This is a genomic window from Cohnella hongkongensis (assembly GCF_042654645.1).
Classification (GTDB): domain Bacteria; phylum Bacillota; class Bacilli; order Paenibacillales; family Paenibacillaceae; genus Cohnella; species Cohnella hongkongensis.
In genome coordinates this window covers 345,867-461,209 of sequence record NZ_JBHSEP010000002.1, presented here as the reverse complement: position 1 = coordinate 461,209, position 115,343 = coordinate 345,867, and the positions used below count along the sequence as shown (strand labels likewise).

The following is a 115,343-nucleotide window of genomic DNA, read 5'->3' as shown; positions in this document are numbered from 1 at the left end:
CTTGCCGTGCCATAATGTACACGCGTACATTACATGATGACAGACAGGGAGATGACTGTGGCGAATCGTAAAGAGGTCGCCAAGCTGGCCGGCGTATCCGAGGCGACCGTGTCGCGCGTGCTGAACGGAGTCGGGCCGATCAAGGAGTCGACCCGGCAGCGGGTGCTGCAGGCGGCCAAGCAATTGAACTACGAGTTGAACGCCGTCGCGTCGAGCTTCGCCAGAGGCCGAAGCGGGAATCTCGGCGTTGTTCTGCCCCATGTGCCTAAAGTGCATCTATTCTCGACCTATTATTTTTCCGAGCTGCTCGGGGGAATCGGCGACGCCGTCCATTCGGCCGGCTACGGGCTGCTGCTGCTGTTCCGCGATCCTTCCGTCGTGTACGACTACGTTTCTCTGTACCGCACGCAGCGCGTGGATGCTTGCGTCATTCTCGGCTCCAGCGCCATCGACGCGGAGAGGGAGGCTGTCCATCGGCTGGCCGACGAGCGGCTGCCGTTCTGCGTCATGGATCAGAAATTCGATCATCCCCAGCTTAATATTGTGGCTGCGGATCATGAGCAGGGCAGCTACGAGGCGGTTAAGCACCTCCTTGACCAAGGGTGCGGAACGATCGGATTTCTGAACGGAGCGCCGCAATACTCGAACAGCCGGGACAGAATGGCCGGGTACGCAAGGGCGCTGGGGGAAGCCGGCATCGCCGTGGACGACACCCTCGTCTACGAGGGCAACTACAGCCGCACGAGCGGGAAGAGGGCGGCCGGCCAAGTCTATCGGGATCTCGACCGGCTCGACGCCATATTCGTCAGCAACGATCGAATGGCGATCGGCCTGATGCAGGGGCTGCGGGAATTCGGCTGCCGCTTGCCGGACGATCTGAAGATCGTCGCCTACGACGATTCCGACGCGGCCAGCTTTACGGAGCCTCCGCTTACGACGGTAAGGGTGCCGTTCTACGAGATGGGCCGGTTGGCGGCAAGCCGCCTGCTGGAGCAGCTCGCGGACAGGGAGAAGTCCGGCGCTCCGGGGCCGGTCATTCGCGAGAAGCTGAACACCGAGCTCGTTATCCGCAAGTCTAGCGGCCATTAATCGAACGGGGAGGAAGACGGATGAAAAAAGCGTTGATCGTCTGGGGCGGCTGGGATGGGCATCAGCCGAGGGAGGTCGCGGAGATTTTCCGCGGCCAGCTCGTCGCGGAAGGCTTCGAGGTGGAGGTGTCGGATACGCTGGAGGCTTTCGCCGACGGAGAGAAGCTGAAGGGGCTGGACCTGATCGTCCCGGTATGGACGATGGGGCGCATCTCCCAAGAGTGGGTGAACAACGTATCCGCGGCCGTGCAGGGAGGCGTCGGACTGGCGGGCTGCCATGGCGGCATGTGCGACGCGTTCCGCGAAAATACGGATTGGCAGTTCATGACCGGGGGACAATGGATCGCGCACCCGGGCAACGACGGCACGGAGTACACGGTCGAGATCAAAGCGGGCTCCAGTCCGCTGGTAGAAGGAATCGAGGATTTCACCGTGTCGACGGAGCAGTATTATCTCCATGTCGATCCGGCGAACGAAGTGCTGGCGACGACGCGCTTTCCGGTGGCGCCGGGGCCGCATACGCCGAACAAATCGGTCGATATGCCGGTCATCTGGACGAAGCGATGGGGCTACGGGCGCGTCTACTACAATTCGCTCGGCCACCAGGCGAACATCATGGAAATTCCGGTCGTCAAGGAACTGATGCGCAGAGGCTTTAATTGGTGCGCCGAGGGCAAGGCTCTCGCTCCGGCGGATCAGACCGCGCAAGCGTACACAGGCATGCAGGACAATCAACTTTAATCCGGGAATGAGGGCTGATCGTGGACAAAATCAAAGTCGGCGTCATCGGTACAGGAAATATTAGCGGCATCTATTTTCAGAACGGCAACCGCTTCGGGCCGATGGAGGTCGTCGCGTGCGCGGATCTGGACGTGGCCCGGGCGAAGGCGAAGGGCGAGGAATTCGGTGTTCGCGGCTGTTCGGTGGAGGAATTGCTCGCCGATCCCGACATTCGGATGGTCATTAATCTGACGATTCCGCTGGCTCACGCGCCGGTGTGTCTGCAGGCGCTGGAGGCGGGCAAGCATGTCTACGTGGAGAAGCCGCTGGCGGCGACCCGAGAGGAAGGGCTGCAGGTGCTGGAGCTGGCGAAGCGCAAAGGACTGCTGGTCGGGAGCGCGCCGGATACGTTCCTCGGAGGCGGCGTGCAGACGGCGATCAAGCTGATTCGCGACGGGTGGATCGGCACCCCGATCGGCGCTGCGGCGTTTATGACGAGCGGCGGACACGAGAGCTGGCACCCGGCGCCGGAATTTTATTATCAGAAGGGCGGCGGTCCGATGTTCGACATGGGGCCGTATTATTTGACCGCTTTGATCGCGATGCTGGGGCCGATCTCGCGGGTGACGGGCTCGGCCCGCATCTCCTTCCCGGAGAGAACGATTACGAGCCAACCGAAGCTCGGACAGAAGGTGAAGGTGGAGGTGCCGACCCATGTCGCGGGCATTATAGATTTCGCGGCGGGGCCGATCGGCACGCTGCTGACGAGCTTCGATACGAAGGGCGGCTCGACGCTGCCGCGAATCGAGGTGTACGGCAGCGAAGGAACCTTGCTCGTGCCGGATCCGAATACGTTCGGCGGTCCGGTTCGCATCTGCCGGGCCGGCGCCCGGGAATGGTCGGACATTCCGCTTACGCACGGCAAGGCGGAGAACGCGCGGGGCGTCGGCGCCGCCGACATGGCTTCCGCGATTCTGACCGGCCGCAAGCACCGCGCCAGCGGCGAGCTGGCGTATCACGTGCTGGAAGCGATGTACGGCTTTCACGACGCATCCGAGCAAGGAAAGCACTACGTCATGAAGAGCGCCTGCGAGATTCCGGCTCCTCTGCCGCTCGGACTGGCCGATTTTGCATTGGACTGATCCATTAAAGCTGCGATTGTGATACAATCGATGGCGGCGCAAGACGGCCGGCGTATTCGGCCGCCGATCTTGGGCCGCTATGACGCTATGGGCGGAAAGAACGGAGACGACACTTCGAGAGATGGACACCAAATGGAAATATTACGCCGGGCTTGTGGCGGTAGCGGCGATATGGGGCGCTAATTTCGGCGTTTCCCGGAGCGCGCTGGAGACGTTCGACCCGGTTCTTTTTGCTTTTCTGAGATTCGGCTTGGCCGTGCCGTGCTTTTTCCTCCTGCTGAGATGGAAGGAAGGCAGTGTCGGACTGCCGTGGAAGGTCAAGCTGCAGCTCGCGGCGATCGGCCTGGTCGGGGTGACCGGGCTGGAGATTGCCGTAATGTACTCGATCAAGTATACGACGCTCGCCAACGCGTCGCTGCTGAACGTGGCCCCGTGGCCGATCTTCGCCGCTTTGTTCGCTCCGCTGTTCGTGAAGGAGAGCTTCTCTCGCCGTCTCGCCATCGGAGGCGCAGCGGCAGTCGTCGGCGTGTCGTTCGTCATTGCGGGCGGGGAGGAGGGCTTCGATCTGTCGTCCGACCATATGATCGGCAACCTGCTCGCCTTCGGAGTCAGCATCGTCGGCGCGCTGTACAATCTCTGCTGCATGTCGCTGATGAAGCGCTACTCCTCCTTGCGAATCAACGCATGGATCATTTTGTTCGGCAGCCTGTTCATGCTTCCTTTTACGCTCGGGAGCTGGGGGAGGGTTGAATGGAGCGGCTTGGAGGCGGGGCATTACGCGGCAGTCGTCTACAACGTGATCGTCTGCACCGTTGTCGCGTTCCTCGTATGGAACGCCAGCATGTTCAAGATCGGAGCGGCCCGCGCCAACTTCTTCCGCTACGTTGTGCCCGCTACGGCCGTCGTCGCCGGGCTGCTCTTCTTCGACGAAGCGGTCACGGGCTGGCAGATCGTCGGAGCCGTCTGCATGGCGGCCGGACTCGGCTGGATCAGCACGGAGAGAAGGCGCGAGCCTGCCCGGACGCTCATAGAGACGCCGGGAATGTCCCCTAAGTAGGCGTCTCTATGAGGTCGCTTCGGGGATCTTCCCGTTATTTCAGCGCGGCTTCGATCGTCGTGACGGACAGCGGATCGACATATTCGCCGTTTTTGAGCACGGAGTAATGGAGATGGGGGCCGGTGGAATCTCCCGTGCTGCCCATCCTTCCGATCGGATCGCCCGATTTCACCGTGTCGCCGGCTTCGACCGACAGCTCGTCCAGATGCCGATATTCGGTGCTCCATTCGTCGTTATGCTCGATGATGACCGTCAGACCTTTGGCTTTGACGTACTCGGCTACGACGACTTTGCCGGCAGCCGCGGCGAAAAGCTCCGTACCCGCCTGACCGGCAATGTCGATGCCGTCGTGCAGCGTTCGCTCAGAGGTTGACGGATGGACGCGAACGCCGTAACGGGAACTGATCTTGGCGCCTTCAGGCAGCTGGAGCCGCAGCTCGGCGCCGGCTTCGTCCTGCGATTCGACGCCGGACGAAGCGGGCCTGGATTGAGGCTCGGGCTTGTCCGCCGCGAAAGCGGGCGGAAGCGCCAGCGCGCCGGCCAGAATGAAGATTGCCGCCCCGATGTAAGGGGCTTTTTTTCGTGCGGGTTTATAATCACGGATCATGACGATTCTCCTTGCGATTCGTTTTTTATTTCCGAAGAAGCCGACTCCCGACAGGGCCGCTTTGCGGGCGACGCCGATCTCCAGCAGCTTGATTACACAGGAGGCGTATGCGTCCCGGAGGCCGGAGACGCGAAGCACGTTCGCATCGCAAGCGCTCTCCTGGTCGGCGCGCATCCTCCGCAGGCCGTACCATACGAGCGGATTAAACCAATGCACGGAAGCGGCCAGGCAAGCGATCAGGTTGGCCGGAATATCGTTGCGCTTAAGATGGGCCAGCTCGTGCCGAAGGACGCATTCCCATTCGACGGGGTCCAGGCGGCCGATTAAATCCGCCGGAATCAGCACGACCGGCGAGCGGACGCCGAACAGGACGGGGCCCGACACCAGACGGGTAAGGCGAAGCCCGACGCGCGAGCCGATGCCGAGGCTGCCCCGCAACTGCGCGAACAGCCGCTCGAGCTCGGGCGGGGCGGCCGGCACGGCTTCCCGCCGAAGCGCCCTCGACATCCTGAGATGGCCGGCCAGCAGCGCGAGAGCGACGGCTGCGACGCCCGCCAGCCATACGGCAGCCGCGGCTTGAACGACCGCTCCGGTTGGCGCCAGGTCGGCTCCGCGCGGCCCGGCGGCAGGAGCGGGAGACGCCGCCCCTTCCGTCCGTTCCGAAGCCTTCGAGACCACGGCTCCGGGCTCGGGAAGAACGCGAGGCTCGACCGTGCCGCCATCCGGCCATCGCGCCTCGATGCCGCCCGGCCAGGCCATCCAGCGCAGCTGGCTTCCGGCCTCCTCCGGAAGCAGCGGAATGACCAGCTTCGCTAGAAGCAGAAACCATAAAGCATAGCTCCACGCCGGAGACAGCGCCTTGCGGCAAACCTTCCGCAAGGCCAGGATAAGCAGGACAAGAACGGCCGCTTCCGCCGAACCGATCAGCACGCGCTCCAACAGACGCGCCGCGAGCTCCATGCCTACTCCTCCTTTTCCCGGAGCAGCGCCTTCAGCTCCCGGACGTCTTCGGAAGAGAGCTTCCCGGATTCCAGGAAGTGCACCATAATCGGCTTAAGCGAGCCTCCGTATATCCGGTCGAGGAAGGAGCGGCTGGCTTCCCGAACGCAGTCCTCCTCGTTCACGAGGGGGTAGTAGGCATATTCCCGCCCGTCCTTGCGGAAGCCGAGCGCTTGCTTCTGAACGAGCCGGCCGATCAGCGTCTTGACCGTCTTCGGCTTCCAGGGCTTGCTCCCGCTAAGACGGGAGATAATGTCGGCGGCCGTTAATGGCGACGATTGCCATACGATCCGCATAATATCCCATTCCGCATCCGAGATGGGGGGAGAGTCGGACATGCAGCTTCCTCCGTTCGTTCATCACCGGTGATGGACATCAAAAAAAGATTACAGTTGTAGTCTACGTGAATAGATTACAACTGTAATCTTGATCTGTCAAGCTGCCCGAGGGTAAGGTTTAGCGTACGCGGGCGGAAGGGACGGAGGCTTTCGCTTTCAGGCGTTCGTAGCGGCTCAATATTTCCTGGTGGAGGGCGTGTGTATCGGGGATGCCCATATGCTTGCGGATCACGTGTCCGGCGCCTCTTTGGCGAATGGACGTCTGCAGGATGACCGCTTCGAGATCGCCGTCGTCGTCGTACAGCAGCGCGGAGGCGATGGCGGACGCCAGATGCGGAACCGGAATGCCGTTATCGTGAGCCTGCAGCGCCGGGCGCACGAACCGTTCGTTCCGGGACAGCTTGCGCAAAGGGGAGCGTCCGACGCGGACGATCTTGTCGACGATGGCGGAATTCTCGAATCTGCGCAGCGTTTTGCGAACGTAATGGCGATGTTCGCCGGGAGGAAATCCGTGCTTGGCGATCAGAAGGCGGGACGTCTCGTCCAGCGCGCGCTCGACGCTCCGGCGGAGATCGGCGTCCTGCATCGCCTCCTGGATCGTCCGGTACCCTTGGCGATAGCCATAGTAGGCGGCGACGGAATGCCCGGTGTTGACCGTAAAGAGCTTTCGTTCGATGAAAGGTTCAAGCGAATCGACGTAGCGAGCGCCTTCGATCGCCGGGAAGCGGTCGATCAACGGGACCCGCTCGATAATCCACTCGCAGTAAGGCTCGACTTGAACGGCAAGCGGGTCGGCATGCTGCTGCGGGGGGACGATGCGATCGACCGCCGTATTCGGGAAGAGGATGAGGCTTTCCGCCAGCGGCTGCCACTGCGGAGCCAAATGGTGCATGACCCACCTGCGCAGCAGGGCGCTGCCGCTCAGCGCGTTCTCGCAAGCCATCACCAGCAGGGGCCGGGGATCGCTGGCGAGGCGAGCTTCGATTCCCCGGGCGATCGGCTCGGCAATCTCGGGCAACGCGGAGGCGCCGACCGCCGTCGTGACGACGTCCGCCTCCGCCACCTTGCGGATCACGGCGTCGCGGTCCTTCAGATTGACGCCGGTGACGCCGTCTACCCATATGCTCTGCTTCGGTTCTCCGGCGAAGGTAACCTTGTATCGCTTCTTCTGCTGGAGGGCCTTGACCTGATTTCCGTTGCGGGCCGCGAAGCACACTTCGTAGCCCGAGCGGGACAGCATCAAGCCGATGAACCCTCTTCCGATATTGCCTGCTCCAAATTGTACGGCTTTCATGGTCTCGTTTCCTCCATTCCTTCCAATCTGCTTGCGGGGCCTCAGGATACGGCGGCGCGGCCGACGAGCCGGCGAAAATCAATGTCCGTCAGCGAATCGGCCCGATAGTGGGCTCGGGGGAAGCTCAGCGTCTCCGTCAGCACGTTCGGTACGACGACGCATATCAATCCGGCCGCCGCAGCCGCCCTGGCTCCGTTAGGAGAATCCTCGATGGCGACCGCTTCCTCCGGACGAACGCCCAATCCGCTCAGCGCCTGCAAATAAAGCTCGGGATCGGGCTTGACCCGGCTTACGTGATCGGCTGTTCGGATGCATTCGAAGTAGTCCGTCAGCTTCAGGCGATCCAGATGCGAGCGAACCCACTGCTCGGAGGAGCTGGAGGCCAGGCCGATCTTCAGGCCCAAAGCTTTGGCCGACTCCAGATAGCTCAGCACGCCGGGGCGGACCGTTTCCTCCTCCATCCGCTTGGCGTGATTGTCGTGAATGTTTTCGCGGAACGCCTCTTTGTCGATCGGCAGTCCGAGCTCGGTCATGAGGTATTCGTAAGGATTAAAGCGGTGCAGGCTCGTGCCGATGCATTGGGAATATTGCTCCAGCGTCAACTCGACGCCGTGCGAGAGATAAGCTTCGCGGAACGCTTGATACCAAGCGGTCTCCGTATCGATAATCGTTCCGTCGAAGTCGAAAATAATGGCTTTGATCATGAACCTGTCTCCCTTCGCGCCTTCGCGCTGGATTGGCTTTCCGGTGAGTCCGGAGGGCGAAAATGACAAAAAGAGCCCTGTTGTCAGGGCCCGGCTTCCTCATGATCCGAAGCAAAGATTAGCCCCATCTTATGCCTACGAGGTTAGCTGACGGACTCGGGAAGATGGTCTCCCTACGTTCGGCCTGCGAACGATTCGCCCCAATAATGGTTCCCCCGCTTTTCGGCAGTTGGCGCCGAAAACTAAGCGTAGCTTCAGTATATATCAACGACAGAAATGTGTCAATAAATATAACATAAAGAGGTTGTTAGAGTCATAATAGAATCTTTTCAGTCAAATTAAATAACGCATATATTACGTATAAGTGCCGCTCACCGATTCCCGGCGTATTCCGGAAGCTTCCGGAGCTCCTTTCTGTATTCCGAGGGGGAGTGGCCGCTCCACGCTCTGAACTTCTTGGAAAAATAAAGCGCGTCCCCGTAGCCGACCGACGAGGCGACCTGTTCAATCGTCATCTGCGAGGCCAGCAGCAGCTCGGCCCGCTGCATGCGAATCTGCAGCAGGTACTGCATCGGCGACATTCCGGTCGCCTGCTTGAACAGCTTGCACAGATGGGTTCGATGATAGCCGAGCATCCCGGCGATGCCCGAGACGGAGATCGGCTGAGCGTACTGCAGCGTCAAATATTGCAGCGCCTGCTTCACGATATGGTCGGCGTCTGCGGCGGCCGGGGCCGCGAGACGATTTTTGGCGCGGGCGGCGCCGAGCTGGTGCAGCAGAAGGCGGAGCCAGCCTTCGGCCTCCAGATTGGACAGCTCGGCTCCGAGCGAGCCCTCGAAGCAGCGCCGGAGCTGCTCGTAGGCGTTGCGGACGTGCGGATTCAGGCTGCCGGCTACGACCGGGTTGTCCGGAGAGGCGCCGATCGCCTCCATCGCCGCCGCGGCTCCGGAGCCGACAAAGGCGAACCAGGCATAGCGCCAAGGCGCTCTGTCGTCCGCCTGATACGAGAACAGCTCGCCCGGGAAAATCATAAAGGAGTCTCCCGCGCCGCAGCGGTAGGACCGGCCCCCTATCGTGAAATCTCCGTACCCGGACAGCACGGTGTGAATGAGATAATAATCGTGAACGGCTGGCCCCATCTTGTGCAGAGGGACCGGCTGGCCTTCCCCGCTGAAGAGAACGGCCAGCTCACCGCCGGAGGGAGAAGGGTTCATGCCGAGGACGTATTCGTCATGATCCGGAGTCATGGCGCTCACCTGCCTGAAGTCTTTTGCTCCTACTATAGCAAACAAACGACAAATGTCCATATAGATGCGCGATGCCTCCATATTCTTGCGAGTGCGCTTGCATTACATTGGAGGTAGCTTATCATCTTATTTATCCGGAGGTTATCGACTTGTCCAAAATTACTTTTATCGGCGCGGGAAGTACGGTTTTCGCCAAAAACGTGCTCGGGGACGTCATGCATACGCCTGCGCTGCAAGGCTTCGAGATCGCGCTGTTCGACATCGACCCGGTTCGTCTGAAGGACTCCGAGAACATTCTCAATAACATCAAAAAGACATCCGGAAGCACCTGCGTCATCAAGTCCTACGGCGACCGCAAGGAGGCGCTTCGCGGAGCGAAATACGTCGTCAACGCGATTCAGGTCGGCGGCTACGACCCATGTACAATCACGGATTTCGAGGTCCCGAAAAAGTACGGCCTGCGGCAGACGATCGCGGATACGGTCGGCATCGGCGGCATTTTCCGCAACCTGCGGACGATCCCGGTCATGCTCGACTTCGCCAAGGACATTCGCGAGGTCTGTCCGGACGCTCTGTTCCTGAACTATACGAACCCGATGGCCGTCCTGACGAACGTCATGAATACCTACGGCGGCGTAAACACGGTCGGCCTGTGCCACAGCGTGCAGGTGTGCGTACGGGATCTGTTCGACAATCTCGGCATGGACGCGACGGGCGTCAAGTCGAAGATCGCCGGCATCAACCATATGGCCTGGCTGCTCGAGGTCTCGAAGGACGGCGTCGATCTGTATCCGGAGATCAAGCGGCGCGCGGCGGAGAAGCAGAAGGAGAAGCATCACGACATGGTCCGGTTCGAGCTGATGCTGAAATTCGGCTACTACATTACCGAGTCCTCGGAGCACAACGCCGAATACCATCCATACTTCATCAAGCGCAGCTATCCGGAGCTGATTGAGCGCTTTAATATTCCGCTGGACGAATATCCGCGCCGCTGCGTCGAGCAGATCAGCAAATGGGAGAAGCTGCGCGAAGAGCTGCTGAACGACTCCAGGCTGGAGCACGAGCGCTCGCACGAATACGCCTCTTACATCCTCGAGGCGATCGAGACGAACGTTCCGTTCAAGATCGGCGGCAACGTCATGAACGCCGGCGGCCTGATTCCGAACCTGCCGCGCGAAGCTTGCGTCGAGGTGCCCTGCCTCGTCGACCGTTCCGGCGTCACTCCGACCTATGTCGGCAATCTGCCGCCGCAGCTCGCCGCGCTGAACCGCACGAACATCAACACGCAGCTGCTGACGATCGAAGCCGCGATTACGGGCAAGAGAGAGCACATCTACCACGCGGCGATGCTGGATCCGCATACGTCCGCCGAGCTGTCGATGGACGACATCGTCTCCCTGTGCGACGACTTGATCGAAGCGCACGGGGATTGGCTGCCGAAGTTCTCTGTGGTATAGTACGTAGGTAGCGCCATAATCGAAGAAGAAAATCCGGAACGCCGACGCCGGCGGCCGGGAGAGGTTCGCGAACTCCCTCTATAAAAAACTAAGGAAAACGAACGCCAGATTGCCGGCCAAGCAAGGCTGTCCCGCAGACGGAGCGTTCCGGATGATCGCCGTATCGGCCGATCCTCATCCGGAGCGCTCTGCGGCTGTGACGCGGGATCGCCTTCGGCCGTCGACGATGCGCCGTTTTTTTCACGTTTCTTTAGCGGAACAGTTGATCTGCGAATTCTCTTTCTTCATCACAAGGAAGGGGATTTTTTTATGCGCAAGCCGGAAGATCTGCAAGACCTCACGCTGCTCGGCAATCAAGGGACGAAGTACGCGTTCGAGTACGATCCGGGCATTCTGGAGTCGTTCGACAACAAGCACCCGGGGCGGGACTATTTCGTCAAGTTCAACTGCCCCGAATTCACCAGCCTGTGTCCGATTACGGGCCAGCCCGACTTCGCGACGCTGTACATCTCTTACATTCCGGATCGGAAAATGGTGGAGAGCAAATCGCTGAAGCTGTATCTGTTCAGCTTTCGGAACCACGGGGATTTTCACGAGGACTGCATGAACATCATCATGAACGACCTGATCGCCCTGATGAACCCGCGCTACATCGAGGTGTGGGGCAAGTTTACGCCGCGCGGCGGCATTTCGATCGATCCGTACTGCAACTGGGGCCAGCCGGGCACGAAATACGAACGGATGGCCGAGCACCGTCTGTTGAACCACGACCTCTATCCGGAGAAGGTGGATAACCGATGAGCAAAGGCACAGGAACGAAAGTCACGCTGATCGCGCTGTATCTGCTGGCCATCGTCGCCGCCAATGTCGTGACGGCCGCCAACGCACCGATCCGGATCGGATATTTGATCATTCCGGCCGGTTCGTTCCTGATCGGCGCGACGTTCATCTTCCGCGATCTGGTGCAGAACGCGATCGGACGCCGCAACACGTACATCGTCATCGCGACGGCAATGGCCGCGTCCGCGCTCAGCTCGTTTCTGCTGGACGATACGCTGTGGATCGTGGGCGCTTCGGCGCTCACCTTCCTGTTCTCGGAAACGGCGGACACCGAAATCTATACCCGGCTGAGGCTGCCGATGTCGCTGCGGGTGCTGTACAGCGGGATGGTCGGGGGCGCGGTGGACAGCGTCGTATTTGTCGTCGTCGGCTTGTCTCCGCTCGGGGCCGGCTTCCTGCCCTGGAGCCTCGTCGGCTACGCCATCGCCGGCCAGATCGCCGTCAAGGCCGGCATGCAGTTGGTCGGCGCCGTTACGATTCAGCTTCTGCCGCGCACCGGTTAGATGCGGCAGATTTCCTCCGGACAAGTCGGACAGGTGTTGCAGCGGCAAATCTGCTGCAGAGCGCAGAGGTTGCGGATAATGATCTTCCCGTAGCGGAAATCGAGAATTTCCTTTTCTTTGAACTCGTTCAGCATCCGGTTGACGCTCTCGCGAGTCGCTCCGATAAAATCGGCCAGCTCCGCGTGGGTCAGCTTCATATCGATGCGGATGCCGTAGGCTTCGGCGACGCCGAACGAATGGCTGAGACGAATCAGCGTCGAAGCCAGCGCTCCCGGCTTGCCGAAGAGCAGCAAGTCGCGGAACTTCGACTGCGTCACCCGATGATTGTACGCCATCCATCCCATAAAGCCGAAGGCCAGCTCCCCGTCCTGGCGCATAATCGCCTCCAGATCGAGCCGGTTGATGACGCCGACCTCGGTATTTTCCGTCACTTCGGCGGTAAACGCATATTGCAGACCCGTCTGTCCTCCGGCCAGCTCGCAGATCATATCGCCCGCCTGAAGGATCGACAGAATGTATTCCTTGCCGTCCTCCGTCGATTTCCGCAGCTTCACTCTTCCGCTTCGGATGTAGTAGGCGAACTCCGCTTCGTCGCCCTCCCAGAACAGGAAGCCTCCAGCGGGAACGCGCATGGGAACCATGATGCTTTCCAGACGCTCGAACTGCTTCGGTCCGCAGAAGTTGGCGATTCCCATATGTCCGGGACACGCCCGAACCCTCGTCCGTTCATTTACCGTCGCTGTCGCCAGCCCATTGCCGCTTCCCATTGCTGCCATCTCCCCTCGTTCTGTTACCTCTATCGTACCTTGAGCAGGAAATGAATGTTATCCGGGAATACGCTGAAATGCTCAAGGGGAATTCCCCTATTTTTTTGTGAGGAATATCACATTTTGAACGACTTCCCGCAACGGCGGGGAATTTTGTAGCGGCGGGGGCTGGCGAATGAGGGATTTAACGTTCTGTCGGACCGTTAAAGTGCCCGGAGGCCGGCGAATGAGCGAATTAACGGTCTGTTGAACCGTTAAAGTGTCCGGGGTCAGATAGGTGGAAGGAGTCGTGTTCTTAGCGCAAAGATGGGGGATTTCTCCCCGGGTCTTTCAGGGGATTCCCTGACTTACAAGGAGGGTCGCTCTCGTTACAATAGAAGAAGAAAAAGGAGCGATCGGAGGATGGCCTTATGCAAACGATGGATACGCGGATACAGGGGGTGCTCGACGAGATCAGGGAGGTGCTGGCGAGCGATCTGACGGCGCTCGCCGTCATCGACCGCCGGGAGCGCAGCGCGCGCTGGAGATGGGCGTCCGGCAATCTGAACGAACGGTATTCCTATATTACCGTAGGGTACGGACAAGGAATTGAAGGCGAAGTGATCAAAGTGGGACGCGGATTGGCTTGGGATAACGGCAGCGACAAGAAGAGAGCCGATTCCATTCTGCTCACGGAGCAGCTGCAGTCGGCCTACGCGGTGCCGATCGTCGCGGAGCGGGACATCGTCGGCATCCTGCTTGCGGGCAACCGGACGAAGCGGGCTTACAGCTCGCCGGAGAAAGAGGCCGTGGCGAACGCGGCCGCGAAGATAGCCGAATGGATTCGGGATTTGATATGATAATGGCATAAGGAGGCGGGAGAATGATCCGAATATTGCTGGTCGACGATCATGCCGTCGTTCGCTCCGGATTGGCGATGCTGCTCAGCGCCAAGGAAGACATGGAAGTGGTCGGCGAAGCCGCCGAAGGCGAGGAAGCGATCGCCAAAGCGACGCAGTGCAGACCGGACGTCGTGCTGATGGACCTCAGCATGCCGCACGGCAAGGACGGGCTGTCGACGACGGCCGAGCTGAAGAAGCTGCTTCCGGACACGTCCGTATTGATTCTGACGATGCACGACGATGAAGAATATTTGTTCAGAGCCATTCATCTGGGCGCATCCGGCTATTTGCTCAAGAGCGCTCCGCACGAGGAGATGATCAGCGCCATCCGCCATGTGGCCCAGGGCAACGCGTATTTGCACCCGACGGCGACCAAGCGGCTGATGAGCGAATACTTGGACAAGCTGAAGAACGGCGGAGGGGACGCGGGAACGTACGAATCGCTGTCCGAGAGGGAGAAGGAGATTCTGGCCAAGGTTGCCCAGGGCTACACGAACAAGGATATCGCCGAGCAGCTCGTCATCAGCGTGAAAACGGTCGAGTCCCACAAGAGCAACCTGATGGACAAACTAAATCTTAAAACAAGGCCCGATCTGGTCAAGTTCGCCATGAAGAAAGGACTGCTGAATTTTGACGCATGACTACGGGAATTACGGCTCGGCGGAAAGCGGCTCGCACGAGGACATGATCCGGCAGCTGTCCGATCTCAAGTACGCGCTGGACGAAGCGTCGATCGTCGCGGTTACCGACCGATCGGGGAAAATTCATTACGTCAACGACCGGTTCTGCGACATTTCCGGCTATTCGCGGGCCGAGCTGATCGGCCAGGATCACCGGATCATCAATTCGGGGCACCACGGCAAGGAGTTCATGAAAGAGCTGTGGAGAACGATCGGATCGGGCCGCGTATGGAGAGGCGAGATCAAGAATCGCGCCAAAAACGGAAGCTTCTACTGGGTGGATACGACGATCGTTCCGTTCCTGAATGAAGAAGGAAAGCCGTACCAGTACTTATCCATTCGCCACGAGGTCACGGCGCGCAAGCAGGCGGAGGAGGAGCTGCAGCTGCTGCTTTCGCAGATGATGCGCATTCAGGAGGAGGAGCGGCGGCGGTTTTCGCGCGATCTGCACGACGGCATCGGCCAAAGCCTGTTCTCGCTGCTGATCTCCGTCGACGCGATATTGTCCGGCGGCCAATACGAGCATCTGAATAAGGTGAGGGAGCAGATTGCGAATCTGATGGCGGACGTCCGCGGGCTGGCCTGGGAGCTGCGGCCCTCGGTGCTCGACGATCTCGGCGTCATTCCGGCGCTGCGCACGTATCTGGAGACGTATACCAAGCATTACGGCATACAGGTCGCTTTCTCCTCCAACCTGAAGAAGAGGCTGAGCATCCAAGTGGAGACGACGATCTACCGCGTCATCCAGGAGGCGTTGACGAACGTCGGCCGCTATGCCGACGTCTCCGAGGCGTCGGTTGACGTCCGCGATACCGGAGGCTGCGTGGAGATCGTCGTCGAAGACAAGGGCAGAGGCTTCGTGCGGGACGGCAGCAAGGAAGGCGTAGGCCTGTTCAGCATGGAAGAGCGCGCCAGGGCGATCGGCGGCGAGCTTCGCATCCGCTCCGTTCCAGGCTCGGGCACGCGGGTCTCTTTGATCATTCCCCAGCGCACAAACGAATCCATCGGCTCGCCCTAGCGGCGGGCTATTTAAAATGGTCAGCCAGAGTTTTCTGGCTGGCCTATTTTTGTCGCCTGTCTACTTGTTCGACGAAAAGTGGTATCCGAGCGGTGTAGCCGGCAATACGATCCAAAAGCTTGACCCGGCGTTCCAGCGATTGTCAATTCGATTGCAGTATATCCGCTATCGGGGGCCGCTGGCTCAAGTCAGCATTATGCCTCCATGGACGCAAGCGCCTGGAAGCATGATTCTGGGCGCCTATGCGTATCCGTATGAACAAGAGCAGATAGATTACGCCCGCGGTCTTCCGTTGCCGCTGCACCGGCCGGATTCGCCCCATATGCATGGCATACTGCATGGGATCAAGTGGGACGTGCCGCCAGGGGATTGGCTCGTCTGCTTCGTGATTCAAGACCGCTCTGACAACTACATCGATCCGCTGCATCCGGGAGCGGTAGAGGCATTTCGCGACAGAGTGTATGAATCGTCCAAAATCGAAGTCGGCCATTATTTCGGCCATACGATTAAAGGATTTTTCTTCGACGAACCGTTGTACTACAACAAGGAGCAGGAAGTCCCGTGGGGCTACCGATTGCGGGAGCGGTTTATTGAGGCTAAGGGATATGACCCGCTGGTCTATTTACCGGCGTTATGGCTGTCCGGGAAAAATGCGGCCGCGGCGACCTTCGTATATGACTACTATGAAGTTTTGAACAGCGAGTATGCGAGGACGTACTGCCGTCCCCTGTACGAGTGGTGTGCGGCGAACGGGCTAAAATATGTGGGTCACTGGTACGAGCACGAAGCGGCGCCGGCGCATGGCGAGCGGTATATGTTCCATAATCGGACGACCGAAGGTCCGGGAGATTTCTTTCGCGTGTCCCGCTATGCCCATGAAGGCGGCGTCGATGTGGTATGCAACCAGATTATCCCGGGACACCGCAATCGGGATTATTGGGGACTGCCGAAGCTGGGAAGCTCGGCCGCCCATATCTATGGGCTCGAGCAGGATTTGGCGTTGTCCGAGACGTTCGGCGCTTACGGCTGGCATCTCGGCTTGCGCATGATGAAATGGCTGACGGACTGGCAAGCCGTCAAAGGGATCAATCATTTTATTCTGCACGCCTTTAACCCGAAGTGGCCGGATCTGGATTGCCCGCCTTATTTCTCCGATGGCGGTCTGAATCCGCAGTGGCCGTATTTCAGCAATTACGTCACTTATGTCAACCGGCTGCAAGACGCGTTTCGCGGCGGTCGTCACGTCGCTTCGTTGCTGCTGCTCTATCCGGGCTCGGTCGCCTATTCCGGGAATACCGTGCCGATCGAGGACGTTCAGCAGATTCTGTGCGAGCATCAATACGACTACGACCTGATTCCGCAAGAGGTGCTCGTGGCTGACGTAACCGCTTCGGACGGCCAGCTTCGCTTGCAGCAGGAAACGTATCAAGGGATCGTCATTCCCGGGCTGGAGTATATCCCGGCGCCGCTGCTTCAGAAGCTGATGGAGATCCGCGACGCGGGCATTCCGGTGTTCTTCTCCGACCGCTATCCGAACGCCGTGCTCGACGCAGTGGACGGGGTATCCGAACAATGGACGGACAGATTGACAGCGTTTTGCCAGTTGCCGCACGTGCATGTGACCGAGTATACGGCGGATTTGCCGCAAGCGTGGATGGAGGCAGGCATTCAGCGGCAAGTGACGCTGGACGGAACCGGCGCCGGCGGATTGCGGCTCTTGCACCGCATCAAGGACGAGGAGTCCATCTGGCTGCTGAGCAACGAATGCGTAGATGAGGCAGCGGAAGGCTGGTTTGCGCTGGCAGGCGCCGGCGATGCCGAAGCGTTCGTCGCATGGGAGCCGCTAACCGGCGACAAATGGCGTCCTGATCTGCGAAAAACGGACACCGGCACCGAGTTTTATCTATGCTTGCCCCCGTATCGTTCGCTTATCTTAACCGCGGATCATGATCCGGGCAGCGAGATGCCTGGTTTCGCCGTGCCCGCGCCGTATCGCAGCGCAGCTGCGGTTGTACGCCGCCTTCCCATTTCCGCCGAACATGTGCGCTTCGACTGGAAAGAAGGCACACGGTCCGGTTTTGAATCCTGGCTGGAGCTGGATCCGGCCTTTTCCGGCACAGTCGTCTATACGTGGGAGCTGGAACTGGGGGAAGAGAGGATCCCGGACGGGGAACGGCTGCTGCTCGATCTCGGACGCGTGGAGGAGATTGCGGAAGTTGCGGTGAACGGCGTTCGGATCGGGCATTCGTTCGTTCCTCCTTACCGGTTCGATGTTACTGCGGCGATGCGTCCGGGAATGAACGCGTTCACAGTGGCGGTAACGAATGTCGTATCGAACCGCATGAGCGCAGAAGAAGCGTTCGGCGACAGCGGGGCGAACTGGCGGAAGCTGCGGCAGCAATTTGCAATTCCCAAGGAGGGCGGACTGCTCGGGCCTGTTGTGCTGGAGCAGGTACAACAACAAAGCAGGCCCTCTTCATAAAGAAGCGCTCGAGCTCGATTAGCTTTGCAGAGCCCGAACCCGCTCCGCGATCAGCTTGCCGTGATGACGCCCGCTTTCAATGAAGATTTCGTTCGCCTCGCGTCCGGCGGCGATGACGCCGGCGATGAACAGTCCCGGCACGTTCGTCTCCATCGTCTCCGGTTCGAAGGCAGGCACCGTCGTCTCCGGATCGACGATCACTCCCGCGTCGGTCAGCAGCGTCCGCTCCGGCCGGAAGCCGGTTAGCGCCAGCACGAAGTCGTTGTCGAGCCGGTATGGCGCGGCCCCTTCCTCCGTCGGCTGAATCGTGACGCTGTCCGGGTCGATCCGCACGACGCGCGAGGAGAACAGCATCCGGATGTTGCCTTTGTTCACGTTGCTTTCGAACAGCGGCCGCACCCAAGGCTTGATGCTGGGCGAATAGCTGTCCCCCCGGTACACGACCGTAATTTCCGCGCCCACTCTGAGCAGCTCCATCGCCGCATCCACCGCGGAGTTGTTGCCGCCGATAATCGCGACCTTCATTCCCGTGTACGGATGCGCCTCGCCGAAGAAATGAGTCACCTTCGGCAGCTCCTCGCCGGGAATGCCCAGCATGTTCGGGTGATCGAAGTAGCCGGTCGCGACGGTGACATACCGGGTCTCGTACGCGCGGGCGCCGCCGAACCGGTCGGCCGTCTCGACGAGGAACGAGCCGTCCGGCTGCGGCCGAATGGAGACGGCCTCCTCGTAGGCGCGTATGCGCAGCTTCCGCCGCAGCGCCACGTCCCGGTAGTACTGCAGCGCTTCGCGGCGGGACGGCTTGTCGTTGGGCGTCGTGAACGGAATGCCGCCGATCTCGAGCAGCTCGGCGGTGCTGAAGAAGTTCATATAGGTCGGATATTGATAGATGGAATGGACGACGGCATGCTTCTCGATCAGCAGCGGCTCGATTCCGGCCGCTTGCAGCTCGAGGGCGGCCGACAGGCCGCAGGGGCCTGCTCCGATAATGACGGCTTGTTCTTTCTGTGCGTGGCTCTGTGCGCTCATGGCGAATCTCCCATCCGATTCTTTTTGCTTCTCATTGTACCATGTCACTCGCCTTCCGCCGAAACTTCGCATCGCGTCGTTTCGCCATTTTCACCAATTGTTCATGATTGAGGGCAAACCGGGCGATAGTTTGTGATTTAATTCACATTATAAGGCGGAAATGCGAGTCATAATGAAGGCGTAAGGAAACGAGAAAACGAAGGGAGATGGCAGCTATGGTCATCAAGTTTCTGAGAGAGAACGTCTGGGCAGCGGCGGTGCTGACACTGCTTCGGATCTACCTCGGCTGGCAATGGCTCGATGCCGGTTGGCATAAAATGGGCGGAGAAGGCTTCAATGCGGCAGGGTTTCTGAAGAACGCGATCCAAAACCCGGTTCTCGACAAAGCGACCAATCAAGCGATCTATCCGACGTATACCGGGTTTCTGGAGCATTTTGCCCTGCCGAACGTCAAGCTGATCAACTTCCTGATTCCGGTCGGAGAGTTCCTTGTCGGCTTGGGGCTTATCGTCGGAGGATTGACGGCGGCGGCCGCATTCTTCGGACTTCTGATGAACTTCCTGTTCCTGTTCGCCGGAACGGTATCGACGAACCCTTGGCTGACGCTGCTTGGGATCATCGTCTTCATCGGCGGAGCGAATGCCGGCAAGTTCGGCCTGGATTACTACCTTCTTCCCTGGATCCGTCTGGGCTGGAAGAAGCTGACCGGCGGCAAGGGAGGCAATACGACGGATGCGCGCACGGCATAATATCGCAAACACGGAGCGAAGGCTGCCCGTCCCGCAAGGGAGGAGGCAGCCTTCGCTTTGTTACGACGGGAATCCGGCGGCCGAAGCGCCGTCCGGGATGATCGACAGCACCCATTCGCACCATTCGATGTTCGTTCTGCAGACCATCTTCCCCTTGTTCAGCATAATGTAAGCGCCGAAGTACGGGGAATCGTACGACGGTATTCCGTCTCCCCCCGCATTGGCCATCCGGCGCACCGTCTGAATTTTCTCCTCGAGCCGCAGCGCTTTCGCCCGATAGTGCTCCAGCCGGGCCGTGAACAGCTTGCGCGAAACCGACGGATCCACGAATGAGACGCAGAACGCCTTCAGCATGAGCTCGTCGCGCATGACCGGATCGGAGGCCGGAACGGTCAGCCACTCCCGCAGGGCGTCGAAGCCTTTCTCCTGTAGCGAGTACACCTTTTTGTCGGGCTTGTCGTTCTGCTGCACCAGCTCGCAGACCACCATCCCCTTCTCCTCGAGCCGAGCGAGCAGCGGATAGATCTGACTGTGCTTGGCCGGCCAGAAGGGCTGGATTCTCTGGGTCAGGTCGTAACCGGATAAGGAAGAGTAGGAGAGCAGGCTAAGCAGGCCGTAGGCCAACGTGTTCATGGACGAATCCTCCAAAATAGCATACTTTGACAGATGGGGATTTTGGCGTTATTATTATTTGCCAGCATATATGTAAAAAAATACATAGGAACAAACGGAGGCGCGGGGATCGCATAATGGAAGAACGCAATAATCAAGACATACGTTTCTTGCCGATAATGGTTGCAATTTTTACGGGTTCGTTTCTGTGCATTCTGGCTTCGAGCACGATCAATATCGCCCTGGAAATTTTGAAGGACCATTTTCAGACGAGCTTGGACACCGTCACATGGACGCTGACCGGCTTCATGCTGGCCATGGGTACAACGGCGCCGATCGTCGGTTATCTGGGAGAGAAGTTCAGCTACAAGCGGTTATACTTGTTTTCCTTGATTGGCTTTACGCTGGCTTCGGCTTTGTGCGCCGCCGCATGGGACGAAACGGCGCTTATCGGCTTCCGCGTCATGCAGGGAGCTTTCAGCGGACTGATCATTCCGACGACGATGGCGCTGATCTATCAGATTATTCCGCGGGAAAGACAAGCGATGGCAATGGCCCTGTGGGGGCTGGCTTCGATGATGGCGCCGGCGTTCGGTCCGACGGTCAGCGGATGGCTGCTTCAAAACTACGATTGGCAGTGGATGTTTCTCATGAACGTGCCGATCGGCCTGATCGCGATTTGGTGCGTTGCGGCTTATATCCCTTATTATCGGCTGAACGTGCCCAAGAGTTTCGATGCGGTCGGCTTCGTAACGGTCATCGTCAGCAGCACGTCGTTGCTGCTCGCGCTGGGACAGGGGCACAAATGGGGCTGGGACTCCTGGGAGACGCTGTCGCTGCTGATCGGCGGCCTGCTCTCGCTCGCGCTGTTCGTCTGGAGGGAAATGACGGCGGATTCGCCGCTGCTGGATTTGCGGGTATTCCGCAACGGGAGATACACGATTAACGTCATCATCACCAACATCTTGACGATCAGCCTGTACTCCGGGACGTTTCTGACGCCCGTCTTCCTGCAGCGGATCCAGCACGTGTCGGCGATGGATACCGGACTGATCCTGCTGCCGGCGTCGCTGGCGATGGCGCTCGTCATGCCGGTCGTCGGCAAGCTGTACAACTCGGTCGGTCCGCGCTGGCTCATGTTCGTCGGCATCGTGCTGCTGACGGTCGGAACGCTGACGTTAAGCTGGCTGAGCCTCGACGTGTCCCATGCCTACATTTTGTTCTGGATGGTCGTCCGCAACCTCGGCATCGCGCTCGTCATGATGCCGTCCAGCAACGCCGGCATGGAGCTGGTGCCCCGAGAGCTGTCCGGCCACGCCTCCGCGATCATGAACTGGACCCGGAACGTGTTCGGATCGTTCGCCATCGCCATCTTCACGACGATGCTCGCCACGAGATCCGCGCATCACGGCGCTTCCTTCGTCCAGTCCGGCGAGACCGACATGGCGTTCGTCTCGGCCATGTCGTTCACGATGAGCGTGAACGACGTCTACCTGGTCGCCACCTTCGTCGCGATCGCCGCGCTGCCGCTCAGTCTGTTCGTCGGCAAAGTCAAGCTGCGGAAGGAAGATCAGCCGGATAAGAAAGCCGCTTAACCGAACCGGAGGCGGGAGGGAAAACAATCCGTCCCGCCTCCGGTTTATTCATGCTATAATGAGACGTTTAACGCATGCTCCGGCGAACGGGGCCGCGGTTCGAAAACTCCCGCGTTATCAAAACTAGGAGGATGGTTTTCTATGTTCAATTTCGGGTGGGGCGTGCTGTTCGTCCTGGTCAACTTCGCGTTGTTCCTGCTTTGTTACCGATTGTTCGGGAGGAACGGCCTTTACGCCTGGGTGGCGGCCGCCGTCATTCTGGCCAACATTCAGGTCGTGAAGACGATCGGCATGTTCGGTTTCGTCATGACGCTGGGCAACACGATGTACGGAACGATTTATTTAACAACGGATTTGATCAACGAGAAGTTCGGGGAGAAGGAAGCGAAGAGGGCCGTCTGGTTCGGATTTTTCTTCCTGCTGATGTCGACGGCGATCATGCAGATGGTGCTCGTCTTTCAGCCGCAGGAGACCGACTTCGGCGATCCCGCGCTGCAGCAGATTTTCGGTCTCGCGCCGCGCATCGCGCTGGGCAGCCTCGCCGCGTACTTCGTCAGCCAGTTTCTCGACGTGAAAATATTCAGCAAGCTTAAAGCCAGGTTCCCGACGCGCGGCCAGCTCTGGATTCGCAATAACGGGAGCACGGGCGTCAGCCAGATGGTCGATACGCTGATCTTCTGCACGATTGCCTTCGCCGGGGAATACTCCTGGGACGTCTGGTGGGAGATCGCGCTCACAACCTATGTTTTGAAATTCGTCGTTTCGGCGGCGTCGACCCCGGTTATTTACTGGGCTCGAAGCTTTAAATTTAAGGAAGCTTAGGGCTGGAAAAGAGGGTTTTCGGCGTCGAAATCGAAATCGGAAAGGATGACGGGGGACGACAGCCGAACCCGAGAGCGGATAAGCGACGAGGTGACCGGATCGCGATGGAGAAGGACGTTCGAGAGCGCAAGCTGGCCGGAGAGATCGACCGATTGGAGCGGCAGTATCTGGTGGGGCGGGATCGCGAAATCCGCCGGTTTCTGGAATGTCTCGCCGACGGGGCTTCCGCGGCGCGCCTGATTAACCTGTACGGCACCGGCGGCATAGGGAAGAGTTATTTGCTGGACGAGTTTCGCCGTCAGTCCGAGGCTGCCCGGGTCGGCTTCCTGCTTATGGACTGCCGCGCGCTTCCGCACGATCCGGCAGGCTTTTGCCTGCAGCTGCTTCGTTCCCTGCGCTATCCGGAGGAGCGGCTGGACGGTCTTCGGACAGACGTTCGCTCGATGACGGACGTCTGCCTGGAAGCCCTTCGCGGCGCTGCGGGAAAGGGCAGGCGGGTTCTGGCCCTCGATACGTTCGAGGAGATCGGGGCGCTGGAAGCTTGGCTGAGGGAGCAGTTCCTTCCGCAGCTTGGCCCGGATACGCTAGTCGTCGTAGCCGGGAGAGTTCCGCTGCAGGGCCCGTGGCTCGTCTCCCCGGCCTGGAGACAGCTGATCGTCCGCATGCCGCTGGACGATCTGAATTACGAGGACGTCAAGCAGTACTTGAGCCGATCGGGCATCGAACGGGAGGAGCTCGTTCGCCGGGCCTGGTCCCGCACCCGGGGGCACCCGCTGACGCTGTCCCTGTACGTATCGACGACGCTTGCTCAATCCGTTCCGCCGCTCCCCTCCGCCGCCGTCGAGAACGCCTTTGCGCTGGCGGTGAGCGCGTGGTTGAAGGAGGTGCCCGATTCCGCCCTTCGGGAAGCGGTGGAAGCCGCCGCCGTCTTGCGGCATTTTAACCAGGAGCTGTTGAGCTTCGTTCTGGAGAGGCAGGTGCCGACGGAGCCGTTTCTGCAGCTGACCGGGTTCTCGTTCGTTCGCAAGACCGACAGCGGCTGGATGCTGCACGACATGCTGCGCGACGCGATCGGTTACGAGCTGCGCCAGCGGGCGCCCGGCCGCTACGACCGCTTATGGAAGCGATGCGTGACCTACTATTATCTCGCCTTGACGAAATCGCCTCCGGGCAAATCGGCCGCATGGGAACGGGTGGACTGGGTGTACTACATCGGCGACCGCCTGGTCCGGACTTTATTTTACCAGCAATTCGTCCCCGGCTTCGCCGAGCCTCTGCATCCCGGCAATTGGCCGGAGGCCGAGCAGTATATCGAAGACCGGCTCGCCACGGCCCGCGACATTCGCATCGCCGGGCAGGACCCGGAGTCCGGAGAACCGTTCGAATATTTTATCGGGGCCTCCGAAGGCGTCAACGCTTATCGGCGCTTGAACCTCCAAGAGCTCTATCGTCTGGATCCGGGCATCGTCAAGCTGCTCCGGGACGCTGCCGGACGCGTATGCGGAATGGCGGCGGTCGTGCCGATTCACGAGCGGACGCTGGACGATCTGCTGAGCCGTCCGCTTTCCTCCGCTTATTTCTCCACTCTGCCCCAGTCCGAGCTGGATTTGCTGAGAACCCCTCGCGAACAAGCGGCCGGGCATTTCGTCATGTTCGTAGAGGTGAGGGACTATTCCGATCCGACCTTGTGCCATACGGCCGGACTGACGTTCATCCAGCACATGCTGTCCGCCGGCTTGGTGGTGACGACTGCCCCGGCCATCCCTTTCTTTCAAGCGATCTTTCGCGGCCTCGGCTTCGAGCAGGTCAAGGAGGTCGAGCATTACGAGTACGGCGACGGCAAGCCTGCGCCGTATTTCGTGCTGGACACCAGGGGGCCGAAGCTCCGGGACTACTTGAACAAAATGATTGCCTCGGCCGGAATCCCGGAGGCCCGGCGCGAGCGGGACGAACGGGACGAACGGTTTCATCTGCTGTCCAGGCGGGAGAGAGAGGTCGTCGAGCTTCTGATCCGGGGCCGCTCCAATCTGGAGATCGCTCAAGAACTATTTTTGAGCGAAGCGACGGTCAAGAAGCATATCTCCAATATTTACGGCAAGCTTCAAGTCAGGAAGAGAACCCAATTGCTCCATCTGCTCGTGGGGCGGCAGCCGTCTTCGGACTGACCGCATCCCCGGCCCCGCAGCCTCTCCCTTCTGCTACTTTTTTACGACTTTCAGCTAATACCCGCCGCAGTCGCGCGATGCTAATCTTAGATTGTTGTGAGCGAAATCGCGATTGCGGAAGGATGTGTTCGATCATGAAGAAGCTTTGGAGAAAGAAACCGGTTCTGATTCTGCTTTGTATCGCCGCCTTATTGTCCAGCTCGCTCGGGTCCGCGTACGCGGCCGCCAACCTGGAGCCGATCAAAGCCTTTTTTAACCGGGGCGCGACGTTCGTGCTGAACGGCGAAGCGTGGCAGCCCAAGGACGCGAACGGCAGGCCGATGTCGGCGATCTACTACAACGGGGTCAACTATTTGCCGGTTCGCGCCGTAGCCGAAGCTCTGAAAGTGCCGGTCAGCTTCGATGCCGCGACGCAAAAAATCTATATCGGAGGCCAGCCGGGAGAGCGGACGCCGATCTTCGCCATGCCGATGGAGATCGACAACATCTACGTCATTCCGTCCAGAGTTCCGAAGGATACGCTCGTTAACGGCGAGTCCTACAAGCAAGTTCTGAAAATCGACCAGTACGGCGACATTGTCTTCACTTTGGACCGCAAGTACAAGCGGCTTGTCCTGGATGCCGCCGTCGTCAGTCCCGGGGAGCACGACGTGGAATTTACGCTGTACAACGCCGGGGAAGCAGCCGGCAGCACGGCGCTTACCGTACTCGAAACGCACACGGCAAGCCGGGAGGATTCGGCTGCCCGGATGGTTTTCGACGTTGCCGGTCTGGAGAAAATCCGGATTCACGTGCAAAGCCGCGAGCTGAACCCGTATATCTATGCGAGAATTATGGATACGTCGTATTTCGATAATGAGCCGGCTTCTTCGACGGAAGGGCGTTGAGTTGAGCGCCATGGGGGCATTTCTTAAACGCCTGGTCGCGGCCGTCCTCCTCTTTCTGATCCTGGCTGCGGGCTGGCCGGCAGGCAGCGCGAACGCCGCGAAGGTTCAGCGGTTCGATATCCGCACGGACAAGGATTATTTGATTGCGGGGCTTCCGTACGCGACCTCCGTCGTAACCGATAAAGCCGGCACTACGCTAATGTTCGCGACTTACGATTATTCCGTGAACAACGGCGCAACGTGGAGCATGCTGGACGTCGCCACGGCCGGCGGCACCACCAGCTTCCGCTTGCCGCTCGATCCGCAGCTGACGAGGGCGGTTTTCCGCATCGGAGCGGAGTTTCACCCTATCCTGGGCTCGAAGACGTATTCGGAGAAGACGATCGGCCCCTACAGCATATTGCAGCCGCTCGGACCGACGAACGTCACGGCCAAGGCGAACCCGGACGGCACGGTTCTGCTGTCCTGGGACGACAATTCCAATATGGAAACCCGATATCTGATTACCCGGAACGGACCTGACGGCACACAAGTTTTCGCCGTGGGGAATACGACGGAGTATGTCGGACCGATCGCTTATACCGACAAGAATACGAACAAAAATAAAGACACGATTTACGTCTATACGATATCCGCCGACATCGACGAGAAGTATCCGCTGCCGGACAATCTGCTTCCCGGTATCGTGTACGTCGCGGTCAAAACCAAAGCGCCGATCCATCCGATCAAGGCGATAACCGAAATACTCGATACGGACCTGGACAAATTTCTGAAAGCGCCCGTTCAGCCTGTCGACGACAAACGGTCGATTTTCGACAAGCGTCCGGAGCTTGTGATCCCCCAGTCGGTCTGGGAGGAATTCAACAACGGAAGCAAGACGCTGCCCGCCATAGCCGTTAACAGCGTCGAGCTGAACGTCAAGTCGGCGACGCTGCAGCCGGGGGCGACCTTCGCCCTCGTCGCGAAGGTGCTGCCGTCCGATGCGACGAATCGGAAGGTGGTCTGGAGCAGCGACGACGAGCGGGTCGCCCGCGTAACCGCCGACGGTCAGGTTGCCGCCCTCGCGCCGGGCACGGCGAAAATTACGGCGAAGACGGAGGAGGGGGGCTTTGCCGCCTCGGCTATCGTCACCGTATCGGAGCCTCAGGCCGAGGAGCAGGGCCCGGCGGAGCCGGAAATCAAGCTGAGCGATATTGAGGATCATCCGGCGAAGCCGGAGATTATGGAGGCGGTCGCGCTCGGCTTCGTGGCCGGCTACCCGAACGGCATGTTCCTCCCCGATGCGAACGTGACCCGGGCCGAATTCGCCAAAATGCTGATGACCGGACTGAACCAGACCGGCGATGGAGGCGAGCTGCCGTTCCGAGACGAAAAGGAGGTCGGCAACTGGGCCCGGCCGATGGTTGCGGAGGCGGTGAAGCTGGGCGTGATTCAAGGGTACGCCGACGGCACATTCAGGCCGAACGCCAACATTACGCATGCGGAAATGATGGCTATGGTCGTTCGCGCCTCCGGCTTCTCCGTGGACGAGACGCCGGGCCGAACGGGATTCGCGGACGATGCGTCCATTCCGGCTTGGGCGAAGCCGTCCGTCTCGAAGGCGCAGGAAACCGGGATCATCATCGTCGGAGGGCTCTCCGCGAGGTTCGAGCCTCAGGCGCTCTCCACGCGCGCCGAAGCGGCATCGGCGATCGTGAAGATGCTGCATGCCAGAAAAACGCAACCCTAACGTCCGATTGCCCGAGGAACGCCGCTGCCCGACGAGGGAAGCGGCGTTCCTCGCGTCGGCGGACGGATTCTCCGTCCTCCGGGAGGCGCCGCGCGCGGCCGAATCAGCGCCGCTTGGCGAACTTTCTGCGAAAGCCCGAGGGCGAGAGGCCTTCCTTCTTGGAGAAACAGGTGGAATAATGCGAGATATGATGAAAGCCTACCTCGTCCGCAATTCGGGCAATGGACCAGGAGGTTTGCAGCAGCAGCCGTTTGGACTGTTCGAGCCGATAATACTGGAGATAGGTCATGGGCGTCATGCCGTAGACTTTCAGCATCGTCTTGGCCAGATAATTGGGGTGATAGTTCAAGTTCTTCTGCAGCACCGAGTTCGTAATGTCGCCGGCGTAGTTCTGGCGAATGAACAGCTCGACCCGCTCGGCGAGCTGGATCGCGGTGGCGTTCGCCGGCGAAGCGAGATCGCGGTCCAGGTGCTGCAGGAACAGCTGGAAGGAAGCCTGGCGCTTCCAGTTGCGCAGCGACTGCGGCTCGTTCTCCTGTTGAAAGAAAGTCTCCAGCGCCTCGAGGGCTTTCGCCGACAGCTTCATATGCTTGGGAATAAAGATGGAGCAGACGTCGGCGTGGTTGAGATACGCCAGCTTCTTGTGCTCCTCGATCAGATTCAGCTGCTTGCCGAGACATTCGTTCATATCGCTGCAGACCTGCCAGCTGCCGAACGTCTGAAAATGGATCCAAATGATTTCCGTGTCCGTTCGGCAAGGCGCGCTGCCGTAATGGTGGCCATCCGGGAGAAGAATCAGTCCTTCGCCCTCTTGGAGCTCCCAGTTCTGGCCGTTCTCGCCGATCGGGAGAACCCCTTTACGAACGACGATCAGATCGAACACTCGAATGTAATTCCGGTCGATATGGGTGTCCCCGACCCCGTAATACGTATGACCGCAGTCCACAAAATAAGGAATCGGCGGCGAGATGAAGTGAAGAATCGCTGAACTCACGCTCGTTCCTCCCCCAAGTTGGAATCGTGAATCCCCCGTTAGAAAATGCTGGCAGCTTTATAGTACTCCAAACTTACCGCACAAATAAAGAGTTTTAGATAATGCGGCGCGACACAGGCTCCTCAAGGGGGGCGGATCGATCTTCCCCGAAGTAGCGGCGGGGTCCAGCCATGCCATCGTCATCCGCCGTCCGACTTCTTAAAGGTTGAAAATATTAAAAATCAGGTTGAAATTGATTGTTTTTTTCTCCGGCGATTCATGTCACAATTTTGTTAAAGCGCTTTCTTGTCGGAACGGCTTCTAAAAATAAAATCGGGCTCAAAAAAACGTCCGCAGAACGAAGCTGTGCTGCGGACTCGTCCGAGGGAGCAAAGCCGGCAGGTTGATGCTAAACGTTTAACTCGATAACTTGAGCTTTTAAGAGGTCGAGTCGAACGGTTAGAATCCAAACATTTCAATGTTGAAGGGAGAGCGGAGCAATGAAAGCAGGAAAGAAACTAGGGGCAGGTCTGCTCGCGGCGGCTTTGGCATTCGGCGTCGTCGGCTGCGGGGGCAACAACGGGACGAACACGGCTCAGCCGGGGACTCCATCGGGAGGAGGGGCTTCCGGATCGCCGGAGAAGTCGCCTTCCAAGACAGAGAAGGTCAAGATTACGTATTCGATGTGGGGCAGCGAGGAGGAAGGGAAAACCGTCCAGGCGACCGCGGACCAATTCAATGCTTCCCAGGACAGAATCGAAGTGGAAGTGGTGGCGATTCCGTGGGAAAGCTACATGACGAAGCTGAATACGCAAGCAACGGGAGGTCAGTTGCCGGATACGGGGATGCTGAAGGAGGACGGCGTCATCCAGTGGTCCACCGAAGGCATGCTGAACGACGTAAGCTCCATGTACGAAGGAAGCGACAGCAAGCCGTTGGACAGCCTGGCCTACAAATATCAAGGCAAGACGGTCGCTTATGCGGCGGCCAATGAAATTCTCCTCCTGTATTACAACAAGGACATGTTCGACAAGGCGAACGTGCCTTATCCGCCCTCCGTATTGGATCAGGCTTGGACGTGGGACGAATTCGTAGCGACGGCCAAGAAGCTGACGATCGACAAGAACGGCAAACATCCCGGCGAAGACGGCTTCGATCCCCAGAGCATCGTTCAGTACGGCGCGTCCGTCGAAAATCTGCCGTGGCAGCTGGAAACCTGGGCGCTTAGCAATGGCGGAGGCTATTATTCCGCCGACGGCGCGGAAGTGAGAATCGGGGAAGACGCCAGCATCGAAGCGATTCAGAAGGTCGCGGATCTTTACTTGAAGGACCACGTTGCGCCGTTGTCCGTCGGCCAAACCGACGACGGCATTCAGCGCACCATTATTGCGGGCACGGTCGCCATGGCCACGAACGGCCAGTGGAACGTCGGAACCAGCTTGAACGTCGCCAAGGAAGAAGGCCTGAACTACGGCGTTGCGGTGCTGCCTTACATGAAGGACAAAGTGACCCTCAGCACGGGAGGCGCGAACGTCGTATTCTCTCAGACCAAGCATCCGGAAGAAGCGATGGAATGGCTCAAATGGTATAACTCCGAAGAAAACAACTGGGGACTCATTAGCTCGGGAATTTGGATGCCGACGCTCGAAAAGTGGTATACGGACGAAACCCTCACCCGCAAGTGGGTCGAAAATCCGAACTTCCCTGCTTATGACGAGTACAAATCCGCGGTAGTCGATTATGCGCGGTCTGCCGCCGCAAAACCCGCCGCCTGGTTCTACACCAACCATACGACGGAATTCAACACGCTGCTCGGCTCGATTCTTGGGGATGTGTGGACAGGGAAGACAACCGCCAAGGACGCCATCTCCAAAAATCTCGAGGCTTTGAAAGCCGCTCATTCGGGCAACCAATAAAAAAGAGAGGAAGGATGACCGCCGGGATCGCGCAAGCGGCGGTCATCCTTTAAACATGAGGAGGGGAGAGAGATATGGAAACCGTTAATAGACCTCCGGGACGCCGCTCCCGTTTTTCTGCAGGCGAGGAGCGCGTGGCGTATATCTGTTTGATTCCTGCCTTCCTCGGACTGATCTTCCTGACGTATCTGCCCCTGGCCGGGGTGCTTGGAATCAGCTTGACGAATTGGACCGGGCTGAAAAATCCCGAATTCGTCGGCTTCGATAATTATATCAAGCTGTTTACTACCGATCCTTATCTGAAAGACTCCATCCTGGCGACGATCTATTTTGCCGCCTTGTCCGTCGCCGGAAGCATGATTTATTCGCTTTTTATCGCGATGCTGCTGAACCGTAAAATTCCGGCGAGAGGTTTTTTCAGAGCCGTATTTTACGTGCCGTTTGTTTTGCCGGCCGTCGCCATCTATGTCGGATGGTCCTGGCTTTACGAGGCGAATTTCGGATTTTTCAACTTTCTTCTCTCCGAGATCGGGTTGAACAAAATTTTGTTTATTGCGGATTCCAGATACGTCGTTCCTTCGCTGTCCGTTATTGCGGTCTGGCTGGCGGGGAACTTGATCGTTATTTTTCTGGCCGGGCTTCAGAACGTTCCGAGCGTCTACCATGAAGCGGCCGAGATGGACGGCGCGAACGGATGGACGCGTTTCCGGCATATCACCTTGCCCTGCATGACGCCGATCATTTTCTACAACCTGCTGCTGAGCCTCATCGCCAATCTCCAGGTCATAACGCCGGCTCTGGCGCTGACGAACGGCGGCCCCGGCAATGCGTCCCGATTCATGACCTATCTGATGTACGATCAGGCATTCGTCAACTACAAGCTGGGCTACGCCTCCGCGACGACCTTTATTATTTTCGCTATTCTAGCCGCATTTACCGTCGTTTTGTTCAAGACGTCGAGTCTGTGGATCTTCTCGGAAGGAGGCGACGACAAATGAGCGCAGCGGCATACGGCAGATTGAAGAGCAGGAAGCGCAAGGACCGGGCAGCGAACCTCGCGTCGCTGGCGATCGTCGTGATCTTCGCCATTCTCGTCCTCTTTCCGATCTGGTGGATCTTCCGCACGTCTCTGATGACGAACGCCGAGATTTACAAATACCCGCCCTCTCTGCTGCCGGGGCAATGGCTGTTCTCCAACTACGAGAGAACGCTGGAGGTATTCGAATTCTGGAAGTACCTGTGGAATACGATGGTCATTATCGTTCCTTCCTGCCTGGCGGGAACGTTTACGGCCACTTTGTGCGGATACGCCTTCGCGCGGCTGCGGTTTCGGGGCAAACAGCTGATCTGGGCCCTCTGCGTCGGCTCGATGCTGCTGCCCGCCATGGTTACGCTCATTCCGCTGTATATTGGCTGGACGCGGGGGCTGGGGCTCCAGGACAGCTATCTGCCGTTGATACTGCCTTATTTCTGCGGCGGCGGCGCTTTTAATATTTTTCTGATCCGCCAATTCATCCTCTCTATTCCGAGAGAGCTTGACCAAGCCGCGACGATCGACGGCGCCGGCTATTTCCGCATCCTGTTCAGCATTATTATTCCGGCGATCAAGCCGGCCATGATCGTCGTCGCGCTGTTTATTTTTATCGGCTTATGGAACGATCTGCTCCAACAGATGATTTATATTAATTCGAGCGATAAATACACCATTGCCTTGGGCCTTACGAATTTTAGAGGTCAATTAAAGTCGGACTGGTCGCTGACGATGGCGGCTACGTGTCTGTCCTTTGCTCCGGGCGTCCTTTTTTATCTGATCGGTCAGAAGTATTTTGTCGAGGGAATTACGCTGACCGGACTGAAAAATTAGCCTGAAGGCGTGTTCCATTGAAATGCGTGTTCAAAAAGTCGGCTTTTTGAACACCCTCTTGAAAGGAGAATTATCGAAATGCGGGTTAAGCTTATGGATCAATTCTGGGAGCCCAGAATTCGCCGGACCGTTCAGGAAACGATTCCTTATCAGTGGAAGGCGCTGAATGACGAGATTGAAGGCGCGGAGCCGAGTCATGCCGTAGAGAACTTCCGCATCGCGGCGGGCGAGCAGGCCGGAACGTTCTACGGAATGGTTTTTCAGGACAGCGATGTCGCCAAATGGATCGAAGCGGCTGCGTACGGCTTGCGGCACTTTCCGAATCCGCAGCTCGAAGCCGTCATCGATGCGGTTGTCGATTTGATGGGGAGGGCCCAGCAGCCGGACGGCTATTTGAACACGTACTTCTCGGTCGCAGAGCCGGAGAAGCGCTGGAAGGACTTCTCGTTCGGACACGAGCTGTACTGCGCCGGTCATTTGATCGAGGCCGCGGTGGCTTACTACGAAACGACGGGCAAGCGGGCCTTCCTGGACATGATGTGCCGCTACGCCGATTATATCGACCGAATCATGGGGCCGGAATCGGACCAGATGCATGTATACTGCGGCCATGAGGAGATAGAGCTTGCGCTCGTCAAGCTGTTCCGGGCGACGAACGAGCAAAGGTATTTGCGCTTGAGCCGGTACTTCGTGGAGGAGCGCGGCAAGCAGCCGAGCTTCCTGAAGGAGGAGCCGGGGTTCGGCGGCACGTTCAAGGACCGCTGGTTCGAGCTGGACTACCATCAGGCTCACGCTCCCGTAAGGGAGCAGGAGACGGCGGAGGGGCATTCCGTGCGGGCGATGTATCTGTATGCGGCTATGGCGGATCTCGCGATCGCTTGCGAGGACGCTACGCTGGCCGATTCGCTCCGCAGGCTGTGGGACCATCTGACCTCCAAGCGGATGTATATTACGGGCGGGCTCGGTTCGCAGGGCCATGCCGAGCGGTTCACCGTCGATTACGATCTGCCTAACGACACGGCGTACACGGAGACGTGCGCGTCCATCGGACTTGTCCTGCTGGCGTACCGAATGCTTCAAATCGAAACCGACGGCAAATACGGGGATGTGATGGAGCGCGTTCTCTACAACGGCATGCTGAGCGGGATTTCGCTGGACGGCACGCGATATTTTTACGTCAACCCGCTGGAGGTTCATCCGGCAGTCGCCCGCTACCGCCACGACATGCAGCATGTCAAGACGGAGCGCGTGCCGTGGTTCGGCTGCGCTTGCTGTCCGCCCAATATCGCTCGACTGCTCACTTCTTTGGATACTTACTTTTTCACGCAGAACGGGACGGAGATCGCCATGCATCTGTACGCCGCCAACGAGAGCGAGTTCGACGTTCTCGGGAGCGTCATGAGACTGCACACGGAAACTCGTTATCCGTGGGACGGCAGCGTTCGGGTTCAGGTGCACGCCGACGGGCCGATCGATTGCGCGCTTTCTTTCCGGATTCCTTCCTGGTGCAGACATCCCCGCGTTCACGTCAACGGGGAAGCTCTGGCGCCGGATGCCGTCGTCGAACGGGGATATGCTCGGATCCGCAGAGCGTGGAGGGAAGGCGACGAAATCGAGCTGTATTTCCCGATGGTCGTCGAGCGGATCGAATCCAACCCCAAAGTGCGCGAGAATGCCGGAAAAATCGCTTTGCAATACGGACCGATCGTCTACTGCCTCGAGGAAGCGGACAACGGCCCGGACCTTACGGATATTTGCTTCCCTGCGGAATCCGAATTCGCAGCGGCGTATAGGGAAGACGTTCTGGGAGGCGTGGTCGTCTTGTCCGGCGAGGGGCTGCGTTCCGATCCGGGCTGGGAGGACGAATTGTACAGGCCGGTCGCGCGAAGGAAGCACAGCGTCCCGATCTCGGCCGTTCCCTATGCTTTCTGGGGCAATCGGAAGCCCGGCGAAATGATCGTTTGGATTCGCGAAAAATAAAACGGTATACTTTCTTTAAGGATTCAAATCTTAAGGGGCCCCCGGTCAAGTCGAGCCGGGGGTCCTTTTAAGATACGCTATCCTTCTCTGAATCATCTCCGACATAAACGTTATCCCGCCGATCCTAAGGACGGCGTAAGCCGTTTATGCTTGCTTGGCGCGTTTGCAACCTAATCGCTTCGCGGCGCATCTTATTCATGTAGGGAGGGGAAGCCGGTCTGGATGTTGTGAGAAGATTGGTCGCCAAGGACGAGTCCGCGCTGCGGGAGCTGATGGCCGAATACGGCGACGAGCTGACGCGCACCGCGTACTTGCTCGTTAAGGATCGGCAGACCGCCGAGGAGGCGGTGATGGATGCGTTCGTGCAGGCGTACGCCAAGATCGGCCAGCTTAAGCAGCCCGACAAGCTGCGGAGCTGGCTGCTGCGCATCGTTGCCAACCGCTGCCGGATGAGGATGCGAACCTGGAGCTGGAGAAGCCTGCTCCCGTTCGAACGCATAGAGAGCTTGGCGGAGGGAGCGGAGCCCGGTCCGGAGGAGCTGCTTCTGGCGCGGTGGCGCGGCGAGCGGCTAAGCGAAGCGATCCATAGGCTCGATTACAAGTATCGGGAAGTCATTGCGTTATATTACTTCAACGAATTAAGCGTATCGGAAATTGCGGAGCAGCTCGGCAGCAACGAGAATACGGTGAAAGCCAGACTGTCCAGAGGAAGGGCGAGGCTGCGGGCGCTGCTGGAGAAGGGGGACGAAGATGGAGCGGGAGTCTATGAATAAAAGGCTGCGGGAGGAGCTGGAAGAGCTGCGGTTCGGCGGACAGGAGAACGTTCTGCGGCGGGTGCGTCCCCGGTCCTGGCGCGACCGGCTGCTGGCGCTGTGGAACAAGGAGCTGGAGATTCCCGTTGTGCCGCTCGGGCTGAGCTTTGCCGTTATTTTGGCCGTGGTCGCCGCTGCCCAGCTGAGAAATCCGGACGGCGGCGAGGAGGACGCTTCGATGGACCGCAGGCAGCTCATCGAAGTCGGCGGCAATACGTATTGGAAGGACGAATATGAGAAGGCGGTGGCATCGATTGAAAGTGAAGGTCAAGGTTAAGCATCTCGTCGTTGCCGTCTTGCTTGTAGGGGTCTCGCTGTCCCTGCTGCAGTTCGTCGTTATCCCCAAGCTTCAGGTCCGAGGGGCGGTCAAGGCGTACGAGACCGGCGCTCCGGGAGGCAAGGAAGCGATGCGGGCCGCCATCGATCAGGCTCCTTTGTCCAAGAGATGGGAGCTGATTCGGGAGTATATGATCTCTTACGTGGACGCTTCCCCTGCGCACAGCTTCGACGTATACGTCGGTCCCGGATCGGTGATGAGCAGCTTTCCGCGGGGGGACGGAGACAGCCGGATCTGGAGCTGGGAGGAGAAGCTGCCGTATTTGCTGGAGTACGCGGCGGAAGGGCCGGCGGACAGTTATCGTTTCAGCGCGGCGAATCAGTTGGCGCAGTATTATATGAGCGAGGGCGATTCCGATCAGGCGCTGGCCGTGCTGGAACAGGCGGAGGAGCGCGGAGGGAGCTGGCGGGCGCAGCTGATGCTGGAGCGCGCGAAGCTGTATGCGAATCTGGGCGACTCCGAAGAGGCGATGCGTCTGATCGAACGGCTGGAGAACGAGCCTCGGACCGTCGATATGGATTTCGGCGGATCGGTGGCCCAGCTCAAGGCGAAGCTGCTGATCGGGGAAGGGCGGGGCGAGGAGGCGCTGGAAGCGGTCGAGCGGGAGCTGAAGGCGTTGGAGGAGCGGACGGCGGAGCTACAGTCCGAGTTTCCGGACGGGAAGGATTTCGTTCCGGCCAAGCTGGAGGAGCTGAAGCTGCTGCGGGAGCAGCTGGAGAAGGCGCTGGACGGAACCGGCGCGACTGTGTCGGGAGCAGTAAGGCGCAGCGACGGCACGCCGATGGCGCGCGTCGGCGTGTTTCTAAGAAGCGAGCGGGACGTCCATCACAGCATCGTCGACGGCGAGCCGTATCAAACGTTCACGGATGCCCAAGGCCGCTACGAATTCCGCAACGTCGTTCCCGGCAGCTACCAATTGTATCTCGGACTGCTGTTCGACCAGATCGACGGCTGGACGTGGCCGGCGATGACCGACGACTGGATCGATGCGGGAAGCGGCGAGGAGTTGACAGAAGACGTCACGCTTCGGCCGCTGATCGATATCCAGGAGCCGGTCAACGAGGCGGAGCTGACCGGATCGACGGTCAAATTCTCCTGGGAGCCGGTCGAAGGAGCGGCGCATTATACGCTGTACGGAACGATCCCGATCGAGAACGGGACGACGAGCAGCTTGATCGAGGACCGAATCGCGGATTCCGAGATCGAATTGCCCGTCGAGAGGTGGTATGAAGCCCCGACCGGCTATTCCTCGCGCGAGGAAGACGGCAAGACCCTTCCGGATTCCGCTTCGGTTCTCGGCTTTTCGAATCCGGATCTGCGGTATGCGTGGTACGTGGAGGCGTACGATAAAGACGGCCGGCTGATCACGAGAAGCAACGGCTATCGGCTGAACGAGAACACGATGGGAGCGCTGCCCTTCTTCTATTTGAAAGGACGGACGTTAACCGCCGCCGATCGCCTCATCCTGGACGGCCGTTTGGACGAGGCGCTGGCCGAATATGAGCGGGCATATGAAGCCGATTCGCGCGATAGACACAGCCTGCATATGATGATTCGCATCTATGGGGCTAAGTCCGCCTTCCCCCGATCCGAGGAATGGAGCGCGGAGGCGATCCCGTATTTGGAGGAGATGCTCCAGCTTGCTCCGGGCAAGAAGGACGTTCTCTTCCAGTTGTTCGACTATTACGACGAGCGAAGGGAGTGGGCCCAATCCAATGCGTATTACGGGCAGTATGTGGAGGCGAGCGGCGGAAAGCCGGGGAGCTACACGCAGTCGAGGTATGCGACGTCCTTAATTAAGCAAAAGCGAGCGGAAGAGGCGCTTGTCCAGTTCCGCGAAGCGATGGAGCGCGACCGGTCGCATCGCTTCGTCGGCTATTATTTGGCCGCCGGGCTCTATGCCGGCAAGCCGTTCGAGCGAGTCGCCGAGCTGGCGGCGGCATATCCGGAGCGGGCGCCCTATGAGAGCGGCACGCCCGATTGGAGGAAGCTCGTCGAGGCTCTTGCGGAGGAGAGCCGCGCCTACGGGGAGGAGTACGGCAGGCAGCTCCTGGGCGCGCTGGAAGCTTGCTTCGAAGAGGATCGCCAGGCGATGGACGCAATCGAGCCGCCGGCGCTCCGGGCTTTCGCGGACGCCTTGCGCAACGTGAATTGAAGCGCCGGCAAGCCGTTCGGGGAGCGCCCTTGGCGGCTTCTCGCAGACGCCCGCATTCGGATCCGGATAAAAACCGAAAATCGCTGTCGCGAGCGAGGAGGCCGCCCTTAGCGGCCTCTTATGCCGTTAAGCTCGCGATTGCTTGCCTTGACTTCCCCGTGCGGCAAATCTACACTGGTATAATTCATACGGTTAACGCAATCGGAGGGAATGAGGTTGGCTTCAGTCGCGGAAGGAAACAGAGCGGCGGCGAATTCGGGAACCCGGACGGTTCTGCCCGTACTGTTCGCTATCAGCCTGGTCCATATGCTGAACGATTCGATGCAGGCGGTCGTCCCCGCTTTGTATCCGATATTGCAGGAATCGTTGAACCTCTCGATGGTTCAGCTCGGCTTGATTGGCTTTATGCTCAATATGACCTCTTCGGTCATGCAGCCCGTCGTAGGCGCCTATTCGGACAAAAGAACGCTTCCGAACATGCTTCCGATCGGTATGGGGCTGAGTTTAATCGGCATGGTGGGGCTGGCGCTGGCGCCGCATTTCTGGGTGCTGCTGCTGGCCGTCGTCTTTATCGGGCTCGGCTCGGCGATTTTTCACCCGGAAGGCTCTCGGGTCGTCTATTTCGCGGCCGGAGGGCGAAGAGGCTTCGCCCAGTCGGTTTATCAGGTCGGGGGCAATGCGGGAAGCACGCTCGGGCCGCTGATGACGGCGCTCATCTTCGTGCATTTGGGTCAGATCGGAGCGATCTGGGGGACGTTGTTCGCCGGCTTCGCGATCGCGGTGCTTCTCGGTTTGCTTCCTTGGTACAAGCGCAAGCTGGCGGAATGGGAGCGGCAGCGCGCGGCTACGGCGGCGGCCCGGGCGGCCGGCACGACGATAACCGAGAAGGCGAGCCATCCGCGGGTCAAATTCGCGATGGGGATGCTCGTGTTTCTCGTCTTCGCGCGGTCCTGGTACCATTCCGGGATCGGCAGCTTCTATCAATTTTATCTGAAGTTCGATTACGGGCTGACGACGCAGCAGGCGCAAATTCCGGTCTTCCTGTTTCTGGCGGCGGGCGTGCTCGGCACATTTTTCGGCGGCGTGCTCGCGGATAAGTTCGGCCTGAAGAACATGATCGTGTTCTCGATCGCCGGCGCTTCCCCGCTGGCGCTTCTGCTGCCGCATCTGCCGCTGGTCTGGCTGTATCCGGTCATCGCGCTGCTCGGCTTCGTCATCCTCTCCGGCTTCTCCGTGAGCGTCGTCTACGCGCAGTTTCTGATGCCGGCCAACGTAGGCATGGCTTCGGGTCTCACGACCGGCCTGGCCTTCGGGATGGGGGCGATTGGCGGAGTCGCTCTCGGGAAAGCGATCGACCTGTTCGGCATCAACGACGTTATGTTCGCTATCAGCTTTTTCCCGCTCGTCGGACTGTTTGCGATCCTGCTGCCCTCCGACCGAGCTCGCAAGCCGGCGCCTTGAACTTCTGCGCACTTCGAACGAAGCGCCAACCAAGCAGTCTCCCGAAAAGTCTCCGAAAGGAGGCTTTTTTTCTGAGTTGTGCCCTGTCGGGAGCGCCCGCATAACGGCCTGACGGGCCGCAAGAGACCGCCGCCCGCGCCAATCTGCCTGCGTAACGGCCCGACAGGCCGCAAGAGGGTTCGCCTTGCGAAGGCCATTCCATATGTTCATGCGCTCAAGGGTCTATCGTCGTTATTCGGCCGTTCGGAGGGTAGGGGGCGAAACAGTGGGACAGGCGGCGGGCCAAGGCGAAGTGTCGGCTCTCGCGAATCGCATCGAATCGTGCCGGACCGCCCGGAACGCGCCGAATCGCGCCGAATCGCGCCGAACCGCACCGAAACACCGGGCCGCCCGTACGCGCCAATCGTACTATCGCCCCGAATCGCACCGAATCGCGCCGAACTGTGCAAATTGGCGAACGCTGTAACCTTCGGAGTCAACGCTTCGTCTATACGAAATGAAACCCCGACATGGAATGGAAGCGAGTAGTCTCGGAAAGCGAGGGAATCTGAATTGAAAATACGAATGGCTGCACTAGCCACTGCCTTCTGCGCATTGCTGCTGATCGTGAGCTGTGTCGCGGAGAAGACGAACGGAGCGCCGGACGGAGGGGAAGTCTCGCAGGAGCACGGGGGCGGCAGCCCCGCACCGGGAGGCTCCTCGGCCGGCGAAGGGGAGCCGTCTTCAGCGTATCCGGCAGCGTCCTTCAAGCCGGAGGTGGAGGTTCGCGTCGAAGAGCCGATCGTCCGTAACGAAAGCGCGCGGACACTAAAGCAGGAGGAGATCCGGCTGCCGGCCAAGAAGCCGAAGGAATACGTTCAGGGTCTGCTGCAAACGAGGCTGAAGACGAAGTCCGGCAAGGAGGGCGTTCGGCTGAAGTTCTCGCTGACCAACCTCTCCGGCCGGGAGCTTAAGCTGACGTTCGGCTCCGGGCTCCGCTACGATTATGTCGTCGTGAACAGCCGGGATGAAGAGATCTACAGATGGTCCGAAGATAAAGTGTTCACGCAAGCGCAGATTGAATCGAAGCTGAAGCGGGACGAATCGCTCGAGTTCGAGGAGATGTGGAGTCTCGTAGACCGCGACGGGGCCCCCGTCCCGGACGGCGACTACGTCGTTCGGCTGCACATTCCGGTCCGCGTCGAGCTGCCGGACGGGCAGGCTGCCGATCCTGAACAGCTGAAGGCGGAAGCCGCCCTGTCCGTCAAGAAGGAGCAGAGCTAACTGCAGCTCTGCTCCACGTCTATCCGGCCGTCCGCGCGAAGCGTGACTGTGGCCGTCCCCGACAGACTCTCCGTATAGCCGCAGACGACGGCTTCCTTCACTTCGCCGCCGGAGAAGTAAAACTTCTGATAGACGGCGCCTTCTCCGCTCAGGCTCAGCTCAGGCTTGATGCGGGCCGATTCCCCGGCCTCGATCGCCTGCCGGTAGGTATGCTTGGAGCTTCCGGACACGATGCCGCTCTCGACGGAGACGAGAGCGGCATCCGTCTCGTTGACGACCGTAACCCGCAGCGGTCCGAACGGTTCGACCAGCTTGATTCCCCACAGAATGAGCAGCACCAGCACGGCGGCGATAGCCAGATAGACGATCATCAGGCTTCTTAGCAGCTTCATGGCGTTCGATCACAAATCCCTTCGCAGCGCGCGAAGGACGTCGATTCGCGTCGCTCTCCGGGCCGGGCGGGAGCCGGACAGCAGGGCGACGGCGAGAGAGATCAGACCGGCGAGCGCAGCCAGGTAGCCGGGAATGAAGGAAAAGCGGAAATCTTTCGGAACCTGTTCGTCCATGAAGCCCTGGATGATCAGCGGGAGCCCGGCGTTCACGGCCATCGAGACGACGTAGGCGACTGCGGTGCCGATCGCCGCGCCGAGCAGGCCGATCATGGCGCTTTCCAGCAGGAAAATTCGCCGAATGGCCGAAGGATGAGCGCCGATCGCCTTCATGATGCCGATATCCTGCGCTCGTTCGGTAACGGCCATCGTCATCGTATTGTAGATGCCGATGGAGGCGATGAGCACGGCGATCGTGCCGACGAATACAAGGCCGATTTTCATGATGAGAAAGATAAGATTGATCTGCTCCAGCTCGTCGGCGACGGAGTGGATGAAGTAGCCCCGCTCCCGAATTTCCTCGGAAATCCCCTTCACTCGCGAAGCGCTGTCGGCAATGACCTGAACCTGGTTGTATGGCCGCGGCTCCTCCAGTCCGGGAGGCTCGTAGCCTTCGGCGTTTTCCTTGTCCGGCACCACTCGCGGCTCGCCCCACTGCGTGCCGGTAAAGCTCTCGATTTGCTCGAGAACGCCGCGGCCGACGTAAAGATTGGAGTCCGTCTGCCACTCGCGGGTCGGCTTGGCGGCGATGCCGACGATCCGGGCCTCGATGGCTTTCTTCCGCACCGATCCGTCCGTTTCCAGCTGGAACGCCTCGAGGCTCATCGTTTTGCCAAGCCATTCCTCGGCGGCAGGAGGTTCTTCGCCCGGCTTTAAGTCATCTTCGGCCATACGCACATGATAGCCGGCGACGATCTCGCCTTCGGCTTGCGGGAGCCGCCCGGCGCTGAGCGCGAAGCCGGCCTTCGACTCGGCCTCGAAGTCGACGTGGTAGACGTTTCCGCTGCCTGCCGCGACGCCTTCCACAGAGCGCTGCAGCGTTTGCCGAACGATGTTGCGGTACGTGACGGCTTTAACATGGTCGATGGAGCGCATAGAGGCGATGCTTTCCTCGTCCAGCTCGCGGATAACGCCGTCCTCGGCTGCTGTGCCGTAGATGTCGATGGCGGTGACGAGCCGGTCTCCGACGGCTTTGTCGACAATGCTTTTCTGCAGACCGAACCCGACGGAGGCGAGCACGATCAGGAAGGAGCAGCCCATCGCCGTCGCAAGCACGGTCATGAACAAGCGGGTTTTGTTTTTCTTCATATTTTGCCGGACGAACCGGATCTGATCATTGAATTTCATAAGGGCGGTCTTCTCCTTTCCCTGGGGCGTTCAGCAAATGGCCGTCCTTCAACGCCACGGTGCGATGCGCAGTGGCGGCGACCTGCTCGTCGTGAGTGATCAGGACGAACGTAATGCCGAGCTCCCGGTTCAATTCCTTGATGAGAGCCAGCAGCTGGCGCTCGTTGTCGCTGTCGAGGCTGCCGGTCGGCTCGTCCGCCAGCACGATCGGCGGATTCAGCATTAATGCTCTGGCGACGGACACTCTCTGCTGCTGCCCCCCGGACAGCTCGCCCGGGTAGTGGCCGGCGTATTCGGCGACTCCGACCTGATGGAGCAGCGCCATTACCCGCTTCTTGCGCTCCGCGGCGCCGATTCCCTTCAGCACGAGGGGCAGCTCCGCGTTCTCGAAGGCGGTCATGCTCGGGATCAGCTGAAAGCTCTGGAACATAAAGCCGAGATGAGCCAGACGGAAATTCGCCCAGTCCCCTTCGCTCAGTCCGGTTACGGTCTGCCCGGCGACGCGGATCGTTCCCGAAGTCGGCCGGATATACCCGGACATCAGGTTGAGCAGCGTCGATTTGCCGGAGCCGCTGCGTCCGACGATCGCGACGATCTCTCCCGCTTCGACGTGAAGATCGATATGGTGCAGGACGGGAACGACCCGTTCCTTGCCTTTTTTTCCGATGGAGAATTGATGGCTGACTTGAATCATTTCTATCATGCTCGCTGCCTCCGTTCCGATATGGCTGAACCGATGAGCTTCGTCTTAATGGAAAGCGGCCGCTGTCGGCGCTCTTGCGAAGCTCTCAGCACAAGACGATTATACAGGAGAAGATCTTAATGATTCGGTAACAACACCTAAAGAAAATCTTAAGATTGAAGAAGCCCGAAAGAAGGACTTTAACGAGGGCTCATCGAATACAAGAAATAGAAAACGTTTTCCATCAGTGAAAGGAGGAAGACCAATGAACGGAAATCAGGCATCGAAGATGGCGGCGGTGGTCCTGCTCGGAGGCACGGTTCTTCAGGGCTGCGTCGAAGGAGGGCCGTCGGCGCCGTCCGCCTCTCCGGCAACGAAGCCTTCCGCGGCTTCCGCTTCCGCGCCCGCGCCGTCCGAAGGGAAGCCGGCGATGGAGCTGAGAATTCACCTGAACCAGATCGGCTACGGAACGGAAGCGGCCAAAACCGCCGTCATCGCCGCGGACGAGCCCTATCCGGAGCTGAAGGCGGTCGTGACGGAGGCGCATGGCGGCGGTCGGCCGGTCTGGGAAGGAACGGCGCCCGCCGCGCAGTACGACAAGCTGTCGGGAGACTGGGTATCCCGGATCGACTTCACGGAGCTGAAGGCGGAAGGACAGTATCGGATGGAGGCGGAAGGCAGCGTATCTCCGCCGTTCCGGATCGGACGCGCCGTCTATGACGAACTGGCCGATCGCGTAGCCCGTTCCTACCGGCTGCAGCGCTCGGGTCAGGAGATCGACGATCCGGCGCTCGGGCTGCGAGTGGAGGCAGGGCATCTGCAGGACAGGGAGGCCGTGCTGTTCTACGAGGACGAACGGGGGCGGCGTCCGATCGTCGATGCGAGCGGAGGCTGGTACGATGCCGGCGACTACGGGAAATACGTGCCCCCGGCGGCGGTGACGGTCGCTCAGCTGATGCTGGCGTACGAGCTTCGTCCGGACTTCTTCGCGGAGCGGAAGTTTCTGAGCGAAGGGGAGAAGTCCCATTGGGAGAGGGCGGGCGGCGCCCCCGATCTGCTGACGGAAATCAAGTTCGAGCTGGATTGGCTGCTGCGCATGCAGCGGGAGGACGGAGCGGTCTACCATAAAGTGAGCGGCGGCGTATTTCCGGACTTCATCGCTCCGGCGGAGGATGTGCAGGACCGATCGGTATACGGCCTGTCGACGTACGGAACGGCCATGTTCGCCGCAGCGACGGCGATGGGGGCGAGAGTATTCGAGCCGTTCGACGCCGCGTATGCGGCCGAGCTGCTCGACAGAGCCCAGCGGGCGCAGTCGTGGCTGGACCGCCACCCGGACGCCTATTTTCGCCTCGACGAGCTGCAAAACAGCGGATCCGGTCCCTACGACAAGTCGACCGACCGCGAAGAGCGCTACTGGGCGCTGGCCGAGCTGCTGAAGACGACGGGGGAGGCCCGGTACGGAGAAGCGCTCGCTTCCGGCTACGCCGATCTGTCGGCCCGCTTGCCGGGAACCGTCGGCTGGAACGACGGGCAGCTGCTCGGCCAATGGGCGGAGGCGACGGCCGAGCGGGCTTCCGCGTCCGGCAAGGAAGCGGCCGCCCGGGCCATCGACGCGGCCGCTGCGGAGATTGTCGCGAACATCGAGCGCGACGGCTATCGGAGCTCCCTGAAGGAGCAGGATTACACGTGGGCGTCGAACAAAATCGCCCTGGCGAAGGGAGAGCTGCTGCTTCTCGCCAACGAGCTGGCGCCGGCTTCCGAATACGTTGCCGGAGCCGCTGACCAGCTGCACTACGTTCTGGGCAGGAACGCGCTCGGCATGAGCTTCGTCACCGGAGCCGGCACGACTTTCCCGAAGCGTCCCCATCATCGGATATCCGCAGCCAGCGGCATCCTCGTGCCGGGACTTCTCGTCGGAGGACCGAACCGCCAGCTGAACGATCCCGTGCTCGAGAAGCTTGCCGGCCAAGGGCTGCCGCCCGCGAAGAGCTATGTCGACGATCTGTTCAGCTACGCCGGGAACGAGTATGCCATCGACTACAACGCGCCGCTGCTGTTTACGCTGGCGTTCCTGGAGTGAGCAGCGCCGGAGCCGGAGCCGGAGCTTATCGGACCGTCAGGCGAACCTCGAGGCCGGAAGGATCCCGCGTCCGCAAGTGCCCGTCCGCCCGTTCCGCCTCGTAGCCGGACTGCTTCAGACGGCCGGCAATGCGTTCAAGCTCGTCCTCGTCGGGGACGACAATCGTGTAATAGGTCAGGCCGGTCGCGTCTGCCCGGGCCGGAGGCACGCCGACGCCGGCCCATACGTTCAGGCCGATATGGTGGTGATATCCTCCGGCGGAGATGAAATAGGCGCCCATCGTGCGCGACATATCCGCGGCGATCTCGAAGCCGATCGCGTCGCAATAGAAGGCGCGGGACGCGAAGAGATCGCTGACGTGCAGATGGATGTGGCCGAGTATCGTGTCCGGCGGGAGCCCGTTCCAGGGGGCGTCTCCGGCAAGCCGCAGCAAGCCCCGGACATCGACCGGATCGGTGCCCATCACGTAGTTGCCGCTAGCGTCCTTGCGCCATTGCGAACGGGGGCGGTCGCAATAAATCTCGATCCCGTTCTGGTCGGGGTCGGAGAGGTACAGCGCTTCGCTGACCAGATGATCGCCCTGGCCGACGGGAGTTCCGGATTCGATCAGCCGGCGCAGCGACAGGCCGAGCTGCTCGCGGGTCGGCACGAGAATCGCGAAGTGGTACAAGCCGGCGGCCGATCGTTCCGGCGTGACGGTGCCGCCCGGAATCTCCTCCAGGACGAGAAACTCCGTCCGGCCGTCAACCGTCAGTCTGGCGGCGGAATCGGAGCGGTCCAGCAAGCGGAAGCCGACGACCTCCTCGTAAAAGCGGATAGAGCGGTCCAGGCTGACGACTCTGAGCTGCAGCCGGCCAAGCGAGGTGTCGGGATGAATCGGTCGGGCCATCGGTCATTCCTCCGTTTTTTCAAAAACGGCCCGTCAGGCTCGAGGCCTGCGGGCGGTCGTTAGAATTGTTTTGTTATTGCCGATGAGTGGCTTGAGCAAACCTCTCCTGTATGAGGGAATTGCTGAGCTTCCAGGCGGACAAATCCTCCTGCACGAGCTGCGTCGAAGACTTCTTGGCGGGAGCGAACAGAAGCGCGTCCTTCGGCTGATCGCCGACGGCCAGACTGACTTCTCCGTTCTTGGATACGTAGACGTTCATCTCGGCATGCCTCCCAAAACCATTTTGACCATCAGGACGAGATAAGGATTTTTATTCATTATAGCATCATTGACGCTTTCCTGGTAGCTGACGTATTTGCGGCTGTCCCAGCCCGGTCCGGCGGGAAAATGCAGCGTCAGGACGTGCTCGCGGTGCTTGAAGCAGGCGTAGAACATCATCTTGCTTTGCGTGAAGTGGACGGTGTCCTTGTTCATCTGGTACGTAAGGGCGACATAGGAGCTCTTGTCGTCCGGCCGGAACGAGCGATTCCATGCGACGTCGCCCCATTTGGCCACGAAACGCATCCTGTCGTTGTCCCGGACGTACAGCGTCGCTCCGATGCAGGCCTCGTACGTCCCGACCGTCTCGGACACGTAGGCGCCGTACCGGTGCTCGATCGGCCCGCCCGACATCCGGCTTCCGACCGCGCTTAGAATCGCTTCGCAGTCCGGTCCGTCCGGCCCCGGCTGCAGGGAGACCAGCTCCGACAGCAGCCGGAACGCTTCGTCCGACTGCGCCAGCCGGCGGCTGTTCTCGGCGATCGAGCGTCGAAGCGGCAGCAGCATGGAGCCGCGCCGCAGCAAATCGCTGAAATAGGCGGGCCAATCGATGCGGACGCCAAGAGAGAGATCGTCGATATACACGTTGCGGACGGTCAGATCGTGAAGCAGAAACCAGACGTAAGGATCGACGTGAGCCGGCAGGCCGGGATGGTGGCGGAGCGCGGCCACGAGCTCGTCGGTGGACGGAGGCCGTCCAGACTCGGCGATATATTGCTCCAGAAACTCGTCGATCCACCGGCGCGCCGTTCCGAAAAAAGCGGCCTTAACCGTCGCGTCCGCGAACACGAGGACGGTTTTGCTTTTGTCGTAGGCTTGAATGAATTCCAGATGGGTCACCGTCCGCTGCGATTCCCGGTCATAGGTGCCGCCGCGGCTGCCGATGAAGAGCAGGAAGATATCGGCTTCCCCGACCGCGTCGAGGCACTTGGACACCGGATCCGCATGCGCCGGCCACGGTCCGAGGTTCTCCTCCCACATGACCGGCTCGTGTCCGAGCCGCCGCAGCTCGTCGAACGCCTCCTTGCGCAGCCGCTTCAGCCCGTCCTCGTGGACCGAGCTGATGAAGATTTTCGCTTTGATCAATTCGCCATCCCGCCCCCCGCCCTATTGATTAATTCCATTATAACCCATCCGCCCGGAACATGCCCGGCCCGCGAGGCTCGAACCGGCCGTGTTTCATACTCAGCATTTTCAATTGGCTTCAAATCGAATAAACTGAAAGGACAACGTCGGTCTTGTCTCTTGTTTTTTTGAATTAGGAAAGGGGAAAAAGCATGTCATTCGTAAGCGATATTCTGGAATTTAATCAACAGTTCGTAGAGCAGCGCAAATACGAGAAATATTTAACGGACAAGTATCCGGAGAAGAAGGTCGCCATTCTGACCTGCATGGACACCCGGCTTGTCCAACTGCTGCCCAAGGCTCTCAATCTGCGCAACGGAGACGCCAAATTCATCAAAAATGCGGGAGCGGTGCTGACGCAGCCGTTCGGGAGCGCCATGCGGAGCATTCTGATCGCCATTCACCAGATGGGGGCCAGGGAGGTGCTCGTGATCGGGCATCACGGATGCGGGATGACGCAGCTCGATTCGGGAGCGCTCGTGAAAAAGTTTAAGGAGAACGGCATCTCGGACGTCGTGCTGGACACGCTCGAAAATTCGGGCATCCGGATGGAGCGGTTCCTGAAGGGCTTCGACAAGCCGGAGGACGGCGTCAAGCACAGCGTCGATATGATTCGCAAGCATCCGCTCGTGCCCGGCTTCGTGCCGGTTCACGGCTTCCTGATCCATCCGGAGACGGGCAAGCTGGAGTGGCTGATCGACGGCTACGAGGGAGCTCAGCCCCGATAAAACGCCGCGACTGCCAGGTTCAGCCGCTTGTTCAGATTTTGTTGAGACCCCCTGAGTATGATAAAGAGAAATGCGTTATGCTCGGGAGGTTGAACAAGTTGGCTAAAATTATGGTTGTCGACGATGCCGCGTTTTTGCGGGCGATGCTGAAGGACATTTTGGTGAAGGCCGGTCACGAGGTCGTATCCGAGGCTGCGAACGGCCTCGAGGCAATCGATAAATATAAGTCCGTTCGTCCGGATCTGGTGACGATGGACATTACGATGCCCGTCATGGAAGGCGTTGAGGCGGTGAAGGAGATTCGCAAGATCGATCCTTCCGCCAACATCGTCATGTGCTCCGCGATGGGCCAGAAAAATCTGATCATCGAAGCGATCCAAAGCGGGGCCAAAGATTTTATCGTCAAGCCCTTTCAGTCGAATCGGGTTCTCGAGGCGGTATCCAGAGCGATCAGCTAAGGCTTCGAATAGCGAAGACGCTGCGGCGGCGCAGGGGAATGATTCCCTGCGCCGCCGATTTTTTTGGTGATATTTTTGCACTATTACGTTATACTTATAACTATAACGTTATGCTTTTTTGGGAGGCGATACCGTTGGGAACGCGAAATTAAAAATCGGCGAACTGGCCATGATGTCGGGCGTGACCAAAAGAACCGTCGACCATTACACCGTATTGGGGCTGCTTGCGGCAGAACGCACCGCCTCCAATTACCGTCTTTACGATCCGTCCATGCTCGAACGGATTCGCTGGATCGAAGAGCATAAAGCGGCAGGCAAATCTTTGGAACAGATTCGCATTCTGTTAAAGGTAGATTCGCCGGTGGAAGTAGAAGTCGATATCCAGGAAATTCGTCTGCAAATGAGAAGGCTGGAAAAGGAAGTCGCCAAGCTGGTCGAGCAGATGGACGAGAAACAACGACGGCAGCTGAAGAAAAAAGTATCGCCGGAAAGCGCGGCATTGATGCATTCCCTTATCCTGCTTTTATCTTAGGAGGTGACGTTCTACTCTCGAGTAGAACACGTAATTGACCATTGTAAATTTGTCCATATTTGCGATATTGATCTTGTTAACCGCATTTTTTGTGGCAACGGAATTCGCTATAGTTAAAGTTCGCCAGACGCGAATAGACCAGCTTATTGCAGAAGGCAAGCCCGGAGCGGCCGCAGCCAAGCAAGTCACCACCCACCTGGACGAATATTTATCCGCTTGTCAGCTCGGAATTACCGTAACGGCTCTCGGAATCGGCATGGTCGGGGAATCGACTTTCGAGTTCATTCTTCATCCTTTATTTGAATCCATCGGCATTCCGACCCAATACATTCACTTTTTCACCATCGGCGCGGCATTCCTCATCGCTACTTTTCTGCACGTCGTCGTCGGCGAACTGGCGCCGAAAACGGTGGCGATTCAAAAGGCGGAAGCCGTGACCCTGTTATTTTCCAAGCCGATTATGATTTTCTACAAAATGCTGTACCCGTTTATCTGGTTCTTAAACGGATCCGGACGCCTGCTCGTCGGCCTGTTCGGCATGAAGCCGGCCTCGGAGCACGAAATGTCGCATTCCGAGGAAGAATTGCGCTTGCTGCTGTCCGAAAGCTACAAATCCGGCGAGATCAATAAAAACGAGCTGAAGTACGTGAACAATATTTTTGAGTTCGACGACAAAATCGCGCGCGAAATTATGGTGCCCCGTACGGAGATCGTAGGCTTCGACCGCAAGGCTTCCTTCCAGGAAGTGTTAACGCTCGTATCGGAACAACGCTACACCCGCTACCCTGTCTATGAGGGCGACCGCGACAATATTGTCGGGTTTCTGAACATTAAGGACTTCCTGATATCCGGCATCAAGGAACGGCTTACGGAAGAAACGTTTTCCCTGGACCATTATATTAACCCGGTCATCCTCACCATCGAAACGACGCCGATCCACGACCTGCTGCAAAAAATGCAAAAAGAACACATTCATATGGCGATTTTATTGGACGAATACGGCGGAACAAGCGGTCTTGTAACAGCGGAAGATATATTGGAGGAAATTGTCGGGGAAATTCGCGACGAATTCGACGATGACGAAATTCCCGACATTCGCAGCATCGGGGAAGATCGGTATATTATTCATTCGAAGGTTTTGCTGGAGGACGTGTCCAAGCTTCTGTCCATTGATCTGAAGCATGACGAAATCGACACGATCGGCGGCTGGTATTTCGCCCAAGATATGGAGCTGATCATGTCCAAATCCGTTCTGTTCCAAGGCTATGAGTTCTCCGTCCTTGAGAAGGACGGACATCAAATTCATTTTATCGAAGTAAGAAAACGACCGGATGAAGCGGCCGAGGAAGCGAATCCGAATGCGATGAAGGAATCGTCATAACCGGGGGGAGAATCAAGGGGGAACCGAGGCCGCCTTGCGGTACTGGCTGGGGGTCATGCCCGCGATGCGCTTGAAGACGGCGAGGAACGAAGCCGGATCGCGATAGCCGACCTTCTCGGCGATCTCCCCGATTTTCCAGCCGGTCGTCCGCAGCAGCAGGCAGCTTTTTTGAATGCGGAGCGTCTGCAGACATTCCTTGAAGCTTTGCTCGGTGTGCCGCAGGAACAGGCGCTGCAGGTGGCGCTCGCTCCAGCGGCTTTTTTGCGCGAGATGGGCGAGGGTCAGCTCGTCGGCCAAGTGCTGCTCCATGTAGGCAAGCAGATGGTCGAACTGTGCGAACTTGCGCGAGGAAGCGGCCGGAGGACGCCGCCTCAGCCTCAGCACGACGATGAGAAGCTGGACGAGCAGCGTGTCCAGGTAGTCCGCCGACGCTTCCCGGGGCATGGAAAATTCGCGGTGCATCGCCTGCATCAGCCGTTCGATCGAATCGTCGGCGTCGGACAGGTAAAAATAGGAGGCGGAGCCGCCCTGCAGCTCGGCGATGAACGCCTTCAGCTCCGGGCTCGTGACGAAGAACGCGATTCTCTCGAGCAGCTCGGGAGAGAAGACGCAGTTGTAGACGGAGAGCGGATGTCTGGCCACATCGGCGGAAGCGGGACGGAAGACGTGAGGCTGGCCGATCGGGATATAGAACAGCTGTCCCTTGTGGATCGGATGGACCTGTCCCCCGATGTGATGGAAGCCGGTTCCCTCCGCGACGTAGGCGAATTCGATGAAGTCATGATCGTGCATCGGCGCTTCGAAATCCTCGGAAGCGCGGTTGACGAAGACGAGCCGATCGTGACGGAACAGGGATTGACCTTTGAGCGTATAGGTGGGACTCATCGTTTCACCGCCTGTGTAATGTCCGTATTCCCCCGGTACAATGTCCGTAATGCCCCATTACTTTTCTTGGCTGCCATTATATCATAGAGGCAATTCGAAAGGAAGAAAGGGGAGTTCGTCAGCGATGCTGCACGTTGCGGATTTGCGTTGCGAATATAAAATCAACCCGATGGGCCTCGACGTCAGACGGCCGCGCATCAGTTGGAAGCTGAAGTCGGAGGCCAGATCGGTCGTTCAGAAGGCGTACGAGATCGAGGTGTCGGAAAGCCCGGATTTCGGTTCCGTTCTGTGGAGCTCAGGACCTACCGAGTCGGAACAGTCCGTTCACGTCGAATTGTCCGGCTTGAACGTCGTTTCTCGCAAGCGTTATCACTATCGCGTCCGGGTATGGGACGCCGGAGGCGAAGCCTCCGCATGGTCGGAGACGGCCTGGTTCGAGACGGGCGTGCTGGATCGCAGCGAATGGATCGCGAAATGGATCGGCGTCGACAAGCCGGAGGAGCAGGGGAAGACGCGGCCCGACACCTACGAGGAGCGCACTCCGCTGCTACGCAGAAGCTTTCGCGTCGGCCAAGGCGTGAAGCGCGCCCGGATCTATGCGACGGCTCTCGGGCTGTACGAGCTGGAGCTGAACGGTGCTCGGGTCGGAGAAGATTATTTCACGCCGGGCTGGACGAGCTACAAGCACCGGATTCAAGTGCAGGCGTACGACGTGACGGCGATGCTGCAAGCAGGCGAGAACGCGATCGGAGCGATGCTGGGCAACGGCTGGTACAAGGGACCGCTGGCGTGGAAGGACCACTACTGCATTTTCGGCAATCGGCAAGCGCTGTTCCTGCAGCTGCATATCGAATATGAAGACGGCACGGAGCAGACGATCGTCTCCGACGAGAGCTGGCGCACGACGGCAAGCCAAATCCTGATGTCCGAGATCTATCACGGAGAGACTTACGACGCGAGGCTGGAAATTCCGGGATGGAGCCGCCCCGGCTACGATGACGGGCAGTGGGATGCGGTCGCGATCGTGGAGCAGTCGAACGACGTGCTGGTCATGCAGGAGAACGATCCGGTGCGCAAGTTCGAGGAGATCCGGCCGATCGAGCTGATCAAGACGCCGCTCGGCGAGACCGTGCTCGATCTGGGGCAGAACATGGTCGGATGGCTGCGCTTCAAGGTCCGGGGCGAGGCCGGCTCGGAAGTCGTCGTCCATCACGCGGAGGTGCTCGACAAGGACGGCAACTTCTACACGGCCAATCTGCGGGCGGCCAAGCAGGAGATCCACTACATTCTGAAGGGCGGAGAAGTCGAGACGTACGAGCCCCGGTTCTCGTTCCAGGGCTTCCGATACGTTCGCCTGACGGGCTTCCCCGAGCCGATCCGGCTGGAGGATTTTACCGGCGTCGTGCTGCATTCCGACATGGCTTCGACCGGCAGCTTCGCCTGCTCCGATCCGCTCGTCAACCAGCTTCAGCATAATATCGAGTGGGGGTTGAAGGGCAATTTCCTGGACGTGCCGACCGACTGTCCGCAGCGCGACGAGCGCCTCGGATGGACGGGCGACGCCCAGATGTTCATCCGCACCGCCGCCTACCTTCGGAACATCGCTCCGTTCTTCGCGAAGTGGTGCCGGGATCTGGCCGCGGATCAGCGCGAGGACGGCGGCGTTCCGTTCGTCGTTCCGAACGTGCTGGACGACAACTCTCACTCCTCGTCGGCGTGGGGAGACGCGGCGGTCATCTGTCCGTGGACGATCTATCTCTGCTACGGCGACAAGAGAATTCTGGAGGAGCAGTACGACAGCATGAAGGCTTGGGTGGAGTATATCCGCAAGCAGGGGGACGACGAGCACTTGTGGAATACGGGCTTCCACTTCGGCGACTGGCTCGGGCTGGACTCCAAGCCGGATACGTATATCGGCGCCACGGACCGCGATTATATAGCCACGGCGTTCTACGCTTACTCGACCTCCCTGCTGCGGAAGACGGCCGACGTTCTCGGCAAGCGAGAGGATGAGGCGGAATACGCCGGGCTGTACCGGAGCATTGTCGCCGCGTTCCACCGGGAGTTCGTGACGCCGAGCGGCCGGCTGTCCGTGCCGACCCAGACGGCGCAGCTTCTCGGGCTGATGTTCGGCATACTCGACGACAAGGCCAAGCCAAGAGCGGAGAAGAAGCTGCTGGAGCTGCTGGAGGAAAGCAAGTTCCATCTGACGACCGGCTTCGTCGGCACGCCTTATCTGAATCACGTGCTGACCGCGATCGGACGAAGCGACGCGGCCTACAAGCTGCTGTTCCAGCAGGACTACCCGTCCTGGCTGTATCAGATTACGAAGGGCGCGACGACGATCTGGGAGCATTGGGACGGCATCAAGGAGGACGGTTCGTTCTGGAGCGCGGACATGAACTCGTTTAACCATTACGCCTACGGAGCGATCGGCGATTGGCTGTACCGCAGCGTGGCGGGCATCGACACCGACGAGCAGGCCGTCGGGTACAAAAAGATTCATATTCGTCCGGAGCCCGGAGAAGGGCTGGACTGGGCGGAGGGCCGTCTGGACACGATGTACGGAGAGGTTCGGAGCTATTGGAAGCGCGAGGAAGACGGAAGCATGGAGCTTGAAGTGACGATTCCGGCCAACACGACGGCGGAAATTCGGCTTCCGAACGCCGATCTGAAGACGGCGAGCGAGAGCGGCTCCAGGCTGGACGAGGCGGAGGGCGTCGTCTCCGCGCGGGAGGCGGAGGACGGCGTGGCGCTGTCGGTCGGCTCCGGACAGTACAGGTTCGTCTGGCGTCTTCATGAAACCTTCATCTAACGTTCATCATTCCTTCATGACGGGTCGGCTCCGGGGTGATATTCTGTTGTCAGAATAGGATCATCGACCCTCAGACAAGGAAGTGGACGAACACATGAGCGTTTATAAAACCGTTATCGTCGGCACCGGCCCCGCAGGGCTGACCGCCGCCATCTATTTGGCCCGGGCCAACCTGAATCCGCTTGTCATCGAAGGGCCCGAGCCGGGCGGCCAATTGACGACGACGACCGAGGTGGAGAACTTCCCCGGATTTCCCGACGGCATTCTGGGACCCGACCTGATGGCGAATATGCGCAAGCAGGCGGAGCGCTTCGGAGCCGAGTTCCGTTCGGGCTGGGTGAACAGCGCGGAGCTGTCCGGGCGTCCGTTCAAGCTGTCGGTGGAAGGCTTGGGCGAGCTGCAGGCCGAGACGCTGATTATCTCTACCGGCGCTTCGGCCAAGTATCTGGGCATTCCGGGGGAGAAGGAGAATGTCGGACGCGGCGTCAGCACGTGCGCGACGTGCGACGGCTTCTTCTTCCGGGGCAAGAAGATCGTCGTTGTAGGCGGAGGGGACTCCGCGATGGAGGAAGCGAGCTTCCTGACGCGCTTCGCCTCGGAGGTCGTGCTCGTTCATCGCCGCGAAGAGCTGCGCGCATCGAAGATCATGCAGGATCGCGCTCGCGCCAATCCGAAGATCAGCTGGAGCTTGAACCGCACGCCGCTGGAGGTCGAGAGCGGGCCTCTCGGCGTAACGGGAGTGAAGGTGAGGAACAATGAGACCGGAGAGGAAGAGACGATCGCCACGGACGGCTTCTTCGTCGCCATCGGCCATACGCCAAATACGAAGTTTCTCGGCGGCCAGCTGGAGACCGACGCCTCCGGCTACCTGATCGTCAAGCCGGGCTCGACCGAGACGAACGTCCCCGGGGTTTTCGCCTGCGGAGACGTACAGGACAGCAAGTACCGCCAGGCGATCAGCGCCGCTGGTACGGGCTGCATGGCCGCGCTCGATTGCGAACGGTTCCTGGAAAACGCGGAAGCTTCGTTAATCGAGGCTTGACAAACACTAAGCCGTCTCATAAGTTATCATCATTACTGTAATGATGACTTCTGGGGCGGTTTTTTTGATGGTCAGGAATCGGGACGCCGCCGGGACAGGGAAGGGGAACGCGGATGCAGGGAATATACAAGACGCGGCTAAGCGAGAAACAGTTAAGAGACACGGCCATGGCGACGTTCGGCCGGCCGCTGCTCGCATTCGAGGAAATGACGGACGGCTGGGCGAACAGCGCGTTTAAGCTGGAACTGGACGACGGCCGCAAGGCGGTGTTGAAGGCCCGTCCTTCTTCGGAGCTGCGGTTCATGCGCTGCGAGATCGACTTGATGAAGACGGATGTGGAAGCGATGGGCCGCTTCGCGGACACCGCAGGCGTTCCTGTTCCTCGGATCTATGTCTACGATACTTCGCGGGAAAGGCTCCCGGTCGATTATTTCGTCATGGAATTCGTCGAGGGCAAGCCGCTGAACCGAATCCGAGACGAATTGGACGAGGAGACCCGGGCTTCGATCCACCGGCAGCTGGGACAAATCAACCGGAGGATCAACGAGGTCCAAGGATCCGGGTTCGGCTTCTACTCCGGCAAGCTGGAACGCTCTTGGCCCGAAGCGTTCTACGGGATGATCGCCGGGGTTCTGGCGGACGGCCGCGACGCGGGCGTCGAACTGCCGATGGCGTACCCGGAATTGGAGAAGCGGATCGGCGACAGCTTGGCATTGCTCGAGGAGATCGGAGAGCCGAAGCTGCTGCATTGGGATCTGTGGGACGGCAACGTGTTCGTGAAGGACGGGCAAGTAACCGGCATCGTCGATTTCGAGAGGGCGATCTGGGGCGATCCGCTGATGGAGTTTTATTTCAGCCATTTCCATAACTCGGAAGCCTTCCGTCAAGGCTACGGCATCGCGATCCCGGACCCCGCCCAGATCGCCCGCAGGAAGCTTTACGATCTGTATTTGGACCTTATCCTATATGTGGAATGCGCCTATCGGCAATACGACGACCGGAACCATGTCCGGTGGGCGCACGACAATCTCGTCCGAAGCATCGAACGGTTCTCGGCCGAGCAGAGACGACCCGGATTGCCCGAGTCGCCGTCCATTCAGTGATCGGGTTCCTCGGAGCTTTCACAAGCCTGCTCCAGAGCCGATTGAAATTCTTCCTTGTTGTCCGACGCCAGCTTGCTGCCGAACTGTCCGAGCTGGCTCGGACTGCTGGCCGGACCGTCGTTGTCCGGCTTGTTGTTTCTTCCCGCCATCGCGATCGCACCTCCCGTTTAGGATTTAGAGGAGTTGGAATTGCCCTTTTTGTCGGACGTTTTCGTCCTCGTGTTTTTGGTTGCGTGGCCTTGCTGTTTAGACACGGGCTTTCCTCCTTTCTTGCGGATGAATTTACTTTGCTCTCCCGTCCCTGGAATGATTCGTCGAAAAAAATCAATCGCCCCCGGTCACAAAACCGTCGACCACGTCGTTATATGTGCACAACTAAACGAGGGGTGATGGCGATGAAGCCAATGACATGCGTCGTCGTAGGCGGAGGTTATGCGGGAGTCAATACGGTCAAGGCGCTGCTGAAAGCTTATCCGGAGGAGGCGGGCGGACGTTCGCTGCGCATCGTGCTGATGGACAAAAATGCGTACCACCTGCGCAAGGTGCTGTTGTTCAAGGCTGCGGCGGGGGAGGAGGACATTACGATTCCGTTCTCGAAAATGTTTCCGGAAGGCGTGCAACTGATTCAAGGGGAAGCGACGGGAATCGAAGGCGCTGAGAAGCGGGTGCGCTACAAGGATGCCCGGGGCGGCGAAGGCGCGATCGAGTACGATTGGCTTGTGCTTGCGGCGGGCAGCGTCGTCCGTCGGCCGGAGCCCGAACAGGGCGGTATCGCTCTGGGCGGACTGGGCGATGCAAAACGTATTCGCGAAGCGTGGCAGAGCAATCTGCTTCGGGCGGCGAAGGAGAACAATCCCGCCGAAAGGGAGAAGCAGCTGACGATCGCGGTAGCCGGAGCGGGCATCAGCGGCATCGAGACGGCGGCCGAGCTGGCGCATAGCGTTCGCGCGGATGCCGAGCGGCTCGGACTGGATGCGGGCGAAGCGCGGATCGTGCTGTATAATGCGAATAAGCGGCTGTTTCCGGACGGTCCAGCCAAAGTGGGGAACAAGCTGGAAAATGCGTTGGCGGCCAAAGGGGTGACGGTGCGGCACGACGTCAAGGTGCTTGGCGAGCGCCAGGGAACGCTGACGCTGTCCGACGGCAGCAGCGAACAGGCGGGCTTGTGCGTCTGGACGCTGGGGCTGCTGCCTAATCCGGGCTTGCGGGAGTTGGGAGTCCCGGTCACCGCGGACGGCCATATCGAGGTGGACGGCAGCTACCGGATAGCCGGGTTTCCAGGCGTGTACGCGATCGGCGACAACGCGCGGATCGTCGATCCCGGAACCGGCCGCATCGACGGCAAGACGTGCAAGGAAGCGATCGGCCAAGTGCCCCGGCTGATCAAAGTCATGGCGGCGGATGCGGCCGGTCGGTCCGCTCCGGTTCACAAGTCGTACATGGATGTGTTCTGTTTCGGGCTCGGACCCGAGCATGGGATGGTATGGACGCGGCAGTGGGGGCTCGATATCGTGCTGACCGGCAAGCTGAGCACCCTTTATTTTATCCGCAACCCGGATAAGCTGGCGCCCTTCGTTTAGGCGTCGGGTGGAGAGGGGAGTTCTCGTAACGCATGGCAAAACGCCATCGACGGCCTTAGGGTGAGTCGATGGCGATTTTCTTACAGGGGAGTAGACCATGAAGGCGGATTGTCCGTTCCGATCGCATGAAAGGGATAAGGACGGCTGGGCGGACTCTGCGGCTTGTGCTGGAAACATCCTTCCCGGTTTACTCGTGTGCCTTGCAAAGTGCCGAGACTTCCTAAATTCAGGGAGTACGACGGTTCGGACGCATTCGTCGACTTCCCTAATGGGCCGGCTAGCCTGTTATTTCTTACAAGTCGGCCAGACGGTAGCCGGCGCCTCTCACGGTGGCGATGTAGGTCGGGCGCTTCGGATCGTCGTCGAGCTTGCTGCGCAGGCTGCGGATGTGGACGTCGATCGCGTTGCTGCCGCCGAAGTAGGTCTCTCCCCACACTTCGTTCATCAGCTCCTGCCGCGTCATCACTTTGCCGCCGGCGGCAAGAATCGCTCTCAGGAGATCGTATTCGGTCTTCGTCAGATCGATGCGCGAGCCTTTGCGCGTCACGGTCATGCGGTCCGGATCGACGACGATATCCTTGAACGACAGCAGACGCGGAGGCTCGGACGTATTCGCGCTCTGGGCGGCAAGCTGCTGGATTTTCCCGATGACCCCGTCGATCGGACCCGGCCAGACGACCGTTTCCTCTCCCGGCCGCGCCGCCGTGGCGTCGTTCACGAGCGCCAGCACGGGCGAGGAGCCGTCGGAAAGCCAGGAGGGAGCCGACGCCGGAGCGGGAACGCCTACGGTGCGGTCCATGACGACGATGCTCCCTTGTACGATGCCGAGCAGAGGGTCGTCCGCATGATGCAGAAGCAGTACGTCGTAGCATCTCCGGGCAAGCTCGGCGACAAGCGTCCGCAGAGCGGCGGGGCGGGGACTGACGATCAGAATCCGGTCGGTGACCTCGCAGTAACCCCCTTCGACCGGCAGCTCGGCGGACATCAAGCCGTCGGCCGGAATGACGTCCTCCATCAGTATTGGTTCGCGCTGCTGCATGTTCGGCACACTCCCTTGAACACATACTGCTCGTTCGTAATTCTGTAGCCGGTCTGATCCGAGATTCGGTCCAGCCACTCCGGAGGCGTCGGGACGAACACCTCGTCCACCCTGCCGCATTCCGTGCAGACGATATGCTGGTGCTCCTCGATGCGGGCGTCGTACCGGCAAGCGTCTCCTTCGAGCTTCAGCTCCTGGATGAGCCCCTCCTCGGTCAAATATTTTAAGGTGTTGTACACGGTCGCGTAAGCGAAGTGGTGTCCCCCGGCCTTCAGCCTTTCGATAATATCGGATGCCGTAGGATGATCGTCGGCCGCGGTCAGCAGGTCGTAGATCGTTTTTCGCTGCACGGTCATTGCTCCCGCTTTTCTCATTGCCCTCATCCCCATTAATTTAGAATTAGTTTAAGTTTAATGGAGGAGAAGAAACATGTCAACATTGAAAGGCTGTTCCGCGACGAAGGCCGTTTCGTTTTGCCTGTAATCGATCGTTATTCGCGCAAGTCCTTGAACAGGACCCGAATCAGAATGTCCTGGTTGTAGTTGCCGAAATGTTTGCCGTATACGGTCAAGCCCCGTTTGTTTTTCGACTTCTCGTCGACGGCGAGCTTAAACCGGATATCGCTCTTGTAGTCGAGCCCGATCTGCTGCAGTGTCACGTCGGAAATCCGGCACCCGTCGATGAAGCTTCCTTCCTGATTCACCCGAATCAGCTTGAGCATTCCGTATTGATTCAAATGCGGGGGCCACCAATCCGGATTGAAGGCGCCCTTCTTGTCTCCGAAGTCGCCGGGGCTCGTCCAGGAGCCGATCTCGATATCGTTCACATAGAAGTAGATGTCGGACGGCCAGTTGTCGGCGAAGCCGGGCGCTTCGGAACTGAGCTCCAAGGAAAATTGAAGCTCCTGAAACTGCTGATTCGGCTTCAAATAATTCGGAATCCGATATTCGAGGAAGCCTTCGGACAGCCAGATGATCTCGGCGTCGACTCTCTGGGGATCGGCGAAATACCGCGGGTCGTCGAAATCTCCGATAATGCTGTCCTTGGTCGCGAGTCCGCATGTCGGGACGGCGCGATAATTGCCATAGTGGCCGACCTTCAGCTCGACTTCGTAGCGATTGCCCACCTCTTTCGTTCGCAATTCGACCATCAGCTGCTCCTCGTTCAGGTAACACATTTTTTGCAGGCCGTGCTTGCCTACGACCGTGTTGATCTCGATCAGTCCGCTTTCCTCCAGCTTCTTGATGTGCATCGTCACGGCTCCGTTGGTGAGATTGAGCTTGGTGGCCAGGTCGTTCAAGTTGAGCGTCTGGTGCTCGGCCAGCAGCTCCAAAATCTGGATTCGAATGTCCGAACTGAGCGCTTTGAAAATACTAAGCCCGGATCTGAGCTCTTTAATATGAATCATATCTGTATAGTCCTTTCCGATAAGACTTTTCCGTTACAGCTTACCATAAATCCATTTTTTATTATACATAAACCTAAAACGGTCTAAAAAAGAGAAAAAACAGGAGCGCTTTATGGGGGATTTTAGAATTTATTAAACGATATCGACGATTCCGGAAAAAGGCTGCGAACGGACGGCCTCGATTCTCTTCTTCAGGATAAAGGTCGATTTCAGGGTTAGGTAAACGCATTCAAATTGACTCTTGACAACTTCTGGGAGGCGGATTTATGATAATCTCATAAATTGTTTTAATAAAATATAAAACAATTTAATCATTTAACAATTAAACGGGGGGAACGGAATGCGAAAGACGAGGTTTACGATCATCGCTCTCATTTTGTTGGCAATGACAGCGCTTGCAGCCTGCAGCGGCAATAATAGCGGGAAGTCGTCCAGTTCGCCGGCTTCGAGCGGTTCGGCCGGCGAAGCGACGAAAATCGTTTTTTGGACGTTTCAGGAGCTTCATCAGAAGTATTACGAAGAAATGGCGGAAAGATGGAACAAGCAGAATCCGGATCGGCAGATTCAGCTGGAAGGCAGCACTTTCCCTTACGACGACGTGCACAACAAGCTGCTCGTCGCGCTTCAGACAGGCGTAGGCGCCCCGGATTTAGCGGATATCGAGATCAGCAAGTTCGCCAACTACTTAAAAGGAACCCCGCAGCTGGCGCCGCTGAACGAGATCGTCGAGCCGGAGCTGAGCAACCTGGTGAAATCCCGTTTCGACATCTATGCGAAGGACGGCCAATATTACGGCATCGATTATCACGTAGGCGCGGCGGTCATTTACTATAATCGGGAAATACTCGACAAGGCGGGCGTCAATCCGGACGAGATTCGGACATGGGAAGACTACAAGACCGCGGGCCGGACGGTGCTCGAGAAGACCGGAGTGCCGATGACGACGGTCGAAACGACAGAGCACTGGTCCCTGTGGCCGCTCATCGCGCAGCAGGACGGCGACTTCCTGGGCCAAGACGGAAGCGTCACGCTGGACAGCGATATTAACGTTAGAACGGTGCAGTACCTGCAAGACCTCGTCAAGGAGAAGATCGCGGTGCCGGCTCCGGGCGGCTTCCACCACTCCGAAGAATATTGGGCGTTCATGAACCAAGGCGGCGCGGCCTCCGTCTGGATGCCGATGTGGTACATGGGCCGTTTCATCGACAATATGCCGGAGCTCAAGGGCAAGATGATCATCAAGCCGATGCCGGCCTGGACCGACGGCGGCGCTCGTTCCGCGGGCATGGGCGGTACGGGGACGGTCATTACCCAGCAGTCTAAAGTGCAGGACATCGCCAAGGCATTCCTCTCGTTCGCGAAATTGTCCAAGGAGGGCAACATCGCGCTCTGGACGGAGCTCGGCTTCGATCCGATTCGTTCCGAAGTATGGACGCTGCCCGAGCTGAACGAACCGAACAAGTTCACGGAATACTTCGGGGACGGAATCTTCACGATGCTGTCCGAGGTGAAGGACGAAATCAAACCGGTCAACATCGGGGAGAAAACGCCGGCGATTATCGACGCGGTCAAGCGTTCGGCCATGTTCCGCACGCTCAACGATCTGGAAGACCCTTCGAAGGTGCTCCAGGAGGTCGCAGAGGAAGTTCGCGCGCAATAACTTGTCGTTTAAGGACTGCTGGCCGGGCCCGGCTCGGCCCGGCAGCGGTCCTTTCGAGGAAAGGAGCTTGGGGTGGTGAACCAACCGAACCGAACCGCGATCGCGAAGGCGCCGGCCCGGGGGAGAACGGGCTTCCTCTATCATCCGCGCATCGCGCCGTACGTTTTCGTCCTGCCTTTTATACTCACGTTCCTGATTTTCTTCGCCTACCCGGTCGTGTCCACCGTTCAGATGAGCTTTCAGGAAATACTGCCGGGAGCAACGAAGTACATCGGCTTCGAAAATTACGAAAAGCTGCTGAACAAGCAGTATTACAAGGCGATCTCCAACAGCCTGATTTATACCGCCTTAACGCTGGCCCTGCTCATTCCGGTGCCGCTCGTGTTCGCTGTCATGCTGAACTCGAGCGCGCTGCCGTTCAAAAACGTTTTTCGTTCCGCCTTTTTCGTGCCTGCGCTCGTCTCGATCGTCGTGGCGGGGACGATTTTCCGCCTGATGCTCGGACAGTCCGACGCGGCCATTATGAACCAGGTCGTCGGCCTGCTTGGAATCGAGCCGCAGAAATGGCTGGCGGACGCCCGTCTGGGCATGCTGTCCCTCGTGCTGCTCGCGACATGGCGGTGGCTCGGCGTGAACATCGTCTATTTTCTGTCCGGCTTGCAGAACATCCCGCAGGAGTTATACGAATCGGCTTCGATCGACGGAGCGTCGACTTGGCAGAAATTCATCAGGATTACGGTGCCGATGCTGAAGCCGGTCTCCATCTACGTGCTGACGATCAGCATTTTCGGCGGTTTGTCCATGTTTGTCGAGAGCTTTACGCTGTGGAGCGGCAACCGCTCGCCCAAGGACATGGGGCTGACGATGGTCGGCTACATCTATCAGCAGGGCTTCGAACAAAACAACATGGGGCTCGGGTCGGCCATCGGCCTGTCGCTGCTCGGGCTGATGCTCGTGCTGAACCTGATTCAGCTGAAAGCCTTCGGGCTATTCAGGAAGGAGGACTGACCGATGACAGGAACAAGAAGGCCGACTCCTTCCGGGCTGCTGATGCTGCTTCTGTTCATCGTCGTCACGATTGCGGTGCTGACGCCGTTCTACGCGATTCTGGTGGCGTCGTTCAAGCCGGCCAAGCTGGCGATCAGCTCGGGGCTGAGCTATACGATCGACTGGGAGCTGTTCACGTGGGAGAACTACCGGTCGCTGTTCACCGAATCGGCCGACACGTATTTCACCTGGTTTAAGAACAGCCTGGTCATTACGTTTCTCGCTTCGGTCGTGTCGCTGTTCTTCTCCGCCTTCGTCGGCTACGGTCTGGCCATGTACGATTTCAAGTTCAAGAACGCGATCTTCGTGGCGATTCTGCTCGTCATGATGGTGCCGACGGAAATCATTATGCTGCCGCTGTACAAGCTGATGATCCAGTTTAAAATGATTAACACGCTGTGGGGAGTCATTCTGCCGTTCGCGGTGGCGCCGCTTCCGACCTTCTTCTTCCGGCAGTACGCCAGCGGCTTGCCGAAGGACTTCATGGATGCCGGACGAATCGACGGCTGTACCGAGTACGGCATGTTCTTCCGCATTTTCTGTCCGCTGATGCTTCCGGCCTTCGGAGCGATGACGATTCTGATTGCGCTCGGCAACTGGAACAACTTCCTGTGGCCGATGCTCGTGCTGCGAACGAACGACATGCTGACGATTCCGATCGGCTTGAGCACGCTGATCACCCCGTACGGCAACAACTATCAAGTATTGATCGCAGGGTCGGTCATCGCGATTCTGCCGATTCTGCTCCTGTTTTTATTTTTCCAAAGATACTTTATTTCCGGCTTAACGGTCGGCGGCGTAAAGGGCTGACCGCGATCAGACGCAGAAAGAGGAGAAAACCATGACGAGTCAAGTAAAAGCGAAAATGATCATCGATAAAGAGTTTGTCATTTCCCGCATCGATAAGCGAATCTACGGCTCCTTCATCGAGCATCTCGGAAGAGCCGTATACGGCGGAATTTACGAGCCGGATCATCCGGAGGCGGACGATTTCGGTTTCCGCAAAGACGTCCTCGAGCTGGTCAAGGGCTTAAACGTGCCGATCGTCCGCTATCCGGGCGGCAACATGGTGTCCGGCTACAACTGGGAGGACGGAGTAGGCCCGGCGGAGAACCGGCCGCGCAAGCTGGAGCTGGCCTGGCGGACGATCGAGCCTAACCTCGTCGGCACGAACGAATTCGCCGAATGGTGCAGGAAGGCCGGCTCGGAAGTGATGATGGCCGTTAACCTGGGCACGAGGGGCGTCGACGACGCGCGCAACCTGATCGAGTACTGCAATCATCCCGGCGGCTCGTATTACAGCGATCTTCGCATCTCCCACGGCTACAAGGAGCCGCACAGAATCAAGACGTGGTGCCTCGGCAACGAGATGGACGGCCCTTGGCAGATCGGCCATAAAACGATGGAGGAGTACGGGCGCGTCGCGCTCGAGACGGCTAAAGTGATGCGCTGGGTCGATCCGGACATCGAACTGGTCGCGTGCGGCAGCTCTCACTCGAGCATGCCGACGTTTCCGCAATGGGAGGCGACGACGCTCGAGCATACGTACGACGCGGTCGATTATATTTCCCTGCACCAATACTTCGGCAACCGCGACGGCGACAGCGCGAACTACTTGGCGCTTTCGCTGGAGATGGACCGGTTTATTCACACGATTATTTCCGTCTGCGATTATATGAAAGCGAAGAAGAGAAGCAGGAAGACGATCAGCTTGAGCTTCGACGAATGGAACGTCTGGTACCACTCCAACGACGCGGACAAGCGGATCGAGCCGTGGACAGTCGCTCCGCCGCAGCTTGAAGACGTGTACAACTTCGAGGACGCGCTGCTCGTCGGCACGCTGCTGATCTCGTTCCTGAAGCGCTCCGATCGCGTCAAGATCGCGTGCATGGCGCAGCTCGTCAACGTCATCGCGCCGATCATGACGGAGAACGGCGGCACGGCATGGAAGCAGACGATCTATTATCCGTATATGCACGCGTCCGTGTACGGCCGCGGAATTGCGCTGAAGCCGGTCATTGTGTCCGACAAATACGACAGCAAAGACTTCACGGACGTTCCGTATCTCGAAGCGGCCGCCGTCTACAACGACGAGAAGGACGAAGTCGTCGTGTTCGCCGTCAACCGCAGCCTGGAGAGCGCGCTCGAGCTGACGTGCGACGTCCGGAGCTTCGCCGGCTATCGGGTGGCGGAGCACATCGTGCTGGAAAATCCGGATCTGAAGGCGGTTAATACGGCAGGATCGGAAAAGGTCAAGCCGCACAGCGGCGGCAACGCCAGACTCGACGACGGTCTGGTGAGCGCGCTTCTTCCGAAGCAGTCCTGGAACGTGATCCGCTTAACGAAGGCCGGCGCCTAAGAGGGGCCTCCGGCCGTCCGAAAAACCTCCCTGATTTTTAAACAAAAAACCCGGAAAATCGATCGTCGGTTTTCCGGGTTTTCCTTGCGATTGCCTTATGTAACCGCTTTACAGACTTGATCCTAAGTGGCATACTTTCATCACGACGACAACCTTCACACAAGGCGGGAACGGCTATGCGGACTTGGTTCCAATCGTTTCGGCATATGAAAATCAGAAACAAGCTGTCGGTGCTGATCGCCAGCATCGTCGCGGTTACGTTCGCGTTTACGTTCCTGGTGCAGCAGTACGCTTTCTCGATCTACGACCGCCAGCTGTACGACAAGTCGGCGCAGGTGCTGAATCTGTCCTCTGCGGCGATCGAGACGAAGCTGGCGCGCATCGAGCAGATGTCCTACGACATTATCGCCGACATTCAGCTGCAAAGCCAATTGCTGGCGATCAAGCATACCGATTCGGAATACGATCTGCACATTATGCGGCAGAAGGTGATCGATCGTCTGCTGACGTATGCCGGCTCGGAGCCGACGATCTATTCCATTCAGCTGATCGATTCACGGGGCGCCGAGAACGGGGCGGGCAACGTAACCGGAGTCGAGCCTGCGAAGATCGCGGGCATTCAGCGAGTCACCCGCGAGGCGGAGGGGGATATGCGCTGGTTTTTCCCGGAGGCGGCCGACCCGGCGCTCATCTCCGCCCGGGATATCCGTTCGTTCAGCAATACGAACTTCGATCTGGAGTTTCTGGGCACGCTGCTGATTCGGATTAACGTCAACAAGATCGTTCAGCAGTTCTCGGCCGGCGGCGGGGATTTGATTCTGTTCGCCGGAGACGAGATCATCTACCCGAGAGAGCCGCTGTTCAGCCCGCAGGAGGTGCTGGGCTCGCTTCGTTCCTCCAAAGGCTATTTCACCCAGGAGATCGGGGGCCACACGTACTTTATTTCTTATTCGCGGTCGGCGGGGACGGGCTGGACGTATTTGAGCCTTACGCCGTTTCATCAGATTTTCGAGCGGGTCATTTTCATCAAGGAATTGGTCGTCATCGTCTTTATCGGCATTTTTGCGCTGATGATCCCGATCGGAATTCGCTTCTCGCGCAGTCTGACCCGCCCGATCGACAGCCTGATCGCTCGCATGAAGCTGGCCGAGAAAGGAAACTTCGCGGAGGCGCATCTGCCCTCGGCGGACGATTCGCTGATGTCGATGAACGAGATGGGGCTGCTTCACCGCACCTTTCGTCTGATGGTCGAGCGGATCAATACGCTGATCACCGAAAATTACGCCAACCAGCTGCTGATCAAGGAGACGGAGTTCAAGGCGCTTCAGGCGCAGATCAACCCGCATTTCCTGTACAACACGCTGGAGTCGATCAATTGGATTGCCAAGGTGAACAAGCAGACGCAAATCTCGAGCATGGTGGAATCGCTGGCCTTCCTTCTGCGCAATTCCATCAGCATGAAGGAAGAAATACTGACGCTCGGGGAAGAGCTTGAGGTGGTTGAATCCTACGTCACGATTCAGAAGTACCGCTTCGAGGACCGGCTGCTCTTCGAGCTGGACGTGCCGCATGAATGGCTGGGGCGGAGACTGCCGAAGCTGACGCTGCAGCCTCTTCTGGAGAATGCGATCCACTATGCGCTGGAGCCGACGATCGGGAAGAGCCGGATCGTCGTTCGCGCGGAGCAGTCGGACGACGAGCTGCGTCTGTTCGTAGAGGATGACGGCCCCGGCATGCCGGCCGACACGCTGGAGCGGCTGAGAAGCGGCGAGCTGACGGCCAGAGGCAAGGGCATCGGCTTGCTGAATATCGACGAGAGGATCAAGCTGGCGTTCGGAGAACGGTACGGGCTTCGGTTCGAGAGCGGACCCGGGCGGGGAACCCGCGTGATCGTGGCGCTGCCGCGCGAGGAGGAGGAGGAATAGGGATGTACAAGGTGCTGCTCGTCGACGACGAAAAAATCATTCTCGACGGCATCTCGCAAATGCTGGACTGGGAGTCCCTCGGCACTCGGCTCGCCGGAACGGCGGCGAACGGAGTCGATGCGCGCGAGCGCATCCGGGAGCTGGCTCCGGACATCGTCATCAGCGATATCCGCATGCCGGGAATGGACGGGCTGGAGCTGGTGGCCGCCGTCAACCGGGAGCGGTCGGACGTGCGGTTCGTGCTGCTGTCCGGCTTCGGCGAATTCGACTATGCGAGCAAAGCGATGCAGTACGGAGTGAAGCATTATTTGCTGAAGCCGACCAACGAGCGCAAGATCGCCGAGGCGCTGACGGAGATTGTTCGCGAGCTGGAGACGGAACGGCGGCGCGAGCGGTTCGTCCAGGACATGAAGCAGGAGCTGTCCAAGGTGATGCCCCACGTCAAGGAGCAGGTGCTGAAGGAGTTCGTGACGAATAAAACCTACGGCAGCCGGGACTGGGACTATTACCGGAAGCTGTTCCGGTTCGAGATCGAACGTCCCGTCCGACTGCTGCTGTTCCAGGCGGAAGGGGCGAACGCGGAGTTCGAGCATCTGTTCGCGATCAAAAATATTGCCGAGGACCTGCTCGAGACGACGCTGCTCGGCACGACGATCGGCAACCATGCGCTGATTCTGATCGAGGACGCGATTGCCCCCGAAGCGCTGTTCCGCAAGCTGGAGGAGATTCGGGCCATTTTCCAGACGTACTACAAGATGGACGCTACGATCGCTCTCAGCGAGCCCGATCGGATTACGCAGGCGCGCAGCCTGTACCGGGAGACGCTGCGCTGTCTGAATTACCGCTTCTACCTCGGAGAGGGGGGCGTCATTGCAAGCAAGGATACGGGGGAGCCGGAGAGGGGGACGGCCGACCTGTTCGGCTTCGAGCCCGAGCGGCTGACGATGCCGGTGCAGTCCGGCGACCGCGAGGAGGCGGAGCAGGCGCTGGCCGATCTGATGCGCGAGCTGAAGCGGGGGCAGGCCGACATCGATATGACCAAGTCGCATGTCGTTCAGCAGTTCGTCTCCCTGATCCGGCTCGGCGACCCGCAGCGGATGGAACGCTACTATTGCCAGCTGGCGGAGCTGGCCGGGATGGACACGCTCCAGGCGATGCAGGCGGTGCTGGAAGAGACGGTGCGGGAGCTGGCGCAGTTCCACTACGAGCGCCACGTCGTCAAACATACTTCGATCGTTCGCAAAATGATCGACATCGTCGAGGAGCAGCTCGGCAACTCCGAGCTGTCTCTGAATCAGGTGGCCGGCGAGATGCTCTACATGAACGCGGACTATCTCGGCAAGCTGTTCAAGAAGGAGACCGGGGAGAAGTTTTCCAACTACGTCGTGAAAGCCCGGATCAGGAAAGCGACGGAGCTGTGGGCGGCCAATCCCGAGATCCGAATCTTCGAGATGGCCGAGCGGCTAGGCTTCGGAGACAATCCCCAGTACTTCAGCCAGGTGTTCAAGAAGCAGATGGGCTGCACCCCTTCCGAGTATGCCAAGCAGGCGGACAACTCTGCTTTTTGAACAAACAGCACGGTTTTTTGCATTACGATTTCGATCCGACCCGATGATAATAGGAAATGTAAGCGCTAATCAATCAACCGATCTCATAGGGGAGGATTTTAAGAAATGAAAAAAGCACTAACAGGTATCGTCATGCTTGCCCTCGTCATCGGCCTGATCGGCTGCGGCTCCGGGAAGGAGCAGGAGACGACGGCCGGCTCCAGCGCCCCGGCATCGTCGCCGGAGGCGTCCCAGCCCGCATCGGCCAGCGCGGACAACGAACCGGTGAAGCTGCGCGTCGCCTGGTGGGGCGGGCAGGCTCGTCACGATTACACGCTGAAGGTGATTGAGCTGTACGAATCGCGGAATCCTCATGTGACGATCGAGCCGGAATACGCCGCCTTCGACGACCACTGGAAGAAGCTCGCGCCCAACGCCGCCGCCGGCAACCTCCCGGACGTCATTCAGATGGACATCTCCTATCTGTCTCAATACGGCGGACGCGGACAGCTGGAGGATCTGACGCCCTATACGCAGAACGGCCTGATCGACGTCAGCTCGATCGGCGAGGCGTCCATCTCGGGCGGCAAGCTCGGAGACGAGCTGTTCGCGATGAACCTGGGCTCGAACGCGCTGCTGGCCGTCATCGACCAAGCGATGCTGGAGCAGGCGGGCGGAACGATGCCCGACGAGAACTGGACGTGGGACGACTTCGCCAAGCTGGGCCCGACGATGAAGGCGCAGGGCAAGCTGCTCGCGCAGGATCTTCGCCACGACGTATTTTTCCCGTTCTATCTGAGAAGCAAGGGCCAGCATATGTACGCGGCGGACGGTAAAGGCTTGGGCTACGCCGACGATCAGCTGTTCATCGACTTCTATAAGATGTATCAGGATTGGTACAACAACGGCTACCTGCTGTCGCTCGACAAGCTGGCGCAGAAGAAAGGCACGCCGGAGGACGGCGAGCTCGAGCTCGGCAACGCGGTCAGCACTTGGGGCTGGTCGAATCAGTACATTCTCTCCTCCACGGTGGCGAAGCGTCCGTTCGAGATTTTGCCGGTACCGGGATGGAACGAGAACAAGGCGCTGTTCCTGAAGCCGAGCATGTACTTCTCGATCGCCAAAAACTCCAAGGTGAAGGAAGAGGCGGCGAAGTTCATCGACTTCTGGGTGAACGACATCGAAGCGAACAAAATCATTATGGGCGAGCGCGGCGTTCCGGTCTCCTCCAAGGTGAAGGAAGCGCTGAAGCCGGATCTGACTCCGGAGCAGGCCAAGGTGTTCGACTACGTCGCATGGGCCGAGCAGAACAGCAGTCAGATGGACCCTCCGAATCCGGTCGGCGCGGTCGAGGTCGACAAGCTGCTTAAGGATACGGCCGAAGAGATTCTGTACAAGAAGCTGACGGTCGAGGAAGGCGCGGTCAAGTTCCGCGAGGAAGCGACGAAGATTCTCTCCAAAAACTAAATCGGATTCGATTCGATCGGGCTCGCGCTCTCCGCGGGCCCTATTTTTGCCGGTTCGGAATGCAAGTCTCAATTGCCGATCTTGGCATTCTACAGTATAATTTAGATTAATTTGTTTAAGGAGCAGCGATGATCATTAACGTTATCGATCCGAACAGCCCTTTGCCGATGTACCAACAGCTCAAGGATATTCTGAAGGGAAAGATTCTGAGCGAGGAGTGGCCGGTAGGCTCGTTAATTCCAACCGAGCAGGAGCTGATAGAAGAGTACCGCGTGAGCAGAACGACGGTTAGAGAAGCCGTTATCGAACTGGTCAAGCAGGGCCTGCTTCAGAAGAAGCAAGGCCGGGGAACCGAGGTCAAGTCCTCCAAGGTGGAGGAACGGCTCGGGAAGCTGACCGGGTTCGCGGAAGAGATCGTGGACAAGGGGTTTAAGCATTCGGCCCGGCTGGTGTCCAGCGAGTTTCGGAAAAACTGCTTCTACGAGCTGTCGTTGCTCGGACTTCCGGACGATGCCTCCGTCTTCTTCATCGAAAGGATTCGACTGGCCGACAACGAACCGATCGCCTACGAGCGGAGCTGCTGGCCCGAGGAGATCGGCAAGCTGCTCCTGCAGGAAGATCTGAATACCGCGGCCTTCTATAAAGTGTTGGAAGAGAAGTACGGCTATAGCCTGAAGGAGGCCGAGGAGACGATCCACGCCGCAAACGCTACACAGGCGGAAGCGGACTTCCTCAGCATTAGTCCCGGCGAGGCTCTGCTGGAGAGGCGAAGAGTAAGCTACGACGCAAGCGGCAGGGCGATGGAATACACGAAGACCAAGTATAGAAGCGACAGATACTCATACAAGGTCAATCTGCAGAGAAATCGCGGGTAGACTGCGCATTCGAACTAGAGGGGGTTGCCCCTTAAGCATTGGCGTACAACAGGATCGATGGAATCCCGTCTCGGGATCGTAGAGTATCGGAAGGCGTTAGAAGCCTCGGTCACTCGTTCATCGATTATTGTTCGGTACGACTTTTTGCTTAAGGGACAACCCCTTTTAGATAGAAGATCAGTTATTTGTTCGTCAGCTTGGAGAGAGCTTCGTCCAATTTCTTCAGCGTATCCTCCTGGCTCATCTGCTTGGCGATATACCTCTGGAAGACGGCGCCGAACTCGGCGTCCGATCCGGGCGGCATCATATTGTAGTAGCGGCCCTTCGTTAAGCCCTGATTGGAGAATTCGGACAGATCGCCCGCCAGAGGTCCTAACTGCTCGACCGAGAATTCGATGTTTTTGAAGGCGGGTACGAATTTGAATACTTCGACGATGTATTTCTGGCCGGTTTCGGAATTGACCATCCAGTCCAGCAAAATTTTAGCTTCGTCGATGACTTTGGAATTTTTGTTAATAACCCAGTAGTTGCCGGCGAAGGCGAACAGATCTTTGTTCTGCTCCGCATCGTCGCTGATCGGCATCGGGAACATGCCCAATTTCATATCTGGCGTCATTTTGTCGAGAACCGGTTGAATCCAGTTGCCCTGCTGAATGATCGCCGCATTCCCGGCGGCAAATTCCGCTTGCGCCGTGTTGACGTCGGTCGTGAGCGAATTCGGCTGTCCGTACTCGATCATAAGGTCGATCAGGTTCAAGTAACCGATGCCGACCGGATCGCCCTCGAACTTCGCGGCTCCTGCAATAACATCCTTCACCCATTGCTCGGGATCGGCTTGTCTGGCGTAGAAGGCGTTCAGACCGTGCTTGCCGGTCATCCAAGGCTCCTGATGGAAGTTGACGAACGGCGTAATGCCGGCTTCCTTCAGCTTCTTCGCGACTTCCTCAAGCTCGGACAGCGTCTTCGGCGTTTCCGTAATGCCGGCTTTAGTGAACAGGTCTTTGTTGTAGATAAAGCCGAAGCCTTCGATATTGACAGCCATGCCGTAAATGTTGCCGTCGATCGTAATGGACGGCTTCGAGCCTTCCGCCATGTTAGCCATCCACGGCTCGCCGGACAGATCCAAGTATTTGTCCTGCCACAGCACGGCGTGGGCATCTCCGTTACTCATGAAGACGTCGGGCTCGTTGCCCGAGGCGAAGGCCGCTTTCAGCGCAGTGTCGTAATCGTCGCCGGCTACCATGAACTCCAGCTCGATATTCGGATGCTCCTTCGTGAAGTCCTCGCCCATTTTCTTCAACGGGTCTATAATCTCTCGCTTCAACTGAAGAACCTTGATGACTTTCTTCTCTCCGGAAGCTGCGGATCCGGAGGCTCCGGACGCGGCCGGGGTTGAAGACGAGCCGCTGCTGCCGCCTCCGCCGCACGCGGCGAGGGTGCCGGCAAACATGGCGATGATAAGCGGTACCTTTAGATATGGCTTCATAGGTTGACCTCCCGTAAGTTGTATGAAACAACTTTATCATAAGTGTAATCGTTTCCAACAGGAACCATCGTTATTGATGCAATTAGGTGCAAATGATTGACATGATATTGAATTGATGAGATATAATCCCATTATCCTTTGACCGATCCTGCCGTTACGCCTTCGATGATGTGCTTCTGCATGAGAAGAAAGAACAGCAGCAGCGGGGCGATGCTAAGGACGAGTCCAGCGAGTCCCAGATCCCATTGCTTTAAGTATTCCGCGAAGAAAGAGTAAGTGGCGAGCGGGATCGTTCTGACGTTCAAATCCGACAAAATCAAAGACGGCAGCAGGTAGTCGTTCCATAGCCACAGCGTGTTCAGAATAATGACGGTCACGATCATCGGCTTGAGCAGCGGAAAGACGATTCTCCAGAAGACGCCGTACGGGCTGCAGCCATCGATAATCGCCGACTCCTCCAGCTCATAGGGAATGGTGCGTACGAAGCCCTGGAGCAGGAAGGTGGCGAGCGACAGTCCCAGCCCCCAATAGATGACGGCCAATCCCCACACCTGGTTGAGAATTCCGAGGCTGCTGGAGACGACGGACAGCGGAATCATGATCGATTGGAACGGGATGACCATGGCGGCTATGAATAAGACGAGCAGAATCCGGTTGAACGCGCTGTCGTGACGGACGATTCTGTAAGCCGCCATGCTGCTGAAGACGACGATGCCCGTTACTCCGATTACCGTCACCAGCAGCGAGTTCAAGAACGCTTTCGGATAGTTCAAGGCTTCCCAGGCGTTGGCATAGTTCGCCCACACGAAATGCTTGGGCCAGCCGGCAACGTTGGTCATCAGCTCGAAGAAGCCTTTGACCGAGTTGATGAACACGAAGTAGAAGGGGGACAGGAAGAGCAAGGCGATCAAGAGAATGAGCGCTTCCAGCGAAAGCTTTCTGATCGAATTCATCTCTTACTTGACCTCCTTTCTCTTGGTGAGCCAGACTTGGGCGAGGGAGACGGCGGCGACGACGAAGAAGAAGACGAACGCCTTGGCCGAGCCCAGTCCCATGTTGTTGCGGTTGTAGGCTTCGTAATAAATGTCCATGGCGACGGGCTGCGTCGATTGGAACGGACCGCCGCGGGTCAGCGAATAGATGACGTCGAAAATTTTGAACGAGTTCGAGATCGTCAGGAACATGCAGACGGTGACGACGGGCATAATGAGCGGGAGAATCACGTTAACGATTTTACGCAAGGTGCCCGCTCCGTCGATTTCCGCCGCCTCCATCAAATCGTGCGGTACGCTTGTAATACCCGCGACATAGATGACCATCAAATAGCCGGTGAATTGCCAGATCGATACGATGACGACTCCCCAGAAGGCGGTCGTGGAGGTGCCGAGCCACGGAAGGTTAAAGAAACCGACTTGAACAATTTCTCCGATGGACGGAAAGCTTTTGACGAAAATAAATTGCCAGATGAAGCCGAGCAGAATGCCGCCGATCACGTTAGGCATAAAAATGACGACCCGGGCGGCGTTCCGGAACCGGATCCTCCGAGTGAGAAGAAAGGCCAGCAGGAAGGCGATCAAATTGTTCAGGATCAGGACGGCGATCGTATACTTGGAAGTGAAGACGAAGGACTGGATGAAGTTGTCGTCCGTCAGCAGGTTGGCGAAGTTTTTCAGGCCGACGAAATTTTTGCTATCGGATATCCCGTTCCAATCGGTAAAGGAATAATACATGCCCATTGCGAAAGGGATAAGCTTCATGATGGCGAACATGAGCAATCCCGGTCCGATAAAAACGATCGCTTGCGCCCATTGATCGTTTCTGGTAAGTTTCATAGGGTAACCTCCTACTCCATGTTGATCTTAAGTTTATAGGGCGGCGACGTAACGGTAAACGAGCGTGGTTGATAGGATTTAGTGCAAATTATTGACTTAATCATTCCGAGGAGACGGTGGTGGACTTGTTCAGCATCCGGTACAAATTAAGCGCATTGCTTTTAGTCGCCATCTTGATCCCGATCGCTACATCGATTCTTATCACTTATCATTTCACGAAAAATTCCGTTAAAGAAGATCTGATCCACCAGAACTCCAAGCTGCTGTTCCAGGGCAGGGTCAACATTCAAAATTACTTGGCCGACATCGATCAGGTCACTCACTCCACGCTTTTCTACGGAAGCAGTCTGTTCGAGACGGTGAAGAAGGGCAGCGATAATTTTCTGCAGCAGATCGAAGTCAACGGTTCACTGGAAACGCTCGGAAATTCGACCGCGAGCTTCTACCAGGTCGCTCTTCGGATCGACAAGGACGAGATGACCCACTTGTTCTGGAAAGATTACGTCAGAAATCAGAAGAATGTCGATATTACAACGCGCACGGATGCAACCGTTTACATCGATCCGACGCATAGGAGCGACTCCTACGGGATCAAAGAATCGCTGCTGGCCCATTCCTATCAATCGGTGCCGGTCTTTTCGTTCTATCGGGTTCTCGAGGATATTCCGTTGAAGGATCGGCTCGGCGTTCTGGTCGTCGACGTGAAGTTGGACTATTTGGCATTTATCGCGGAGATGCTCTATACAGCGGAATCGGACGAGCAGATTTTGATTCTCGACGAGGAACACAACGTCATCTATTCGACGGGGGACAATTGGATCGGAAGCCGGCTGGAGGACGCCTGGTTGAGTCGATTGGCGGATCGCGAGACAGAAGCCTCCCACTTCGAGGTGAACGACAGCTCGTTCAGCGGCCTGATCTTGTACGAATCGACGGATCTTCCGTTCGCCGATTGGACGTTGATCAAGAAAATTCCGAAGGACCTGTTCAGCGAGAGCGCGGAGCAGCTGCTGATGCTCAATACGCTGGTGCTCGTCCTGTTCCTGATGGTTGCCGCATTCGCCTCCCTGATTGTTGTGTATAATTTCATCGATCCGATCAAGCGGCTGATCCATGAAATCGAATTGGTCGAAAGGCGGGACTTCCGGGCAAGCTTTCAAAATGTCAAACGCAAGGACGAGTTCGGCGTGCTGTTCAACAAGTTCCATAACATGGTCGAGCATCTGAACCATCTCATTCTTCGCGAATATCGTATGGAAATCGCCAATAAGACGAACCAGTTAAAAGCGCTGCAGGCTCAGATTAACCCCCATTTTCTGAACAATGCGCTGCAATCGATCGGAACGCTTGCCCTCAAGGAGGAGAACTTGAAGGTGTATTCCTTGGCCTCCGCGATCGGCAGGATGATGCACTACAATATGGATCTCGAAGAGACGATCGTTCCGCTTAGCCGGGAAATCGAATATATTCGCTCCTATCTGGAGGTGCAGCAGGAGCGGTTCGAAGAGCTGGAAGTGAGATTCGAGCTGGATTCTGCGGCAATGGATATTCCGCTCCCCAAGATGACGCTGCAGCCGATTGTGGAAAATTATTTCAAGCACGGCATCATCGAGGGAGAAGCGAGAATCGTCATTGCGGCGAGGCTGGCCGAGCCGGGGCTGCTAATGCTGACCGTCGAAGACAACGGCGCGGGCATCCCCGCAGATAAGCTGACCAGGCTGCAACGGGAGCTGAATGCTTCCGAATATGCCTTTAACGCAAAAGAGCATATCGGACTCAACAATGTCATGAGCCGGCTGAAGCTTTATTATCACGACGAGGTCGCGATGATCTTCAGCGGCGTCCATCCGCGCGGACTTAACGTCACGATTGCGATACCTTTGAACCGGGGCGGTGAAGACGAACATGAAAGTATTGATCGTAGATGACGAGAAGAACGTAAGGGATGCCATCAAGCTTCTCATTCCGTGGCAGGATTACGAAGTGGCCGAGGTGATGGAGGCGCAGGATATCGAGACGGCCAAAGCGTGCGTCGGAGCGCATAAGCCGGAAATCGTGTTTCTGGATATGATGCTCTATAATCAAAGCGGCATCGAAGTGTTGAAATGGGCGAACGAGCAATCGCCGCATTCGAAAATCATTGTCGTAAGCGGCTATAACGACTTCGAGTACGTACAAAATACGGTCCGTTACGGCGGTCTCGACTATTTGCTGAAGCCGATCGACCGCAGGCAGCTTCTCGACGCGTTCGAGAAGGCGATTAAGGAATGGCGCCACGAAGAGCTGTCCAGAACGGAGAAGCGTTCGGACCGGATGAGGATGAATCAGATACAGCCGATTTACTGGGACAAGACGTTCTCGGATTTTATCGAGACGCCGTCGCGTAACGCCGAGCTGCTCAAGGAGCTCGACGAAACGCTCCACATGGCGGACAAGCCCGTTCAAATCGCGCTCTTGAGCTTGAAGCTGATTCATGGATCCGTCTACGAACGGTTCTCGTCCCATCTCGATTTGCTCTATTTTTCCTTCACGAACATCTGCAACGAGTATTTGAACGCATCCGGTTCCGGATATGCTTTCCGCAACTGGAACGCCGAACTGGAGATCGGAATCATTCTGTGGTGCGATTCGGACCGCACGAAGCGGCTTCTGGAAGAGATCAACGAGGGAATCGAGACGACGTTCGGAGCCAAATTGTTTATCTCCGTCGGGGGGGCGTACGCTTTCCCGCACGGCGCGGCCGTATCCTATCAGGAAGCCCGAACGCGTCTGCTGCACCACATTAATCTTAAGCAGGCGGGACAATGGATTTTCGAAGATCCGGGCCGGCATGTCGAGAATGCCAGAGGCATTTACCTCAACGAATACGAAGAAAAGCTCGTGTACGCGATCAGAAGCGGTCAGCTCAACGTGGTTCAGACCGCGGTCCGCAATGTGGTGAACGAGATGAGAAAGCTGCCGGAAGTGACTCTGAACCTCATTCAAATCTGGTTCTACGAGCTGCAAATAATCTGTTCCAAGCACTTTAAAGAATACCAGGACGAAGCGGACATCGATTTCAAACGGCTTGCGTATGTGACGGCGGACGTAGACGGCCGCGTCCGAGTCGACGAATGGCTGGACGAGCTGGAACGGTCGTTCGTCGCCCTCGGAAGGACGATCGCGGATGCGAAGAAGGAAAAGGAATCGGTGGCCTCGCAGATTGCGGACTATATCCAAAGATACTATCACGAGGATGTATCCCTGCAGCAAATCGCCGAACGGTTCTACCTGAGCCGGGAGTATATTTCCAGGAAGTTCAAGCAGGACATCGGGGAGAATCTGTTCGATTACTTGATGAAGGTCAGGCTCGACAAAGCGTGTTCCTTGCTCCGGGAGACGGACTTGAACGTCCAGGAGATTTCAAGGATGGTGGGCATCGACAATGAAAAGCACTTCAGCAAAGTGTTCAAAAAATATAGCGGTCTGTCGCCGAGCCAATATCGGACGACCCCTATAGAACAAACGGAAGTTCGGCGACCGCAAAAATAAAGCGCTTTTTCTTCTCGGTTCATCATGATATTATTACCAAGTAAGTTATTCATCATGATGAATGTCAAAGCGATCGCCGTGTCGCTGGCCGGGAATATTCGAACGCGCCGGACCTTCTACGCGACGACTTTGACCAAAGGAGTGTCTAAACCATGAGCGTTGCAAAAGCATTCAAATTGGGAGTCGGAGCCATCGCTTGGACGAATCCCGGCACCCCGGAATTCGAAGACAAGTACACGGCCGAAGAAATATTGTCGCAGATGTCGGCCATCGGCTTCGACGGAACCGAGATGAACCGCAAATTTCCGACCGATCCGAGCGACTTGCAAGCGGCGTTGAAGCGACATCGTCTGGAAATTTCCTCGCAATTCAAATTCGTACTGTTCTCCGATCGCTCTTGCGCGGCGCAAGAACAGGAAGCCTTCCGCAAGCATGCGGATTTCCTGCACGGCTTGAATTGTTCGTATGTCATCGTGTGCGAGGCGGGCGGTTCCCCGTTCTGGGACCCGCGCCAACCGGATTCGGGAGTTGCGGTGCGTCTGAATGAACAAGGCTGGCAAGCGCTGACCGACAATTTGCATGAGGCCGGCGCATACTGCCGTCGGCTTGGAATGCGGTTGCTCTTTCATTACCACGCGGCAACTCCGGTCGAGCAGCGGGAGGAAATCGACGAGTTGATGTCGCGCACGGATCCGGAGCTGGTCAGCCTGCTGTTCGATACCGGTCACGCCCTCTATGGCAATTACGAGCCGATCGAGCTGCTATGCAAGTATGGCAGCCGTATTCGGTATTTGCATCTGAAGGACGTCCGGCTGGACGTGCTTGCCCGGGTAAGGCGGGAAGGGCTGAATTTCAGGCAAGCGGTCGTGGAAGGCCTATTCACGGTGCCCGGGGACGGCGGCATCGATTACGAACCGATCTTGCGATACTTGCTGGAGACGGGGTTCGATTCCTGGGCGCTCATCGAGGCGGAGCAGAATCCGGCGACCGCTGACCCGTATGAATATTCCGCTAAGGGCAAGCGGCATATCGAGCAATGGATCGAAAAGCTGAAGCAGGTGGAGTCTTGAAGCCTTTGCTCGATCCGTCCCATTCGTTGCCGCTGTATCATCAGTTGATTCACATTCTGAAAAGTAAAATCGCCGGCGGAGAATGGCCGGTCGGTTCCTTGATTCCGACCGAGACGGAGCTTATTCGCACATACGGGGTCAGTCGGACGACCGTGCGAGAAGCGGTCCTGTCGCTGGCGAACGAGGGACTGCTCGTTAAGCGGCGGGGCAAGGGGACGATGGTGACCAGCGCCAAAGTAGAGGAGCGGCTCGGCAATTTGACCGGATTTGCGGAAGAGCTGCTCGAGCGGGGGATGAGACATTCCGCCAAGCTGATTTCCGCGCAATTCAAACCAAGCCGATTCTACGAGCTGTCGAAGCTGGAGCTTCCGGATCTCGCGCTCGTATTCATCGTCGATCGGGTGCGCTTCGCCGAGGGCGAGCCGATTGCATTCGAGAGAAGCTGCTGGCCGGAAGCGATCGGCAAGCTGCTGGCCGGCGAGGATCTGAATAAGATCGCGTTCTATTCGGTGCTCGAAGAGAAGCATGGCGTCGTGCTGAAGGAAGCCAGCGAGACGATCCATGCCGTGAACGCCACGTCGTACGAAGCCGAACTGCTCGGCGTCAGTCCCGGGGCGGCGCTGCTGGAAAGAAGAAGGGTCAGCCGCGACGCCGACGGCCGGTCCGTGGAGTACACGAAGACGAAATACCGAAGCGACCGTTACGCGTATAAAATGCAGCTGGATCGTACCCGGTTGAAAGGGTAAACGACAGAGAGAAAGAGGTGCCAAGAAATGGATAAACAACGTCGGTTCGACAAACGGCTGGGTGAAATTAGAAGCGCGCTCCAATCCATGAAGGTGGAGGCGCTCCGACTGACCTTGCAGAAGAACGTCTCTTGGCTGATCGGAGGCCGGTCACACGTCAATTCGGCTTCAGAGCCGGCTTGCTGTCAATTTCTGATTACATCGGACAAATGCGTGCTGATCTCGAACAATATCGAGAATCGCCGGCTCATAGAGGAAGAGATCGGTTTTGCGCAGGGCGGGATAACGGACAACGAGATGTGGTCGTGGTTCGATCCTTCCGAGCTGGGCGCCATCGTCGCACGTCATGCTCCCGCCGGAGGACGGCTGCTGCTCGATTCCGAAGCGGAAGGCGATCTGCTCGGTCTCCGAACGAAGCTGGACGGAGAGGATTCGCAGGAGGCACGCGCAATCGGCCGCCTGACGGCCGAGGCTATCAGTCAGGCGGCGTTCGACGTCGCGCGGGGAGATTCGGAATTCAAAATCGCCGGCAAGCTGGCGTACAGGTGCCTGGAGCGGGGGCTTGAGCCGATCGTCAATCTGGTCGCGGTCGACGAGCGGATCTATGAGAGACGGCATCCGCTGCCGACGGATAAATGCGTCGGCGAATACGCCATGCTGATCGTATGTACGCGTAAAAACGGTATCGTTCTCTCCGCGACGCGTCTCGTCCGCTTTGGGCCCGCGCCCGACGAGCTAAAGCGACGTCATCGCGCCGTCGCCGAGATCGACGCGCGCTTGATCGACGCGACCCGGCCGGGCGTGAAGCTGGCGGATCTGTTTCGACAAATGCAAGCTTTCTATCGGGAAGCAGGCTTTCCGGAAGAATATCGCCATCATCATCAAGGCGGATTGGTCGGCTACAATTCGCGCGAGAAGATCATGACGAAAGCAGAATCGCTGGTCGTCGAGGCCGGCCAAATGTATGCCTGGAATCCGTCGGTCGCGGGAGCCAAGTCGGAGGATACGATCTTTGTAGAGCAAGCGGGCAACGAGTTGCTGACTTCTTCCGGCGATTTTCCGTCCATTTCGGTGAAGGCAGGCGGCCGGGTGTGGGAAAGACCGGATATTTTAATCCGGTGATTGCACTTTATAGATCATGATGTTATTATGATTTTGTACTTATACATCATGATGAATGATGTGAGGGGGATGGCTGTGGCAAAAACATTCAAGGTTGCGGTGCTAGGCGCGGGGGATATGGGCAAGTACCATATTCACGGATGGACGTTGGCCGGACACGAAGTCGTCTCGATTACCGAGCTTGATCTGGAGACGGCCAAGAAAGCGGCGGAAGCGGTTGGGCTGAGCGGAGTAAGCTATTACCAAGATTATAAGCAAGCGGTTGCCGATCCGGAAGCGGATATCGTCTCGATCGCATTGCCGCTTCCGTTCCATGCGCCAGCCGCCATATTGGCCGCGCAGCACGGCAAGCACGTCTTTTGCGAGAAGCCGCTGGCCGGCTCGCTGGAGGACGCCCGGCAAATGCAGGAGGCGGTCGAGAAGGCGGGCGTGCAATTTGGCATCGGGTTCCAGCGGAATTTCGCCCATGGCGTAGAGCTGGTCAAGGAATGGGTTCGAGAAGACAAGTTTGGACGGCCGACGGTCATCAGCTCCGACTTGCTGCAGGAGGTCCGCCCCAAGCGCGTCATGCACGACAAACTCGGCAATCAGGGTCCGGTCGTGGACACGCTCTGTCACTATTTGCTCATGTGGCAGACGATCTTCGACTCCAAACCGGTCCGAGTAAGCGCCAGCGGCGGCGTCTATGCTGCCGGGCGACCAGAAATCTCGCATTTCAAGCAGTTGGCCGTAGATACGGCCGTCGTCATCGTCGAGTACGCCTCGGGAGATATCGGAACGATGACGATCTCGTGGTGCTTGGCCAAGGATACGCAGATGAGGCCGCGGCCGGACCGGATTTTCGGACCGAAGGGTGGGGCGGAAGGGGCCTTCAATACGTTCGGCCGGGACGCCGGTAAAGCGATCACTCTGTATGTGGGAGACCGGGTCGAATCGGCGCGGCTGGAAGAAAGAGAGCTGTTCCAGATCGAGCTCGGCAAGTTCGCGGACGCGATCGCGAGCGGGCAACCGGCACCGGTAAGCTTTGCCACGGGTACGGATATGCTGAAATTGTCCTATGCCGTTCTGGACGCGATTGAAACGGGAAAAACGATCGAATTGTAAAGTTTCCATCTTGAACGAGAGCGGGGAAATACGTATGAGAGTCGGCTTTTATCATTCGTGCTTCGGAGATTGGGAATTGGAAAAAACATTCGCTTGGGCGAAAGAAAACGGGTTTTACGGGATTGAGCTTCACGGTGGCGTACGGTACAGGTTCATCGACTGGAAAGCGCAAGCCGAAGGCAAGGATACGGCGGGCTTCGAGAGGCTACAGGAGAAGTACGGCATGCCGATTACCGGTATTATGCACGGCGCTCTACCTTATCTGGATCCCGATCCGGACAAGCGGAAGGAAGCGGTAGCTACGATCGAGACGCTGATCAAAGCCGCTGCCCGCTCGGGGATTAAGGTCGTCTCGACCTTCACCGGCAGAGATCCGATGAAGACGGTCGAGGAAAATCTGGATTTGTACGAGCAAGTATTCCCCCGGGTCGCGGAAATTGCTGAAAAGCACAACGTGACGCTGGCGTTCGAGAACTGTCCGATGTACGAATTCTGGCCTCCCGTCTACAACATCGCCGTATCGCCGTTTCTGTGGAACGAGCTCTTTACGCGGGTGCCGTCCAAGGCGCTGGCTCTCAACATCGATCCCTCCCATCTCGTCTGGCAGGGCATCGATTACGTACAGGCGGTTCACGACTTCAAAGACAAAATCGTTCTCGCCCAAGCCAAGGATACCGAGGTGATGCCAAGCGTGATGCGCACCGAGGGAATGCTGACGATGAAGTGGTGGCGCCATCGCATTCCCGGACAGGGCGAGGTGAACTGGAATCGTTTCATTACGGCGCTGCACGAAATCGGATACGATCACGTCCTGAGCATCGAGCACGAGGACCCGATCTGGACGGGCACGGACGACAAGGTGCAAAAAGGGCTGCTGCTTGCCAAGCAGCATCTGGAAAATTTCATTTAATTCGGGGTGCTGATATGTTTGAAGTCAATCTGGCCTATTTCCCGATCGGACGCACGACGTTCGAAATGGAGGTCGCCGAGCGGTATTTCCGGGAATCCATGGAATTGCTGGGCGGTTTAACCCCCTATTTGATGGCCCCGGACAGCATACTGGCATCTGTCGAAGAGATGTCGTCTTTCATACAAGCCCATCCGGGGTTTAAACCCGATCTGATCGTCTACCAATCGATTACGTTCGCGGATGCGGAATACATCGTTAATTTAATGGAGCAGTACGATGTGCCGATTCTGGTATGGTCCGTGAGGGAGCCTTCGGTAGGGGGCCGGCTCCGTCTGAATTCGCTCACGGGCGGCAACAGCACCTGCAATGCGCTTCATTACTTCGAACGGGATTACGATTTCATGCTCGGCAATGCTGCCGAGCCGCAGATCGCCCGTAAGCTTCGCGCGAAGCTGGCGGCCTTCGAGACGGCGGCGAAGCTGCGGCGGCTGACCGTCGGAGTGGTCGGCGAGCATCCGGCGGGCTTCTATTTCTCCGGCGTAGACGAGCGGCTGCTTGCGAAGACGACCGGGGTGAAGCTGCAGCGGTTGAATCTGCAGCAGCTGTTCGAAGAAGCGATTAACGTTCCGGAGGAACAGTACGCTCCGCTGATCGAAGCGGCTGCGGCCAAGGTGGTCGGCTTAAACCGGGGAGAAGATCCAACGATCAAATTCGCGCAGTTCGCCGCCTATTTGCGCCAGCTGTTCGACGAACGCGGGATTAAAGCCGCGGCGATGCGATGCTGGCCGGATTTCTTCGTCGAGCTGGGAGCGGCGCCTTGCTCGACGCTGTCCCAATTTATCGAGGACGGTCTCGTGTCCGCCTGCGAGGCGGACATTAACGGCGCCGTCTCGATGTACATTCAGCAGGAGCTGAGCGGCGGACTGCCGCCTTATCTGGGCGATCTGGTGCATGTCGACGAGGAGATGAATACGGTCAGCTTCTGGCATTGCGGAGCCGGCGCTTATTCGTTGGCCAACCCTTCGACAGGGGCGAAAGCCGGCGTGCACCCGAACCGCAAAATGGGTTTTACGCTGGAATTCGGCCTTAAGGCGGGCCAGGTGACGATATCCCGATTGAGTCAGACGAGCAAAGGCTATCGCATGCTTATTATGCGGGGAGAAGCGTTGGATCGACCTCAGCAATTCGCCGGCACGTCCGGGGAGATTCGCCTGAACGGCAATGCCAACGAGATGGTGTGCAGCTTGATGGCGGACGGCTTCGAGCCGCACTATTCGATCGTACATGCGGACATTGCGGAGGAACTAAAGGAGTTATGCAAGCGATTGGGGATCGAGGCTGTGATCTACCCGTAACTGGGAGGAGCATATGACGGTGGGGATTAAGCCCAAAGTGGCAATCGGGCAGGCGGGCGGACCTACGGCGGTCATTAACGCGAGTTTGGTCGGATTTCTGGAAGCAGCCAAATCGGCGTATACGACCTACGGCGTCGTCAATGCCTGTCAAGGACTGGTCAACGATTGGATTTACGAAATCGATGACGACGTATACGGCAATCTGAGCCGGTATCGTCATCTGCCTGGAGCCGCTCTGGGATCGGGCAGATGGGCGATGACGGAGGAGGATTTCCATACCGCGGTTCATCATCTGAAACGCCGCGATATTCATCTGTTAGTATTGATCGGCGGCAACGGAACGATGTATGCTTGCCAGGAGATGGCTAGAGCGGCCGACAAACTCGGCTACGATCTGGCCGTAGCGGGCATTCCGAAAACGGTGGACAACGACTTGATGGAAACCGATCATACTCCGGGCTATGGCAGCGCCGCGCGCTATGTGGCGGCGACCGTACGGGATATCGGAGAAGATTTGAAATCGATGCGCAACTTCGAGTCGGTGCGCATTATGGAGACGATGGGGCGCAACGTCGGATGGCTGACTGCTGCGAGCATGCTGCTGAAAGAAAGCGAGGAGCAGCCGCCCCATCTGATCTATGTTCCGGAGCGCGCGTTCGAGCTGGACGAATTTTTGCAAGACGTGGAACAGACGGTGAGCCGAATCGGCCATGCGGCGGTCGTGATCAGCGAAGGGCTTCGCGACCGGAACGGCGAGCTGCTCTCCAAGCTGACGCTGCACGAGAAGATGACGAATACGGTGCTGGGCGGGGCGTCCCGATTTTTGGCGGATCAAGTGTCCGCCCGGCTGAATTTGCCTTCTCGCGCGGAGATGCTCGGCATGAATCAGCGCTGCTTCTCCTCCATGGTGTCGAATGCGGACCGGAGAGAAGCGGAGGCGCTTGGGGCTGCGGCTGCGGAGCTGCTGCTGAAAGGCGAAAGCGGTCGCATGGTTACGCTCGTTCGGGAGGAGCTTCCGGACGAACGATACGCCTACCGCCCGGGAAGCTGCCGGCTCGAAGCGGTTGCCGGAATCGAGCGGTTGCTGCCCGCGGACGTGGTGAACGAACGGGGGACGGCGATAAGCCCCGCCTTTAAAAATTGGCTTCGTTCCTTGACCGGCGACGATCTTCAGTCGTTTCCGGACTGGAGCTTCCATCGGGCGGCCAGCACATGATGACGAGGGAGAGAAGCAGCGATGAAACGGGTTAAAGGACGGGACCTGCTGGAGCAGGCGAGAGCGGGAGGCTATGCGGTCGGCGCCTTCAGCGCGCACAATGCGGAGACGATTCAAGCGATTCTGCAGGCGGCGGAAGCGGAGAAAGCGCCCGTCATGATCATGGTAGGCCAGCGGGTGATCAAGTATATGGGTATGAAGGCGATCACCCGGATGATCGAAGTGTTCGGCGAACAGACCGACGCGACGATCGCCATTCATCTTGATCACGGCAACAGCTACGAACAGGCGATCCAGGCGATTCAGCAGCAATTCGAATCGGTTATGTACGACGGCTCCCACCATCCGCTGGAGATCAACATTGCGGAGACGAAGCGCGTCGTGAAAGCGGCCCATGCCGTCGGCATTTCCGTCGAGGGCGAATTGGGCCGAATCGGGGGGACGGAGGACGATATTACCGTTCGCGAGGAGGATGCGTTCCTGACCGACGTCGAGGAGGCGGTCCGATTCGCGAAGGAGACCGGCATCGATTATTTGGCGGTCGCGATCGGCACGGCCCACGGTCTCTATAAAGGGGAACCGAAGCTGAACTTCGAACGATTGGCCGCCATTCGCGCCGTCGTCGACCAGCCGATCGTGCTCCACGGCGGCTCCGGCGTTCCCGACGATCTGATCCGCAAGGCCGTTTCGCTCGGAGTCGCCAAGATCAACGTCGACACCGAGCTGCGGCAGGCTTTTGCGGAAGCCGCGCAGCGGGCGTGGAAGGACGATCCCGAACAATATCATTTGGCCATCGTGCTCGGCGAGGCCAGAGAAGCCGTCAAGAATAAGGCGATCGAGAAAATCCGGCTGTTCGGCAGCAGCGGCAAAGCCTAATCCTATTCGTGGAGGCGGAGAAATGAAAGGTTTAATGTACATAAACGGAGCGTGGACAGAAGCGATTTCCGGGGCTCGGAAGGAAGTGCGCAATCCGGCGACGGGGGAGCCCGCCGGCAGCGTTCCGATCGGTTCCCGCGAAGATTTGGCGGCAGCGATCGACGCCGCTCACGCCGCCTTCAAGAGCTGGTCGAAGACGACGGCCATGGAGCGGGCGGTTCCGTTGTATCGCGCTTACGAGAAGCTCGCGGCAAGAGCGGACGACATTGCCCGGATGATGACGGCCGAGCAGGGCAAGCCTTTGGCGGAGTCCAGAGGCGAAGTGATGCTGGCCGCCGAATATTTGCGGTGGTACAGCGAGGAAGCGAAGAGGATTTACGGGGAAACGATCCCCGCTTCGGCGCAGGGCAAACGAATTATGGTCGTCCGTCAGCCGATCGGCGTCGTCGGAGCCATAACGCCCTGGAACTTCCCCGTATCGATGCTGACCCGCAAGCTCGGCCCGGCATTGGCCGCGGGCTGTACGGTGGTTCTGAAGCCGGCCGACTATACGCCACTGTCGGCGGTCGCCCTGTTTCAGGCGCTGGAGGAGGCGGGCTTCCCGCCCGGCGTCGTCAATCTGGTCACGGCTAAAGGCCGGGATGTCGGGGCCGAGTTTTTGGAAAATCCAAAGGTGAAGAAGATCACGTTTACCGGCTCCACGGAAGTGGGCAAGCAACTGATCGAAGGCTCGGCGAAGCATGTCAAGCGGGTATCGATGGAACTGGGCGGACATGCGCCGTTTCTCGTTTTCGAGGATGCCGATTTGGACAAGGCCGCGGAAGCCTGCATCGCCAGCAAATTCCGCAACGCGGGACAAACCTGCATTTGCGCCAACCGAATTTTCGTTCAGGAGTCGGTCATGGACGCTTTTGCGGAGAAGTTCGCCGCCAAAGCCCGCCAGCTGAAGATCGGCAACGGACTGGAGCCTGGCGTCGAAGTGGGGCCGCTCATCGACTGGAACGCGCTGGAGAAGGTTGAGGAACAGGTGCGGGACGCGCTGTCCAAGGGCGCAGAGCTGGCGTCCGGAGGACGCCGTTACGAAGGCGAGGGCTTGAAGGGCGCCTTCTACGAACCAACCGTGCTTAGCAGAGTGGATAGCTCCATGGTCATCTGCTATGAGGAAACCTTCGGTCCCGTCGCGCCTCTGATCTCCTTCTCAACGGAAGAGGAGGCTGTCGCGAAAGCGAACGATACGGAATACGGATTGGCTTCCTACGTCTTTACCCGCAATCTGGGACGCGCGTTCCGCGTGTCCGAGCAGTTGGAGTACGGCATTGTCGGCGTCAACGATGCGTTGCCGACCGTCGTGCAGGCGCCTTTCGGCGGCTGGAAGGAAAGCGGGACGGGGCGGGAAGGCGGCCATCACGGCCTCGATTCGTATCTGGAAATCAAGTATATTTCCATCGATTTGAACGATTGAGATTGATGCGGACGGTCGGATGAACGTACTGGATGTCGTGTATGGACTCGCGATCTTATTTGCGGTTCTGTTCGTCGGAAGCTTCATTCAGGGGTTGACAGGGTTCGGCGCCGGCATCATCGCCATGGGATTCATCTCTCTGGTCGTGCCGCTTAAGACCGGCACGCTGCTGGTGCTGGCCGTGACGGTCGTTATGTGCCTGGGGATTCTGGCGAGAAACCGCGAGCATATTAAAATCGGTGAAATCAAGCTGCTGCTGGCCAGCGCTCTGGTCAGCCGGGCTGCCGCCTTCTTCGTCATGGATGCGTTCGGCGGAGAAGAGGCGATGAAGCGCGTTCTCGGCGCAACGCTTATTCTGATGGTGGCTCTCCTGTGGCGGGGCCGGGTTGCAGGGGCGGGCCACGGGGCGGCCACCGTATCCGTGGGCTTCTTCGGAGGCTTTATCGGCGGATTGTTTGCTGTCGGCGGGCCGATCTATGCTCTCTATTTTCTGCACCGGTACAAGGACAAACGGGAGTATATGGCCAATTTGCAATTGACGTTTCTGTTGGCCAATCTCCTGACGCTGGGAGCGCACGGTTTTAACGGGGATATCGGCTTCGACTTCGTACCGGCGTTTCTGATCGGCGCGGCGGCGTCCTGGCTCGGAGTTCGGTCGGGAATGCTGTTTTTCGGGAAGGCTCCGGACGGATTTATTCGCAAAGCCGCCTTTCTGATCGTATTGTTCGGCGGGCTTCATCTTATGGTCTTTCCATAGAGTTAAAGATCATTATCAATATCGGTTTTTTAGTTAGTGAAGAATGAGTAAGGTAATGAATATAGTTGATATAATACGGCTTAACGGGATTTCATAAAAAGTGTTGATCTCCAAAAGATAATGATCTATACTCAAGGCGATTGGTATTTTCGAATACCGCTTGCCAATCCATACTGATGATTTGGGGGTAGCAGGATGCACAAATTTCTTATTCACAAACGCGGCGACCATGTCGGGGTGGCCACCTCGGATATCGAATCCGGAGAGAAAGTCATCGGCGTATTCATGGACGACGATTCTACGATCGAGGTTGTCGCGAAGGGAGCCATTCCGCTCGGGCATAAAATCGCCATTACGGACTTGGCCAAGGACGGTCACGTCCTGGAATACGGGCTGCCGATCGGATACGCGCCGGAGGGCTTCACGCTTGGCGATTACGTGCATACACACAACATTCGGACTCTGAGGTGGTAAACATGAGACAACTATTCGGCTATCGCCGCGAAAACGGCAAAGTAGGCATTCGCAATCATGTCATCATTCTTCCGGTCGACGATATTTCCAATGCGGCATGCGAAGCGGTCGCCAAGAACATTCAGGGAACGATGGCTCTGCCCCACGCTTACGGGCGTTTGCAGTACGGCAAAGACCTCGACTTGCATTTCAGAACGATGATCGGCACCGGTTCGAATCCGAACGTCGCCGCCGTCGTCGTCATTGGAATCGAACCGAACTGGACGAAAGTCATCGCCGACGGCATCGCGGAAACCGGCAAGCCGGTCGCGTCGTTCTCGATAGAAGGCGTGGGCGATCTGGAGACGATTCGCCGCGCGTCCCTGAAGGCGAAAGAATTCGTCCAATGGGCTTCGGAAATTCAGCGGGAGCCGATCGAGCTGAAGGATCTGACCGTCAGCATCAAATGCGGCGAATCGGACACGACAACCGGGCTCGGCTCTTGTCCGACCGTCGCTCAAGCCGTCGACCGTCTTGTCGATGCCGGAGCGACCGTCTTCTTCGGAGAAACCTCGGAGCTCACGGGCGGCGAGCATCTTATCGCCGATCGCTGCGCGACGCCGGAGCTGAAACAGAAGTTCATGGCGATCTATGACGATTACATAGCCGAAATTAAAGCATCCGGCGTAGATTTGCTCGGCTCGCAGCCGACACAAGGCAACATTGCCGGCGGCTTGTCCACGATCGAGGAGAAGGCGCTGGGCAATATCGAAAAAACCGGCACGAAGACCGTCATCGGCGTGCTGGATCCGGCGGAGATGCCGCAGAACGGTCCGGGGCTGTACTTCATGGACACGTCCTCCGCGGCTGCGGAATGCATAACGCTCATGGCGGCGGGCGGTGCGGTCGTCCACTTCTTCCCTACCGGACAGGGCAACATTATCGGCAATCCGATCGAACCGGTCGTGAAAGTATCCGCCAATCCGAAGACTGTCGAATCGATGAGCGAGCATATCGATGTGGACTGCAGCGATTTGCTGTCCCGCGAAATCAACCTGACGCAAGCCGGCGACAGACTGATGGATTACTTGTGCCGGGTCGTGAACGGCCGCTATACGGCAGCCGAAGCGCTCGGACACAGAGAGTTCGTCATGACCAAGCTGTACCGCAGCGCTTAAAATAAGGTCCGCATTCCCGGTTGGATGCCCAGGAGGCATCCAACTACCTATTTCTGCGAGGTGATTCGATCGTGTCGGACAAGCAAACCTCTCTTCTTATGAACGCTTCCGAGCTATCATCGTTCGGCCGGCAGGTTCTGACCCGCCTCGGCATGCCGGAATCGGACGCCAGGATCGCGGCCGATTCGCTGGTCCGCGCCGATCTCGAAGGGAACGAAAGCCACGGGATCAGTCGGCTGCCGATCTATGCGAGACGCATGCAGGAAGGCAGAATCGCGGCGAATCCCGATATCGCGTTCGATGAGACTGGCGTTGTCCTGAAGGTGAACGGAGGCAACGGTTTGGGCCAGGTGGTGGCCTACCGGGCGATCGAACGAGCGATTCCGTTGGCTCGCACCTATGGGTTGGCCGGCGTCTTCGTCCGCGGAAGCAACCATTTCGGTACGGCTGCTTACTTCTGTCAACAAGCGTGCGAAGCCGATCTGGCGATGATGGCCATGACGAATTCGCCGCCGGGCATTCCCCCTTGGGGAGGGAAGCAAGCGTTCTTCGGGACGAATCCGGTCGCCTTCGGATTTCCCCGACGGGAAGCCCCTCCGATTATCGTGGACATGTCCTCCAGCGTCGTCGCCCGGGGCAAGATTATTCTGGCGAACAAAACGGGATCGCCGATTCCGTCCGGATGGGCGATCGACGAGAACGGCGCGGATACGACTGACCCGGCCGCAGCTCTGCGAGGCGCCGTGTTGCCTTTGGGAGGCGCGAAGGGGTATGCGCTGGCGATGGCGATCGAGGTTATGTGCAGCGTACTGGGCGGTGCCGCCTTCGGCCCCCATGTCAACAATCTCTACAAAGACGGAGACCCTCCGGCGAATGTCGGGCACAGCTTTATTTTGTTCGATATGGTGAAATGGATGGATAAAGACGATTACTTCGATCGGCTGGACGATCTGGTTCGTGAAGTCAAGCAAGTGCCGAGGGCGGCCGGGTCGGATGAAATCCACTACCCGGGAGAACGGCGACATGCCCGCCATTCGGAGCGGTCTGCTTCCGGCCTCTCCATCTCGCCGGAAGTGGCGAACGAGCTGCGCCAGCTGGGTGACCGTCTGGGAGTCGAATTATCGAGCGGAGGATCGCATTCATGAAAATCGTCATCACCGAATTGAATTGGCCGATCGGAATGGAAATGCTGCGGGATAAAGGCTGGGAGGTCGTATACGAGCCGGGTCTGTGGAACGACCGCTCCCGTCTGCGCGAGCAACTGCGCACGGCGGATGCGATCATCGTTCGCAATCAGACGCAAGTCGATGCCGAACTGCTGGATTGGGAGCATCGCTTGAAAGCGATCGGACGGCTGGGCGTAGGCCTGGATAATCTCGACTTGCAAGCTGCGGCGAAGAAGAACATCCCGGTCGTCTTCGGGAAAAATGCCAATGCGACTTCCGTTGCGGAATACGTCATTTCGGGCATTTTTGCCCACGGCAGACTTCTGAACGAAGCGGCGGCATCGGTTCGGACGGGAGAATGGAATCGCAAGCGATTCACCGGCTTCGAGGTTGCCGGAAAGACGCTCGGTCTGATCGGGATCGGAGAGATCGGCCATCGCGTAGCCGCTCGGGCGAGAGCGCTCGGAATGAAAGTATGCGGATACGATCCGTACGTGTCTCCGTTCGACTTCCCCGTTGCGGAGACCGGCATCGAATTGACGAGCTACGCTAGGGTTGTCGCCGAGTCGGATTTCATCAGCCTTCACGTTCCGCTGACGGCGCAAACCCGCAATCTGATGAACCGGGACGCTTTCGGGAAGATGAAGCCGAACGCGGTTCTGATTAACAGCGCGCGCGGAGGAATCGTTAACGAAGCGGATTTGAACGAGGCGCTGGAGACGGGCCGAATCGCCGGAGCCGTGCTGGACGTTCTGGAGCAGGAGCCTCCGGCAGCGGAGCATCCGCTGTTTCGCCGAGCGGAATGCCTCATTACGCCACATATTGCGGGATTAACCGAAGAGTCGCAAGTACGGACAGCCTCGATGGTATCCGCCGAGATCATTAACGAGTTGGAAGGCCGGGTTTCCTTGTGCCGGGTGAGAGCGAGAAATTAGCATCGACGGAGCGATTGCGGCCGTCCTGTGAAATTAAGCAATCTACAGATGAACGAAGCATTCTACAGACGAGAATTTAAGTTGGGAGTTGGTGTCGTGCAAGAGCCCTCCTATGTGCAGCCTGGCCCAGGTCCGGCATTGGGGCGGACGCCCGCCCCGGATCTTGAATCGGGACGTCCGAAATCCTCGATCGACGTAAAAGGACTGACGAAAGGCTTGATTCTTACGGCTGCGCTGGCGCTATTGGCCGGACAGTTAGCCTCCCTTCCGTTCTTCTCCATCCTGGGCGTGATGATTATTTCTATTCTGTTCGGGGTGCTTTGGAAGACGGTGATGGACGCTCCACCGGAAGCCGGCGTTGGCATCGCCTTCAGCAGCAAATATTTGCTGCGGGCGGGTATCGTGCTGATGGGGCTGCGGTTAAATATTGGCCAAATTGCCGAGGCGGGCATTTCCGTCATTGGAATCGATCTGATCGTGATCATATTTACGACCGTGTTCATGATAGCCTTGGGCCATTGGATGTCGGTGGATAAACGATTGTCCGCCTTAATCGCCGTAGGCACTGCCGTATGCGGCGCGGCCGCAATCGCTGCGGTAGCGCCGTTGATCGGAGCCAAGAAAGAAACGACGGCGCTGTCCGTGGCCAGTATCGCCGTGCTCGGGACGATCGGATCGGTCGCGTACATCGTCCTCTATCCTTATCTCGGGTTGGACCCTTATCTATACGGCGTGTTTGCCGGCTCGACGCTCCACGAACTGGCTCATGTCATTGCCGCCGGAGCGCCGGCAGGAGACGTCGGCAGCGATGCGGCTATCGTGGTGAAGCTGGGTCGGGTTGCGCTGCTCATTCCGGTAGCGTTGGTTCTAGGACTCTATTTCCGGGCGAAAGCCGAGCCGACGGAAGAGCAACCGCGGAGAGCGTCGAGAGGTTTAAGAGGCATGCCGATTCCCTGGTTCATCTTCGGGTTTTTGTCGATGAGCATCGTCAATACGTTGGGCGTTTTGCCGCAATCCGTCGTGAACGCGCTAATCGCAATAAGCGTATTTCTGATGTCCGCGGCGATGGCGGGTCTCGGTCTCAGCATCAAGCTGGGAGATTTCAAGAAATTGGGTAAGAGAACGGTGCTGACGGCCGTTGCGGGCTTTGTGGCCTTAGTGGGATTAGGGGGTATTCTGATCGGTCTGTTTTATTGAATAATACACGGCTTGTCTAGCAGAGTGCCCGTCGTATAAAAATGAAGCCGCCAGTCACGGCGAATGACGAATGTAAACATTCGGATTTACCGTGACTGGCGGCTTTCTATATGCCTTGATCCCGAAACTTGTCTTGTTTGATCTCCAGATAAAGGGACAGGATAGCGATGGAAAATAAAAGCCCGGCCAGTATGGCATTCACTAACATAATCAGCATCACCTTTTCTATAAATCCGATGAGTATACTATTCTTTAGTATACGTTTGAAAATTCGGATGTCAAGATGCCGTGCAGATGCCGTTCATCCGCCAATTGTCCATGATGTCGGCTAATTGAACAAAAACAACGGTTTTTTGCCTTCAGATGCGCGTTTCCGGGCTTTATAATAAGCATATAAGCAAACGCTTACCTGTTGATCGGTCCGCACAAGCCCGAGCCCGAACTTTGCCCAAGGAGCTGAAGCCATGAAGCTGCGAGAGAACAACCACGTGGTCGGCTATACGTTCGCCGCCCCGTTTATCCTGGGGTTTCTGCTGTTTATCGTCTACCCGGTCTTCTCGTCTCTCTACTATTCGTTCACGAATTACAACCTGCTGGAGGCGCCGAGCTGGGTCGGCTTCGATAACTACGCCAAAATGTTCACCGACGACGGAAAGTACGCCAAGTCGATCTCAGTCACGCTCGAGTACGTGCTGGCCAGCGTGCCGCTCAGACTCGCCTTCGCGCTCGGCGTGGCGATGCTGCTGAACAAGGCGATCGCGGGCATCGGGCTGTACCGTTCCGCCTATTATTTGCCGTCCCTGATCGGGGGCAGCGTAGCCGTTTCGATATTGTGGTCGCAGGTGTTCGGAGACCAGGGGCTGGTCAACTCCGCGCTCGGCCTGATCGGCATCGAATCGAGCACGTCGTGGATTGGCAATCCCGGCACCGCGTTATGGACGCTGATTGCCTTGTCGGTCTGGCAGTTCGGTTCTTCGATGCTCATCTTCCTGGCGGGGCTCAAAAATATCCCGAAGGATTACTACGAGGCGGCCGGCGTAGACGGCGCGAACAAGGTTCGGCAGTTTTTCAAGATTACGCTGCCGCTGCTCAGCCCGATCATTCTGTTTAACCTGATCATGCAGACGATCTCCGCTTTCATGACGTTTACGCCGGCCTACATCATTTCGCGCGGCGAAGGCGGTCCGCTCGACGAAACGCTGCTTTACTCCCTGTACCTGTACAAGCGGGCGTTCACGTTCTACGAGATGGGCTACGCGTCGGCGATGGCCTGGGTGGCGCTGATCGCCATCGGCGTCGTGACGCTGCTCATCTTCCAGTCCTCGCGCTACTGGGTCCATTACGAATCGAAGGGGGACAGGTAACATGGCGATCTGGCGCAGACCGTGGAAAGCTTTCTCTTATCATCTGTTGATCGGTGTCCTCGCGCTTGTCATGGTGTATCCGATTCTGTGGATGATCGCCAGCTCTCTCAAGCCGAACGACGAGATTTTCACGACGGCGTACAGCCTCATTCCGAGCCGCGTCGACTGGAACAACTACGTCACCGGCTGGGCCGGATTCGCGGGCAACACGTTCGCCACGTATTTCAAAAATTCGTTCATCATCGTCGGCTTGTCGACGATCGGGGCGGTGTGCAGCTCGGCCCTCGTCGCATACGCCTTCTCGCGCATTCCTTTTTTCGGGCGGGGCTTCTGGTTCGGGTGCATGATGATGACGCTTATGCTGCCTCGCGACGTGACGATCATTCCGCAGTACATTCTGTTCTCGGAGCTTGGCTGGCTGCAGTCGTTTAAGCCGCTGATCGTGCCGCAGTTTCTCGGCATTCCGTTTTTCATTTTCCTGATCATGCAGTTTATCCGAACGGTGCCCGCCGATCTCGACGAGGCGGCCAAAATCGACGGCTGCAGCAAGTACGGCATTTTCTTCAAGGTCATTCTGCCGCTGATCGTGCCGGCGCTGATGACGTCGGCGATCTTCTCCTTTTACTGGACGTGGGAGGACTTCATCCATCCGCTGCTGTACTTGAACCAGCCGGAGCTGTACCCGGTGTCGCTGGCGCTCAAGCTGTTCCTGGACGGGGAGTCGCTCAACAACTGGGGCGGGATGTTCGCGATGTCGACGCTGTCGCTCGTTCCGGTGTTCGTCATCTTTTTTATCTTCCAGAAGTACATCGTCGAAGGCATCAGCACAAGCGGTTTGAAGGGGTAAACGAAGCGGCCAGGGATTTGGGTAAAGGAGCATTTTACATTGGAGGGAGCAGACAGCATGCCGGCATTGCAGTTTAACGACGACGAAATTCGAGAGGTCATCGATCGGGTCGTGGAGCGGACGTTCCGCATGGATTTTAACTGGGACTGGCCCGGCGGAGTGGCGTTCTACGGCGTGTGCGAGGCTTATGCGGCCACGGGCAACGCGGAATATCTGGAACGGGTAAAAGCCTGGGTGGACGAAAATAGGGAGGACGGCCTGCCGAAGCTGTCGGTGAACGGGGTATCCGTCGGCCATTCCCTGCTCACGCTGTACGAGGCGACGAAGGACGAGCGGTACATCGAGACGGCGAAGGAGATGGCGGAGTTTCTGACGCACGACGCCCCGCGGTTCGGGGACGGCATCTTCCAGCATACGGTCAACTCGGAGACGTACAACTTCCCCGAGCAGGCGTGGGTGGACACGATGTTCATGGCGGGCTACTTCCTGCTGCGGATCGGCAAGCTGCTTGGCCGCGAGGATTACTTCAACGACGGCCTGCGGCAGTATCACGGGCACGAGAACGTGCTGCAGGATCCGCGCACGAACCTGTATTACCACGGCTGGGACAATATCGCGGGCAACCATATGTCGGGCGTTCATTGGGCGCGAGGCAACGCCTGGGCGGCGCTGACGATGACGAGGGCACTGGACATCGTGCCGGTCGATCTGCCGAACTTTATGATCATCGAAGGCTCGCTTCGCGATCAGCTGAGCGCGCTCGTCCGGCTTCAGGACGAGTCCGGCCTCTGGCATACGATCGTCGACGATCCGACCTCGCCGCTGGAGACGTCGGGCTCGGCGGGGATCGCCGCCGCGCTGCTGTGCAAGGGACGGCTGTACAACAAGTATACGCAGCGCGCCATCGACGGCATTCTGGCCCGGATTGCTGAGGACGGCACGGTGACCGGGGTGTCCGCGGGCACGGCGGTCATGCAGAACGCCGAGGGGTACAAGGGCGTGCCGGACAAGCGCATCCAAGGCTGGGGCCAAGGGCTGACGCTGGCGTTCCTCGCGGACGTGCTGAACGTCCGGAACAATCCATATTAAAAGCCGGAAAGCCGAAGGGCCGCCTCCTCCGAATTTCGGAGGAGGCGGCCCTTGCCGTCGTTACGCGATTCGCGTCATTTGTCGATCTTCTTCTGCGCTTCCGCCAAGGCGTCCGCGGTCGGAACGTTGTTCAGCAGAATTTGCGCCATGGCATCCTTCAGCGCCTGCTCGCTGACAGGTCCGGAAGGGATGTGCGGCTCGGTGAAGCCGCCTTCGATCGCTTCGGCGAACGCGCCCATGATCAGATCTCCTTCGGGAGGCTGGTAACCGATCGTGCTCGGCACGACGTTCTCGGAGGAGAGCAGCTGGTACAGCTTCTCGGACGTCAGAAATTTCGCGAACTTGATGGCCGCTTCCTGATGCTTGCTCTTCGCGCTTACAACTGCGACGTTGGAAGCGCCGCCGATCGCCCGGTTGGGCGTAAGTCCCTTGTAGCCCGGAAGCGCGTAAGCTCCGATCTCGATGCCTTCCGGCATGTTTTCCGTCAAATATTTGACGAAGTTCTCGGGAACGACCATATATTGGGCTAGCTTCTGCTGAACGAACAGAGCCTGGGTCTCCTCGGGACCGTTCGTGAAGCCGCCGGGATCGAATACGCCGTCGTCCCACATCTGTTTGATTTTGTCGAACGCTTCGACGACGCCGGGATCGGTCAGCTTGGCCGCGCCGGAGGCATAATCCTCCGGCTTGACGTCGCGGATCGTCTGGTCGAGCAAATACTCGTACCACCATTTGTTCCAGCCAAGCTTGCCGTTGAACGACATCGGAATGTTGCCGGCCGCCTTGATTTTCTCGTTGTTTTGCTCGAATTGCTCCCAGGTGGTCGGGGCGGAAATGCCGAGCTCGTCGAACATCGTCTTGTTGTATACGACAACGACGCTGACCGCGCCGAACGGAACGCCCCAGGCGTGGTTCGCCGCATCCGCCTCTGCGGAGAGCTGGTTGGCCAGCGAGCTCATCAGCACGGGATTGATCGTATCGCGCCATGACGCTTCTTTATCGTACGCGGGCGTGCCGAGCGCCTCGGTCAGATCGAGAATTTCTCCGGCTTTGGCCAAGCTGTCGAAGTTCGCGTCCTGGGTGGCGAATACGTCCGGCAGCTCGTTGCTGGCGCTGAGCGCTTTGATTTTATTGAAGTAGCTGTCTCCCGGCGGCACGTATTCGTAATCGATGCGAATGCCCGGGTTCTCCTCCTCGAACACTTGCAGATGCTCCGGCTTCAGGTAGGACCACCAGGAGACGAATTTCAGCTTAATGTCCTGCTGTCCCGATTCGCCGCTGCCGGACGGGGCGGCGGACTCGTTCCCGTTGTCTCCGCCGCCGCAAGCCGCGAGAGTCGTCGTCAGCGCCAAGGCGGCGCACAGCGATACGAACCGCGATTTCTTTTTCATTGCGATACACCCTCCTTTTTATCGTTGCACTCTAAGGGTAACGGGTCGGGGCGGAACGGAAAAGACGACAACGTTCTGGCGTTATTTCGCTTTTTTCTGCATTTGGCTGCGCGCTTCTCGCGGATTAGCCGCTTCCGTTTGCCACTTGTTGCGGTATTCGGCGGGCGTGCTGCCGACCCATTTCTTGAACACTTTAATAAAATGGGCCGATGTGGCGTAACCGACGCGCTCGCAGATCAAATAGGCCGGCTCGTCCGTCTCTCGCAGCAGCTTCATCGCCTCTTCCATTCTTCTTTCCGTCAAATAGTCGATAAAATTGGTTCCCATCAGCAGCTTGAATTGCTGGCTGAAATAGCTGGGAAACAGATGAACGTGCTTCGCCACGTCGTGCAGCTTGATATCCTCGCGGTAGCGGTTCTCGATGAACGCCACGGCCTCTTTAATATAATCGGGCTTCTGGCGAAGCGTCGTGGCGCGGATTTGCTCCGTCAGAACGTCGAGGCGCTCGCGCACGGAACGCTCCATCTGCTCCCATAGCGGACACTGCTCCAGCGTATGGCCGAGCTTTCGCCGCTCCTCGTAATTCAAAGAGTCGACCGTTATTCCCAGCTGATCCAGCGCGGATTCCATGCGGATGAACATTCTGTCGATCATATCGACGATGTAGTCGGGCGGCAGCTGATCGCGCCGAAGATCGGCGAGAAGCTCGAGAAACGAGCTCTTCATTTTCTCCAATTCCCCGGCCTGCAGGTGGCGCGTGACGCTCTCCATCCAATCCCGTCCCACTTCCTCGAATCCGGCTTCGTTCATCTGCCTGGCGGCATCGAATTCGATCAGCTGGTCGGTTCCTCTGACGAGCCGGGATTTGAGAGCGATATGAAGCTGATCGATCATGCTCGGGAATTGGCGGAACGATTCGACGTACGAGGACAGCGCGACCGTAATCGGGTACCGGACGTGCCGCTTGATCTGGCCGAGCAGCATCGTGAGCTGGGCCTGCGGCTGGAGCTCGAAGCCGCTTGCGCGGTCGATAAAAAACACGATCAGCGTTAAGCCGTCGCTCCCCTGGAATACGCTCCCCTCGACGCTGCCCGACAGCGGCAGCAGCTCCTCGGCCGTCTTGCGGATGAAATACTGGAAAAGCGCTTTGTCCGAAGGCGTCAGCGGCTCATCCGGCAGCTGGTCGATGACGATTCCCGCGGTCATAAAACGATGCGTGCTCTCGCTGATGCCGTAACGGCTCTGCAAGTACGCGACAGCATCGCGATAGATGCCGGGATCGGCTTTGAACAGGCCGTTAAGCAGATTGTCGCGGTAAGCGAGCGAGACCTGTCCGCTGCCGTCGCCAGGCTCCCGACTGTCAGCGGAGGGGACTGCGGGCTCTATCCGGCCGAGCACCGTCTGGAGCTCCTTCTTGTCGATCGGCTTGAGCAGGTAATCGACCGCTCCGCTGCGAAGCGCGCTGCGGACGTAATCGAATTCGTTGTATCCGCTGATCACGATGCTTCGAACGTGCGGATAGCGGATCGCAAGCTCGGTAATCAGCTCCAAACCGTCCATCGGCGGAGGCATTCTGACGTCGGTAATGACCACGTCGACGCGAAGGCCTTCGACCGCTATGCGTTCGAGAGCCTCTTCGCCGCTCCCGCACTGGCCGACGATACGATAGTTCTCGTTCATAAGCGGTATCATATGAGACAATCCTTGCCGGATGAGCTTCTCGTCATCGACGATCAGAATATTCATCTCCGCTGTCCCCCCTTTCCTTGTCCATCGGCAGCCGGATGACGATTCGCGTCCCGACGTTCGGAGCGCTCGTCACCGACAAGCCGTATTCGCGTCCGCATTGCAGCCGGATGCGGCGATGGACGTTCGTCAGACCGACGCTTTCTCCATCGGCCGCCGCTTCGTCCGACTGCAGCCTGGCGTCCAGCTCGCGGAGAGCTTCCGCGCTCATGCCTGCGCCGTCGTCCGTCACTTCGACGATCGCGAATTCGGACTCGCGGTAGGCGCGAAGCCGAATCGTTCCTTCTCGCGGCGCGCGCCGCGGCATCAGGCCGTGCTGGATGCAGTTTTCCACGATCGGCTGCAGCGTCAGCTTCGGAACGAGCACGTTGCGGACTTCGGGCTCTATACGGGCGTCCACGGTGAGCGTGCCGTCGAACCGGTATTCCTGAATGAGCAAATATTGACGGACCAAGTTCCACTCTACCTCGACCGGGATCAGCGTGGAATATTCGGTCGCCGCGCGGAACAGCACGCCGAGAGCCCGGGTCATTTCGCCGACGTCGGACGCGCCCCGGATTTCCGCGAGCATGCGAATCGACTCTAGCGTGTTGTGGAGAAAATGAGGATGGATCTGCGCCTGAAGCGCGCGCAATTGCGCATCCTTCTCCGCGATCTCCGCACGGTACACCTGGTCGATCAACGACTGAAGCCGTTCCGCCATATGATTGAAGCCGACCGCAAGCTCGGCGACCTCGTCCCGGCCCTGCACCGTGACGCGGGTGCTCAACAGCTGCGCTTCGAATTTGCGCATGGCGTTGCGTACCCGTTTGACCGGATTGGCGATGCCGACGGCCATCCCGTAGGCGATCGCGATCGAGAACAGGATCGAGAGGCCGGCGGCCGCCATGATCCAGTTGCGAACCTGATCGATGCCGCTGCTAAGCCGGTTCTGGGGCAGCAGGCTGACGACGGTCCACTCCGACTCCGCAGCGGTCGCGGAGGACAGCAGGTAGCGGTGCTCTTCAGGAGCCGTCACCTGCATTCGGCCGTCCCGGATCTCGACGGCAATGCCCGTGTCCGCCCAATTGCCCTCGGGATCGTACACGGGACGGGTGCCGTTCCACAGCACGTATACGCTCTGCTCGGGAACCTGTCCCATGCGTATCGTATCGGCCAGCTCCGACAGATGGATTTCCATGACGATGCAGCCCAAGTAAGCATGCGTGAACGGTTGTCCGATCCGGCGGACGAGGTAGACGGATTCGCGATTCGCGCTTGCGTCGTCCTGAACGAATATCCATTCCCTTCCGCTTTCGCGCAAGCGGTCGGCGAACTCTGCCAGCGTATCGGGGCTATACGGCTCGTGACGCGTGCGGTTGGAGTAGAACCGTTCTCCGCCGTCGGTATAGAGGTAGACGGTATTCAGCGCGCCGCCGCCCTTATTCAGCAAATTATTCAGGATGAATTGAATTTTTTGCGCCTGATCGTAGGCTTCGAAGCTGGCGCTCAAGGCGTCCTCGGGCTTGCGGCGCCCGAGAATGTCGATGACGCTGTACGTCGTGCCGGCCACCTTCTCGTCGAGCATGACGGAGCCGGCCAGCCGCACGTAATTATCGAAATAATCTTCCGCTTCCTTGTGCAGAAGCTTCACGGTGCCGTCGATCGATCGGGCCACCTGGTTTTCCATGCCATTCTTGTACAGCGAATATCCGATACCGGTAACGGCGGCAAGCGGGATCACGATGAAAAAAAGGTACGTCGCTAGCAATCTTCTGATCATAGGCGCCTCCCGCCTTGCCGATTACCCTTTGACGGCTCCGTCCGACAAGGCCCGCATGAAATACTTTTGCAGGAAAACATAGACGAGAATAATAAACGAGAAGGAGATGACCATGCCGGCGAACACCGGGCCGTAGCCGAGAACGAATTTCTGTGCGGCCATCGTCGTGATGCCGATCGTCAAGGTGTACATGCCGGGATTCGTGTTGGCGATGAGCGGCCACATGTAATCCGTCCAGACGGTAATAAACTGCAGGATGCACACGGTCGCGATCGTCGGAGTCGTAAGCGGCAGCATGATCTGGCCGAACGTCCGCCATTCTCCGCTTCCGTCCATCCGCGCGGATTCCGCGATTTCGCCCGGCAAGCTGGCGAACGCTCCCTGCATCAGCAGCACGCCGAGCGGCACGATGCCGCAAATGTAAGGACCGATCATGCCGGCGTACGTGTTCAGCAAATCGAGGTCCCGGTTGATGAAATAGACGGGCAGCAGCAGCACCGGAATCGGTACGAACAGCACGCCGACGAAGCTGAGCGTCAGCAGCTTTTTGCCGTAGAAGCGATAGCGTGCGAACGCGTAACCGGCCAGGACGCAGACGAGCACGCCCAGCGCGACGCCGAACAGGGTGACGATTAACGTATTTTTGTAGTATAGGCCAAAATTCGCTTCCGTCCAAGCTTTGCCGTAGTTGTTCCAGAGGAAGTCGGTCGGCGGGGCGAACTGGTTGGCGAAAAACTCGGCGTCCGATTTGAGAGATTGCATCAATACCCAGATGAGCGGATACAGCGACGTGACCGCGAAGAGCAGAACGAAGGCCGTAAGCACCGTTTTTTTGATCATTGTTTTGACCCCCGCTTTCGGTTTAGCCCCGCGTTAACGACTTTGGCGGCGAGCATCAGCGCCCCTGCGACCGCGGCGACGAATGCGAATACGAGGAAGGCGATCGCGTTGGCGTAGCCGTATTCGTTCTGGCTGAAGCCCAGCTTGTAGACCAGCGTGGACGCGATCTGGGTGGAATCCGCGGGTCCTCCCTGCGTCATGACCCACACCATGTCGAAGGCCCGGAAGTCGTAGGCGACGGACAGGATGAACAGAAGTCCGATCGTCGGCGCCGTTAGAGGCACGATGAGATAGCGGACGATCCGCAAGCCGGAGCAGCCGTCGATTCGCGCCGCTTCGATCATCTCCTTCGGAATTTTCAGCATCGCGCCGAGCAGGATGAGCATGTTGAACGGAATCGTACGCCAGATCCATACGGCGATGACGGAATACAGCGACGTATCCGTGCTGCCCAGCCAAACCCGCTTCCAGGAGTCTAAGCCGATTTTGTCCAGAAACGTATTCAGCAGCCCGATGTTCGGTTCATAGATCGACGTCCAAATAATCGCCGATACCGATAACGGGATGATGTAGGGCAGAAACAGCACGACGTTAAAAAACTTCCAGCCGAACACGCCCCGATACAGGAAATACGCGAGGACAAAAGCGACGGTCAGCGAGACGACCAGCTCGATGGCCATCAACGTGAAGTTGTTGGCCATCGCGTTATAGAATTGCTTGTCGGCAAGCGCCTCGGCGTAGTTGGCCAGACCGACGAAGTCCGTGAGGCTGCCGATGCCCGAATAATCGTACAGGCTCATCCGCAGCGACTTGAACAGCGGATAGATCAGATAGAGAACAAAGAAAAACAGGGCGGGAAAGATCATCAAGTAGGCGAGGCCCATCTCTTTCCAAGAGGCCTTCGAGCTCATCGCGCATCGCTCCTTTCGTGGGCGGCGGCCAGGGAGTCCGGAGCCGCGGCCGTTATCGTCAGCGTTCCGCCGGCAGGAATCGCGACGCTTATCGCGCCGGAGTCCGTTCCGGTCTCGCCGTTCCAATCGCCATGCCAGCCGCAGGCTCCGAACCGCCCGGGAATTCGAACGATGGCGGCGGTATCCCGCAGAGCCTTCAGCTCGGCGCGGAAATGTCCCGTATCGGCGTTCCATTCCAGCTTAACCGTCCCGGTCGGGAACCGAAGTCCGCCCGCCCGGCCCTGCCGCCAGCGTTCGGGCAGAGCGGGCAAGAGGGAGATTCGTCCCGGGGAAGCTTGCAGCAGCATTTCTTGCACGGCGGACGTGAAGCCCATGTTCGCGTCGATCTGGAACGGCGCCTCGGCAAAGTCAAGGCAGATGCCCATGTTGCGCCAATCGTTGTGAAGCAAAAACAGGTTGGGCAGCAAACAAGAGCGGGTCAGCAAATCCAGGCATTCCATCGCTCGCTCTGCGTCCTCGAGGCGGGCGTACACGTGGGACATATGCGCCAGCGACCAGCCGGACTGATCGCTCAGTCCGACGGTCTGGCGGCTGCGCACCGCTTTGGCGAAAGCTTCGAACAGCTCGGGCTGCCGCTGCCCGTCCACTTCGTTCCCGGGAAACAGCGGGTAGATATGCGACATATGGCGATGGTTATCGTTGTCTTCGAACGCCACGTCCCCCCATTCGGCGACCGCTCCCGTTTGGTTGAGCCGATAGGGCGGAATGCGGGCCGACATGCCCTCCCATTTGCTCCATTCCTCCTCGTACATGCCGGCCTGCTTCGCCCCTTCGAGCAGATTGCCGAGCAGCTCCTTCAGAATGGCGAAATCCATAGCCGAGTCGGCGGCGCTGGGCATCGGATGGGCCAGTTGGTCGGCGTCCCGGCCTGCGGCGAAGTTGCCGGGCGAGTTCTCGGGGGACACCGACGGATAGATCCGGTAACGGCCGTCGGCCCCTACGGTCAGGAAATCCTCATAAAACAGCGCCGTTTCGCGCATGAACGGAAGCGCCCGATCCCGCAGGAACGCCACGTCTCCGGTATACGAATAATATTCGTAATAATGGCGGGCGAGCCATCCTGCCGCCCCTGTCCAGTTCATGATCACCGGAACGATCTGATTGGGCAGGCCAAGTCCCGGCGTCGTGCCGGCGGGGATGTAGATTCCGCGGCAGCCGAACAGCTTGCGCGCGTTGTCGCGGAAGTCGTCCATCAAGCCGTCGTAATGGTTGAACAGAGCCGGGACGAGAGCAGACAGCCCGCCGGGCAGGGCGTGCCAATAAATCATCTGCACGTTCTCGTTCGCCATATGATGGCTCCACAGGCCGTCGTAGTCGCCGCACCACAGTCCGTACAGCGGGCACGGCAGTCCGTCTTCGCGTGTGGAGGAGACGAACAGGTAGCGTCCGTACGCCCACATTTTCTCCGTCAGTTCGTTCGGCGTCTCGCCTTCGTACGCCGCCATCAGCAATTCCTCGTTCGACCGGGGGGCCTCTTCCAGCTCGAGCGAGAAGTCTGCCGAGTGAAACAGCTCTCCGTGAAGCTCGGCATGTCGAGCGAGCAGCCGCCCGTAGTCGGGTTCGACGGCGTCCAGCTTCTCCTTGAGCTTGTGCCATTCGTCGCGCCGGTCCCCGCCGACGAAGACGGCCGCAAGCGCCAGCACGCCGCCGCTTGCGCCTTGCGCGGAGAGGCGGCCGTCCGCCGCTTCCGTCCTGCCGCCGAACGGGACGACCTTTAAGACGGCGCCGAAATCGGTGCCGTCGACGCTGCGGGCGGCGTATCGAATATAGCCGTCCTCCGCGAGCCGATCGACGCAAGTCGGCAGCAGCTTCGGATCGAACGGGTGCGACTGCTGCGGATCATGGAGCGTCAGCCCAAGCTCGACCTCCGGCGCCGCACCTCCCGGTATCGCGGCTTCCGAAGCGGTCTCCTCGAAGCTGATGCGGCAGACGAGCAGGTCGTCCGCCCGGGAGACGAACAGGTCGCGCCGAAACGCGACATTCCCGTCCACCCAACGGACGGAGGCGACTCCGGAAGCCAGATCGAGCTCGCGGGCGTAACTTCGAAACCCTTTGCCGGGCTTCATCACGATGTTCAGATCGGCCAGCGGCAGCGGCTTATAGAGCTCCGAATCGTATCCGGCCGCCAGCAGGGCGTCCGACAGAACCCGGTTCGCGGCGTCGTACTCGCCCTGGTCCATGAGAGCCCTCGTCTCCGCCAGCGACGAAGCGACGTCGGGCAGCGGGCAGCGGCGTCCGCCGTGCCACAGCTCGGCATGCTGCAGGACGACCGTCTCCTTATAGACGGCGCCGTATACGGCCGCGCCCAGTCGGCCGTTGCCGACGGGCAGCGCTTCCCGCCATCCGTTCCCCGGCCATGAAGCGGGATATTTCAAACGGAGCTTGAATCTTTCCTGATCTTGAAATGACATGACGTTCTCCTTTGCTTCCAGAAGGAATGACCCCAGTATAAAATCCGAAAACTTCGCTAACAATTCGCTATTTTCTCGGAAAGTTGCGCGATTTTCGGGTATTGCGGCGAAAGTGGCCTGCGTCATGTCCGGCAGCGGCTTCGGAGTGAAGGGGAAGCGCGCTTCGCCGCCAGGCAGGGCGCTTCCATCGAGACGGATAACCGAAATCAAATGCGTGCATAAAACCGTCTGTTTCCTGCATTGTTCCGATCAGTCCTCATAAAGGATAATGAGCATGTCACTACATTATCCGATGGGGCGTGGAACCATGATTTTGAACACAAAGGCAGCCTGGCGCAATCTGTACGACGAACCGGAATACTACGCGAATTCCTTTACACTGATCGGTCTTAAAGACTACCCGACCGGAACGAGGGTTTCCCCGGAATCCTCGCTTTATGTCGGAGAGAAAAGAAGGGTATCGCTGTTCGCCAAGACGGCGGACGGCGCGTTCATGCCTTACGGAGCGGACGTGATCAAGATTATGAAGAAAGGGTATCTCCCGATCGTCATGACGGACATCGAGGTCGACGGGTCGATCCGCTACCGAACGGAAATGTTCGCAGGCCCGCTGCAGGGCGCTCCGCTAGACGGGATGGTGACGGAAGAGGACAATTACGTGAACTACGTCCGCCTCACGCTCGACAATGCGTCGAACGAAACCCGAACCGCCGCGTTGTCCGTCGAAGTGACGCAGCATTACACGCCTTCCAGCGTGACGAGAAAGCCGCTCCGCTCCGGTTTGGCCGGGGAGTTCGCGACCGCAAGCGTCGGGGAAGGCATCGTGCTGGCCGTTCGCGGCGACGAGAGGATCGCGTTCTCCTGCGATGCGGCCGCGATGACGTTCTCCTGCGAGCTGGCCCCGGGAGAGAGCGCGTCCGTAGAGCTGAGAATCCCTTACATGCCTGTTAAGGATTCTGCGGTTCTGCGATTGAAGGACGAATACGGAGCGTGTCTGTCCGAAGTGGAGACGTTTTGGGAGGATTTCCTTCAGCAAGGCACGCTGTTCGAGATCCCGCACGTGAAGGCGCTGAATACGCTGAAGGCTTCGATCGTCTATACGTTCATGACCCGGGACAGAGGGGAGATTCATCCGGGAGAAGGATTCTACGATCTGTTCTGGACGCGGGACGCGGCGTTCATCAATTATGCGATGCAGATGTTCAACTATACGAAGCAGGCGGACGAGAACCTGCCGTTCTTCTGGGAGCGCAGCATCGACAAGGAAGGCGGCTTCGTCAGCCACGAGGGACAACTGGACGGCACCGGTCAAGGGCTGTGGGGACTGTATCAGTACTACATGCTGAGCCGCAACCGGGAATGGCTCGAGCTCAAGTACCCCGACCTCAAGCGGGCCGCGGAATGGATCATGAAGCGCCGCAGAACGGATCTGCCCAAGGACGATCCGTTTTACGGATTGATGCCGAATTCGCTGGCGGACGGTGAATGTCTGTGGGACGGGAAATCCCATATCGTCGGCTACGATCTGTGGAGCCTCCGGGGGCTGAAATGCTTCGCGCTGCTGGCCGAGCAAGCGGGGCGAGCCGAAGACGCCGCGACGTACAACGAAGCCTTCGACGAATACATGGGCTGCGTGCTGAGGGCGCTGGACAGAGCGGGCGCGGATTATTTCCCGCCGAGCTACGAGCTGCAAGGCACGCACTGGAGCAACATCAAGATGATCTTTCCGTTTCCGATCATAGACAAGGACGATCCGCGAGTCGGTGCCACGATGGACAGAGCCGAGCAATCGTTCGTTGAAGGCGTCTGCGCTTGGAACGGACAGACGGAGCTGATACTCGATCTGCCGATGAAGGCGATTCATCCGTACATGTCGACGTACATTACGCAAACCCGCCTCATTCAGGGGGATGATCGCAAGGTCGCCGAGCACTTCTACGCCATGCTGGAGCATACCACGTCCACGCACGGATTTCCCGAAGGCATTTTTTACGAGTATCGCTTATCCTGGAACGACACCTTGCCCCACATCTACGGGCATGCGACTTACATGATCCTGCTTCGCCGCATGTTGATTCTGGAGGAGGGGGCGACTCTCCATCTGGGGCTCGGCCTGCCGCCGGAGTGGCTGGCGAAGGGGGTGCGCGTGCGCGATGCGCTGACGGAATTCGGCCTGATGAGCTTCGAGGCGTCCGGGGACGGAGCGTCTCTCCAGGCCAAAATCGACTTGCCGCAGCGTAACCGTCCGGAGAAAGTCGTTTTCTACGTGCCGGAAGCCTATCAGGGCAAGCGGCTTGCAGTGAACGGAGAAGCCTGCGCTCTGTCGGATCGGCGTCAATTGATTCTGCCCGAGAAGTTCCTCGGAGGTTCCGTCACTATCGAAGCCGGCGAATAATCGCCGGTTCCAAGGGGGTCGTCATCATGTCGGCAATTACCTACTGGCAAGCGGTTCAAGAGATATCCCGGACGATTGTCGATACGCAATTGGAGGCGATAAGTCCAGCCGCGCGAGCGATCGCCGACTCGATCGAACGGGGAGGCGTTCTCCACGTGTTCGGTAGCGGCCATTCCCATATGGTCGCGGAGGACGTGTTTTACCGCGCCGGCGGCTTGGCCTGCGTCGACGCCATGCTCGAATTTCCGCTGATGGAGCTGAACGTAGGGCGGTCGACGGAGATGGAGCGATTGCACGGCTATGCCGAGGTTCTCGTATCCGGATATCGGCTGGAAGCGGGAGAGGTCGCCGTCGTCGTCTCCAATTCGGGAATTAACGCCGTTCCGATCGAGGTAGCCCAGGCGTGCAAAAGCAGAGGCTTGACGGTCGTGGCGATCGTAAGCAAGCGGCATAGCGAATCGGTCGCCTCCAGGCACCGGGACGGACTGAAGCTGACGGACGTCGCCGACGTGGTCATCGACAACTGCGGCGTTCCCGGCGACGCCGCGCTCGCGACCGGCGGGGATTTCCCGGTCGGCTACGGACCGACGTCCACGCTGACGGGCATTCTGATCATGCAGATGATCGTGGCTGAAGTTGTCTCGCTGCTCGAGGCGCGCGGGTTTAAGCCGCCGATGTTCAGCAGCGCGAACGGGCACGGAGCGGAAGGCAACGCGGAGCTGGTGCGCGCGCATCAAAAGCGTATCCGATATTTTCCCAAAGCTTAAGCCGATTGGAGGACGGAAGGAATGTAGTACAATGTAGGCATGAAAGGGGTGCCTGGCATGTCGTTGGAATGGATGCCTTCCGCCGTCGATCTGAACCGCGTTCGCTTCGTTAGATCCGGCGACTTCGTCGTGAAACCGGGCTGGGTATACGGCCCGGTCCGTTTGGACAGCTATCAGATCGTGTATTTTCCGACCGGATCCGAAACCCGGTACGTCAGCACGGATAAATCGTTCGTACTGGGCAAACCGTGCGTCATCATCACGCCTCCGGGGGAGACGTACTCTTACGAGTTCGACAAGGCTCACCCGGTCAGGCATTTGTTCCTCACGTTTTATCTCGACTGGACGGCGGTCGGGAATCCGGAAGAGGAGCGGCGGGAGGAATCCGTCTTCCTGCATTCCGTCGAAGAGACGTTCGTTCCCCAGCTCATGAAGCAGATCTTGTTTCTGTCGAGCAAAAAAGTGTACTTGTGGGAAGAGCGCTGCAAGCTGCTGCTGCTCTCGGCGCTGGCGGAGCTGGAAGGGCTCAAGGGGATGCCTTCGCCCAAGTCGGCTCCGGTCTTCGATACGAAGCATTCCCTTCCCGTGCTGAAGGCGCTCGATTATATCGACCGCCATTTGACGGAGCCGATTACGGTTGTCCGCTTGGCCCAGGAAGCCGGCTGGAGCCATGAGCATTTTACCCGCAAGTTCGTGCAGTATACCGGAATCTCGCCTCAGAAGGCGATTCTGATGCGGCGGATCGACAGGGCGTGCCAGCTACTCGTAACGGAGGGACGAAGCATCTCGGAAATCGCCTACGCGGTAGGCTTCCAAAGCGTGCACTATTTTTACAGATCGTTCATGAGCGTGAAGGGGGTTACCGCATCCCGGTATCGACAGCAGTTCTCCGCGCCTCATCTGAAGCATTTGTCTCCGGTTAACGAGTTGGAAACGTCCTATCCTCTTAACCATTATTATTACTACAACTGAAAGGACGTGAACGCTTGTCCGGCATGGAGTGGGCATTGGGCGTCGACATCGGCGGCACGAACGTGAAGACAGGTTTCGTGAACCGCGAAGGAACGTTGAAGGGGTTCCGTTCGTTCCCGACGCCCAGAACGAAAAGCGGCATCCTGGACGTTCCGAAGCTGGCGAACGAAGTGGCCGGGCGATTCGGCGAAGCCCCCGGCGGAGGGAAAGTCGCTGGCGCTGGAATCGGCGTGCCCGGGCTGCTGAACGAGGAGCGCACCGTGGTTCGGTATGCGGTCAACTTGGGCTTGGCGGACGTGCCGCTGCCTTCGCTGCTTCAAGAAAGGTGGAACGTCCCGGTTGCGCTGGACAGCGACGTCATTATGGGGGCGCTGGGGGAGAAGCTCGGCGGCGCGGCCGCGGAGTGCGGCCGTTTCCTGTACGTCGGCATCGGGACAGGCGTCGGCGCCTGCCTGATCGAGAGGGACGGCGTCTACCGGAATCCGATGGGCGGGCCGCTCAATATCGGACATATGGCCGTCTATCCTGACGGCATCCCCTGCGCATGCGGCAATCAAGGCTGCCTGGAGAGGTATGTGTCCGGGCTCGGCTTGGTCGAGCGATACGGTGCGGAGCCGCCGCGCGTCGGCGGCCACAACGAGCGGGCGAGTCCGGTTGGCGGGAACGAGAGGACGGTCGAACGGATTTGCGCCCTGGCGGACCAGGGGGACCCGTTAGCCCGGAGGCTGCTGACCGAAGCCGGACGGGCTCTGGGCATCGCTTTCGCGAACCTGTTCCAGCTGTTCGGTGAATGCCCGATCGTCGTTGGCGGAGGGTTGAGCCGTATCCGCGCACTGATGCTCGAGAGTGCCGTGCGGGAGCTTGCTCGCCGCGGGCGATCGGCGCTGACGCATCCGCCGGAGGTCCGCCCGGCCGCGCAGCCCGACCGGGCGGGCGTCATGGGCGCCGGGAGCGCCGCATTCGCTCGCTTCGGGCCAGCCGAATGAACGGCGAAGAATCGCGAAGCTTATCCGCAAAATAGAGAAGGTTCAAGAAACCGTTCCTTACGTAAATGGAGGGTCCACTTCCATTTGCCGAGGAGCGGTTTTTTGCGGCAAGGGGCTTGTCCCTTCGTCCCTTTAGAGACGGCGGGCGGACAGCCCCTTTGCTCTGATCGCATCCCGGCTACGGGGGGATCGACGCGCACGCGTCTTCGCGACGAGGCGTTACGGGCAATCGTGGTGATCCGCTTCAGCCCGGAATTATTCGGATTATTCCACTTTTTCAGTCGAATACGTCCCGCGCGCAGGCGGGAGCCCATCCCCTAGAATAATAACAAGATAACGGCGACGACCCCGGCAGCCGTTTCTGTCGCAACGGGGGATTACACGAAGGAGGCGAATGCCGGTGTCCGGCTACAAAGCCAGAATTAAGCTCTTCCACGATGCCGTGTTTATTGGACCGGCCTTGCTCTTTTTTATCGCCATGACGCTGCTCCCTTTTCTGTTCGGGTTCTACTACTCCCTGACGTCCTGGAACGGGGTTAGCGGCCACGCGGACTGGGTCGGCTTCGACAACTTCGTCCGACTGTTCACCCAAGACGACCGCTTCGGGCAGGCGTTCTGGTTCACGTTCCGATTTATGCTGATTTCGCTGCTGCTCAGCAACCTGATCGGCTTCAGCTTTGCCCTCGCTCTTACCCGGAATTTGAAGCTGACGAACGTTTTTCGCGTCTCTTTCTTCATGCCGAACATATTGGCCGGCTTGCTGCTCGGGTTCATCTGGCAGTTCATCTTCTTGAGAGGCTTCCCGTCGATCGGAGAGGCAACGGGGTGGTCCTTCTTCCAGCTTAGCTGGCTCGGCGACGCGTCGACCGGATTCTGGGGGATGGTCATCGTTTTCGTCTGGCAGATTAGCGGCTACTTGATGGTCATCTACATCTCGGCGCTGCAGAATGTCGATTCGTCCGTGCTGGAAGCCGCTCGCATCGACGGCGCGGGGGGACTTCGCTCCCTGACCCGGATCGTGCTTCCGCTGATCATGCCGTCGATTACCGTATGCCTGTTTCTGTCCCTGTCGATTTCGTTTAAGGTGTTCGATCTGAACTTGTCGCTGACGAACGGAGGGCCGTTCCACTCGACGGAATCGGTCACTATGAACATCTATAACGAGGCGTTCCAGAACAACCGGTACGGACTTGGAAGCGCCAAGGCGGTCATCTTCTTCCTGGTCGTCTCGGCTATCACGCTTCTACAGGTTACGCTGACGAAGCGGCGGGAGGTGCAGATGTAATGGTCGGAAACCGGTATTCGCGCCAAACGCTGCTGCTGGAATTGGCGATTCTCGCCTGTGCGCTCGTGTTCTTGTATCCTCTCTACCTCGTCGTCCTGAACGCGTTCAAGACGTTCCCGGACATTATGAGCCGGTCGGCCCATTGGCCGGACGCGTTCATTATCGACAATTTCGTTCGCGCCTGGAAGGCGACGGACTTCCCGAAGGTGCTGTCCAATTCCGTTTTCGTCACCGTCCTGAGCAACGCGGGCATCGTCCTGCTCAGCTCAATGGCTGCCTGGAGGCTGGCAAGGCGAGCGGGCAAAGGCAGCCAGCTCGTGCTGCTATTGTTCGTATCCAGCATGGTCATTCCGTTTCAGTCGATCATGATTCCGCTCATGCAGATCGGAGGCAAATTAAACCTGATCGGAAGTCTTCCGGGATTGGTCGTTCTCTACTTCGGGCTGGGCGTTCCGTTCACGATCTTCCTGTATCACGGCTTCGTCAAGTCCATTCCGCTGGAGATCGAGGAATCCGCGATCATTGACGGCTGCGGCATGCAGGGGTTGTTCTGGAAAATCGTATTCCCGCTGCTGAAGCCGATTACGATGACAGCGGTCATTCTGAACAGTCTGTGGATCTGGAACGACTTCCTGCTTCCCGTCATGGTGCTGCACGAAGCGAAAATGTACACGATTCCACTTGCACTTTATTCCTTCTTCGCCCAATACGCCAAGCAGTGGGACATGGCGCTGGCGACGCTGGTCATGTCGATGACGCCGATCATCGTGTTGTTCCTCGCCCTTCAGAGGTACATTATCCGCGGAATTACGGCCGGATCGGTTAAAGGCTGAACGGGGTCGATCGACGGGGTGGCATTCTTTTCCACAGGAAAAGATTCACATAGGCTTTTATAATGAAAATTGGGGAGGAAATGCAATGAACAAACGTTGGACAGGGTTTGCCGCGACCGCGCTAATCGCGTCGCTTCTGGCCGGGTGCGGCGCGAACGGCGGGGAGAATGCGGGCAGTCCCGATACGGGCGGCGCGACCGCCTCGGAATCGCCGCCGCAGCCGGCGGGCGAGGTTCAGGAGGTGCGGGTGTTTCATTTCATGGTGGACATCGCCGAGCCGTTTAACGCCATGACGGCGGAGTTCGAGAAGGAGCATCCCAATATCAAGATCGTCAACGATATTATCGGCGGCAGCGCCGACTGGAAATCCGATTTGAAAACCCGGTTCGCCGCCGGGCAAGGCCCGGATATCTTCGCGGTAGACGGGCCTTCGATGCTGAGCCTGTGGCAATCGCGGATCGTCGATCTTTCCGGAGAGCCTTGGGCCGAGCACGCGCTTCCGTTCGCGAAGAACGCGGCGACGCTCGACGGCAAGCTGTACGGCATGCCTTACAATCTGCAGGGCTTCGGACTCGTGTACAATAAAGATTTGTTCGAGAAGGCAGGCATTGCCGAGCTGCCGAAGACGCTGACGGAGCTGGAAGCGGTCGCGGAGAAGCTTCAAGGCGCGGGCATTACGCCGTTCGGCAACGGCTATGGGGAATGGTGGATTCTCGGCATGCAGCAGATGAACATCGCGTTCGCCCAGCAGGACGATCCGGACAAGTTCGTCCAGGATCTGACGGCGGGGACGGCTACAATGAAGGGCAATCCGTATTTTGAGGACTATAAGAAGTTCCTCGATCTGACGCTGAAATACGGATACGCCAACCCGCTCACAACGGATTACAAGACGCAGGAGACGCTGCTCGCCAACGGCGAGGTGGCGATGATACACCAGGGGGATTGGGCGGAAATGCCGCTTCGGCAGATGAACCCGGATCTCGGCAGCATCGGCCTGATGCCGGTGCCGATCAACGACGATGCCGAGCGGATGGACCGTCTTCAAGTCGGAACGCCGATGTTCTGGGCCGTTAACAAGGATTCCAAGTCGATCGAAGCGGCGAAGACGTTCCTGGACTGGATGGTCAGCTCGGAGACTGGCCAGAAGTATCTGGCCAAGGACTTCCAATTCATTCCCGCCTACGACAACATTCCGGCCGACGGCTTAAGCTCGCTATCGCAGGAAGTGGTGAAATATTCGCAAGCGAACCAGACGATACCGTGGAGCTTTAACCAATGGCCGGACGGAACGTACAACGAGTTTTACGCGCTCATCCAAGGATACGTGGCCAACAAGCTCGATTACGAGCTGGCGCTCGATAAGATGGACGAGGCCTGGAAAAACTTGAGCCAGAAATAAGAAGCCGGCGTGCTTCTTCGAAACAAACCTTAAGCTTTCGGGCTTACGGTTTGTTTTGCCTTTCCCGCACGGAATGCGGCCGACATCGAAGAAAAAGGGAGGCGCGGCCGATGGTGGCCATCCGTTCCAGCATCCGCAATAAACTGATCGCGCTGCTGCTGCTTGCGACGGTGGTGCCGTTCGGCGTGGCCATCGTGTTCAACTATCAGCTGACCAGCCGCTCCGTCGTCGAACAGACGCTGCAGGAGAACATCAATCTGCTGTCCGAAGGTCACCGCAACATCGACGCATATCTAAAGCGGATCGACCAGCTCGGCTTGTCGCTCTATACGAACGCGGCCGCCAACAATTTGTTCCGGAGAGAAATTTCCAGCGACGACACGTTGTCCGCAGGCGTGAAGGATATATTGCTGACGGTTATTCGATCGAGTCCCCATATCCGGAGAGTCGAGCTGTATATGCGGCGCTCGGGTCTGACGTTCGTCCTCACCCCCTCTCTGTGGAGACAGTATAAGCAGGACGAAAGGGCGGAAGGCGGCTATGCGCGGGCGTTCGAAGACCCGTACCGCGGCCATTTCGGCCCGGATGGATCGAACGAAGGGCTATTTACGTACCGGCGGGCTTTCGTAGACATTCCGGGAGACGACGTGCTCGGCTATTTGACGATTACGATCGACGTCAAGGAGCTTGAGGAGTTGGTGAGGGACTTGTACGTGCCGGGCAAGAGCGAGTTTATGCTGCTGAATCCGGAAGGGGAAGCGCTGTTCCGGTCCGCCGCTTCGGAAGAAATGCCTCCGGGCGACTGGCTGGAACGCATTCGGCGGGAGAATCGGCCGAGCGGCCACTGGAGCCGGGAGGACGCCGATTTCCGGGGCATCATCGTCTACAATCGCCTCCAGCAGACGAACGAGGGCTGGTTGTTGGTCAAGCAGGTTCCTTACGAGACGCTGAACCGGAACGCGCGCGAGATCGTCAAGATGAATTTGTGGATTGGGGGGTTGGCCCTTGTGCTGGCCGTAGCGGCCACGC

At 58.5% G+C, this 115,343-nt stretch carries 100 protein-coding genes and 2 riboswitches (1 of these 102 only partly in view); of the genes, 71 read left to right on the top strand and 29 right to left on the bottom strand.

What is annotated here, in order from left to right:
* Window positions 1-51: 51 nt before the first annotated feature.
* The 4 genes from ACFO3S_RS05255 (at window position 52) to ACFO3S_RS05240 (ending at window position 4,007) form a co-directional block, all read left to right on the top strand.
* The gene (locus ACFO3S_RS05255; protein ID WP_378093176.1) at window positions 52-1,089 is read left to right on the top strand and encodes a LacI family DNA-binding transcriptional regulator; all 1,038 of its coding nucleotides are present in this window, start codon (window positions 52-54) and stop codon (window positions 1,087-1,089) included.
* A gap of 20 nt (window positions 1,090-1,109) precedes the next feature.
* Window positions 1,110-1,829: a ThuA domain-containing protein gene (locus ACFO3S_RS05250; RefSeq protein ID WP_378093028.1), complete on the top strand. Its 720-nt coding sequence runs from the start codon at window positions 1,110-1,112 to the stop codon at window positions 1,827-1,829.
* 20 nt (window positions 1,830-1,849) lie between these two features.
* The gene (locus ACFO3S_RS05245) at window positions 1,850-2,950 is read left to right on the top strand and encodes a Gfo/Idh/MocA family protein (protein WP_378093026.1); all 1,101 of its coding nucleotides are present in this window, start codon (window positions 1,850-1,852) and stop codon (window positions 2,948-2,950) included.
* Window positions 2,951-3,071: 121 nt separating this feature from the next.
* Window positions 3,072-4,007: a DMT family transporter gene (locus ACFO3S_RS05240; protein WP_378093024.1), complete on the top strand. Its 936-nt coding sequence runs from the start codon at window positions 3,072-3,074 to the stop codon at window positions 4,005-4,007.
* A 34-nt stretch (window positions 4,008-4,041) separates the two neighbouring features.
* Here the strand turns inward: ACFO3S_RS05240 and ACFO3S_RS05235 are convergent, their stop codons facing one another.
* From ACFO3S_RS05235 to ACFO3S_RS05215, 5 genes are all read right to left on the bottom strand, one after another.
* Window positions 4,042-5,574 (bottom strand): M56 family metallopeptidase, encoded by a 1,533-nt coding sequence (locus tag ACFO3S_RS05235; protein ID WP_378093022.1) that lies wholly within the window; start codon window positions 5,572-5,574, stop codon window positions 4,042-4,044.
* Between the two features lie 2 nt (window positions 5,575-5,576).
* Window positions 5,577-5,951 (bottom strand): BlaI/MecI/CopY family transcriptional regulator, encoded by a 375-nt coding sequence (locus ACFO3S_RS05230; protein WP_378093020.1) that lies wholly within the window; start codon window positions 5,949-5,951, stop codon window positions 5,577-5,579.
* A gap of 118 nt (window positions 5,952-6,069) precedes the next feature.
* A complete protein-coding gene (locus tag ACFO3S_RS05225; RefSeq protein ID WP_378093018.1) occupies window positions 6,070-7,245 on the bottom strand; it encodes a mannitol-1-phosphate 5-dehydrogenase in 1,176 nt (391 codons plus the stop codon).
* A gap of 41 nt (window positions 7,246-7,286) precedes the next feature.
* Complete coding sequence (locus ACFO3S_RS05220; protein WP_378093016.1) at window positions 7,287-7,949, bottom strand: HAD family hydrolase; 663 nt, start codon at window positions 7,947-7,949, stop codon at window positions 7,287-7,289.
* Between the two features lie 117 nt (window positions 7,950-8,066).
* A riboswitch (cyclic di-AMP (ydaO/yuaA leader) is annotated at window positions 8,067-8,208 on the bottom strand.
* Between the two features lie 112 nt (window positions 8,209-8,320).
* A complete protein-coding gene (locus ACFO3S_RS05215) occupies window positions 8,321-9,196 on the bottom strand; it encodes an AraC family transcriptional regulator (protein ID WP_378093014.1) in 876 nt (291 codons plus the stop codon).
* A gap of 149 nt (window positions 9,197-9,345) precedes the next feature.
* On the opposite strand from ACFO3S_RS05215, the gene melA reads away from it, so the two are divergent.
* The 3 genes from melA to ACFO3S_RS05200 all read left to right on the top strand — a co-directional run bounded on the left by melA (window position 9,346) and on the right by ACFO3S_RS05200 (window position 11,996).
* Entirely contained in the window at window positions 9,346-10,653 is a 1,308-nt protein-coding gene (gene melA, locus ACFO3S_RS05210; RefSeq protein ID WP_378093012.1) for an alpha-glucosidase/alpha-galactosidase, read from the top strand.
* A 54-nt stretch (window positions 10,654-10,707) separates the two neighbouring features.
* A riboswitch (PreQ1 riboswitch) is annotated at window positions 10,708-10,751 on the top strand.
* A gap of 211 nt (window positions 10,752-10,962) precedes the next feature.
* Window positions 10,963-11,454, top strand: coding sequence for a preQ(1) synthase (queF, locus tag ACFO3S_RS05205; protein ID WP_378093010.1), 492 nt, complete (start codon window positions 10,963-10,965; stop codon window positions 11,452-11,454).
* Entirely contained in the window at window positions 11,451-11,996 is a 546-nt protein-coding gene (locus tag ACFO3S_RS05200; protein WP_378093008.1) for a VUT family protein, read from the top strand. The genes queF and ACFO3S_RS05200 overlap by 4 nt, the downstream gene beginning before the upstream one ends.
* On the opposite strand, the gene ACFO3S_RS05195 is transcribed toward ACFO3S_RS05200, so the two are convergent.
* On the bottom strand, window positions 11,993-12,763 hold the full coding sequence (locus ACFO3S_RS05195) for a Crp/Fnr family transcriptional regulator (protein ID WP_378093006.1): 771 nt from the start codon (window positions 12,761-12,763) through the stop codon (window positions 11,993-11,995). The two genes, ACFO3S_RS05200 and ACFO3S_RS05195, sit on opposite strands and share 4 nt — an antisense overlap.
* 410 nt (window positions 12,764-13,173) lie before the next feature.
* On the opposite strand from ACFO3S_RS05195, the gene ACFO3S_RS05190 reads away from it, so the two are divergent.
* From ACFO3S_RS05190 to ACFO3S_RS05175, 4 genes are read left to right on the top strand one after another with little or no spacing between them, the layout of a single operon-like run.
* The gene (locus ACFO3S_RS05190) at window positions 13,174-13,602 is read left to right on the top strand and encodes a GAF domain-containing protein (RefSeq protein ID WP_378093004.1); all 429 of its coding nucleotides are present in this window, start codon (window positions 13,174-13,176) and stop codon (window positions 13,600-13,602) included.
* Window positions 13,603-13,625: 23 nt separating this feature from the next.
* Window positions 13,626-14,285 (top strand): response regulator, encoded by a 660-nt coding sequence (locus tag ACFO3S_RS05185; RefSeq protein ID WP_378093002.1) that lies wholly within the window; start codon window positions 13,626-13,628, stop codon window positions 14,283-14,285.
* 43 nt (window positions 14,286-14,328) lie between these two features.
* Window positions 14,329-15,342 carry a PAS domain S-box protein gene (locus ACFO3S_RS05180; RefSeq protein ID WP_378093174.1) on the top strand — a complete coding sequence of 338 codons (1,014 nt, stop codon included), beginning with the start codon at window positions 14,329-14,331 and terminating at the stop codon, window positions 15,340-15,342.
* A gap of 16 nt (window positions 15,343-15,358) precedes the next feature.
* The gene (locus ACFO3S_RS05175; protein WP_378093000.1) at window positions 15,359-17,824 is read left to right on the top strand and encodes a glycosylhydrolase-like jelly roll fold domain-containing protein; all 2,466 of its coding nucleotides are present in this window, start codon (window positions 15,359-15,361) and stop codon (window positions 17,822-17,824) included.
* Window positions 17,825-17,842: 18 nt separating this feature from the next.
* On the opposite strand, the gene ACFO3S_RS05170 is transcribed toward ACFO3S_RS05175, so the two are convergent.
* Window positions 17,843-18,853 (bottom strand): YpdA family putative bacillithiol disulfide reductase, encoded by a 1,011-nt coding sequence (locus ACFO3S_RS05170; RefSeq protein ID WP_378092998.1) that lies wholly within the window; start codon window positions 18,851-18,853, stop codon window positions 17,843-17,845.
* A gap of 215 nt (window positions 18,854-19,068) precedes the next feature.
* Here ACFO3S_RS05170 and ACFO3S_RS05165 point away from each other — a divergent pair, with 215 nt between their 5' ends.
* Complete coding sequence (locus ACFO3S_RS05165) at window positions 19,069-19,602, top strand: DoxX family membrane protein (RefSeq protein ID WP_378092996.1); 534 nt, start codon at window positions 19,069-19,071, stop codon at window positions 19,600-19,602.
* 60 nt (window positions 19,603-19,662) lie between these two features.
* On the opposite strand, the gene ACFO3S_RS05160 is transcribed toward ACFO3S_RS05165, so the two are convergent.
* A complete protein-coding gene (locus ACFO3S_RS05160) occupies window positions 19,663-20,235 on the bottom strand; it encodes a PadR family transcriptional regulator (RefSeq protein ID WP_378092994.1) in 573 nt (190 codons plus the stop codon).
* Window positions 20,236-20,393: 158 nt separating this feature from the next.
* On the opposite strand from ACFO3S_RS05160, the gene ACFO3S_RS05155 reads away from it, so the two are divergent.
* From ACFO3S_RS05155 to ACFO3S_RS05135, 5 genes are all read left to right on the top strand, one after another.
* Window positions 20,394-21,809, top strand: a complete 1,416-nt coding sequence (locus ACFO3S_RS05155) for a DHA2 family efflux MFS transporter permease subunit (protein WP_378093172.1) — start codon at window positions 20,394-20,396, stop codon at window positions 21,807-21,809.
* Window positions 21,810-21,950: 141 nt separating this feature from the next.
* Window positions 21,951-22,631, top strand: coding sequence for a queuosine precursor transporter (locus tag ACFO3S_RS05150; RefSeq protein ID WP_378092992.1), 681 nt, complete (start codon window positions 21,951-21,953; stop codon window positions 22,629-22,631).
* Between the two features lie 104 nt (window positions 22,632-22,735).
* A complete protein-coding gene (locus ACFO3S_RS05145; RefSeq protein WP_378092990.1) occupies window positions 22,736-24,796 on the top strand; it encodes a LuxR C-terminal-related transcriptional regulator in 2,061 nt (686 codons plus the stop codon).
* A 134-nt stretch (window positions 24,797-24,930) separates the two neighbouring features.
* Window positions 24,931-25,683, top strand: coding sequence for a hypothetical protein (locus ACFO3S_RS05140; RefSeq protein ID WP_378092988.1), 753 nt, complete (start codon window positions 24,931-24,933; stop codon window positions 25,681-25,683).
* Between the two features lie 10 nt (window positions 25,684-25,693).
* Complete coding sequence (locus ACFO3S_RS05135) at window positions 25,694-27,412, top strand: S-layer homology domain-containing protein (protein ID WP_378093170.1); 1,719 nt, start codon at window positions 25,694-25,696, stop codon at window positions 27,410-27,412.
* 103 nt (window positions 27,413-27,515) lie between these two features.
* On the opposite strand, the gene ACFO3S_RS05130 is transcribed toward ACFO3S_RS05135, so the two are convergent.
* Complete coding sequence (locus ACFO3S_RS05130) at window positions 27,516-28,406, bottom strand: AraC family transcriptional regulator (RefSeq protein WP_378092986.1); 891 nt, start codon at window positions 28,404-28,406, stop codon at window positions 27,516-27,518.
* Between the two features lie 479 nt (window positions 28,407-28,885).
* Between ACFO3S_RS05130 and ACFO3S_RS05125 the strand changes: the two genes are divergently transcribed.
* The 9 genes from ACFO3S_RS05125 to ACFO3S_RS05085 all read left to right on the top strand — a co-directional run bounded on the left by ACFO3S_RS05125 (window position 28,886) and on the right by ACFO3S_RS05085 (window position 40,173).
* A complete protein-coding gene (locus ACFO3S_RS05125; protein ID WP_378092984.1) occupies window positions 28,886-30,301 on the top strand; it encodes an ABC transporter substrate-binding protein in 1,416 nt (471 codons plus the stop codon).
* Window positions 30,302-30,375: 74 nt separating this feature from the next.
* On the top strand, window positions 30,376-31,299 hold the full coding sequence (locus ACFO3S_RS05120; protein ID WP_378092982.1) for a carbohydrate ABC transporter permease: 924 nt from the start codon (window positions 30,376-30,378) through the stop codon (window positions 31,297-31,299).
* Window positions 31,296-32,165 carry a carbohydrate ABC transporter permease gene (locus ACFO3S_RS05115; RefSeq protein ID WP_378092980.1) on the top strand — a complete coding sequence of 290 codons (870 nt, stop codon included), beginning with the start codon at window positions 31,296-31,298 and terminating at the stop codon, window positions 32,163-32,165. Before ACFO3S_RS05120 ends, ACFO3S_RS05115 begins: the two co-directional genes overlap by 4 nt.
* Before the next feature lie 78 nt (window positions 32,166-32,243).
* The gene (locus ACFO3S_RS05110; protein ID WP_378092978.1) at window positions 32,244-34,145 is read left to right on the top strand and encodes a glycoside hydrolase family 127 protein; all 1,902 of its coding nucleotides are present in this window, start codon (window positions 32,244-32,246) and stop codon (window positions 34,143-34,145) included.
* 227 nt (window positions 34,146-34,372) lie between these two features.
* On the top strand, window positions 34,373-34,918 hold the full coding sequence (locus ACFO3S_RS05105) for a sigma-70 family RNA polymerase sigma factor (protein ID WP_378092976.1): 546 nt from the start codon (window positions 34,373-34,375) through the stop codon (window positions 34,916-34,918).
* Window positions 34,911-35,234 carry a hypothetical protein gene (locus ACFO3S_RS05100; protein WP_378092974.1) on the top strand — a complete coding sequence of 108 codons (324 nt, stop codon included), beginning with the start codon at window positions 34,911-34,913 and terminating at the stop codon, window positions 35,232-35,234. Before ACFO3S_RS05105 ends, ACFO3S_RS05100 begins: the two co-directional genes overlap by 8 nt.
* Window positions 35,218-37,449 (top strand): tetratricopeptide repeat protein, encoded by a 2,232-nt coding sequence (locus ACFO3S_RS05095; RefSeq protein ID WP_378093168.1) that lies wholly within the window; start codon window positions 35,218-35,220, stop codon window positions 37,447-37,449. Before ACFO3S_RS05100 ends, ACFO3S_RS05095 begins: the two co-directional genes overlap by 17 nt.
* A gap of 210 nt (window positions 37,450-37,659) precedes the next feature.
* Window positions 37,660-38,910 carry an MFS transporter gene (locus ACFO3S_RS05090; RefSeq protein WP_465251397.1) on the top strand — a complete coding sequence of 417 codons (1,251 nt, stop codon included), beginning with the start codon at window positions 37,660-37,662 and terminating at the stop codon, window positions 38,908-38,910.
* Between the two features lie 552 nt (window positions 38,911-39,462).
* A complete protein-coding gene (locus ACFO3S_RS05085; protein ID WP_378092970.1) occupies window positions 39,463-40,173 on the top strand; it encodes a BsuPI-related putative proteinase inhibitor in 711 nt (236 codons plus the stop codon).
* Here ACFO3S_RS05085 and ACFO3S_RS05080 read toward each other — a convergent pair.
* Genes ACFO3S_RS05080 through ACFO3S_RS05070 form a run of 3 tightly spaced genes read right to left on the bottom strand, consistent with a single transcriptional unit; the run spans window position 40,170 to window position 42,612 of the window.
* On the bottom strand, window positions 40,170-40,565 hold the full coding sequence (locus ACFO3S_RS05080) for a hypothetical protein (protein WP_378092968.1): 396 nt from the start codon (window positions 40,563-40,565) through the stop codon (window positions 40,170-40,172). The genes ACFO3S_RS05085 and ACFO3S_RS05080 overlap by 4 nt on opposite strands.
* A gap of 9 nt (window positions 40,566-40,574) precedes the next feature.
* The gene (locus tag ACFO3S_RS05075) at window positions 40,575-41,909 is read right to left on the bottom strand and encodes an ABC transporter permease (RefSeq protein WP_378092966.1); all 1,335 of its coding nucleotides are present in this window, start codon (window positions 41,907-41,909) and stop codon (window positions 40,575-40,577) included.
* Window positions 41,896-42,612 (bottom strand): ABC transporter ATP-binding protein, encoded by a 717-nt coding sequence (locus tag ACFO3S_RS05070; protein ID WP_378092964.1) that lies wholly within the window; start codon window positions 42,610-42,612, stop codon window positions 41,896-41,898. The genes ACFO3S_RS05075 and ACFO3S_RS05070 overlap by 14 nt, the downstream gene beginning before the upstream one ends.
* Window positions 42,613-42,856: 244 nt before the next feature.
* Here ACFO3S_RS05070 and ACFO3S_RS05065 point away from each other — a divergent pair, with 244 nt between their 5' ends.
* Window positions 42,857-44,674 carry a glycoside hydrolase family 9 protein gene (locus ACFO3S_RS05065; RefSeq protein ID WP_378092962.1) on the top strand — a complete coding sequence of 606 codons (1,818 nt, stop codon included), beginning with the start codon at window positions 42,857-42,859 and terminating at the stop codon, window positions 44,672-44,674.
* 25 nt (window positions 44,675-44,699) lie between these two features.
* Here the strand turns inward: ACFO3S_RS05065 and ACFO3S_RS05060 are convergent, their stop codons facing one another.
* The 3 genes from ACFO3S_RS05060 to ACFO3S_RS05050 form a co-directional block, all read right to left on the bottom strand.
* Complete coding sequence (locus ACFO3S_RS05060) at window positions 44,700-45,563, bottom strand: VOC family protein (protein ID WP_378092960.1); 864 nt, start codon at window positions 45,561-45,563, stop codon at window positions 44,700-44,702.
* A gap of 73 nt (window positions 45,564-45,636) precedes the next feature.
* On the bottom strand, window positions 45,637-45,822 hold the full coding sequence (locus ACFO3S_RS05055; RefSeq protein ID WP_378092958.1) for a hypothetical protein: 186 nt from the start codon (window positions 45,820-45,822) through the stop codon (window positions 45,637-45,639).
* Window positions 45,819-46,967 (bottom strand): DUF4062 domain-containing protein, encoded by a 1,149-nt coding sequence (locus tag ACFO3S_RS05050; RefSeq protein ID WP_378092956.1) that lies wholly within the window; start codon window positions 46,965-46,967, stop codon window positions 45,819-45,821. Before ACFO3S_RS05050 ends, ACFO3S_RS05055 begins: the two co-directional genes overlap by 4 nt.
* 191 nt (window positions 46,968-47,158) lie before the next feature.
* Between ACFO3S_RS05050 and ACFO3S_RS05045 the strand changes: the two genes are divergently transcribed.
* The 4 genes from ACFO3S_RS05045 to ACFO3S_RS05030 all read left to right on the top strand — a co-directional run bounded on the left by ACFO3S_RS05045 (window position 47,159) and on the right by ACFO3S_RS05030 (window position 50,105).
* Entirely contained in the window at window positions 47,159-47,734 is a 576-nt protein-coding gene (locus tag ACFO3S_RS05045) for a beta-class carbonic anhydrase (protein ID WP_378092954.1), read from the top strand.
* 98 nt (window positions 47,735-47,832) lie between these two features.
* A complete protein-coding gene (locus ACFO3S_RS05040; RefSeq protein ID WP_378092952.1) occupies window positions 47,833-48,192 on the top strand; it encodes a response regulator in 360 nt (119 codons plus the stop codon).
* Between the two features lie 118 nt (window positions 48,193-48,310).
* Window positions 48,311-48,724, top strand: a complete 414-nt coding sequence (locus tag ACFO3S_RS05035) for a MerR family transcriptional regulator (RefSeq protein WP_378092950.1) — start codon at window positions 48,311-48,313, stop codon at window positions 48,722-48,724.
* 34 nt (window positions 48,725-48,758) lie between these two features.
* On the top strand, window positions 48,759-50,105 hold the full coding sequence (locus ACFO3S_RS05030; RefSeq protein WP_378092948.1) for a hemolysin family protein: 1,347 nt from the start codon (window positions 48,759-48,761) through the stop codon (window positions 50,103-50,105).
* 12 nt (window positions 50,106-50,117) lie between these two features.
* On the opposite strand, the gene ACFO3S_RS05025 is transcribed toward ACFO3S_RS05030, so the two are convergent.
* The gene (locus ACFO3S_RS05025) at window positions 50,118-50,990 is read right to left on the bottom strand and encodes an AraC family transcriptional regulator (RefSeq protein ID WP_378092946.1); all 873 of its coding nucleotides are present in this window, start codon (window positions 50,988-50,990) and stop codon (window positions 50,118-50,120) included.
* Window positions 50,991-51,114: 124 nt separating this feature from the next.
* On the opposite strand from ACFO3S_RS05025, the gene ACFO3S_RS05020 reads away from it, so the two are divergent.
* The 3 genes from ACFO3S_RS05020 (at window position 51,115) to ACFO3S_RS05010 (ending at window position 55,950) form a co-directional block, all read left to right on the top strand.
* Window positions 51,115-53,805: a family 78 glycoside hydrolase catalytic domain gene (locus ACFO3S_RS05020; protein ID WP_378092944.1), complete on the top strand. Its 2,691-nt coding sequence runs from the start codon at window positions 51,115-51,117 to the stop codon at window positions 53,803-53,805.
* A gap of 94 nt (window positions 53,806-53,899) precedes the next feature.
* Window positions 53,900-54,847, top strand: coding sequence for a thioredoxin-disulfide reductase (trxB, locus tag ACFO3S_RS05015; RefSeq protein ID WP_378092942.1), 948 nt, complete (start codon window positions 53,900-53,902; stop codon window positions 54,845-54,847).
* A gap of 113 nt (window positions 54,848-54,960) precedes the next feature.
* Entirely contained in the window at window positions 54,961-55,950 is a 990-nt protein-coding gene (locus tag ACFO3S_RS05010) for a phosphotransferase family protein (protein WP_378092940.1), read from the top strand.
* Here the strand turns inward: ACFO3S_RS05010 and ACFO3S_RS05005 are convergent.
* Window positions 55,944-56,099, bottom strand: a complete 156-nt coding sequence (locus tag ACFO3S_RS05005) for a hypothetical protein (RefSeq protein WP_378092938.1) — start codon at window positions 56,097-56,099, stop codon at window positions 55,944-55,946. The genes ACFO3S_RS05010 and ACFO3S_RS05005 overlap by 7 nt on opposite strands.
* A 246-nt stretch (window positions 56,100-56,345) precedes the next feature.
* Here ACFO3S_RS05005 and ACFO3S_RS05000 point away from each other — a divergent pair, with 246 nt between their 5' ends.
* Window positions 56,346-57,530 (top strand): NAD(P)/FAD-dependent oxidoreductase, encoded by a 1,185-nt coding sequence (locus ACFO3S_RS05000; protein ID WP_378092936.1) that lies wholly within the window; start codon window positions 56,346-56,348, stop codon window positions 57,528-57,530.
* A 292-nt stretch (window positions 57,531-57,822) separates the two neighbouring features.
* Here ACFO3S_RS05000 and ACFO3S_RS04995 read toward each other — a convergent pair whose 3' ends face one another.
* The 3 genes from ACFO3S_RS04995 to ACFO3S_RS04985 form a co-directional block, all read right to left on the bottom strand.
* A complete protein-coding gene (locus ACFO3S_RS04995; protein WP_378092934.1) occupies window positions 57,823-58,569 on the bottom strand; it encodes a winged helix-turn-helix domain-containing protein in 747 nt (248 codons plus the stop codon).
* Window positions 58,545-58,943: a Fur family transcriptional regulator gene (locus tag ACFO3S_RS04990; RefSeq protein ID WP_378092931.1), complete on the bottom strand. Its 399-nt coding sequence runs from the start codon at window positions 58,941-58,943 to the stop codon at window positions 58,545-58,547. Before ACFO3S_RS04990 ends, ACFO3S_RS04995 begins: the two co-directional genes overlap by 25 nt.
* Window positions 58,944-59,059: 116 nt before the next feature.
* Window positions 59,060-59,977, bottom strand: coding sequence for an ArsR/SmtB family transcription factor (locus ACFO3S_RS04985; protein ID WP_378092929.1), 918 nt, complete (start codon window positions 59,975-59,977; stop codon window positions 59,060-59,062).
* A 340-nt stretch (window positions 59,978-60,317) separates the two neighbouring features.
* Here ACFO3S_RS04985 and ACFO3S_RS04980 point away from each other — a divergent pair, with 340 nt between their 5' ends.
* The 8 genes from ACFO3S_RS04980 to ACFO3S_RS04945 all read left to right on the top strand — a co-directional run bounded on the left by ACFO3S_RS04980 (window position 60,318) and on the right by ACFO3S_RS04945 (window position 70,857).
* Window positions 60,318-61,637 (top strand): ABC transporter substrate-binding protein, encoded by a 1,320-nt coding sequence (locus ACFO3S_RS04980; protein ID WP_378092927.1) that lies wholly within the window; start codon window positions 60,318-60,320, stop codon window positions 61,635-61,637.
* Between the two features lie 72 nt (window positions 61,638-61,709).
* Window positions 61,710-62,645 carry a carbohydrate ABC transporter permease gene (locus ACFO3S_RS04975; RefSeq protein WP_378092925.1) on the top strand — a complete coding sequence of 312 codons (936 nt, stop codon included), beginning with the start codon at window positions 61,710-61,712 and terminating at the stop codon, window positions 62,643-62,645.
* A gap of 3 nt (window positions 62,646-62,648) precedes the next feature.
* A complete protein-coding gene (locus tag ACFO3S_RS04970; protein WP_378092923.1) occupies window positions 62,649-63,494 on the top strand; it encodes a carbohydrate ABC transporter permease in 846 nt (281 codons plus the stop codon).
* Between the two features lie 31 nt (window positions 63,495-63,525).
* Complete coding sequence (arfA, locus tag ACFO3S_RS04965; RefSeq protein WP_378092920.1) at window positions 63,526-65,043, top strand: arabinosylfuranosidase ArfA; 1,518 nt, start codon at window positions 63,526-63,528, stop codon at window positions 65,041-65,043.
* Between the two features lie 176 nt (window positions 65,044-65,219).
* Window positions 65,220-66,968 (top strand): cache domain-containing sensor histidine kinase, encoded by a 1,749-nt coding sequence (locus tag ACFO3S_RS04960; protein WP_378092918.1) that lies wholly within the window; start codon window positions 65,220-65,222, stop codon window positions 66,966-66,968.
* 2 nt (window positions 66,969-66,970) lie between these two features.
* Entirely contained in the window at window positions 66,971-68,536 is a 1,566-nt protein-coding gene (locus ACFO3S_RS04955; protein WP_378092916.1) for a response regulator transcription factor, read from the top strand.
* A 105-nt stretch (window positions 68,537-68,641) separates the two neighbouring features.
* On the top strand, window positions 68,642-69,982 hold the full coding sequence (locus ACFO3S_RS04950; RefSeq protein WP_378092914.1) for an ABC transporter substrate-binding protein: 1,341 nt from the start codon (window positions 68,642-68,644) through the stop codon (window positions 69,980-69,982).
* A 128-nt stretch (window positions 69,983-70,110) separates the two neighbouring features.
* Window positions 70,111-70,857, top strand: coding sequence for a GntR family transcriptional regulator (locus tag ACFO3S_RS04945; RefSeq protein ID WP_378092912.1), 747 nt, complete (start codon window positions 70,111-70,113; stop codon window positions 70,855-70,857).
* A gap of 181 nt (window positions 70,858-71,038) precedes the next feature.
* Here the strand turns inward: ACFO3S_RS04945 and ACFO3S_RS04940 are convergent, their stop codons facing one another.
* The 3 genes from ACFO3S_RS04940 to ACFO3S_RS04930 form a co-directional block, all read right to left on the bottom strand.
* The gene (locus tag ACFO3S_RS04940; RefSeq protein WP_378092910.1) at window positions 71,039-72,343 is read right to left on the bottom strand and encodes an ABC transporter substrate-binding protein; all 1,305 of its coding nucleotides are present in this window, start codon (window positions 72,341-72,343) and stop codon (window positions 71,039-71,041) included.
* Between the two features lie 131 nt (window positions 72,344-72,474).
* The gene (locus tag ACFO3S_RS04935; protein ID WP_378092908.1) at window positions 72,475-73,296 is read right to left on the bottom strand and encodes a carbohydrate ABC transporter permease; all 822 of its coding nucleotides are present in this window, start codon (window positions 73,294-73,296) and stop codon (window positions 72,475-72,477) included.
* Window positions 73,297-73,299: 3 nt separating this feature from the next.
* Entirely contained in the window at window positions 73,300-74,175 is an 876-nt protein-coding gene (locus ACFO3S_RS04930) for a carbohydrate ABC transporter permease (RefSeq protein WP_378092906.1), read from the bottom strand.
* Window positions 74,176-74,294: 119 nt separating this feature from the next.
* Between ACFO3S_RS04930 and ACFO3S_RS04925 the strand changes: the two genes are divergently transcribed.
* The 20 genes from ACFO3S_RS04925 to ACFO3S_RS04830 all read left to right on the top strand — a co-directional run bounded on the left by ACFO3S_RS04925 (window position 74,295) and on the right by ACFO3S_RS04830 (window position 96,553).
* Entirely contained in the window at window positions 74,295-76,103 is a 1,809-nt protein-coding gene (locus ACFO3S_RS04925; RefSeq protein WP_378092903.1) for a sensor histidine kinase, read from the top strand.
* A complete protein-coding gene (locus ACFO3S_RS04920; protein WP_378092901.1) occupies window positions 76,081-77,706 on the top strand; it encodes a response regulator transcription factor in 1,626 nt (541 codons plus the stop codon). Before ACFO3S_RS04925 ends, ACFO3S_RS04920 begins: the two co-directional genes overlap by 23 nt.
* A 152-nt stretch (window positions 77,707-77,858) precedes the next feature.
* On the top strand, window positions 77,859-78,776 hold the full coding sequence (iolE, locus tag ACFO3S_RS04915) for a myo-inosose-2 dehydratase (RefSeq protein ID WP_378092898.1): 918 nt from the start codon (window positions 77,859-77,861) through the stop codon (window positions 78,774-78,776).
* On the top strand, window positions 78,773-79,522 hold the full coding sequence (locus tag ACFO3S_RS04910; RefSeq protein WP_378092896.1) for a GntR family transcriptional regulator: 750 nt from the start codon (window positions 78,773-78,775) through the stop codon (window positions 79,520-79,522). The genes iolE and ACFO3S_RS04910 overlap by 4 nt, the downstream gene beginning before the upstream one ends.
* Window positions 79,523-79,549: 27 nt before the next feature.
* The gene (locus ACFO3S_RS04905; protein WP_378092894.1) at window positions 79,550-80,644 is read left to right on the top strand and encodes a M24 family metallopeptidase; all 1,095 of its coding nucleotides are present in this window, start codon (window positions 79,550-79,552) and stop codon (window positions 80,642-80,644) included.
* A 75-nt stretch (window positions 80,645-80,719) separates the two neighbouring features.
* Entirely contained in the window at window positions 80,720-81,748 is a 1,029-nt protein-coding gene (locus ACFO3S_RS04900) for a Gfo/Idh/MocA family protein (protein WP_378092892.1), read from the top strand.
* Between the two features lie 76 nt (window positions 81,749-81,824).
* Complete coding sequence (locus ACFO3S_RS04895; protein WP_378092890.1) at window positions 81,825-82,658, top strand: sugar phosphate isomerase/epimerase family protein; 834 nt, start codon at window positions 81,825-81,827, stop codon at window positions 82,656-82,658.
* 14 nt (window positions 82,659-82,672) lie between these two features.
* A complete protein-coding gene (gene sftI / locus ACFO3S_RS04890; RefSeq protein WP_378092888.1) occupies window positions 82,673-84,013 on the top strand; it encodes a sulfoquinovose isomerase in 1,341 nt (446 codons plus the stop codon).
* Window positions 84,014-84,026: 13 nt separating this feature from the next.
* The gene (locus tag ACFO3S_RS04885; RefSeq protein WP_378092886.1) at window positions 84,027-85,229 is read left to right on the top strand and encodes a diphosphate--fructose-6-phosphate 1-phosphotransferase; all 1,203 of its coding nucleotides are present in this window, start codon (window positions 84,027-84,029) and stop codon (window positions 85,227-85,229) included.
* Between the two features lie 21 nt (window positions 85,230-85,250).
* Window positions 85,251-86,105: a class II fructose-1,6-bisphosphate aldolase gene (fba, locus tag ACFO3S_RS04880; RefSeq protein WP_378092884.1), complete on the top strand. Its 855-nt coding sequence runs from the start codon at window positions 85,251-85,253 to the stop codon at window positions 86,103-86,105.
* Between the two features lie 22 nt (window positions 86,106-86,127).
* The gene (locus ACFO3S_RS04875) at window positions 86,128-87,567 is read left to right on the top strand and encodes an NAD-dependent succinate-semialdehyde dehydrogenase (protein ID WP_378092882.1); all 1,440 of its coding nucleotides are present in this window, start codon (window positions 86,128-86,130) and stop codon (window positions 87,565-87,567) included.
* 19 nt (window positions 87,568-87,586) lie between these two features.
* Complete coding sequence (locus ACFO3S_RS04870) at window positions 87,587-88,324, top strand: sulfite exporter TauE/SafE family protein (RefSeq protein ID WP_378092880.1); 738 nt, start codon at window positions 87,587-87,589, stop codon at window positions 88,322-88,324.
* A gap of 195 nt (window positions 88,325-88,519) precedes the next feature.
* Entirely contained in the window at window positions 88,520-88,798 is a 279-nt protein-coding gene (locus tag ACFO3S_RS04865) for a UxaA family hydrolase (RefSeq protein ID WP_378092878.1), read from the top strand.
* Between the two features lie 2 nt (window positions 88,799-88,800).
* Window positions 88,801-89,955, top strand: a complete 1,155-nt coding sequence (locus tag ACFO3S_RS04860) for a UxaA family hydrolase (RefSeq protein WP_378092875.1) — start codon at window positions 88,801-88,803, stop codon at window positions 89,953-89,955.
* Window positions 89,956-90,026: 71 nt separating this feature from the next.
* The gene (locus ACFO3S_RS04855; protein WP_378092873.1) at window positions 90,027-91,100 is read left to right on the top strand and encodes an Ldh family oxidoreductase; all 1,074 of its coding nucleotides are present in this window, start codon (window positions 90,027-90,029) and stop codon (window positions 91,098-91,100) included.
* Window positions 91,097-92,056: a hydroxyacid dehydrogenase gene (locus ACFO3S_RS04850; protein WP_378092870.1), complete on the top strand. Its 960-nt coding sequence runs from the start codon at window positions 91,097-91,099 to the stop codon at window positions 92,054-92,056. The genes ACFO3S_RS04855 and ACFO3S_RS04850 overlap by 4 nt, the downstream gene beginning before the upstream one ends.
* Before the next feature lie 96 nt (window positions 92,057-92,152).
* Window positions 92,153-93,253, top strand: coding sequence for a YeiH family protein (locus tag ACFO3S_RS04845; RefSeq protein WP_378092868.1), 1,101 nt, complete (start codon window positions 92,153-92,155; stop codon window positions 93,251-93,253).
* A 464-nt stretch (window positions 93,254-93,717) separates the two neighbouring features.
* Window positions 93,718-94,617: a carbohydrate ABC transporter permease gene (locus ACFO3S_RS04840; RefSeq protein ID WP_378092866.1), complete on the top strand. Its 900-nt coding sequence runs from the start codon at window positions 93,718-93,720 to the stop codon at window positions 94,615-94,617.
* Window position 94,618: 1 nt separating this feature from the next.
* A complete protein-coding gene (locus ACFO3S_RS04835; protein WP_378092863.1) occupies window positions 94,619-95,464 on the top strand; it encodes a carbohydrate ABC transporter permease in 846 nt (281 codons plus the stop codon).
* 57 nt (window positions 95,465-95,521) lie between these two features.
* Window positions 95,522-96,553: a glycoside hydrolase family 88/105 protein gene (locus ACFO3S_RS04830; RefSeq protein WP_378092861.1), complete on the top strand. Its 1,032-nt coding sequence runs from the start codon at window positions 95,522-95,524 to the stop codon at window positions 96,551-96,553.
* A 74-nt stretch (window positions 96,554-96,627) separates the two neighbouring features.
* Here the strand turns inward: ACFO3S_RS04830 and ACFO3S_RS04825 are convergent, their stop codons facing one another.
* The 6 genes from ACFO3S_RS04825 to ACFO3S_RS04800 form a co-directional block, all read right to left on the bottom strand.
* Window positions 96,628-97,944: an ABC transporter substrate-binding protein gene (locus ACFO3S_RS04825; protein WP_378092859.1), complete on the bottom strand. Its 1,317-nt coding sequence runs from the start codon at window positions 97,942-97,944 to the stop codon at window positions 96,628-96,630.
* 81 nt (window positions 97,945-98,025) lie between these two features.
* Window positions 98,026-99,690, bottom strand: coding sequence for a response regulator transcription factor (locus ACFO3S_RS04820; RefSeq protein ID WP_378092857.1), 1,665 nt, complete (start codon window positions 99,688-99,690; stop codon window positions 98,026-98,028).
* The gene (locus ACFO3S_RS04815) at window positions 99,668-101,452 is read right to left on the bottom strand and encodes a cache domain-containing sensor histidine kinase (protein WP_378092855.1); all 1,785 of its coding nucleotides are present in this window, start codon (window positions 101,450-101,452) and stop codon (window positions 99,668-99,670) included. The genes ACFO3S_RS04820 and ACFO3S_RS04815 overlap by 23 nt, the downstream gene beginning before the upstream one ends.
* A 21-nt stretch (window positions 101,453-101,473) precedes the next feature.
* A complete protein-coding gene (locus tag ACFO3S_RS04810) occupies window positions 101,474-102,292 on the bottom strand; it encodes a carbohydrate ABC transporter permease (RefSeq protein WP_378092853.1) in 819 nt (272 codons plus the stop codon).
* Window positions 102,289-103,203 (bottom strand): carbohydrate ABC transporter permease, encoded by a 915-nt coding sequence (locus ACFO3S_RS04805; RefSeq protein ID WP_378092851.1) that lies wholly within the window; start codon window positions 103,201-103,203, stop codon window positions 102,289-102,291. Before ACFO3S_RS04805 ends, ACFO3S_RS04810 begins: the two co-directional genes overlap by 4 nt.
* A complete protein-coding gene (locus ACFO3S_RS04800) occupies window positions 103,200-105,674 on the bottom strand; it encodes a glycosyl hydrolase family 95 catalytic domain-containing protein (RefSeq protein ID WP_378092849.1) in 2,475 nt (824 codons plus the stop codon). The genes ACFO3S_RS04805 and ACFO3S_RS04800 overlap by 4 nt, the downstream gene beginning before the upstream one ends.
* Before the next feature lie 307 nt (window positions 105,675-105,981).
* Between ACFO3S_RS04800 and ACFO3S_RS04795 the strand changes: the two genes are divergently transcribed.
* The 8 genes from ACFO3S_RS04795 to ACFO3S_RS04760 all read left to right on the top strand — a co-directional run.
* Entirely contained in the window at window positions 105,982-108,069 is a 2,088-nt protein-coding gene (locus tag ACFO3S_RS04795) for a hypothetical protein (protein WP_378092847.1), read from the top strand.
* Window positions 108,070-108,095: 26 nt separating this feature from the next.
* On the top strand, window positions 108,096-108,836 hold the full coding sequence (locus tag ACFO3S_RS04790) for a sugar isomerase domain-containing protein (protein WP_378092844.1): 741 nt from the start codon (window positions 108,096-108,098) through the stop codon (window positions 108,834-108,836).
* Between the two features lie 57 nt (window positions 108,837-108,893).
* Window positions 108,894-109,808 (top strand): helix-turn-helix domain-containing protein, encoded by a 915-nt coding sequence (locus tag ACFO3S_RS04785; protein ID WP_378092842.1) that lies wholly within the window; start codon window positions 108,894-108,896, stop codon window positions 109,806-109,808.
* Window positions 109,809-109,831: 23 nt separating this feature from the next.
* On the top strand, window positions 109,832-110,794 hold the full coding sequence (locus tag ACFO3S_RS04780) for an ROK family protein (RefSeq protein ID WP_378093166.1): 963 nt from the start codon (window positions 109,832-109,834) through the stop codon (window positions 110,792-110,794).
* A 394-nt stretch (window positions 110,795-111,188) separates the two neighbouring features.
* Window positions 111,189-112,079 (top strand): carbohydrate ABC transporter permease, encoded by an 891-nt coding sequence (locus ACFO3S_RS04775; protein WP_378092840.1) that lies wholly within the window; start codon window positions 111,189-111,191, stop codon window positions 112,077-112,079.
* Window positions 112,079-112,912 carry a carbohydrate ABC transporter permease gene (locus ACFO3S_RS04770; protein WP_378092838.1) on the top strand — a complete coding sequence of 278 codons (834 nt, stop codon included), beginning with the start codon at window positions 112,079-112,081 and terminating at the stop codon, window positions 112,910-112,912. Before ACFO3S_RS04775 ends, ACFO3S_RS04770 begins: the two co-directional genes overlap by 1 nt.
* A gap of 85 nt (window positions 112,913-112,997) precedes the next feature.
* Window positions 112,998-114,314 carry an ABC transporter substrate-binding protein gene (locus ACFO3S_RS04765; protein WP_378092836.1) on the top strand — a complete coding sequence of 439 codons (1,317 nt, stop codon included), beginning with the start codon at window positions 112,998-113,000 and terminating at the stop codon, window positions 114,312-114,314.
* Between the two features lie 110 nt (window positions 114,315-114,424).
* Window positions 114,425-115,343: the 5' portion of a cache domain-containing sensor histidine kinase gene (locus ACFO3S_RS04760; RefSeq protein WP_378092834.1), read on the top strand. The gene runs 887 nt beyond the window's last position; only the first 919 of its 1,806 coding nucleotides appear in the window; the start codon lies at window positions 114,425-114,427; the stop codon falls past the right edge of the window.

Excerpts from the sequence above, each read along its gene's own strand:
- ACFO3S_RS05150 (WP_378092992.1), top strand. The coding sequence starts at position 21,951 with ATGTTCAATTTCGGGTGGGGCGTGCTGTTCGTCCTGGTCAACTTCGCG.
- ACFO3S_RS05100 (WP_378092974.1), top strand. The coding sequence starts at position 34,911 with ATGAATAAAAGGCTGCGGGAGGAGCTGGAAGAGCTGCGGTTCGGCGGA.
- ACFO3S_RS05135 (WP_378093170.1), top strand. The coding sequence starts at position 25,694 with ATGGGGGCATTTCTTAAACGCCTGGTCGCGGCCGTCCTCCTCTTTCTG.
- ACFO3S_RS04970 (WP_378092923.1), top strand. The coding sequence starts at position 62,649 with ATGACAGGAACAAGAAGGCCGACTCCTTCCGGGCTGCTGATGCTGCTT.
- ACFO3S_RS04830 (WP_378092861.1), top strand. The coding sequence starts at position 95,522 with ATGCCGGCATTGCAGTTTAACGACGACGAAATTCGAGAGGTCATCGAT.
- ACFO3S_RS05120 (WP_378092982.1), top strand. The coding sequence starts at position 30,376 with ATGGAAACCGTTAATAGACCTCCGGGACGCCGCTCCCGTTTTTCTGCA.
- ACFO3S_RS04920 (WP_378092901.1), top strand. The coding sequence starts at position 76,081 with ATGAAAGTATTGATCGTAGATGACGAGAAGAACGTAAGGGATGCCATC.
- ACFO3S_RS04940 (WP_378092910.1), bottom strand. The coding sequence starts at position 72,343 with ATGAAGCCATATCTAAAGGTACCGCTTATCATCGCCATGTTTGCCGGC.
- ACFO3S_RS05195 (WP_378093006.1), bottom strand. The coding sequence starts at position 12,763 with ATGGGAAGCGGCAATGGGCTGGCGACAGCGACGGTAAATGAACGGACG.
- ACFO3S_RS04990 (WP_378092931.1), bottom strand. The coding sequence starts at position 58,943 with ATGAGAAAAGCGGGAGCAATGACCGTGCAGCGAAAAACGATCTACGAC.
- ACFO3S_RS04935 (WP_378092908.1), bottom strand. The coding sequence starts at position 73,296 with ATGAATTCGATCAGAAAGCTTTCGCTGGAAGCGCTCATTCTCTTGATC.
- ACFO3S_RS04995 (WP_378092934.1), bottom strand. The coding sequence starts at position 58,569 with ATGCAGCAGCGCGAACCAATACTGATGGAGGACGTCATTCCGGCCGAC.
- ACFO3S_RS04840 (WP_378092866.1), top strand. The coding sequence starts at position 93,718 with ATGAAGCTGCGAGAGAACAACCACGTGGTCGGCTATACGTTCGCCGCC.
- ACFO3S_RS04770 (WP_378092838.1), top strand. The coding sequence starts at position 112,079 with ATGGTCGGAAACCGGTATTCGCGCCAAACGCTGCTGCTGGAATTGGCG.
- ACFO3S_RS05045 (WP_378092954.1), top strand. The coding sequence starts at position 47,159 with ATGTCATTCGTAAGCGATATTCTGGAATTTAATCAACAGTTCGTAGAG.
- ACFO3S_RS05220 (WP_378093016.1), bottom strand. The coding sequence starts at position 7,949 with ATGATCAAAGCCATTATTTTCGACTTCGACGGAACGATTATCGATACG.
- ACFO3S_RS04795 (WP_378092847.1), top strand. The coding sequence starts at position 105,982 with ATGATTTTGAACACAAAGGCAGCCTGGCGCAATCTGTACGACGAACCG.
- ACFO3S_RS04870 (WP_378092880.1), top strand. The coding sequence starts at position 87,587 with ATGAACGTACTGGATGTCGTGTATGGACTCGCGATCTTATTTGCGGTT.
- ACFO3S_RS04805 (WP_378092851.1), bottom strand. The coding sequence starts at position 103,203 with ATGAGCTCGAAGGCCTCTTGGAAAGAGATGGGCCTCGCCTACTTGATG.
- ACFO3S_RS05250 (WP_378093028.1), top strand. The coding sequence starts at position 1,110 with ATGAAAAAAGCGTTGATCGTCTGGGGCGGCTGGGATGGGCATCAGCCG.
- ACFO3S_RS05165 (WP_378092996.1), top strand. The coding sequence starts at position 19,069 with ATGGTCATCAAGTTTCTGAGAGAGAACGTCTGGGCAGCGGCGGTGCTG.
- ACFO3S_RS04985 (WP_378092929.1), bottom strand. The coding sequence starts at position 59,977 with ATGATTCATATTAAAGAGCTCAGATCCGGGCTTAGTATTTTCAAAGCG.
- ACFO3S_RS04790 (WP_378092844.1), top strand. The coding sequence starts at position 108,096 with ATGTCGGCAATTACCTACTGGCAAGCGGTTCAAGAGATATCCCGGACG.
- ACFO3S_RS05110 (WP_378092978.1), top strand. The coding sequence starts at position 32,244 with ATGCGGGTTAAGCTTATGGATCAATTCTGGGAGCCCAGAATTCGCCGG.
- ACFO3S_RS05115 (WP_378092980.1), top strand. The coding sequence starts at position 31,296 with ATGAGCGCAGCGGCATACGGCAGATTGAAGAGCAGGAAGCGCAAGGAC.
- ACFO3S_RS04835 (WP_378092863.1), top strand. The coding sequence starts at position 94,619 with ATGGCGATCTGGCGCAGACCGTGGAAAGCTTTCTCTTATCATCTGTTG.
- ACFO3S_RS05160 (WP_378092994.1), bottom strand. The coding sequence starts at position 20,235 with ATGAACACGTTGGCCTACGGCCTGCTTAGCCTGCTCTCCTACTCTTCC.
- ACFO3S_RS05235 (WP_378093022.1), bottom strand. The coding sequence starts at position 5,574 with ATGGAGCTCGCGGCGCGTCTGTTGGAGCGCGTGCTGATCGGTTCGGCG.
- queF (WP_378093010.1), top strand. The coding sequence starts at position 10,963 with ATGCGCAAGCCGGAAGATCTGCAAGACCTCACGCTGCTCGGCAATCAA.
- arfA (WP_378092920.1), top strand. The coding sequence starts at position 63,526 with ATGACGAGTCAAGTAAAAGCGAAAATGATCATCGATAAAGAGTTTGTC.
- ACFO3S_RS04810 (WP_378092853.1), bottom strand. The coding sequence starts at position 102,292 with ATGATCAAAAAAACGGTGCTTACGGCCTTCGTTCTGCTCTTCGCGGTC.
- ACFO3S_RS04885 (WP_378092886.1), top strand. The coding sequence starts at position 84,027 with ATGACGGTGGGGATTAAGCCCAAAGTGGCAATCGGGCAGGCGGGCGGA.
- ACFO3S_RS04785 (WP_378092842.1), top strand. The coding sequence starts at position 108,894 with ATGTCGTTGGAATGGATGCCTTCCGCCGTCGATCTGAACCGCGTTCGC.
- ACFO3S_RS05125 (WP_378092984.1), top strand. The coding sequence starts at position 28,886 with ATGAAAGCAGGAAAGAAACTAGGGGCAGGTCTGCTCGCGGCGGCTTTG.
- ACFO3S_RS05060 (WP_378092960.1), bottom strand. The coding sequence starts at position 45,563 with ATGGCCCGACCGATTCATCCCGACACCTCGCTTGGCCGGCTGCAGCTC.
- ACFO3S_RS04800 (WP_378092849.1), bottom strand. The coding sequence starts at position 105,674 with ATGTCATTTCAAGATCAGGAAAGATTCAAGCTCCGTTTGAAATATCCC.
- ACFO3S_RS05025 (WP_378092946.1), bottom strand. The coding sequence starts at position 50,990 with ATGAGTCCCACCTATACGCTCAAAGGTCAATCCCTGTTCCGTCACGAT.
- ACFO3S_RS05140 (WP_378092988.1), top strand. The coding sequence starts at position 24,931 with ATGAAGAAGCTTTGGAGAAAGAAACCGGTTCTGATTCTGCTTTGTATC.
- sftI (WP_378092888.1), top strand. The coding sequence starts at position 82,673 with ATGTTTGAAGTCAATCTGGCCTATTTCCCGATCGGACGCACGACGTTC.
- ACFO3S_RS05010 (WP_378092940.1), top strand. The coding sequence starts at position 54,961 with ATGCAGGGAATATACAAGACGCGGCTAAGCGAGAAACAGTTAAGAGAC.
- iolE (WP_378092898.1), top strand. The coding sequence starts at position 77,859 with ATGAGCGTTGCAAAAGCATTCAAATTGGGAGTCGGAGCCATCGCTTGG.
- ACFO3S_RS04865 (WP_378092878.1), top strand. The coding sequence starts at position 88,520 with ATGCACAAATTTCTTATTCACAAACGCGGCGACCATGTCGGGGTGGCC.
- ACFO3S_RS05145 (WP_378092990.1), top strand. The coding sequence starts at position 22,736 with ATGGAGAAGGACGTTCGAGAGCGCAAGCTGGCCGGAGAGATCGACCGA.
- ACFO3S_RS04980 (WP_378092927.1), top strand. The coding sequence starts at position 60,318 with ATGCGAAAGACGAGGTTTACGATCATCGCTCTCATTTTGTTGGCAATG.
- ACFO3S_RS04930 (WP_378092906.1), bottom strand. The coding sequence starts at position 74,175 with ATGAAACTTACCAGAAACGATCAATGGGCGCAAGCGATCGTTTTTATC.
- ACFO3S_RS05055 (WP_378092958.1), bottom strand. The coding sequence starts at position 45,822 with ATGAACGTCTACGTATCCAAGAACGGAGAAGTCAGTCTGGCCGTCGGC.
- ACFO3S_RS04960 (WP_378092918.1), top strand. The coding sequence starts at position 65,220 with ATGCGGACTTGGTTCCAATCGTTTCGGCATATGAAAATCAGAAACAAG.
- ACFO3S_RS05065 (WP_378092962.1), top strand. The coding sequence starts at position 42,857 with ATGAACGGAAATCAGGCATCGAAGATGGCGGCGGTGGTCCTGCTCGGA.
- ACFO3S_RS04945 (WP_378092912.1), top strand. The coding sequence starts at position 70,111 with ATGATCATTAACGTTATCGATCCGAACAGCCCTTTGCCGATGTACCAA.
- ACFO3S_RS05255 (WP_378093176.1), top strand. The coding sequence starts at position 52 with ATGACTGTGGCGAATCGTAAAGAGGTCGCCAAGCTGGCCGGCGTATCC.
- ACFO3S_RS04775 (WP_378092840.1), top strand. The coding sequence starts at position 111,189 with ATGCCGGTGTCCGGCTACAAAGCCAGAATTAAGCTCTTCCACGATGCC.
- ACFO3S_RS05225 (WP_378093018.1), bottom strand. The coding sequence starts at position 7,245 with ATGAAAGCCGTACAATTTGGAGCAGGCAATATCGGAAGAGGGTTCATC.
- ACFO3S_RS05200 (WP_378093008.1), top strand. The coding sequence starts at position 11,451 with ATGAGCAAAGGCACAGGAACGAAAGTCACGCTGATCGCGCTGTATCTG.
- ACFO3S_RS04815 (WP_378092855.1), bottom strand. The coding sequence starts at position 101,452 with ATGATCAGAAGATTGCTAGCGACGTACCTTTTTTTCATCGTGATCCCG.
- ACFO3S_RS05230 (WP_378093020.1), bottom strand. The coding sequence starts at position 5,951 with ATGTCCGACTCTCCCCCCATCTCGGATGCGGAATGGGATATTATGCGG.
- ACFO3S_RS05090 (WP_465251397.1), top strand. The coding sequence starts at position 37,660 with ATGAGGTTGGCTTCAGTCGCGGAAGGAAACAGAGCGGCGGCGAATTCG.
- ACFO3S_RS04860 (WP_378092875.1), top strand. The coding sequence starts at position 88,801 with ATGAGACAACTATTCGGCTATCGCCGCGAAAACGGCAAAGTAGGCATT.
- ACFO3S_RS05185 (WP_378093002.1), top strand. The coding sequence starts at position 13,626 with ATGATCCGAATATTGCTGGTCGACGATCATGCCGTCGTTCGCTCCGGA.
- ACFO3S_RS05215 (WP_378093014.1), bottom strand. The coding sequence starts at position 9,196 with ATGACTCCGGATCATGACGAATACGTCCTCGGCATGAACCCTTCTCCC.
- ACFO3S_RS04875 (WP_378092882.1), top strand. The coding sequence starts at position 86,128 with ATGAAAGGTTTAATGTACATAAACGGAGCGTGGACAGAAGCGATTTCC.
- ACFO3S_RS05070 (WP_378092964.1), bottom strand. The coding sequence starts at position 42,612 with ATGATAGAAATGATTCAAGTCAGCCATCAATTCTCCATCGGAAAAAAA.
- fba (WP_378092884.1), top strand. The coding sequence starts at position 85,251 with ATGAAACGGGTTAAAGGACGGGACCTGCTGGAGCAGGCGAGAGCGGGA.
- ACFO3S_RS05000 (WP_378092936.1), top strand. The coding sequence starts at position 56,346 with ATGAAGCCAATGACATGCGTCGTCGTAGGCGGAGGTTATGCGGGAGTC.
- ACFO3S_RS05180 (WP_378093174.1), top strand. The coding sequence starts at position 14,329 with ATGATCCGGCAGCTGTCCGATCTCAAGTACGCGCTGGACGAAGCGTCG.
- ACFO3S_RS05155 (WP_378093172.1), top strand. The coding sequence starts at position 20,394 with ATGGTTGCAATTTTTACGGGTTCGTTTCTGTGCATTCTGGCTTCGAGC.
- trxB (WP_378092942.1), top strand. The coding sequence starts at position 53,900 with ATGAGCGTTTATAAAACCGTTATCGTCGGCACCGGCCCCGCAGGGCTG.
- ACFO3S_RS05005 (WP_378092938.1), bottom strand. The coding sequence starts at position 56,099 with ATGGCGGGAAGAAACAACAAGCCGGACAACGACGGTCCGGCCAGCAGT.
- ACFO3S_RS04905 (WP_378092894.1), top strand. The coding sequence starts at position 79,550 with ATGGATAAACAACGTCGGTTCGACAAACGGCTGGGTGAAATTAGAAGC.
- ACFO3S_RS05240 (WP_378093024.1), top strand. The coding sequence starts at position 3,072 with ATGGACACCAAATGGAAATATTACGCCGGGCTTGTGGCGGTAGCGGCG.
- ACFO3S_RS04825 (WP_378092859.1), bottom strand. The coding sequence starts at position 97,944 with ATGAAAAAGAAATCGCGGTTCGTATCGCTGTGCGCCGCCTTGGCGCTG.
- ACFO3S_RS05190 (WP_378093004.1), top strand. The coding sequence starts at position 13,174 with ATGCAAACGATGGATACGCGGATACAGGGGGTGCTCGACGAGATCAGG.
- ACFO3S_RS04850 (WP_378092870.1), top strand. The coding sequence starts at position 91,097 with ATGAAAATCGTCATCACCGAATTGAATTGGCCGATCGGAATGGAAATG.
- ACFO3S_RS04765 (WP_378092836.1), top strand. The coding sequence starts at position 112,998 with ATGAACAAACGTTGGACAGGGTTTGCCGCGACCGCGCTAATCGCGTCG.
- ACFO3S_RS04950 (WP_378092914.1), top strand. The coding sequence starts at position 68,642 with ATGAAAAAAGCACTAACAGGTATCGTCATGCTTGCCCTCGTCATCGGC.
- ACFO3S_RS04780 (WP_378093166.1), top strand. The coding sequence starts at position 109,832 with ATGGAGTGGGCATTGGGCGTCGACATCGGCGGCACGAACGTGAAGACA.
- ACFO3S_RS05020 (WP_378092944.1), top strand. The coding sequence starts at position 51,115 with ATGCTGCACGTTGCGGATTTGCGTTGCGAATATAAAATCAACCCGATG.
- ACFO3S_RS05170 (WP_378092998.1), bottom strand. The coding sequence starts at position 18,853 with ATGAGCGCACAGAGCCACGCACAGAAAGAACAAGCCGTCATTATCGGA.
- ACFO3S_RS05080 (WP_378092968.1), bottom strand. The coding sequence starts at position 40,565 with ATGAAGCTGCTAAGAAGCCTGATGATCGTCTATCTGGCTATCGCCGCC.
- ACFO3S_RS04955 (WP_378092916.1), top strand. The coding sequence starts at position 66,971 with ATGTACAAGGTGCTGCTCGTCGACGACGAAAAAATCATTCTCGACGGC.
- ACFO3S_RS04820 (WP_378092857.1), bottom strand. The coding sequence starts at position 99,690 with ATGAATATTCTGATCGTCGATGACGAGAAGCTCATCCGGCAAGGATTG.
- ACFO3S_RS05075 (WP_378092966.1), bottom strand. The coding sequence starts at position 41,909 with ATGAAATTCAATGATCAGATCCGGTTCGTCCGGCAAAATATGAAGAAA.
- ACFO3S_RS05175 (WP_378093000.1), top strand. The coding sequence starts at position 15,359 with ATGGTCAGCCAGAGTTTTCTGGCTGGCCTATTTTTGTCGCCTGTCTAC.